The 113,127-nt window shown below is 72.7% G+C and carries 96 protein-coding genes, 2 tRNA genes and 1 pseudogene (2 of these 99 running past the window's edge); 40 read left to right on the top strand and 59 right to left on the bottom strand.

Annotated features, from left to right (window positions below):
* The 3 genes from ACFY32_RS11675 to ACFY32_RS11665 all read left to right on the top strand — a co-directional run.
* A protein-coding gene (locus tag ACFY32_RS11675; RefSeq protein WP_190206698.1) for a response regulator transcription factor crosses the window boundary here: on the top strand, nucleotides 1–693 show its 3' portion. It extends 48 nt beyond the left edge of the window; the window shows 693 of its 741 coding nt (coding positions 49–741); its start codon lies beyond the left edge, outside the window; the stop codon is at nucleotides 691–693.
* Nucleotides 690–1,799, top strand: coding sequence for an ATP-binding protein (locus ACFY32_RS11670; RefSeq protein ID WP_359196119.1), 1,110 nt, complete (start codon nucleotides 690–692; stop codon nucleotides 1,797–1,799). Before ACFY32_RS11675 ends, ACFY32_RS11670 begins: the two co-directional genes overlap by 4 nt.
* Before the next feature lie 281 nt (nucleotides 1,800–2,080).
* Nucleotides 2,081–5,917: a multifunctional oxoglutarate decarboxylase/oxoglutarate dehydrogenase thiamine pyrophosphate-binding subunit/dihydrolipoyllysine-residue succinyltransferase subunit gene (locus tag ACFY32_RS11665; protein WP_390674004.1), complete on the top strand. Its 3,837-nt coding sequence runs from the start codon at nucleotides 2,081–2,083 to the stop codon at nucleotides 5,915–5,917.
* Nucleotides 5,918–6,005: 88 nt separating this feature from the next.
* On the opposite strand, the gene fxsT is transcribed toward ACFY32_RS11665, so the two are convergent.
* The 8 genes from fxsT to ACFY32_RS11625 form a co-directional block, all read right to left on the bottom strand.
* Nucleotides 6,006–9,047 carry an FxSxx-COOH system tetratricopeptide repeat protein gene (fxsT, locus tag ACFY32_RS11660; RefSeq protein ID WP_390674003.1) on the bottom strand — a complete coding sequence of 1,014 codons (3,042 nt, stop codon included), beginning with the start codon at nucleotides 9,045–9,047 and terminating at the stop codon, nucleotides 6,006–6,008.
* Nucleotides 9,048–9,179: 132 nt separating this feature from the next.
* A complete protein-coding gene (locus tag ACFY32_RS11655) occupies nucleotides 9,180–10,685 on the bottom strand; it encodes an aKG-HExxH-type peptide beta-hydroxylase (protein WP_390674002.1) in 1,506 nt (501 codons plus the stop codon).
* The gene (locus ACFY32_RS11650; RefSeq protein WP_390674001.1) at nucleotides 10,685–11,908 is read right to left on the bottom strand and encodes an FxsB family cyclophane-forming radical SAM/SPASM peptide maturase; all 1,224 of its coding nucleotides are present in this window, start codon (nucleotides 11,906–11,908) and stop codon (nucleotides 10,685–10,687) included. Before ACFY32_RS11650 ends, ACFY32_RS11655 begins: the two co-directional genes overlap by 1 nt.
* Before the next feature lie 131 nt (nucleotides 11,909–12,039).
* Nucleotides 12,040–12,264: an FxSxx-COOH cyclophane-containing RiPP peptide gene (gene fxsA / locus ACFY32_RS11645; protein WP_390674000.1), complete on the bottom strand. Its 225-nt coding sequence runs from the start codon at nucleotides 12,262–12,264 to the stop codon at nucleotides 12,040–12,042.
* Between the two features lie 41 nt (nucleotides 12,265–12,305).
* Nucleotides 12,306–15,641: an SAV_2336 N-terminal domain-related protein gene (locus ACFY32_RS11640; RefSeq protein ID WP_359196101.1), complete on the bottom strand. Its 3,336-nt coding sequence runs from the start codon at nucleotides 15,639–15,641 to the stop codon at nucleotides 12,306–12,308.
* A 7-nt stretch (nucleotides 15,642–15,648) separates the two neighbouring features.
* Nucleotides 15,649–16,674: a MoxR family ATPase gene (locus ACFY32_RS11635; protein WP_359196098.1), complete on the bottom strand. Its 1,026-nt coding sequence runs from the start codon at nucleotides 16,672–16,674 to the stop codon at nucleotides 15,649–15,651.
* 113 nt (nucleotides 16,675–16,787) lie between these two features.
* On the bottom strand, nucleotides 16,788–18,938 hold the full coding sequence (locus ACFY32_RS11630; protein WP_359196095.1) for a trypsin-like peptidase domain-containing protein: 2,151 nt from the start codon (nucleotides 18,936–18,938) through the stop codon (nucleotides 16,788–16,790).
* Entirely contained in the window at nucleotides 18,935–19,426 is a 492-nt protein-coding gene (locus ACFY32_RS11625; protein WP_359196092.1) for a CU044_2847 family protein, read from the bottom strand. Before ACFY32_RS11625 ends, ACFY32_RS11630 begins: the two co-directional genes overlap by 4 nt.
* 258 nt (nucleotides 19,427–19,684) lie before the next feature.
* Here ACFY32_RS11625 and ACFY32_RS11620 point away from each other — a divergent pair, with 258 nt between their 5' ends.
* From ACFY32_RS11620 to ACFY32_RS11610, 3 genes are all read left to right on the top strand, one after another.
* Nucleotides 19,685–19,873, top strand: coding sequence for a DUF6104 family protein (locus ACFY32_RS11620; RefSeq protein ID WP_359196089.1), 189 nt, complete (start codon nucleotides 19,685–19,687; stop codon nucleotides 19,871–19,873).
* 126 nt (nucleotides 19,874–19,999) lie between these two features.
* A complete protein-coding gene (locus tag ACFY32_RS11615; protein WP_359196086.1) occupies nucleotides 20,000–20,887 on the top strand; it encodes a hypothetical protein in 888 nt (295 codons plus the stop codon).
* A gap of 1 nt (nucleotide 20,888) precedes the next feature.
* Nucleotides 20,889–21,863 carry a helix-turn-helix transcriptional regulator gene (locus tag ACFY32_RS11610; RefSeq protein WP_390673999.1) on the top strand — a complete coding sequence of 325 codons (975 nt, stop codon included), beginning with the start codon at nucleotides 20,889–20,891 and terminating at the stop codon, nucleotides 21,861–21,863.
* A gap of 192 nt (nucleotides 21,864–22,055) precedes the next feature.
* On the opposite strand, the gene ACFY32_RS11605 is transcribed toward ACFY32_RS11610, so the two are convergent.
* The 4 genes from ACFY32_RS11605 to ACFY32_RS11590 form a co-directional block, all read right to left on the bottom strand.
* Nucleotides 22,056–22,619: a Clp protease N-terminal domain-containing protein gene (locus ACFY32_RS11605; RefSeq protein WP_359196080.1), complete on the bottom strand. Its 564-nt coding sequence runs from the start codon at nucleotides 22,617–22,619 to the stop codon at nucleotides 22,056–22,058.
* Complete coding sequence (locus ACFY32_RS11600) at nucleotides 22,619–22,828, bottom strand: HTH domain-containing protein (protein WP_359196077.1); 210 nt, start codon at nucleotides 22,826–22,828, stop codon at nucleotides 22,619–22,621. Before ACFY32_RS11600 ends, ACFY32_RS11605 begins: the two co-directional genes overlap by 1 nt.
* A 186-nt stretch (nucleotides 22,829–23,014) precedes the next feature.
* Nucleotides 23,015–23,980, bottom strand: coding sequence for a zinc-binding dehydrogenase (locus ACFY32_RS11595; protein ID WP_390673998.1), 966 nt, complete (start codon nucleotides 23,978–23,980; stop codon nucleotides 23,015–23,017).
* A gap of 183 nt (nucleotides 23,981–24,163) precedes the next feature.
* Nucleotides 24,164–25,375 (bottom strand): NADP-dependent malic enzyme, encoded by a 1,212-nt coding sequence (locus ACFY32_RS11590; RefSeq protein ID WP_359196071.1) that lies wholly within the window; start codon nucleotides 25,373–25,375, stop codon nucleotides 24,164–24,166.
* 602 nt (nucleotides 25,376–25,977) lie between these two features.
* On the opposite strand from ACFY32_RS11590, the gene ACFY32_RS11585 reads away from it, so the two are divergent.
* The 3 genes from ACFY32_RS11585 to ACFY32_RS11575 are packed head-to-tail and all read left to right on the top strand — an operon-like array spanning nucleotide 25,978 to nucleotide 28,687.
* Nucleotides 25,978–26,940, top strand: a complete 963-nt coding sequence (locus ACFY32_RS11585; RefSeq protein WP_359196068.1) for an ABC transporter substrate-binding protein — start codon at nucleotides 25,978–25,980, stop codon at nucleotides 26,938–26,940.
* Between the two features lie 47 nt (nucleotides 26,941–26,987).
* Entirely contained in the window at nucleotides 26,988–27,926 is a 939-nt protein-coding gene (locus ACFY32_RS11580) for an amino acid ABC transporter permease (protein ID WP_359196065.1), read from the top strand.
* Entirely contained in the window at nucleotides 27,923–28,687 is a 765-nt protein-coding gene (locus tag ACFY32_RS11575) for an amino acid ABC transporter ATP-binding protein (protein WP_359196062.1), read from the top strand. The genes ACFY32_RS11580 and ACFY32_RS11575 overlap by 4 nt, the downstream gene beginning before the upstream one ends.
* A 225-nt stretch (nucleotides 28,688–28,912) precedes the next feature.
* Here the strand turns inward: ACFY32_RS11575 and ACFY32_RS11570 are convergent, their stop codons facing one another.
* Nucleotides 28,913–29,683 (bottom strand): class I SAM-dependent methyltransferase, encoded by a 771-nt coding sequence (locus ACFY32_RS11570; protein ID WP_359196059.1) that lies wholly within the window; start codon nucleotides 29,681–29,683, stop codon nucleotides 28,913–28,915.
* 99 nt (nucleotides 29,684–29,782) lie between these two features.
* Here ACFY32_RS11570 and ACFY32_RS11565 point away from each other — a divergent pair, with 99 nt between their 5' ends.
* Complete coding sequence (locus ACFY32_RS11565) at nucleotides 29,783–30,433, top strand: CGNR zinc finger domain-containing protein (RefSeq protein WP_390673997.1); 651 nt, start codon at nucleotides 29,783–29,785, stop codon at nucleotides 30,431–30,433.
* Here the strand turns inward: ACFY32_RS11565 and sodX are convergent.
* Nucleotides 30,316–30,750, bottom strand: a complete 435-nt coding sequence (gene sodX, locus ACFY32_RS11560; protein WP_359196053.1) for a nickel-type superoxide dismutase maturation protease — start codon at nucleotides 30,748–30,750, stop codon at nucleotides 30,316–30,318. The two genes, ACFY32_RS11565 and sodX, sit on opposite strands and share 118 nt — an antisense overlap.
* Nucleotides 30,751–30,895: 145 nt before the next feature.
* On the opposite strand from sodX, the gene sodN reads away from it, so the two are divergent.
* Nucleotides 30,896–31,291: a superoxide dismutase, Ni gene (gene sodN, locus ACFY32_RS11555; protein ID WP_143627044.1), complete on the top strand. Its 396-nt coding sequence runs from the start codon at nucleotides 30,896–30,898 to the stop codon at nucleotides 31,289–31,291.
* Nucleotides 31,292–31,399: 108 nt separating this feature from the next.
* Here the strand turns inward: sodN and ACFY32_RS11550 are convergent, their stop codons facing one another.
* The 3 genes from ACFY32_RS11550 to ACFY32_RS11540 form a co-directional block, all read right to left on the bottom strand.
* On the bottom strand, nucleotides 31,400–32,005 hold the full coding sequence (locus tag ACFY32_RS11550) for a GNAT family N-acetyltransferase (protein WP_390673996.1): 606 nt from the start codon (nucleotides 32,003–32,005) through the stop codon (nucleotides 31,400–31,402).
* 537 nt (nucleotides 32,006–32,542) lie between these two features.
* Nucleotides 32,543–33,652, bottom strand: coding sequence for a family 2 encapsulin nanocompartment cargo protein polyprenyl transferase (locus ACFY32_RS11545; RefSeq protein ID WP_390674056.1), 1,110 nt, complete (start codon nucleotides 33,650–33,652; stop codon nucleotides 32,543–32,545).
* Between the two features lie 80 nt (nucleotides 33,653–33,732).
* Nucleotides 33,733–35,142, bottom strand: a complete 1,410-nt coding sequence (locus ACFY32_RS11540) for a family 2B encapsulin nanocompartment shell protein (RefSeq protein WP_359196040.1) — start codon at nucleotides 35,140–35,142, stop codon at nucleotides 33,733–33,735.
* A gap of 295 nt (nucleotides 35,143–35,437) precedes the next feature.
* Here ACFY32_RS11540 and ACFY32_RS11535 point away from each other — a divergent pair, with 295 nt between their 5' ends.
* Together ACFY32_RS11535 and ACFY32_RS11530 are read left to right on the top strand one after the other, a co-directional pair.
* The gene (locus ACFY32_RS11535) at nucleotides 35,438–36,028 is read left to right on the top strand and encodes an N-acetylmuramoyl-L-alanine amidase (RefSeq protein WP_390673995.1); all 591 of its coding nucleotides are present in this window, start codon (nucleotides 35,438–35,440) and stop codon (nucleotides 36,026–36,028) included.
* Between the two features lie 22 nt (nucleotides 36,029–36,050).
* On the top strand, nucleotides 36,051–36,953 hold the full coding sequence (locus ACFY32_RS11530; RefSeq protein ID WP_390673994.1) for a 1-aminocyclopropane-1-carboxylate deaminase/D-cysteine desulfhydrase: 903 nt from the start codon (nucleotides 36,051–36,053) through the stop codon (nucleotides 36,951–36,953).
* Here the strand turns inward: ACFY32_RS11530 and ACFY32_RS11525 are convergent.
* Nucleotides 36,950–38,545, bottom strand: coding sequence for a Na+/H+ antiporter (locus ACFY32_RS11525; RefSeq protein ID WP_359196031.1), 1,596 nt, complete (start codon nucleotides 38,543–38,545; stop codon nucleotides 36,950–36,952). The two genes, ACFY32_RS11530 and ACFY32_RS11525, sit on opposite strands and share 4 nt — an antisense overlap.
* A 57-nt stretch (nucleotides 38,546–38,602) precedes the next feature.
* On the opposite strand from ACFY32_RS11525, the gene ACFY32_RS11520 reads away from it, so the two are divergent.
* The 3 genes from ACFY32_RS11520 (at nucleotide 38,603) to ACFY32_RS11510 (ending at nucleotide 40,683) form a co-directional block, all read left to right on the top strand.
* Entirely contained in the window at nucleotides 38,603–38,869 is a 267-nt protein-coding gene (locus ACFY32_RS11520) for a UBP-type zinc finger domain-containing protein (RefSeq protein WP_359196028.1), read from the top strand.
* A 261-nt stretch (nucleotides 38,870–39,130) separates the two neighbouring features.
* Nucleotides 39,131–39,544, top strand: coding sequence for an anti-sigma regulatory factor (locus tag ACFY32_RS11515; protein ID WP_359196026.1), 414 nt, complete (start codon nucleotides 39,131–39,133; stop codon nucleotides 39,542–39,544).
* A 17-nt stretch (nucleotides 39,545–39,561) separates the two neighbouring features.
* Entirely contained in the window at nucleotides 39,562–40,683 is a 1,122-nt protein-coding gene (locus tag ACFY32_RS11510; protein WP_390673993.1) for an RNA polymerase sigma factor SigF, read from the top strand.
* A gap of 45 nt (nucleotides 40,684–40,728) precedes the next feature.
* Here the strand turns inward: ACFY32_RS11510 and ACFY32_RS11505 are convergent, their stop codons facing one another.
* Nucleotides 40,729–41,190, bottom strand: a complete 462-nt coding sequence (locus ACFY32_RS11505; RefSeq protein WP_390673992.1) for a hypothetical protein — start codon at nucleotides 41,188–41,190, stop codon at nucleotides 40,729–40,731.
* 116 nt (nucleotides 41,191–41,306) lie between these two features.
* On the opposite strand from ACFY32_RS11505, the gene ACFY32_RS11500 reads away from it, so the two are divergent.
* Both ACFY32_RS11500 and ACFY32_RS11495 read left to right on the top strand, forming a co-directional pair.
* Nucleotides 41,307–42,275: a diacylglycerol kinase family protein gene (locus ACFY32_RS11500; RefSeq protein WP_359196018.1), complete on the top strand. Its 969-nt coding sequence runs from the start codon at nucleotides 41,307–41,309 to the stop codon at nucleotides 42,273–42,275.
* Between the two features lie 320 nt (nucleotides 42,276–42,595).
* Nucleotides 42,596–42,853: a WhiB family transcriptional regulator gene (locus ACFY32_RS11495; protein WP_003973730.1), complete on the top strand. Its 258-nt coding sequence runs from the start codon at nucleotides 42,596–42,598 to the stop codon at nucleotides 42,851–42,853.
* A gap of 225 nt (nucleotides 42,854–43,078) precedes the next feature.
* Here the strand turns inward: ACFY32_RS11495 and ACFY32_RS11490 are convergent, their stop codons facing one another.
* Together ACFY32_RS11490 and ACFY32_RS11485 are read right to left on the bottom strand one after the other, a co-directional pair.
* Complete coding sequence (locus ACFY32_RS11490) at nucleotides 43,079–44,545, bottom strand: PAS domain-containing sensor histidine kinase (protein ID WP_359196470.1); 1,467 nt, start codon at nucleotides 44,543–44,545, stop codon at nucleotides 43,079–43,081.
* 420 nt (nucleotides 44,546–44,965) lie between these two features.
* Nucleotides 44,966–45,571 carry a TetR/AcrR family transcriptional regulator gene (locus tag ACFY32_RS11485; RefSeq protein ID WP_390673991.1) on the bottom strand — a complete coding sequence of 202 codons (606 nt, stop codon included), beginning with the start codon at nucleotides 45,569–45,571 and terminating at the stop codon, nucleotides 44,966–44,968.
* A 94-nt stretch (nucleotides 45,572–45,665) separates the two neighbouring features.
* Between ACFY32_RS11485 and ACFY32_RS11480 the strand changes: the two genes are divergently transcribed.
* Complete coding sequence (locus ACFY32_RS11480) at nucleotides 45,666–46,418, top strand: SDR family oxidoreductase (protein WP_359196012.1); 753 nt, start codon at nucleotides 45,666–45,668, stop codon at nucleotides 46,416–46,418.
* A 180-nt stretch (nucleotides 46,419–46,598) separates the two neighbouring features.
* Nucleotides 46,599–47,384 carry a glucosamine-6-phosphate deaminase gene (gene nagB, locus ACFY32_RS11475; protein WP_359196009.1) on the top strand — a complete coding sequence of 262 codons (786 nt, stop codon included), beginning with the start codon at nucleotides 46,599–46,601 and terminating at the stop codon, nucleotides 47,382–47,384.
* Nucleotides 47,385–47,738: 354 nt separating this feature from the next.
* Here the strand turns inward: nagB and ACFY32_RS11470 are convergent, their stop codons facing one another.
* From ACFY32_RS11470 to ACFY32_RS11455, 4 genes are all read right to left on the bottom strand, one after another.
* Entirely contained in the window at nucleotides 47,739–49,229 is a 1,491-nt protein-coding gene (locus ACFY32_RS11470) for a glycoside hydrolase family 3 protein (protein WP_359196494.1), read from the bottom strand.
* A gap of 10 nt (nucleotides 49,230–49,239) precedes the next feature.
* A complete protein-coding gene (locus ACFY32_RS11465; RefSeq protein WP_359196497.1) occupies nucleotides 49,240–50,115 on the bottom strand; it encodes a carbohydrate ABC transporter permease in 876 nt (291 codons plus the stop codon).
* Nucleotides 50,112–51,104, bottom strand: coding sequence for a sugar ABC transporter permease (locus ACFY32_RS11460; protein WP_359196500.1), 993 nt, complete (start codon nucleotides 51,102–51,104; stop codon nucleotides 50,112–50,114). The genes ACFY32_RS11465 and ACFY32_RS11460 overlap by 4 nt, the downstream gene beginning before the upstream one ends.
* 137 nt (nucleotides 51,105–51,241) lie before the next feature.
* Entirely contained in the window at nucleotides 51,242–52,543 is a 1,302-nt protein-coding gene (locus tag ACFY32_RS11455) for a sugar ABC transporter substrate-binding protein (RefSeq protein ID WP_390673990.1), read from the bottom strand.
* 452 nt (nucleotides 52,544–52,995) lie between these two features.
* Here ACFY32_RS11455 and ACFY32_RS11450 point away from each other — a divergent pair, with 452 nt between their 5' ends.
* The 3 genes from ACFY32_RS11450 to mctP all read left to right on the top strand — a co-directional run bounded on the left by ACFY32_RS11450 (nucleotide 52,996) and on the right by mctP (nucleotide 55,861).
* Nucleotides 52,996–53,760, top strand: a complete 765-nt coding sequence (locus tag ACFY32_RS11450; protein ID WP_359196506.1) for a GntR family transcriptional regulator — start codon at nucleotides 52,996–52,998, stop codon at nucleotides 53,758–53,760.
* Between the two features lie 236 nt (nucleotides 53,761–53,996).
* A complete protein-coding gene (locus tag ACFY32_RS11445; RefSeq protein ID WP_359196509.1) occupies nucleotides 53,997–54,254 on the top strand; it encodes a DUF3311 domain-containing protein in 258 nt (85 codons plus the stop codon).
* Nucleotides 54,251–55,861, top strand: coding sequence for a monocarboxylate uptake permease MctP (gene mctP, locus ACFY32_RS11440; RefSeq protein WP_390673989.1), 1,611 nt, complete (start codon nucleotides 54,251–54,253; stop codon nucleotides 55,859–55,861). The genes ACFY32_RS11445 and mctP overlap by 4 nt, the downstream gene beginning before the upstream one ends.
* Nucleotides 55,862–55,994: 133 nt before the next feature.
* Here mctP and ACFY32_RS11435 read toward each other — a convergent pair whose 3' ends face one another.
* A complete protein-coding gene (locus ACFY32_RS11435; protein WP_359196515.1) occupies nucleotides 55,995–56,216 on the bottom strand; it encodes a hypothetical protein in 222 nt (73 codons plus the stop codon).
* A gap of 93 nt (nucleotides 56,217–56,309) precedes the next feature.
* Between ACFY32_RS11435 and ACFY32_RS11430 the strand changes: the two genes are divergently transcribed.
* The gene (locus tag ACFY32_RS11430) at nucleotides 56,310–57,275 is read left to right on the top strand and encodes a helix-turn-helix domain-containing protein (protein ID WP_359196518.1); all 966 of its coding nucleotides are present in this window, start codon (nucleotides 56,310–56,312) and stop codon (nucleotides 57,273–57,275) included.
* Nucleotides 57,276–57,294: 19 nt separating this feature from the next.
* Here ACFY32_RS11430 and ACFY32_RS11425 read toward each other — a convergent pair whose 3' ends face one another.
* From ACFY32_RS11425 to ACFY32_RS11380, 10 genes and pseudogenes are all read right to left on the bottom strand, one after another.
* Nucleotides 57,295–58,665: a cytochrome P450 gene (locus tag ACFY32_RS11425; RefSeq protein WP_359196521.1), complete on the bottom strand. Its 1,371-nt coding sequence runs from the start codon at nucleotides 58,663–58,665 to the stop codon at nucleotides 57,295–57,297.
* A gap of 3 nt (nucleotides 58,666–58,668) precedes the next feature.
* A complete protein-coding gene (cyc1, locus tag ACFY32_RS11420) occupies nucleotides 58,669–59,745 on the bottom strand; it encodes an epi-isozizaene synthase (RefSeq protein WP_359196523.1) in 1,077 nt (358 codons plus the stop codon).
* Nucleotides 59,746–60,001: 256 nt separating this feature from the next.
* Nucleotides 60,002–60,652: a peptide deformylase gene (gene def / locus ACFY32_RS11415; protein ID WP_390673988.1), complete on the bottom strand. Its 651-nt coding sequence runs from the start codon at nucleotides 60,650–60,652 to the stop codon at nucleotides 60,002–60,004.
* A gap of 115 nt (nucleotides 60,653–60,767) precedes the next feature.
* Nucleotides 60,768–61,748 carry a hypothetical protein gene (locus ACFY32_RS11410; RefSeq protein ID WP_359196529.1) on the bottom strand — a complete coding sequence of 327 codons (981 nt, stop codon included), beginning with the start codon at nucleotides 61,746–61,748 and terminating at the stop codon, nucleotides 60,768–60,770.
* 114 nt (nucleotides 61,749–61,862) lie between these two features.
* Nucleotides 61,863–63,056 (bottom strand): metal-dependent phosphohydrolase, encoded by a 1,194-nt coding sequence (locus ACFY32_RS11405; RefSeq protein WP_390674055.1) that lies wholly within the window; start codon nucleotides 63,054–63,056, stop codon nucleotides 61,863–61,865.
* A 416-nt stretch (nucleotides 63,057–63,472) separates the two neighbouring features.
* Nucleotides 63,473–64,687, bottom strand: a pseudogene (locus tag ACFY32_RS11400) (HD-GYP domain-containing protein); the annotation flags it as partial.
* Nucleotides 64,688–64,798: 111 nt separating this feature from the next.
* Nucleotides 64,799–65,110 (bottom strand): mycothiol system anti-sigma-R factor, encoded by a 312-nt coding sequence (rsrA, locus tag ACFY32_RS11395; protein WP_359196532.1) that lies wholly within the window; start codon nucleotides 65,108–65,110, stop codon nucleotides 64,799–64,801.
* The gene (gene sigR / locus ACFY32_RS11390) at nucleotides 65,107–65,793 is read right to left on the bottom strand and encodes an RNA polymerase sigma factor SigR (protein ID WP_359196921.1); all 687 of its coding nucleotides are present in this window, start codon (nucleotides 65,791–65,793) and stop codon (nucleotides 65,107–65,109) included. Before sigR ends, rsrA begins: the two co-directional genes overlap by 4 nt.
* 257 nt (nucleotides 65,794–66,050) lie before the next feature.
* Entirely contained in the window at nucleotides 66,051–66,689 is a 639-nt protein-coding gene (locus ACFY32_RS11385) for an alpha/beta family hydrolase (RefSeq protein ID WP_359196535.1), read from the bottom strand.
* Between the two features lies 1 nt (nucleotide 66,690).
* Nucleotides 66,691–67,506: an SOS response-associated peptidase gene (locus tag ACFY32_RS11380; protein ID WP_359196538.1), complete on the bottom strand. Its 816-nt coding sequence runs from the start codon at nucleotides 67,504–67,506 to the stop codon at nucleotides 66,691–66,693.
* A gap of 103 nt (nucleotides 67,507–67,609) precedes the next feature.
* On the opposite strand from ACFY32_RS11380, the gene ACFY32_RS11375 reads away from it, so the two are divergent.
* From ACFY32_RS11375 to ACFY32_RS11360, 4 genes are all read left to right on the top strand, one after another.
* A complete protein-coding gene (locus tag ACFY32_RS11375; RefSeq protein WP_359196541.1) occupies nucleotides 67,610–68,332 on the top strand; it encodes a M50 family metallopeptidase in 723 nt (240 codons plus the stop codon).
* Nucleotides 68,333–68,466: 134 nt separating this feature from the next.
* Nucleotides 68,467–69,783: a 3-phosphoshikimate 1-carboxyvinyltransferase gene (gene aroA, locus ACFY32_RS11370; protein WP_359196544.1), complete on the top strand. Its 1,317-nt coding sequence runs from the start codon at nucleotides 68,467–68,469 to the stop codon at nucleotides 69,781–69,783.
* A gap of 10 nt (nucleotides 69,784–69,793) precedes the next feature.
* The gene (gene rsgA / locus ACFY32_RS11365; protein ID WP_359196547.1) at nucleotides 69,794–70,807 is read left to right on the top strand and encodes a ribosome small subunit-dependent GTPase A; all 1,014 of its coding nucleotides are present in this window, start codon (nucleotides 69,794–69,796) and stop codon (nucleotides 70,805–70,807) included.
* 110 nt (nucleotides 70,808–70,917) lie between these two features.
* Nucleotides 70,918–71,241: a DMT family transporter gene (locus tag ACFY32_RS11360; protein ID WP_390673987.1), complete on the top strand. Its 324-nt coding sequence runs from the start codon at nucleotides 70,918–70,920 to the stop codon at nucleotides 71,239–71,241.
* Between the two features lie 12 nt (nucleotides 71,242–71,253).
* On the opposite strand, the gene ACFY32_RS11355 is transcribed toward ACFY32_RS11360, so the two are convergent.
* Nucleotides 71,254–71,862, bottom strand: coding sequence for a TetR/AcrR family transcriptional regulator (locus tag ACFY32_RS11355; RefSeq protein WP_390673986.1), 609 nt, complete (start codon nucleotides 71,860–71,862; stop codon nucleotides 71,254–71,256).
* Between the two features lie 403 nt (nucleotides 71,863–72,265).
* On the opposite strand from ACFY32_RS11355, the gene hisN reads away from it, so the two are divergent.
* Nucleotides 72,266–73,066, top strand: a complete 801-nt coding sequence (gene hisN / locus ACFY32_RS11350) for a histidinol-phosphatase (protein WP_359196554.1) — start codon at nucleotides 72,266–72,268, stop codon at nucleotides 73,064–73,066.
* A 123-nt stretch (nucleotides 73,067–73,189) separates the two neighbouring features.
* A complete protein-coding gene (locus ACFY32_RS11345) occupies nucleotides 73,190–73,594 on the top strand; it encodes a CBS domain-containing protein (protein WP_359196557.1) in 405 nt (134 codons plus the stop codon).
* A gap of 79 nt (nucleotides 73,595–73,673) precedes the next feature.
* On the opposite strand, the gene ACFY32_RS11340 is transcribed toward ACFY32_RS11345, so the two are convergent.
* A complete protein-coding gene (locus ACFY32_RS11340) occupies nucleotides 73,674–75,125 on the bottom strand; it encodes a catalase (protein ID WP_359196560.1) in 1,452 nt (483 codons plus the stop codon).
* Nucleotides 75,126–75,271: 146 nt separating this feature from the next.
* On the opposite strand from ACFY32_RS11340, the gene ACFY32_RS11335 reads away from it, so the two are divergent.
* Nucleotides 75,272–75,688 (top strand): Fur family transcriptional regulator, encoded by a 417-nt coding sequence (locus ACFY32_RS11335; RefSeq protein WP_359196563.1) that lies wholly within the window; start codon nucleotides 75,272–75,274, stop codon nucleotides 75,686–75,688.
* A gap of 135 nt (nucleotides 75,689–75,823) precedes the next feature.
* Here the strand turns inward: ACFY32_RS11335 and ACFY32_RS11330 are convergent.
* From ACFY32_RS11330 to ACFY32_RS11315, 4 genes are all read right to left on the bottom strand, one after another.
* A tRNA-Met gene (locus tag ACFY32_RS11330) sits at nucleotides 75,824–75,897 on the bottom strand.
* An 87-nt stretch (nucleotides 75,898–75,984) separates the two neighbouring features.
* A complete protein-coding gene (locus ACFY32_RS11325) occupies nucleotides 75,985–77,799 on the bottom strand; it encodes a tetratricopeptide repeat protein (protein ID WP_359196566.1) in 1,815 nt (604 codons plus the stop codon).
* A gap of 208 nt (nucleotides 77,800–78,007) precedes the next feature.
* Nucleotides 78,008–78,081, bottom strand: a tRNA-Met gene (locus tag ACFY32_RS11320).
* 53 nt (nucleotides 78,082–78,134) lie between these two features.
* Nucleotides 78,135–81,086, bottom strand: a complete 2,952-nt coding sequence (locus ACFY32_RS11315) for a UPF0182 family protein (protein WP_359196924.1) — start codon at nucleotides 81,084–81,086, stop codon at nucleotides 78,135–78,137.
* A gap of 165 nt (nucleotides 81,087–81,251) precedes the next feature.
* Here ACFY32_RS11315 and ACFY32_RS11310 point away from each other — a divergent pair, with 165 nt between their 5' ends.
* The gene (locus ACFY32_RS11310) at nucleotides 81,252–81,794 is read left to right on the top strand and encodes a PPA1309 family protein (protein ID WP_359196569.1); all 543 of its coding nucleotides are present in this window, start codon (nucleotides 81,252–81,254) and stop codon (nucleotides 81,792–81,794) included.
* Between the two features lie 9 nt (nucleotides 81,795–81,803).
* On the opposite strand, the gene ACFY32_RS11305 is transcribed toward ACFY32_RS11310, so the two are convergent.
* The 4 genes from ACFY32_RS11305 to ACFY32_RS11290 form a co-directional block, all read right to left on the bottom strand.
* Entirely contained in the window at nucleotides 81,804–82,898 is a 1,095-nt protein-coding gene (locus ACFY32_RS11305) for a PDZ domain-containing protein (protein ID WP_359196572.1), read from the bottom strand.
* A 58-nt stretch (nucleotides 82,899–82,956) separates the two neighbouring features.
* Complete coding sequence (locus ACFY32_RS11300; RefSeq protein ID WP_359196575.1) at nucleotides 82,957–83,121, bottom strand: hypothetical protein; 165 nt, start codon at nucleotides 83,119–83,121, stop codon at nucleotides 82,957–82,959.
* A gap of 118 nt (nucleotides 83,122–83,239) precedes the next feature.
* A complete protein-coding gene (locus ACFY32_RS11295) occupies nucleotides 83,240–83,701 on the bottom strand; it encodes a molybdenum cofactor biosynthesis protein MoaE (RefSeq protein ID WP_359196578.1) in 462 nt (153 codons plus the stop codon).
* A 98-nt stretch (nucleotides 83,702–83,799) separates the two neighbouring features.
* Nucleotides 83,800–84,912 carry an SDR family oxidoreductase gene (locus ACFY32_RS11290; protein WP_359196581.1) on the bottom strand — a complete coding sequence of 371 codons (1,113 nt, stop codon included), beginning with the start codon at nucleotides 84,910–84,912 and terminating at the stop codon, nucleotides 83,800–83,802.
* Nucleotides 84,913–85,105: 193 nt separating this feature from the next.
* Between ACFY32_RS11290 and ACFY32_RS11285 the strand changes: the two genes are divergently transcribed.
* Nucleotides 85,106–86,542 carry a zinc-dependent metalloprotease gene (locus ACFY32_RS11285; RefSeq protein WP_359196584.1) on the top strand — a complete coding sequence of 479 codons (1,437 nt, stop codon included), beginning with the start codon at nucleotides 85,106–85,108 and terminating at the stop codon, nucleotides 86,540–86,542.
* Nucleotides 86,539–87,054, top strand: a complete 516-nt coding sequence (locus ACFY32_RS11280; RefSeq protein WP_359196587.1) for an NUDIX hydrolase — start codon at nucleotides 86,539–86,541, stop codon at nucleotides 87,052–87,054. Before ACFY32_RS11285 ends, ACFY32_RS11280 begins: the two co-directional genes overlap by 4 nt.
* 75 nt (nucleotides 87,055–87,129) lie before the next feature.
* Here the strand turns inward: ACFY32_RS11280 and ACFY32_RS11275 are convergent, their stop codons facing one another.
* The 4 genes from ACFY32_RS11275 to ACFY32_RS11260 form a co-directional block, all read right to left on the bottom strand.
* The gene (locus ACFY32_RS11275; protein ID WP_390673985.1) at nucleotides 87,130–87,882 is read right to left on the bottom strand and encodes an AIM24 family protein; all 753 of its coding nucleotides are present in this window, start codon (nucleotides 87,880–87,882) and stop codon (nucleotides 87,130–87,132) included.
* Nucleotides 87,883–87,899: 17 nt separating this feature from the next.
* Entirely contained in the window at nucleotides 87,900–88,580 is a 681-nt protein-coding gene (locus ACFY32_RS11270) for an AIM24 family protein (protein ID WP_390673984.1), read from the bottom strand.
* A 14-nt stretch (nucleotides 88,581–88,594) separates the two neighbouring features.
* Nucleotides 88,595–90,379, bottom strand: a complete 1,785-nt coding sequence (locus ACFY32_RS11265) for a TerD family protein (protein WP_390673983.1) — start codon at nucleotides 90,377–90,379, stop codon at nucleotides 88,595–88,597.
* A gap of 151 nt (nucleotides 90,380–90,530) precedes the next feature.
* Complete coding sequence (locus ACFY32_RS11260; RefSeq protein ID WP_359196599.1) at nucleotides 90,531–91,127, bottom strand: M48 family metallopeptidase; 597 nt, start codon at nucleotides 91,125–91,127, stop codon at nucleotides 90,531–90,533.
* Nucleotides 91,128–91,383: 256 nt separating this feature from the next.
* Here ACFY32_RS11260 and ACFY32_RS11255 point away from each other — a divergent pair, with 256 nt between their 5' ends.
* On the top strand, nucleotides 91,384–92,646 hold the full coding sequence (locus ACFY32_RS11255) for a TOMM precursor leader peptide-binding protein (RefSeq protein WP_390673982.1): 1,263 nt from the start codon (nucleotides 91,384–91,386) through the stop codon (nucleotides 92,644–92,646).
* Nucleotides 92,639–94,018: an AarF/ABC1/UbiB kinase family protein gene (locus tag ACFY32_RS11250; RefSeq protein ID WP_359196605.1), complete on the top strand. Its 1,380-nt coding sequence runs from the start codon at nucleotides 92,639–92,641 to the stop codon at nucleotides 94,016–94,018. Before ACFY32_RS11255 ends, ACFY32_RS11250 begins: the two co-directional genes overlap by 8 nt.
* Before the next feature lie 123 nt (nucleotides 94,019–94,141).
* Here the strand turns inward: ACFY32_RS11250 and ACFY32_RS11245 are convergent, their stop codons facing one another.
* The 4 genes from ACFY32_RS11245 to ACFY32_RS11230 form a co-directional block, all read right to left on the bottom strand.
* Entirely contained in the window at nucleotides 94,142–94,465 is a 324-nt protein-coding gene (locus ACFY32_RS11245; RefSeq protein ID WP_359196608.1) for a hypothetical protein, read from the bottom strand.
* Nucleotides 94,462–94,821 carry a WhiB family transcriptional regulator gene (locus ACFY32_RS11240; protein WP_390673981.1) on the bottom strand — a complete coding sequence of 120 codons (360 nt, stop codon included), beginning with the start codon at nucleotides 94,819–94,821 and terminating at the stop codon, nucleotides 94,462–94,464. Before ACFY32_RS11240 ends, ACFY32_RS11245 begins: the two co-directional genes overlap by 4 nt.
* A 174-nt stretch (nucleotides 94,822–94,995) precedes the next feature.
* The gene (locus ACFY32_RS11235) at nucleotides 94,996–95,280 is read right to left on the bottom strand and encodes a hypothetical protein (protein WP_359196928.1); all 285 of its coding nucleotides are present in this window, start codon (nucleotides 95,278–95,280) and stop codon (nucleotides 94,996–94,998) included.
* Between the two features lie 201 nt (nucleotides 95,281–95,481).
* Nucleotides 95,482–97,683, bottom strand: a complete 2,202-nt coding sequence (locus ACFY32_RS11230) for an ATP-dependent DNA helicase UvrD2 (RefSeq protein WP_359196614.1) — start codon at nucleotides 97,681–97,683, stop codon at nucleotides 95,482–95,484.
* A gap of 207 nt (nucleotides 97,684–97,890) precedes the next feature.
* On the opposite strand from ACFY32_RS11230, the gene ACFY32_RS11225 reads away from it, so the two are divergent.
* Nucleotides 97,891–98,133, top strand: a complete 243-nt coding sequence (locus tag ACFY32_RS11225) for a mycoredoxin (protein WP_359196617.1) — start codon at nucleotides 97,891–97,893, stop codon at nucleotides 98,131–98,133.
* Between the two features lie 69 nt (nucleotides 98,134–98,202).
* On the opposite strand, the gene nudC is transcribed toward ACFY32_RS11225, so the two are convergent.
* From nudC to ACFY32_RS11200, 5 genes are all read right to left on the bottom strand, one after another.
* On the bottom strand, nucleotides 98,203–99,147 hold the full coding sequence (gene nudC, locus ACFY32_RS11220; protein WP_359196620.1) for an NAD(+) diphosphatase: 945 nt from the start codon (nucleotides 99,145–99,147) through the stop codon (nucleotides 98,203–98,205).
* Nucleotides 99,148–99,303: 156 nt separating this feature from the next.
* Complete coding sequence (locus ACFY32_RS11215; RefSeq protein WP_359196623.1) at nucleotides 99,304–100,716, bottom strand: dipeptidase; 1,413 nt, start codon at nucleotides 100,714–100,716, stop codon at nucleotides 99,304–99,306.
* 10 nt (nucleotides 100,717–100,726) lie between these two features.
* Entirely contained in the window at nucleotides 100,727–104,365 is a 3,639-nt protein-coding gene (locus ACFY32_RS11210; RefSeq protein WP_390673980.1) for a UvrD-helicase domain-containing protein, read from the bottom strand.
* 100 nt (nucleotides 104,366–104,465) lie between these two features.
* A complete protein-coding gene (locus ACFY32_RS11205) occupies nucleotides 104,466–107,762 on the bottom strand; it encodes an ATP-dependent DNA helicase (protein WP_359196629.1) in 3,297 nt (1,098 codons plus the stop codon).
* 266 nt (nucleotides 107,763–108,028) lie between these two features.
* On the bottom strand, nucleotides 108,029–108,415 hold the full coding sequence (locus ACFY32_RS11200) for an MGMT family protein (protein WP_390673979.1): 387 nt from the start codon (nucleotides 108,413–108,415) through the stop codon (nucleotides 108,029–108,031).
* A 189-nt stretch (nucleotides 108,416–108,604) separates the two neighbouring features.
* On the opposite strand from ACFY32_RS11200, the gene ACFY32_RS11195 reads away from it, so the two are divergent.
* The 3 genes from ACFY32_RS11195 to ACFY32_RS11185 form a co-directional block, all read left to right on the top strand.
* Nucleotides 108,605–111,337 carry a lysylphosphatidylglycerol synthase transmembrane domain-containing protein gene (locus ACFY32_RS11195; RefSeq protein ID WP_359196635.1) on the top strand — a complete coding sequence of 911 codons (2,733 nt, stop codon included), beginning with the start codon at nucleotides 108,605–108,607 and terminating at the stop codon, nucleotides 111,335–111,337.
* A 77-nt stretch (nucleotides 111,338–111,414) separates the two neighbouring features.
* Nucleotides 111,415–112,959, top strand: a complete 1,545-nt coding sequence (locus tag ACFY32_RS11190) for an alpha/beta hydrolase (protein ID WP_390673978.1) — start codon at nucleotides 111,415–111,417, stop codon at nucleotides 112,957–112,959.
* A 128-nt stretch (nucleotides 112,960–113,087) separates the two neighbouring features.
* Nucleotides 113,088–113,127 carry the start of an alpha/beta hydrolase gene (locus tag ACFY32_RS11185; RefSeq protein WP_390673977.1) on the top strand. 1,463 nt of this gene lie beyond the right edge of the window, so only the first 40 of its 1,503 coding nucleotides appear in the window; the start codon lies at nucleotides 113,088–113,090; its stop codon lies off the right edge, out of view.

The following is a 113,127-nucleotide window of genomic DNA, read 5'->3' as shown; positions in this document are numbered from 1 at the left end:
GGCGCGCAGCGCCGGGTGCTGGTGGTCGAGGACGACCAGACGATCGTGGACGCCATCGCGACCCGCCTGCGCGCCGAGGGATTCCTGGTGCAAACGGCGGGCGACGGTCCGTCCGCCGTCGACACGGCCGAGGCATGGCAGCCCGACCTGCTGATCCTCGACATCATGCTGCCCGGCTTCGACGGCCTGGAGGTCTGCCGCCGGGTGCAGGCCCAGCGCCCGGTGCCGGTGCTGATGCTCACCGCACGCGACGACGAGACGGACCTGCTGGTCGGGCTCGGCGTCGGCGCCGACGACTACATGACCAAGCCGTTCTCGATGCGCGAGCTGGCCGCGCGGGTGCACGTGCTGCTGCGCCGTGTGGAGCGGGCCGCGCTGGCCGCCACCACCCCGCGCAGCGGCATCCTGCGCCTGGGCGAGCTGGAGATCGACCACGCGCAGCGCAGGGTGCGGGTGCGCAGCGAGGACGTCCACCTCACGCCCACCGAGTTCGACCTGCTGGTGTGCCTGGCCAACACCCCGCGTGCGGTGCTCTCCCGCGAGCAGTTGCTGGCGGAGGTGTGGGACTGGGCGGACGCCTCCGGCACCCGCACCGTCGACAGCCACATCAAGGCGCTGCGGCGGAAGATCGGCGCCGAGCGCATCCGCACCGTGCACGGCGTGGGCTACGCGCTGGAGACGCCGACGCCATGAGCGGCGGACGGGAAGCCGCACGGAGGAGCCCCGGGCAGCCCTGGGGCGGCGTACGCCCGTTCTCGATCAAGACCAAGCTGGGCGCCCTGGTCGTCATCTCGGTGCTCATCACCACGGGCCTGCTGATCATCGCCGCGCGCACCGAGACCGAGCTGCGGTTCATCACGGTCTTCTCGATGATCGCCACGCTGCTGATCACCCAGTTCGTGGCCCACTCGCTGACCGCCCCGCTGGACGAGATGAACGCCGTGGCCCGGTCCATCTCGCACGGCGACTACACCCGCCGGGTCAGCGAGAACCGCCGCGACGAGCTGGGCGACCTCGCCCAGACCATCAACCGGATGGCCGACGACCTGGAGGCCCAGGACCGCCAGCGCAAGGAGCTGGTGGCGAACGTCTCGCACGAGCTGCGCACCCCCATCGCGGGCCTGCGCGCGGTGCTGGAGAACATCGTCGACGGCGTCACCGAGGCCGACCCCGAGACCATGCGGACCGCCCTCGGGCAGACCGAGCGGCTCGGCCGGCTGGTGGAGACCCTGCTGGACCTCTCCCGGCTGGACAACGGCGTGGTGCCGCTGCGCGCCCGGCGCTTCGAGGTGTGGCCGTACCTGTCCGGGGTGCTCAAGGAGGCCAACATGGTCGCCTCGGCCCGCGCGGGCATCGCCTCCGGCTCCGGCAGCCACACCCGCACCGACGTGCACCTGGCGCTGGACGTCTTCCCCACCGACCTGACCGCGCACGCCGACCCCGAGCGCATCCACCAGGTGGTCGCCAACCTCATCGACAACGCGGTCAAGCACAGCCCCCCGCACGGCCGGGTGACGGTCCGGGCCCGGCGCGGGGACGAGCCGGACTCCCTGGAGCTGGAAGTGATCGACGAGGGGCCCGGCATACCGCGCTCGGAGTGGCACCGGGTCTTCGAGCGGTTCAACCGGGGCGCGGTGACCCGGCCGCACGGTCCCGGCAGCGACGGCGGCACCGGGCTGGGCCTGGCGATCGCCCGCTGGGCGGTGGACCTGCACGGTGGCCGGATCGGCGTGGCCGAATCCGAGCGGGGCTGCCGCATCCTTGTCACTCTTCCGGGCCTGTCATCAACGACCGGTTGACGTACAGTGCGCACCGGAACCACAAGATCCACGGGAGTCCGCGCTGGCGGACACGTGTGACCGGGCCAAGGCCCGCGCCCCTGGGGCGCCGCGGCCGGCCGCCCCCTTCCCCGACGACCCGGAACCCCGCTTGTTTCCCGCCATTTCCAGCGGCGAAACACGCGCCGAGATGTGACTTACGCGACGATGAACGGGCCCGGCCTGACCTTCTCGCTCTTGGAGGCGTAGCCTTAATTCCCGCTGTCCATCACCTTGTGAAGCGGAAGAGGGCGGTTGCCGCCGTGTCGCCACAGTCCCCCAGTAACTCGAGCATCTCGACCGACACCGACCAAGCGGGGAAGAACCCCGCAGCGGCCTTCGGTGCCAATGAGTGGCTCGTCGACGAGATCTATCAGCAGTACCTCCAGGACCCCAATTCGGTGGACCGAGCCTGGTGGGACTTCTTCGCCGACTACAAGCCGGGGGCGCCCGCCCCCCAGGCCCCGTCGGGCGCCGCGGCCGCCGGGGCCGCGGAGACCACCAGCACGGCTCGGCCCGCCCCCGCTCCCCAGGCCGCCGAGGCGCCCGCCCAGGCCCCGGCCCCGGCCGCCCCGGCGCAGCCCGCCCCGGCACCGGCTCAGCCCGCCCAGCCGACCGCGCAGCCCGCCGCCAAGGCCGCTCCCGCCGCCCCGGCGGCGAAGCCCGCCGCCGCCAAGCCGGCCGCCGCCGCGAAGCCGCAGCCGAAGGCCGAGCCGGCCCAGGGCTCCGCCGAGGGCCCCGAGCTGGTCACCCTGCGCGGCCCGGCCGCCGCGGTCGCCAAGAACATGGACGCCTCGCTGGAGATGCCCACCGCCACGTCCGTGCGCGCCGTCCCGGTGAAGCTGCTGTTCGACAACCGCATCGTCATCAACAACCACCTCAAGCGCGCCCGCGGCGGGAAGATCTCCTTCACCCACCTCATCGGGTACGCGATGGTGCAGGCCATCAAGGCCATGCCGTCGATGAACTGGTCCTTCCAGGTCAAGGACGGCAAGCCGACCCTGGTCAAGCCGGACCACGTCAACCTCGGTCTCGCCATCGACCTGGTCAAGCCCAACGGCGACCGCCAGCTCGTCGTCGCGGCGATCAAGAAGGCCGAGACGCTGAACTTCTTCGAGTTCTGGCAGGCCTACGAGGACATCGTCCGCCGCGCCCGCGAGAACAAGCTGACGATGGCCGACTTCACCGGCGTCACGGTCTCCCTGACCAACCCCGGCGGCCTCGGCACCGTCCACTCCGTGCCGCGGCTGATGCCCGGCCAGTCGGTCATCATGGGCGTCGGCTCCATGGACTACCCGGCCGAGTTCCAGGGCACCTCCCAGGACACCCTGAACAAGCTGGGCATCTCCAAGGTCATGACGCTGACGTCGACCTACGACCACCGCGTCATCCAGGGCGCCGCGTCCGGCGAGTTCCTCCGCCAGGTCGCCAACCTGCTGCTCGGCGAGAACGACTTCTACGACGAGATCTTCGAGGCGCTGCGCATCCCCTACGAGCCGGTCCGCTGGCTCAAGGACATCGACGCCTCGCACGACGACGACGTCACCAAGGCCGCGCGGGTCTTCGAGCTGATCCACTCCTACCGGGTCCGCGGCCACGTCATGGCCGACACCGACCCGCTGGAGTACCGCCAGCGCAAGCACCCCGACCTGGACATCATCGAGCACGGCCTCACCCTGTGGGACCTGGAGCGCGAATTCGCCGTCGGCGGCTTCGCCGGCAAGTCGATGATGAAGCTCCGCGACATCCTCGGCGTGCTCCGCGACTCGTACTGCCGCACCACCGGCATCGAGTTCATGCACATCCAGGACCCCAAGCAGCGCAAGTGGATTCAGGACCGGGTGGAGCGCTCGCACTCCAAGCCGGAGCGCGAGGAGCAGTTGCGCATCCTGCGCCGGCTGAACGCGGCGGAGGCGTTCGAGACCTTCCTGCAGACCAAGTACGTCGGCCAGAAGCGGTTCTCGCTGGAGGGCGGCGAGTCCGTCATCCCGCTGCTCGACGCGGTGCTGGACTCGGCCGCCGAGTCCCGCCTGGACGAGGTCGTCGTCGGCATGGCCCACCGCGGCCGGCTGAACGTGCTCGCCAACATCGTCGGCAAGTCGTACGCGCAGATCTTCCGCGAGTTCGAGGGCAACCTCGACCCGAAGTCGATGCACGGCTCCGGTGACGTGAAGTACCACCTGGGCGCCGAGGGCACCTTCACCGGCCTGGACGGCGAGCAGATCAAGGTCACGCTGGTCGCCAACCCCTCGCACCTGGAGGCGGTCGACCCGGTCCTGGAGGGCGTCGCCCGCGCCAAGCAGGACATCGTCAACAAGGGCGGTACGGACTTCACCGTGCTGCCGGTGGCGATCCACGGCGACGCGGCCTTCGCGGGCCAGGGCGTGGTGGCCGAGACCCTGAACATGTCGCAGTTGCGCGGCTACCGCACCGGCGGCACGGTGCACATCGTCATCAACAACCAGGTCGGCTTCACGGCGGCGCCCGAGTCCTCGCGCTCCTCCATGTACGCCACCGACGTGGCCCGCATGATCGAGGCCCCGATCTTCCACGTGAACGGCGACGACCCGGAGGCCGTGGTCCGCGTCGCGCGGCTCGCCTTCGAGTTCCGCCAGGCGTTCAACAAGGACGTGGTGATCGACCTCATCTGCTACCGCCGCCGCGGTCACAACGAGTCGGACAACCCGGCCTTCACCCAGCCGCTGATGTACGACCTGATCGACAAGAAGCGCTCGGTGCGCAAGCTCTACACCGAGTCCCTCATCGGTCGCGGCGACATCACCCTGGAGGAGGCCGAGCAGGCCCTGCAGGACTACCAGGGCCAGTTGGAGAAGGTCTTCACCGAGGTCCGCGAGGCCACCTCGGGCCCGGCCGCCGTGGCGCCCGCCGACCCGCAGGCCGAGTTCCCCGTCGCCGTGAACACCGCGGTGACCGGCGAGGTCGTCAAGCGGATCGCCGAGTCCCAGGTCAACATCCCCGACCACATCACCGTCCACCCGCGGCTGCTGCCCCAGTTGCAGCGCCGGGCGGCGATGGTCGAGGACGGCACCATCGACTGGGGCATGGGCGAGACCCTCGCCATCGGCTCGCTGCTGCTGGAGAACGTGCCGGTGCGGCTGGCCGGCCAGGACTCGCAGCGCGGCACCTTCGGCCAGCGGCACGCGGTGATCATCGACCGCACCACGGGCGACGAGTACACCCCGCTGCAGTACCTCTCCGAGGAGCAGGCGCGGCTCAACGTCTACAACTCGCTGCTCTCCGAGTACGCCGCGATGGGCTTCGAGTACGGCTACTCGCTGGCCCGCCCGGACGCGCTGGTGATGTGGGAGGCGCAGTTCGGCGACTTCGTCAACGGCGCCCAGACGGTCGTGGACGAGTTCATCTCCTCGGCCGAGCAGAAGTGGAACCAGACCTCCGGTGTGGTCCTGCTCCTCCCGCACGGCTACGAGGGCCAGGGCCCGGACCACTCCTCGGCCCGCCCGGAGCGGTTCCTCCAGCTCTGCGCGCAGAACAACATGACGGTCGCGATGCCGACCTCGCCGGCGAACTACTTCCACCTCCTGCGGTGGCAGGTGCACAACCCGCACCACAAGCCGCTGGTCGTCTTCACCCCGAAGTCGATGCTCCGCCTGAAGGCGGCGGCGTCGAAGGCGGAGGAGTTCACCACCGGCCAGTTCCGCCCGGTCATCGGCGACGACTCGGTCGACGCGGCCGCCGTCAAGAAGGTCGTCTTCTGCGCCGGCAAGGTCTACTACGACCTCGACGCCGAGCGGAAGAAGCGGGGCCTCACGGACACGGCCATCATCCGCATCGAGCGCCTGTACCCGCTGCCGGGTGCGGAGCTGCAGGCGGAGATCGCCAAGTACCCGAACGCCGAGAAGTACCTGTGGGCCCAGGAAGAGCCGGCGAACCAGGGCGCCTGGCCGTTCATCGCCCTCAACCTGATCGACCACCTGGACCTGGCGGTCGGCGCCGACGTCCCGCACGGCGAGCGCCTGCGCCGCATCTCGCGCCCGCACGGCTCCTCCCCGGCGGTCGGCTCCGCGAAGCGGCACCAGGCCGAGCAGGAGCAGTTGGTCCGCGAGGTCTTCGAGGCATGACCCGCTGACCGGCCGTGACACGGAAGGGCCCGGCCCCGGGGGGTTCCCCGGGGCCGGGCCCTTCGCTGTACCGGGCGGGACCGGCCCGTCACGTGTGCTGCGGCTCGAAGTCCCAGTACGGGCGGTTGCGGGCGCGGGCGGAGAGGGTGTGCGAGTGCTTGGCGCCGAGGGTGGCGTCGAGGTCGGACAGCGCCTCCTGCTCGACCTTCTCGGCCTGCCGCCGGTCCCGCAGCCCCCGCAGGTCGGCCGCGTGGGCGATCCGCGTGGACAGGGTGAGGGGGTGGGTCCGGCCGAGCCAGTCGGTGGCGCGGACGACGGTCTGCCCGCTCAGTTCGGCCGCGCCCTCGACGTCGCCCATGAGGTTGCGCAGCGCGGAGGCGTTCAGGGCGCAGCCGATGGTCCAGGGGTGGCTCTCGCCCACGGCCCGGGTCATCTCCGCCAGCGCCTGTTCGACCAGGACGTGGCTCTGCTCCCGTTCGCCGACGTTGCGCAGAATCAGCGCCTGGTTGGCGCGGGCGCCGGCGATGAAGGGGTGCCCCTCGGCGAGCATCACCTCGTACCGGGCGACGACGGCCTCGCTCAGCTCCCGGGCCTGGTCGATGTCGCCGTGCTCCCGGGCGTAGCAGCTCTGGCCGGTGGCGAACATCAGGGTGTTCGGGTGGGTCTCGCCGAGCACCCGCTCCCCGCGCTCCAGGACACTGGCGAGCAGTGCCCCCGGCTCCTGGGGGCCGTCGCCGCTGTCCCGGCGCCGGTCGCGGTCGCCCATGCGGTACCGGCACAGGGCGAGGTTGTACTCGGCCCGCAGGGTGTACGGGTTGTCCCGGCCCAGCGCGATCCGGGCCTCGTGCACGTTCTTGCGCTGGATCGACTCGGCCTCGGCGTACCGGCCCAGCAGCCGCAGGTCGTTGGCGTAGTAGATCTCGGAGTTGATGGTGAACGGGTGGCGGGCGCGCAGGAACTGGCGGCGCGCCTCCATGGTCTGCTTGTCGACGTCGAGGGCCTCCCGGTACCAGCCGAGCAGCCGCAGCGACACGGCCACGTTGTTCTGCGCGTTGAGGGTGCGGGAGTCCTGTTCGCCGAGGAGTTCGCGGTAGGCCGCCAGGACCCACTGGGACAGCTCCAGCGCCTCGTCGTAGCGGCCCAGGCCGCGCAGGTCACCGGCGAGTCCGGCGGCGGCGCGCAGGTGTTCCAGGTCCTGTGCCCCGCGCTCCTCGCGCAGGTGGTCGACGGCTTCGCGGCTGAGCGCCTCGCTGCGGATGTAGTCGCCGCCGGCCCGCAGCAGGTTGGTGTAGTGGTACGTGAGTTCCCAGATCCGCTGATGGGTCCCGCCGAGCAGCGCGCGCCAGGCGGACAGGGCGCGCTCGGCGAGCTTGATGCCGGAGCGGTACTCGCCGGAGAAGTACATGTAGCGCAGGCAGTTGAAGACCAGGCGCTGCACCTGCGGCTCGCGGCTCCGCAGGATGTCGGCGTACTTCAGGTGCGGGGTGACCTCGGCGTAGGCGGGCCACAGGTCGGAGTCGGTGGGCCGGCGCGGGTCGGCGGCGGCCAGTGCCCGGCGGACGACGTCGATGAACTCCTCGCGGTCGGCGCCGGGCATGTCGTTGTGGACGATCTGGTGGACCATCCGGTGCAGGTAGAGCGACTCGCCGGCGGACACCGTCTCGTCACCGGCGCTCTCGTGCGACTCCAGGCGCACCACGGAGTAGGTACGGAGCTGGTTGATCGCCCGGTTCCACAGCAGCGGGTCGTTGAACAGCCGGGCCAGTTGCTCGGGCAGTTCGTCGCCGGGCATCTCGCGCAGCAGCCGTACCGGGATGAAGCCCGGGGCGAAGAAGGTGCACAGCCGCAGCAGGTCGACGGACTCGGGGACGGTCTCGCGGAGCTTGTTCAGCAGTATCGACCAGGCGGTCTGGAAGGCCAGCGGGAAGTCCGCGGACACCTTGACCACGTCGCCGTCGACGCCGTCCTCCAGCAGGCGGATGTACTGCCGGACCGACATGTCCGAGTCGTTCAGCCAGCCGGCCGTCTGGTCCAGCAGCAGCGGCAGGTCCTCCAGGGCCTGGGCGAGCTGGTCGGCCTCGGCCTCGGTCAGCCGGGGGGCGCGGCGTCGGATGAAGGCCACCGACTCGTCGCGGGCGTAGACCTGGACCTCCAGCAGTTGGCTGTTGTGCTCGCCCCACTCCGGGTTGCGGGAGGTGATGAGCACGTGCCCGGGGCCGCTGGGCACCATGTCCCAGAGCTGCTCCGGCTCGTCGGCGCCGTCCAGGATCAGCAGCCAGCGCGAGTACGGTTCGCCGCGGCGCAGCGAGTCCCGTACCGCGCGCAGCCGTTCGCCGTACTCCTGGCCGGTCTGGAGGCCCAGTTTGGGTGCCAGCTCGGCGAGTTGGCGCCGGTAGGTGGCGCGGCCCTCGGCGTTGACCCACCACACCACGTCGTACTCGGAGCCGAAGCGGTGCGCGTACTCCGCCGCCAGTTGCGTCTTGCCGACGCCGGACATGCCGTGGAAGGTCAGCACGCCCGCCCCGGGCTCCGAGTTCAGCAGCAGGTTGTACGCCTCGTTGAAGAGGTCCTCGCGGCCGGTGAAGCGGGTGTTGCGGCGGGGTACGGAGCCCCAGACGTCCGGCATGGAGGCCGGGAAGCGCGGGCCGCGGCGGACGGCGGCGGGGGGTTCGGGCAGGGGGTCGGCGGGCAGGTCGAGGCGGTCCAGGAGCCGTCGTTCGGCCTCCTCGGCGCCCATGTTGGTCAGGGCGACCGGGGCCAGGACGGCGGCGGCCGAGGGGATGGTGGCCGTGGTGACGGAGACGGCGGCGAAGCGGGCCGGGTCGGGGGCGACGACCTCGCGCAGCGCCTCGTTCCACTCCTCGTGGGTGCGCGGGCCGAGCTGGAAGTACCAGTCGCTGACGACGATGAGGATGCGGCCCTCGGCGAGCTTGAGGTCGCGCAGCAGGTCCACCAGGGGGACGTCGGCGGGCGACTCCCAGCGCAGGTAGACCACCCGCTGTCCGCGCCGTTCCAGGCGGTCCCCGATCCAGGCCGCCCACGCCCGGTTGAAGCCGGCGAAGTGGATCGTGACCGTCTGCCTCCCGGCCCCCCTCTCGGTCGGCCCGACCGGCTTACGAGCTCCAGACATGCAGCGGCCTCCAGCGCGCGTAGTACCACGAAATCCTAGGACCTCGGCGCGTCACGCGTAAGTACGTCGACCGACGGGCACACACCTCGGCGCGACGATCTTTCCGCACCCGGGCGGTCCGCGCAGGCATCCTCACTCTTTCGGCCGTGGGAGTGCGGGGGCGTGCCGCTGTGTCCACAGGGCGCGCGCCGATTTCACGTACGCCCGCGCACGGGCGGTGTGGTCCCGGGGCGCGGGGTGGTCGGCCAGCTTCTCGTAGGTGGCGGCCAGTTCGTCGACGAAGCGGCGGCCGGGCACGGTCAGGTCGGGCGAGCCGACGAGGGCGGGCAGCGCGGCGCCGACCTGGGCGTGGTAGCGGGCGTGCTGGGCCCAGGCCCACTCCCGTTCCGCCGGGCCCGCGGCGAGGGCGCGGCGCTGGTGGAACGCGGCCAGGGCGAGGTGCGAGTAGGTGCCCTGGAGCAGGCCGTCGTAGGGCCGGGGGTCGGGGCGCCAGGGGGCGAAGTAGCGGGCCTCGGGGCCGGCCCGGTGCAGGGTCAGCAGATCGCCGAGGGCGGCGAGTTTGGCGTGCTGGAGTTCGTGCACCAGGGCGGCGGCGAAGGTGACGGGGTCGGGGGGCGTGCTGCTGAGCAGGGCGCCGAACGCCTCGCCGCGGGTGGCGCTGCAACTGCCCCGGCCGGTGCCGACGTCGGGCGGCATCTCCAGCGGGACCAGGCAGCGCAGCAGGGCGGTGGCCTCGGTGAGGCGGTGGGCGCCGCCCGAGCGCAGCGCGGCGGCCGTGCCGGACCAGGACTGGAGCCACCGTTTGCGCTCGGCGTCGTCGAGGGTGGCGACGCCGCTGAGGCTGCCGCGGTGGATGCGGTACGGGGGTTCGCGGTACGGGTCGAGGTCGTCGAGCGGCATCGGCGGCGCGCCGGGGGTCAGTCCCGGGAGCGCGTGCGCGGGCGTCCACGCCGGGGCGCCCGACCAGGCGCCGGTGCCGTGCTCCAGGTGGACGCGGATGTCGGGCGCGTCGGGCTGCCGGATGGTCAGGGTGCCCTGCCGGTGGGTGACGTCGACGGGTACGTCTCCGCAGGCGGCGGTGTGCAGGGCGCCCAGGGAGGGGAGGGTGAGCACTCCGGCGCGGGCGGTCAGCCGGGTGCTGAAGGGCAGGCCGGCCACGGCGGCGGCGACGGCGGCGACCGCGCTGAAGTGGGCGAGGTCCCGCCGCAGCGCCCGCCGCCCGGCCGGTGTGCCGGCCCCGCCGTCCAGGCCGCGCAGGCAGGAGCGGGCCCAGGGGCCGACGAGGGGGTGGAAGAGGCGGACCCGGGCGGGAGTGGGCCGGGGCCCCGCCGCGTCCTCGGCGGACGGTGTTCCCTCGTCCCGGACGCCCTGGACGCCCTGGACACCCCGGACGCCCCGGCCGCCGGTCGGCGTGGGGGTCCGGTCCGCCTCCGTCAGCATCGCCCAGTCGTCGCGGAGCCGGGACCCGCTGCCGGGGTCGCAGACGGACGGGTCGGCCGACTCCGCCGCGTCGAGGACGGCGCGCAGCAGGAGCAGGCGCCGGGTGTCCTGGTCGCGGACGAGGAGGGCGAGGGCGTCGGGGCCGCCCTCGGTGCGGGCGAGTTCGTCCAGGAACGGGTCCGGGACGGTCGGGAACATCACGGAGCGCCCCCTTCGGGGGAGGACGGCAGGGACGGTACAACTGCCGCGGCGCCGGCCAGTTCGGCGGCCACGTGCCGGATGAAGCGCTGGAGGTCGGCGCAGTACACGGACGGGTTGCGGAAGCCGTGTCCGGCGCGGTAGCGGTGCGCGTAGTGGCCGCCGCCGCAGACGTCCAGCAGCGGACAGGCCCGGCACTGCCCGGCGAGGGCCGCCGCACCCGCCTGCCGGGCGGCGACGCCGGGGTGCCGCAGGGCCTCGTCGAAGGTGTGGCGGAACACGTCGAGGCCGGTCAGCGCCGCCCCGGGGTACGCCGACGCGAGCGAGTCGACCTGCTGGATCGACCCGTCGGTCTCCACCACGACCGCGTCGAACGGGGCCAGCCCCAGCGCCTCGGTGACCGCCGGCAGCCCGAGCAGCAGCGCCACGCACTCCTCGAACAGCCGGACCCGGGTCTCCCGCCGGCCCGCCGCCCACCAGCGGTCGAAGGCGGCGCACAGCCAGTCGCCGTAGCGGGTGCCGGTCCGGCCCGGCGGCGGCGTGGTCCAGTTGCCGTGCGGCAGCAGCAGGTGCAGCGCGGGCGGGCGCAGGGCGAGCAGGGACTCGTACGTCTCGACCGGGTCGAGGCCGGGGTCGACGACGGTGAGGACGCCCGCGTACGACGCCGGGAAGCGGTCGGCGAGCAGGAGGGCGCCGCGTGCCGCGGCGGGCCAGGACGGGCGGCCCGCGTGGTCCACGCGCCGCCGGTTGTGCGCGGCGGTGCCGCCGTCGAGGCTGACGCCGACCCGGATGCCGGCGTCGGCCAGCACGGTGAGGCGGGCCTCGGTGAGCAGGGTGGCGTTGGTCTGCACGACGGCGTGCACGGCGCATCCGGCGGGGACGCGCTCGCGTACCCGGGCGGTGAAGGCGGCCAGGGTGCCGGCGCCCGCGAGCAGGGGTTCGCCGCCGTGCAGGACGAGGGCGAGGCCGGTCAGGGCGTGGGCGCGGGCGTGCTCGGCGATCCGGGTGGCGGTGCGGTCCAGGACCTCGGCGGGGGCGGCGGCGGGGCGGGTGCGCCACCCGTCGTCGGGGCCCTCGTAGAGGTAGCAGTAGGTGCAGGCAAGGTTGCAGCGGCCGTGCGTCTTGACGATGAACTGGCGGAAGGGGACGGCTGTTTCGGACACTCCGCACCCCCATGCCGTACGCCCACGCGCCGCCACGGCCTCTGCCGCACCGGGCCGCATTCCCGGCGCGGCACGGGCCCGAAACCCGGGCCGATCAAAGTTGTCCTAATCACGCACCCGGGAGAACACACCTGCACATGAATGACCGCTTGCAGAAGGAATATGACTGGGATCGGCGATCGAGAACGGGCTCAGAAGGAGTTGTCGAAGCCCCACATCATCTCGCTCGGCTCCGCCGCCCGGACCCGCAGCTCGTGGAGCACCTCCCGCAGCACCGGGTGCTCGATCGTGCCCAGCTTCCCCAGGTCCAGTGCCAGCAGGTCCGGCAGCGGTTCCGGCAGGGGCTCCGGCAGGGGTTCCGGCCGCGCGATGCCGGTGCTCCCCGGCCCGTTCCCGGGCTCGTACGCTGCGTCCATACCCCGTTCCTCTCGCTCGGTGGGCCGCCCGGCGCGGCGGCTCACTCCAGTTCGGCCAGCCGCTGTGCCGTCTGCCGCGCGGTCGGTTCGGCCGTGCCCAGGTGGTCCTGCGGCAGCCTGGCCCACTGCGCGCGGGCCGACCGGTACGCCTCCCGGGCCGCCCGGGGACGCGCCGCCGCCTCATAGGACATACCCCGCCAGTGGTGTGCCTGCGCGGCCAGTTCCACCGCCTCCTGGCGGCGGCGTTCCGTTTCGGCCTCCGCCTCCGCCCGCCCGGCGGACTCCGCGGCGGCCCGGAACGCGTCGACCGCCACGTCCAGCCGGGTCGCCCGGCCCAGGTTCTGGTACGCCTCGAACTGGGCCTGGCCCAGCTCCAGCCGGCAGCGCGCCGCCAGCAGCGGATCGTCGGCGTCGGCCGCCGCCAGCCCGAGCAGGTGCTCGGCCTCGCGCAGGTCGACCCGGTCGCCGCGCACCTGGTAGCGGTGCATCAGCGCGCGCCCGAGCAGCAGCAGCCGGTGGGCGGCGCGGCGGCTGCCCGCCGGGGTCTCCATCCGGCAGTCGCGCAGCACCCGGATCGCCCGGGACAGCGGCTCCCGGGAGCGCGTGCCGCTCTCCAGGGCGGCCAGCTTCAGCAGCACCTCGCCCCACTCGGCGAGCACGTCGGCGTGGGCGGGCGCGTCCCGGGGCATGCGCTGCGCGGCCCGTGCGAAGCGGTCGGCGGCCCGGCGCAGTTCGCCGGGCTCGCCCGTCTCGGCGTACCGGGCGACGGCGATCCGTCCGGCGCGCACCAGCAGCGCCGCGCGCTGTCCCTGCTCCCGTACGGCGTCGAGCGCCTCCTCGGTGCGGGCCTCGGCCTCGTCGAGCGGACCGTCCGACCGCAGCAGGGCGTCGACCAGGTCGGTCAGCACCCGCACCCGGGCCCGGACGGCCTCGGCGCTCTCCGCCCGGCCGCCGGCGGCCAGCGCCCGGCCCAGCGACCGCGCCGCCTGCTCGGCGTACAGCTTGCCCTGCGCGTGGTCGGCCGTGACCTCCGCCAGTCGCAGCAGTACCCGGCCGTGTGCGAGGGGGAGTTCGGGCGGGTGGCCGCCGCGGTCGGGCCAGGCGTCGGCGAACGCCTCCAGCATGCCGACGGCGCCCTGCAGGAGCGCGCTGTCGCCGCCGAGCCGCCACTGGGCCTGGAGGGCGTCGACCCGCTCCAGGGTGAGGTCGAGGGCCTCCCGTTCGCCGAGGCCGGGGGCGGCGCAGGCCACGGCGTACTCGCGGTCGGCGCGGCGCAGCAGTTCCAGGGCGCCGGGCCGGTCGCCGCGGCGCCGGGCGTCGGTGGCGGCGGCGTGCAGCACGCGTGCGAGGACGGCGCGTTCGCGCAGCGCGTGCGGGTGCGCGGCGGCGCGCTCGGCGGCCTGTTCCGCCTCGCCGAGCAGGGCGGCGCCGCCCTGCACCTCCCAGAGCCGCAGCGTGCAGCGCGCGTACTCGGCCCACAGGGCCGGGTCAGGGCCGGCCGGGCCCTCGCGCTCGGTGGCGCCGCGCAGCAACTGCACGGCGTCGATGAGGTCCTGGACCATGCCCTCGTCGTCGAACCGGGCGAGCAGGCCGCGGGCGCGGGTGACCGCCTGGTGCGGGGGCCGCCGGTCGGCCGGCGGGGCGTCCGCGCCGTCGCCGTACCCGGGCGGGCCGTCGTAGAGCGCGAACTGCTCGGGCAGGGGCATGAACCGCTCCAGGACGCGGGCCGCGATCTCCGCGAAGGGCTGCGGGACGGTGGCGTGCTCGGCGCCGTCGGGGGCGTAGTGGGCGCCGGGTGCGCGGGAGCGGCCGTCGCCGTCGCCCAACTGGGCCAGGGCCAGGGCCGGGAAGTTGGGGCCGCCCTTGCCGAAGCGCTGCTCGATGTACTCCGAGCAGTGCTTGAGCACCAGCATGGCCTCGTCGCGGCCGAGCCGGGACAGCAGCGCGTCCCGCACGTCCGGCTCTATCTCGTACCACTGGGTGCCGTCCGTGCCGTACTCCTCGCCGGCCCGGGTGACCAGGCCGCTGACCAGGACCTCGGCCAGTTCGGCGGGGCCGGAGCCGGGGAGCATGGTGCGCTGCACCAACTGCATCACCGGCAGGCACAGCGGCGCCGCCGCCAGATAGACGGCGAGCCGCCCGGCGGCCGGGGAGGCGCCGGAGCTGAACCGGCTGACCCGCTGGTACGGGCTGCTCCGGCGGTCGGCGCGGGCGGCGGGGGCGGGCGGCTGGTCGGCGCGGACCCAGCCGACGGCGCCCGGCACCGGTCCGGCGCCGGCCCCGGAGAGCAGCTTCGCCCAGGCGCCGAGGGCGACCGGCTCGGGCGGCAGCACGGGGATCGGCAGCGCGCCCCGGCGGGCCGCGGCGGGCCGTCCGCCGGGGACCCGGACGCGCAGCGCGGCGGCGCCGCCCAGGGTGTCGCCGCGGGACAGCTCGCCGAAGGTGACCGGCAGCCGGGTGCGGTTCCACATGCGCTGCGGCAGCGGCTGGAGGACGGCGACCGGGCCCTGCCGGGACAGGTGGTGCAGCAGCCGGTGGGCGTGGCCGCTGTGCCAGAGCGGGCCCGCGCAGTCGCTGACCAGCAGCACGATCCGGCGGCCGGTCGGATCGCCGAGCCGGTCCGCGGAGTGCAGCGGCGCGGCGTACGCGTCGGGGCTGCGGCTGACCGCGACACCGCCGCCCGGATCGCGGTGCAGATGGCTGACCTCGATGTCGGAGAAGGCGCCCAACTGGCCGAATATCTGTTCCAGTTCGAGGAACAGCCGGTCCCACACGCGCATCGAGGAGGAGGCGTCCAGGACCAGGTGCAGCCGGGCGTCGCGCCGGGTCACCCGGCGGTAGACGGGCAGCACCAGCCCGCCGGCCCGAGCGCTGCGGTCGGCGGTGGCCTCCTCGTCCAGCGCGCTGCGCCGGGGCGGGGCGGGGCTGCGGTAGCCCTGCAACGGCCGTAACACCCGCTGGAGTTCGAGGGGGGCGGGGAGCACGGGGGCGGCGGGGACCCCCACCGGCAGCGCGCGGGCGCGTCCCGCTCCCTGGCCCGTCCCGGCGCGCGGCATCGGGTAGAGGGCGACCCGCCGGCCGGCGGGATCGGTCACCGGCGGCTCCTCGGGCGCGGCGGGGCGCGGGTCGCCGTCCGGTTGCCGGGACACCGGCCGGGCGGGCGGCGGGGCCGGCGGCGGCACGACGCGGCCGCCCGGCGGGAACCGCTCGTCCGGCTCCCGGGCCGGGCGGGTCCAGCGGGCCAGCCACAGGGCGTCGCTGAGCTGTTCGGCGTCCGGGTCGAGGCCGGCCTCCCGCAGCCGCAGGACGAGTTCGGCCAGGGGGTCGGGGCCGTCGCCGGGGGTGCCGGGACCGTGCCGCGCCGCTGCGTCGGGCATCAGCGCGTCACCTCGGCCGGTCGAGCCGCTGGATGAGCAGGTCGGCGAGCCGGTCGCGGCTGGGCGGCGCGGCGGCGTCCGTGAGGTAGATGGCGTTGAGCAACTGGTCCGCCGCCAGGAGTTCGCTGCGCGAGCGCTCCAGGAAGCGGGTGATCAGGTCGTCGCCCGCGCGGGCCGCCTCGTCGCCCAGGTGGGCCCGGACGAAGGTGGCGAGCCGGTTGTGGTCCGGGCGGCCCAGCTCCAGGTGGATGCAGCGGCGCATCAGGGGCGCCGGGAAGTCCCGTTCGCCGTTGCTGGTGAGGACCACGAAGGGGAACGCCCGGCAGCGCACCCGGCCGTCGCGCACCCGCACCTTCACGCCGTCGGCGGTGAGCACCTCGGCCTCGCCGTCCGGGAGCCGGTCGGCCAGGCGCTCCAGCTCGGGGATGGCGAACTCGCCCTCCTCCAGTACGTTCAGCAGGTCGTTGGGGAGGTCTATGTCGCTCTTGTCCAGCTCGTCGATGAGCAGCACGCGCGGTGTCTCCGAGGGCAGCAGCGCGGTGCCCAGCGGGCCGAGCCGGATATAGCTGCCGATGCCCTCCACGGCCCCCGGCGACCCGGCCGCCGACCCGAAACCCCCCTGCGCGGCGATCTGCACGTCCTGGAGGCGGGCGATGGCGTCGTAGTGGTAGAGGCCGTCCTGGAGGGCGGAGCGGCTGACGATGGACCAGCGCAGCACGTTGCCGAGGCCCAGTTCGTACGCCACCGAGTGCGCCAGGGTGCTCTTGCCGGCGCCGGGCGAGCCGGTGACGAGCAGGGGGCGGCGCAGATACAGCGCCGCGTTGATCATCTCCAGTTCCTCGGCGCCCGGCCGGTGCAGCTCGGCCAGGTGCCGGTGGGCGCCGAGCCTGCGGTCCTCGGAGCCGTCGCCCGCGGCCGGCCCCTCGTGGCGGCTGGAGAAGTCGCGCCAGGGCGGCGGGGCGGGGAGGCGCTCGATCCCGTCGTGGGGTTCGCCGGCGCCTCGGTAGATGAGCCACTCACTGGATTCGGTCATGATCCGGTCCTCGTCGTCACTCGTCCACAGGGGCGGCCGTCCGAACGTTCCTCACCGTATCGATCCTCCGGGGGCCTGATAAGAAGGCCGACGCGGAACAGGGGCGCACGGGGTCAAGGAGCCTCCAGCAGATCGCCCGCGCCGGGCAGCGGCTGGTGCGGATCGTCGTACAGCAGGGTTATGCCGTCGGCCCAGAAGGTCTCGGTCCGGCCGGCCCGCAGCCCCCGGCGCAGGGCGTGCACGACCTCGGGCAGCCCGTGCGCGCTGGGCGGGTCGGCGATCTCGTCGAAGGTGCCGCGGTGGAACTCCCCGCAGACCGCGTCCGGCAGACCGCGCCGGCGCCGCCACAGGGCGACGCCGAAGCCGCCGCGCACGATCCGGGCGAGCGCCGCGGCGTCGTCGTCGAAGCGCTCGTCGCCGTAGCGGCACAGCACGGGCACCGTGCCGTGCGCCAGGGCGCGCAACTGCTCCACCGGCGGCACCGGTTTGCGCAGGCCCTCGTCGCAGTCGAGGACCTCGACCTTGGCGCTGTGCGTGTGCAGCCACCGCCAGCGGGCCCGGCGCTCCTCGTCCAGGTCGACCGGGTCGGCGGGCGGCCAGGCGTCCTCGCCGTCGGCGAACGGGTCGTCCTCGGCGAGCTGTTCGCGGTCCGAGCAGCGCAGCACGACCGGGCGCAGCGCGCCGAGCGGCTGCTCCCCCGGGCCCAGTCGCCAGTCGTCGGCGTCGACCCGGCCCAGCAGGGCGTGCGGTACGGCGACCTGGAGAAGGGCGGGCCGGTCCGGCTCGTCGCTCTGCCGGAACGCCTCGGTGAGCGCGGCCGCCAAGTGCTCGGCGAGGCGAGCCAGCGGGGCCCGCTCGGCCTCGTCCAGGCGCCGGGCGGCGTCCTGGCCGGGCGGGACCACGGAGACCGACCAGTCGCAGTGGTCCGGCTCCCAGTGCCGGCGCACCAGCTCGACCAGGACGGACGGCTGCGTGACGGGCGCCCGCTCGCGGAACCGGCCGGGCGGTCCGCTCGGGCCGGCTCCGGGCCGGGACCCCTCGGTCTGCCCGGCGGGCCGGGGCCGGGGTGCCAGGCCGCGCAGCCGCTGCTCGGCCAGGCCCCGGCGGTGCCGCACCCCGAGCCGCTGCCCGGCCGTCCACACCCAGTCCCACAGGGCCTCCTCGGCGGCCCGCGTGCTCGGCGCGACATAGGGCCGGTCGGCGGTCAGCACCCGTACCGCGTAGTCGAGGACCAGGCCGAGGGCGCCGTCGTCGCGGGCGCTCTCGTACAGGGCGCCCAGGCCGTCGCGCCAACCGCGCGGGGCGGGCAGCGGCAGCGGCGCCTGGAACTCCGGCAGGGCGTCGAGGATGTCGAGCAGGGCACGGGTGCTGACCGGGGGCGGGAGGTCGGCGAGCCGGCCGAGCAACTGCGCGCGCTCGTCGGGGCTGAGGGTGCGGCCCGGCCGGGCGCCCAACTGGCCCTGTACGTCGACCCAGGTGTGGCGGCGTCCGGCGGGGTGGCGCTGGCGGTCCCGGTGGTAGCGGTCGTGGGCGTTGAAGACCCGCTGGTAGAGGTCGTCGTGCTCGGCGGTGAGGGACCCGGCGGGCACGGGCAGCGTGCGCAGTTGTTCCAGCCCGATGGAGGTGCCGCCACGCGCGTGCCGCGAACGGGACTTCACGATGCCGATGATCTCGCCGCGCAGCGGGTCGATCACGGGGCCGCCGGAGACGCCGTGCGGCAGGTCGTTCTCCCCGAGGCGCATCTGGACGTCCGTCGACAGGCTTCCGACGGTGCCCTGGACGGCGAGGGTGCCGTACAGCATCTGGAGGCGGCCGTCGAGGACCGTCCAGCCCGCGTAGAGCACCTTGCCGTCGCCGTAGTACGCGGCCGGGCGCTCGGAGACGTATCCGCACTCGTGCTGGACGGGCGCGCTCAGCTCGACCAGCGCGAGGTCGGGGGGCGGCCAGGTGCCGGACACCGCGGCGGCGCCCTCCGGGAGGGTCGCCACCACGTGGCCGGGGACCGCGGACATGCCGTGCCCCGGCGCCGGTTCGTACACCACCGCGACCTCGCCCCCCTCCCCCTCGCATGCCACGTGCGCGCAGGTCACCACCCAGTTGGGAGCGATGAAGAAGCCGCTCCCGAGGAATGCCGCGGGTTCGTCCAGGGCATACCCGGCCCCCGGCCGGTGAATGCGCACGGTGGCCGCCATGACGAGGCCACCCAGCGCACGGCGGGCGGCATCCAGCGGGCTCGATGCGCCCGGGTCGCGCCGGTCGGTCATGCCGCGCCCCCGCCCGGCGCGCCCGGAGCGCCGCCGTGCCCCCCAGCGCCGGGCGGTGCGCCGTCGCCAGGGGCGCCGGCGCGGCTCCCCCGACCGTCGCCGTCCCCGTTCCTCCCGTTCCCGCTCCCGTCCCCCGGCTCGGGCGGTCCGCCGTTCCAGGTGAGGGTGACGGTGATGCCGGCCTTGGCCTCGCCGTCGGCGAGCAGGCCGACGACCTTCCCGGCCTTCGCGGTCAGCTCGATGCCGAACTGCACGCTGACCTCGTCCGGCCGCACCGCGCGCAGCGGCTCGGCCAGCGATCGCGCCACCCCGGTGACCAGCGAGTGCAGTCCCTCCACGCTCGCCTCGACGCGCTCGGCGAACCCGGTGTCGCTGTACGACAGCTCCCCCGGGTGCCCGGACAGCTCCTCGGCGCCCGAGATCCGGGCCCACACCGGTGTGCCGTCCGGTAAGGCGATCCGTGCGACCCTCGTCACTTCCTGTGCCATGGAAGTCCCCCGTTCCCCCGCGAACCCCCGCGGCCGGCCGCCTTCGCGAGGCCGGCCGCCGGGTTCCGCCGGCGCGAGGGCCGCGGCCGCCCCGCGGGCCCGCCGCTCCCTGCGCCTATCCTTTTTCCTGTCCTCTGTCGTCTTTCGTGCCCGGTCGCGCGCCGGGCGGAAAGACCTCACCTCTTTTTCCCGCAGGAAACAGGGTCCTTCCCAGGAGGGGCGTTCCCTATCCCTGCACCGACCGACGGAGCACCATCCATGTACTTCACCGACCGCGGCATCGAGGAGCTGGAGAAGCGGCGCGGCGAGGAGGAGGTCACCTTCGAGTGGCTCGCCGAGCAGTTGCGCACGTTCGTCGACCTCAACCCGGACTTCGAGGTCCCGGTGGAACGCCTGGCGACGTGGCTGGCCCGGCTGGACGACGAGGACGACGAGGACGACCTGTAGGGGGCGGGCCCCGGGGCCCGCCGGACCCGGACCACCCGTACGAGTGTCTTGACTTCCGATACCCGCGATATATCGTGATGGAGACAGAACGCGATATGGCGCGTCGCGTCGTCAGGAGGTTGCACCATGTCCGAGTGGTCCGTCGCCGAGCCCACGAGGCTCACGTTCGACGCCCCCGTGAGCGAGCTCCATGTCCGCCTCGTCGACGGCACGGTGAACGTGGTGGGCACCGAGGAGAGTTCCGCCCGCCTGGAAGTGTCCTCGATCGAGGGACCCCCGCTGATCGTGACCCAGCGCGGCGGCATCCTCACGGTGGCCTACGAGGACCTGCCCTGGAAGGGCTTCCTCAAGTGGCTGGACCGCACCGGCCGGCGCCGCAGCGCGGTGGTCTCCCTGGCCGTCCCGGCGGCCACGCGTGTGGAGGTCGGCGCCGTCTGCGCCGCCACCGTGGTCTCCGGGCTCGACGGCCGTGCGGAGGTCAAGGGCGTCACCGGCGACACCACGCTGGTCCGGCTCGCCGGCCCGGTCCGCGCCGACACGGTCTCCGGGAGCGTGGAGGCCCAGGCCCTCACCGGCGACCTGCGGTTCAACTCCGTCTCCGGGGACCTGACGGTCGTCGAGGCCGGGTCCGCCGTCCGGGCGGACTCGGTGAGCGGTTCGGTGATCGTCGACTGCGATCCGGTGAGCCGCCCCACCGACCTCAGCCTGACCAGTGTCTCGGGCGAGATCGCCGTCCGCCTCCCGCACCCGGCCGACACCGAGGTCGAGGCCAACACGGCGAGCGGCACCGTCTCCAGCGCCTTCGAGGACCTGAGGATAGGCGGCCTCTGGGGCACCAAGCGCATCACCGGCCGGCTGGGCTCGGGCAGCGGCAGGCTGAAGGCGACGACGGTCTCCGGCTCCATCGCCCTGCTGCGCCGCCCGCCGGCCCAGGAGCATCCGTGGGACGCCGGACCGGTGGACACCCCCGGTGACGCCCCCACCGCCGGCCCGACCGACAAGAAGGTGCTCTGACATGCCCCCCGTCTTCGCCCACGGCCGCCTCCGCCTCTACCTGCTGAAGCTGCTCGACGAGGCCCCCCGCCACGGCTACGAGGTGATCCGCCTCCTGGAAGAACGCTTCCAGGGGCTCTACGCCCCCTCGGCCGGCACGGTCTACCCGCGCCTGGCCAAGCTGGAGGCCGAGGGCCTGGTCACCCACACCACCGAGGGCGGCCGGAAGGTGTACGCCATCACCGACGCCGGCCGTGCCGAACTGGCCGACCGCAGCGGCGAGCTGGCCGACCTGGAGCTGGAGATCCGCGAGTCGGTCGCCGAACTCGCCGCGGAGATCCGCGCCGATGTGCGGGGCGCGGCCGGCGACCTGCGCCGGGAGATGCGGGCGGCGGCCAGCGCCTCCCGCCGGACCACCGGGGACCGGGGCGGCCAGGGCTCGCCGTTCGGGGACTTCGCCGACCTGGGCGACAAGGACGCCTGGCGGGCCGCCAAGGAGGAGATGCGCCGGGTCAAGCAGGAGTGGAAGGAGCAGGCCCGCCGCGCCAAGGACGAGAGCCGCCGGGCCCGCGAGGAGGCCCAGCGGGCGCGCCACCAGGCCAAGGAGGCCCAGGAAGAGGTGCAGCGCCTGGCCCGCCGGGTGCAGGAGCAGGTGCAGGACCACTTCGCCCGGGGCGACTGGCCGGCCGGCCTGCGCGAACTGGCCAAGGAGGTCGCCGAGTTCGGCAAGGACGTCGGCTTCGGCCGCCCGGTGTACACGCCTGCCGCCGAGGACTTCCCCGCCGACTATCGGCCGGCCTGGGCCCACGCGTCGGCCGCCGACTCCACCGGCGACCCCGCCCGCGACCTCGACCGCCTGCTGGACCGCTTCCGCGACGACATCCGCGACGCCTCCCGCGACCACGGCGTCACGGACGCCCAGGTCCAGGACATCCGCGACCAGTTGGCGGCGACGGCGGCCCGCGTCCACGCCCTCCTCGACCCCGGCAAGCCCTGACCCCTGCCCGCCCCCTCCGGGGGGCCGCCTGGCGACGACCCCCGCGAGCCCCGACCCCTGCCCGTACGGGGGGCCGCCTGGCGACGACCCCCGCGAGCCCCGACCTCACCCGCCCGGGGGGGGCCGCCCGGCGATCGGGCGGGAGGCCGAAGCACTGAGCCCCGGCCCCGCCCGCCCGGGACGGCCCCGGTGTCACCCTGCCCGCGCCTCGCCCTCCCCGCCCAGTACGCGGGTCAGGGACTCGTGGGTCACGCCGTGGTCGGCGAGGACCTCGGCCGGGACGCCGGGGAGGATGGTCAGGGCGAGGAGGAGGTGCTCGTCGCCGATGTGCCGGTCGCGGCGGGCCACGGCCACCCGGAGGGACGCGGTGAGGACCTCCTTGGCGTCCCCTCCGAAGCCGACCCGGCCCGAGCGCCGGGCCCCGCCCCCCGGGCCGCCGGCCATCGCCCCGACGCCGTGCGCCTCCTCCACCCGGGACACGATCTCCGTCACGTCGATCCCCAGCCCGGCGAGCGCGTCCGTATCGGCCCGGGAGAGCCCGGCCCGCCGCCGGGCCTCGTCCAGCGCCCGCCGCACCGACTCCCCCCGGTCGCCGACGCCGAGCGCGGCCAGCGCGAACGCGGCCCGGCTGCCCTCGCGGTCCAGCAGCGCCAGCAGCAGATGCTCCGCACCCACCGTCCGCGCCCCCGTCGCCTCCGCGTGACCGGACGCCCCCTGCACCACGGCTCGGGCGTCCTTCGTGAACCGCTCGAACATCAATGCCTCCCGTACTTCTTGTGCACGGCCTGCCTGCTGACCCCGAGTTCCGTGGCGATCTCCTGCCACGACCACCCCTGTCGGCGCGCACTGCGCACCTGGACCGACTCCAACTGCTCCAGCAGCCTCCGCAGCGCGGCGACGGCCCGCAGCCCGACCCGTGGATCGCGATCCCCCGCCCGCGCGGCGAGATCCGTAGCTTCGCTCATACATGTCAACTTAGATTGACACCCGCCGGACGTCAACCCCAGTTGACAGTCCGATCGTCCCGGGGAACGCGAACGGCGGGCCCGTTCCCGGACCCGCCGCAGGTGACCACGTAAGCGACCGTCGAAGCGGCCACGCGACTGACCGCCCAAGCGACCGCTCAAGCGGCCGCGTCCGCCCGACGACCGTCAGGCATTCCTCAGTACGATCTTCCCGAACTGCTCCCCGGCTGCCATTCGTTCGAAGCCCGCGCGGGCCCGGTCCAGCGGCAGCACCTCGTCCACGACCGGACGCACCCCGGTGGCGGCGCAGAAGGACAGCAGGTCCTCCAGCTCGTCCTTGGTCCCCATCGTCGACCCGACCACCTTCAGCTCCAGGAAGAAGATCCGGGTCAGCTCCGCGTGCGAGGGCCGGTCACCGCTCGTGGCACCGGAGATGACGATCGTCCCGCCGGGCCGCAGCGACTTCACCGAGTGCGACCAGGTCGCCGCCCCCACGGTCTCGATCACCGCGTCGACCCGCTGAGGCAGCCTCGCCCCCGGCTCCACCGCCTCCACGGCCCCCAGCTCCACCGCCCGCTTCCGCTTGGCCTCGTCCCGGCTGGTGGCGAAGACCCGCAGGCCGGCCGCCTTCCCCAGCACGATCGCGGCCGTGGCGACCCCGCCGCCGGCCCCCTGCACCAGCACCGAGTCCCCGGGCCGCACCCCGGCGTTGGTGAACAGCATCCGGTACGCCGTCAGCCAGGCCGTCGGCAGACAGGCGGCCTCCTCGAAGGAGAGTTCCTTCGGCTTGGGCAGGATGTTCCAGGTCGGCACGGCGACCCGCTCGGCGAACGTCCCCTGGTAGCGCTCGGTGAGGATGGACCGGGGCTCCCTGGGCCCGACCCCGTGCCCGGTCTGGCCGATGACCGAGTGCAGGACGACCTCGTTGCCGTCCTCGTCGATCCCGGCGGCGTCGCACCCCAGGATCATCGGCAGCCGGTCCTCGGAGAGGCCGACGCCCCGGAGGGACCACAGGTCGTGATGGTTGAGGGAAGCGGCTCTGACATCGACGACACTCCAGCCGGGGCGGGCCTCGGGAGCCGGTCGCTCTCCCGACTCAAGGCCGGAGAGCGGCTGGTCGCGGTCGATTCGGGCGGCGTAGACAGCGAACATGCCCCCGACGATAGGTTCCCCGCCCGCCGTCCGAAACCGTCCGGCCCTGTGACACACGCCCTCTTGCGCACCCCGCGCCCACGCCACGCCCCGGACGCCCCCGGACGCCGAGCGGCCCCACCCCCGCACAGGGAGCAGGGCCGCTCGGACAACAGGCGCCTCGGACAACAGGCGCCACAGCCGTCACCGACGGGCGACGCCCTCCGCCCGCGCTGCCGCCGCCACCGCGGCCGTGACCGCCGGGGCGACCCGCTCGTCGAACGGCGACGGGATGACGTAGTCCGCCGCGAGGTCGTCACCGACGACGGAGGCCAGCGCCTCGGCCGCGGCGAGCTTCATCCCCTCGGTGATCCGGGAGGCCCGCACCTGCAGCGCCCCGGCGAAGATCCCGGGGAACGCCAGCACGTTGTTGATCTGGTTGGGGAAGTCCGACCGCCCCGTGGCCACGACGGCCGCGTACTTGTGGGCGACCTCGGGGTGCACCTCGGGGTTCGGGTTGGCCATGGCGAACACGAACGCGCCCGGCGCCATCGACGCCACCGCCGCCTCCGGCACCGTACCGCCGGAGACCCCGATGAAGACGTCGGCGCCCTCCAGCGCCGCCTCCAGCGAGCCGGACCGCCCGGCCTTGTTGGTGAACTCGGCCAGCTCCCGCTTGACCGACGTCAGATCCTCGCGGTCCGCCGACACGACGCCCTTGCGGTCGGTCACCGCGACGTCCCCGATCCCGGCCTCGACGAGCATCCTGGCGATGGCGACGCCCGCCGCGCCCGCGCCCGAGATCACGGCCCGCAGCTCGCCCAGCGACCGCCCGCTCAGCCGCGCCGCGTTGCGCAGCGCCGCCAGCGTCACGACCGCCGTACCGTGCTGGTCGTCGTGGAAGACCGGGATGTCCAGCCGTTCCTGGAGGCGGCGCTCGATCTCGAAGCACCGCGGCGCCGAGATGTCCTCCAGGTTGACCCCGCCGAACGAGGGCGCGAGCCGCACCACCGTCTCGACGATCTCGTCGACGTCCGTGCAGGCGAGCGCGATCGGCACCGCGTCCACCCCGCCGAACTGCTTGAAGAGGATGGCCTTGCCCTCCATCACCGGGAGGGAGGCTTCGGGCCCGATGTCTCCGAGCCCCAGGACGGCCGTACCGTCCGTCACGACCGCGACGACCGACGACTTCCACGTGTAGTCGTGCACCAGGTCCGGCTGCTCGGCGATCGCGCTGCACACTTTCGCGACGCCGGGCGTGTACGCCAGGGACAGGTCGTCCTTGTCACGGACCGGCACGGTGGCCTGCACGGCCATCTTGCCGCCGCGGTGCAGCGCGAACGCGGGTTCCAGCGAATCGAGGGAATCGCCGGCGCTGTCACTGTCGCTGCGAGGATTGACGATCTCCGCTGCCACTTCCTATACCCCTTAGGTCTGCATGGTTTGAGGGTTGGTCCACTCCTGGTGAGGAATGGGCGGGACCGCGCAAGGCCCAGAAGTGTGATGCGTACGGGCCTGTACGCGACGGGCGCGCCGCACACGCGCCCTGAGCCCCGGATGAGGGGTGTAACGCTCCTTCTTACCGGACGGGCACCGCCCGCGACGAGCCCAATAGGCGCAAGCTCACATCCCGGACGTCGGAAGCCGTGGGCGGCGATATGCCGGTGACATGACTCATAGTGCGAGTTCCGGCCAAAGCCTTCCCGCCTCTTGACAACCGGAAAAAGCCGGTTTCGACCGGCAGTCCGGCACCCCTCCACCCGTCCGCATCGCGAGACCGACGGGAGATCTTCCGGCCGGACGCAGCGATTCCCGCAAAGGTTCGGACGTGATGTACCGACCTGGTGCGGTTCGGGAGGTCACCCGTTATCCGATTTTGACATGGCGGTCTCCCTGAACAGCGCCGTCCGAATGGCAAGATGCCGTAATCACACGAGGTAGCGACACCCGAAGGTGTGTGCGCACACCTGTGCACCCCGTCTCATCGGCTACTCCACCATCCGCCGGAGGAACCCACCATGACCGCAAGCTCCACCCGTCGCCCGACCGCCGCGACCTCCCGCACCGCCGCGGTCGGTGCGATCGCGGTCGCAGGCGCGCTGCTGCTCACCGGATGCGGCGACCAGACCAAGGACAAGGGCTCCGGCGAGAGCCGGTCCGCGAGCGCGGCCCCGCTGGCCGACAAGCTGCCCCAGGAGATCCGCGACAAGGGCGTCATCAAGGTCGGCTCGGACATCGCCTACGCGCCGGTGGAGTTCAAGGACGACTCCGGCAAGACCGTCGGCATCGACCCGGACATCGCGGCGGCGATGGGCAAGCAGCTCGGGGTGACGTTCGAGTTCGAGAACGGCACCTTCGACACGCTCATCGGCGGTCTCGCCTCCAAGCGGTACGACATCGCCATGTCGGCCATGACCGACACCAAGGACCGCCAGGAGGGCGTCGACGGCGACACCGGCAAGAAGGTCGGCGCGGGCGTCGACTTCGTCGACTACTTCACCGCGGGCGTCTCGCTCTACACCAACAAGGGCGACGACCAGGGCATCAAGACCTGGGACGACCTGTGCGGCAAGACCATGGCGGTGCAGCGCAACACCTTCTCCCACGACCTCGCCAAGGACCAGGCGGCGAAGTGCAAGAAGGACGGCGAGGGCGCGCTGAAGATCGAGGACTTCGGCACCAACCCCGAGGCCGAGACCCGGATGCGCTCCAAGGGCGCCGACGTGGTCTCCGCCGACTTCCCGATCGCCGCGTACTCCGTGAAGAACGCGGGCGGCGGCAAGTACTTCGAGATCGTCGGCGACCAGGTCGAGGCGGGTCCGTACGGCATCGCCGTGGCCAAGGGCAGCACCGAGCTGCGCGACGCCCTCAAGGCGGCCGTCCAGGCGATCATCGACAACGGCGAGTACCGGAAGATCGTGGAGAAGTGGGGCGTCGCCGACGGCGCCGTCACCGAGGCCAAGATCAACGGCGGTTCCTGAACCGGCACGTCCGAACCGCTCCGACTCGGTTCTGAAAGGCTCCACCCGTGACTGTTGACGTCAGCAAGACGGACGGTCCCGGCACGCCGCCGCCGGCCGGCCCGGAGGCCATCAAGGCCATCCCGGTCCGGCACCCCGGCCGGTACGTGTCCGCGGTCGTCGCGCTCGCCCTGCTGGGCGCGGTCGTCTACGCCTTCGCGCAAGGAAAGATCAACTGGGGCGCGGTCCCCGACTACTTCTTCGACGACCGGATCATGCACGGCGTCGGGAACACCCTGCTGCTCACCGTGCTCTCCATGCTGATCGGCATCGTCGGCGGCATCGTGCTCGCGGTGATGCGGCTGTCGAAGAACCCGGTGACCTCGTCGATCGCGTGGTTCTACATCTGGTTCTTCCGCGGCACCCCGGTCCTGGTCCAGTTGTTCGTCTGGTTCAACCTCGGCCTGGTCTTCGAGTACATCAACCTGGGCCCGGTCTACAAGGACTACTGGTCGTCCTTCATGACGCCGCTGCTGACGGCGCTGCTCGGCCTGGGCCTGAACGAGGCCGCGTACATGGCGGAGATCTGCCGCGCCGGCCTGCTCTCGGTCGACGAGGGCCAGACCGAGGCCGCGCACGCGCTGGGCATGAGCCACACCAAGACCCTGCGCCGGATCGTCATCCCGCAGGCGATGCGGGTGATCGTGCCGCCCACCGGCAACGAGGTCATCAACATGCTGAAGACGACCTCGCTCGTCTCGGCGGTGCAGTTCTACGACCTCTTCAAGGAGGCCCAGGACATCGGCCAGAACGCGGGCTCCACGGTGGAGATGTACTTCCTCGCCGCCGCCTGGTACCTGATCATGACCTCGATCCTCAGCGTCGGCCAGTACTACGTCGAGCGGTACTACGCCCGCGGCTCGTCCCGCTCCCTGCCGCCGACCCCGCTCCAGCGTTTCAAGGCCGCGGTCCTCCCGGCCCGCCGCCCGAAGGGAGTCACGGCATGACGCACCCCATGGTCAGGGCCGAGGGCGTGCACAAGTCCTTCGGCGCGGTGGAGGTCCTCAAGGGCATCGACCTCCAGGTCGACTCCGGCGAGGTCTTCTGCCTCATCGGCCCCTCCGGCTCCGGCAAGTCCACCTTCCTCAGGTGTATCAACCACCTCGAGAAGATCAACGCCGGACGGCTGTACGTCGACGGCGAACTGGTCGGCTACCGGCAGAAGGGCGACAAGCTCTACGAGCTGAAGGACAGCGAGGTCGCCCTCAAGCGCCGGGACATCGGCATGGTCTTCCAGCGCTTCAACCTGTTCCCGCACATGACGGCCGTGGAGAACGTCATGGAGGCACCGGTCCAGGTCAAGGGCATGAGCAGGCCCGAGGCCCGGGAGCGCGCGACGCGGCTGCTGGACCGGGTCGGCCTGGCCGACAAGGCGTACAACTACCCCTCGCAGCTCTCCGGCGGCCAGCAGCAGCGGGTCGCCATCGCCCGCGCGCTGGCGATGGACCCGAAGCTGATGCTGTTCGACGAGCCGACCTCGGCGCTCGACCCGGAGCTGGTCGGCGACGTCCTGGACGTCATGCGCGACCTCGCCGAGTCCGGCATGACGATGGTCGTCGTCACCCACGAGATGGGCTTCGCCCGCGAGGTCGGCGACAGCCTGGTCTTCATGGACGGCGGCGTGGTGGTCGAGTCGGGCAACCCGCGCGAGGTGCTGACCGACCCGCAGCACGAGCGGACGAAGGCGTTCCTGTCCAAGGTCCTCTGAACCCCGACGGAAAGGGGCGGTACGGCTCGGCCGTACCGCCCCTTCCCGTACGCGCGCTCCGGCTCCGGCGCGAACGGGCGCGCGTGGTCTCGCTCCGGCGCTGGCGGACGCGCCCGCTCCGGCGCGAGCGGGCGCGTGCGTTTCGGAGCGAGCGGACACGTGCGTTTCAGCGCGAGGGCGCGTCCGCTCCGGCGCGAGCGGACGCGTGCGCGTGCGCGTGCGCGCCTACTTCAGCGCGAGCAGCAGCGTGTCCGACGGCGAGCACCACACGGGCCGTACCTCGCCGAAGCCCCGCTCGCGCAGCACACGCGCGTGCCAGTCCACGGGCGGGGTGTCACCCTCGGCGTGCTCGCCGTAGATCGCGAAGCGGCGGGCCGTCGGCCCGGCGAGGACGGGGTCCTCGGCGGCGAGCTGCCACCACTCGGTCCAGTCGAGGGCGCCCTCGCGCCGGGCGTCCTCCATGCGCGCGTGCCGCTGCGCCCGCTCGGCCGCGTTGATCCGGGGCGTCGTGTCGTCGATCATGTGGTCCGCGTTCATGAACACACCGCCGTCGCGGACGAGTTCCGCGACCTGACCGTAGAGGGCCGCGAGGGGTTCGGCGTGCAGCCAGTGCAGGGCCGTGGCGGTCAGTACCGCGTCGTAGGAGTCGTACGGCAGCCCGGCCGTCCAGGCGGGGTCCTTGAGGTCGGCCGTCACCAGGGTGACCCGGTCGTCACCGGCGAAGGTGCCCTCGGCGATGGCCAGCAGCGCCGGGTCGAGGTCGACACCGGTGCTGGTGGCCTCGGGGAAGCGGGCGAGCACCCGGGCGGTGATGCTGCCGGTGCCGCACGCGAGGTCCAGGACTCGCGGCGCCCGGCCCACCAGGGCCTCCACCATGTCGAGCATGATGCGGAAGCGCTCCTCCCGGTCGGGCATGTACCACTCCTGCTGCCGGTCCCAGCTCTCCTGCCAGGCCCCCCAGTCGGCACCGGTGGTGGTGATGTCCGCGTCCGTCATCGAGCCCCTCCTCGGATCTGTCACGTAATACCCTGGAAGCACGATCGCTCATTACCCGACCGCAGGCACGACCATAGAGCCCCTTCGTAAGGACTACAAGTGGAACTGGCCTATTACTCGGATTACGCCGTACGCCTCGTCAACACCGAGGAGCCGGTCCGGGGCAAGGACTCGCTGACGTCCGTGGAGGCCGTCCGCGACCTGTTCGGCGACAACCAGTCGGCGGCCCGACGGGCCACCGAGGCGGACGTGACCCGGTTCCGCGGGGTCCGGGCCCGGCTGCGCGCGGTCTTCGACGCGGCCGACGGCGATGACGAGACCCTGGCGGTGGACCTCCTGAACTCCCTGCTGCTGGAGTTCCCGGTCAGCCCCCAGATCTCCGGCCACGACTTCCGGGACGACGACGGCCGCCCGCTGTGGCACATGCACCTGGCCGACCACCCGTCGAACGCGACCGCCGGGTACGCCGCGATCGCCGCGATGGGCCTGGCCTTCCACCTCACCGAGTACGGCGTGGACCGCCTGGGCCTGTGCGAGGCGTCCCCGTGCCGCAACGCCTACCTGGACACCTCCACCAACCGCTCCCGCCGCTACTGCTCCGACCGCTGCGCCACCCGCGCCAACGTGGCCGCCTACCGCGCCCGCAAGCGCCTGGCGGCCGACCGGTCGGACAGCACCGGCCTGACCGCCGACAGCGCCCAGCGGACCAGCCCGAACGGCGACCGCCCGCCCGGCCCGAGCGGCCGGTAGCGCAGCCGCACCTTGCCGAGGACCAGGTCGGCGGGGACCACCCCGTAGTCCGTGCTGTCGCCACCGGCGTACGCGTTGTCCCCGAGCACCCACCAGCCGCCCTCGCGCCGCTGCGCGGCCCGCTTGACGACGAGCAGGTCCTGCTGGAACGGGTGCCGCAGCACCACCACGTCACCGGGCCGCACCCGCGCTCCCCAGTGCACCAGCAGCAGGTCCCCGTGGTACAGCGTCGGCACCATCGACGGTCCGGTCACCTCGGCCGGCCCGAAGGGCAGCGGCCCTCTCGCGCGGCCGGTCTCCTGCGACAGCTCCGGCATCACCCGGCACCTCCCCGGTCATTCCTCCACCAGTCCCAGTGTGACCCCGGACTTTTGTCCTAAGCCCATGGGGGCACTCGCGAAATCGCGCCTCCCAGGGAGTAATGTCCCCCCTGAGAAGACGATCACGAGGAAGGAATGCTTCATGCTTTCCCGCCTGTTTGCCCCCAAGGTCAAGGTCAGCGCCCACTGCGACCTTCCCTGCGGCGTGTACGACCCTGCCCAGGCCCGCATCGAGGCGGAGTCGGTCAAGGCCGTCCAGGAAAAGATGGCCGGCAACGACGACCCGCACTTCCAGACCCGCGCCACCGTCATCAAGGAGCAGCGCGCGGAGCTGGCCAAGCACCACGTGTCGGTCCTGTGGAGCGACTACTTCAAGCCCCCGCACTTCGAGAAGTACCCGGAGCTGCACCAGTTGGTCAACGACACCCTGAAGGCCCTCTCGGCCGCCAAGGCGTCCACCGACCCGGCCACCGGCCAGAAGGCGCTGGACTACATCGCCCAGATCGACAAGATCTTCTGGGAGACCAAGAAGGCTTGATCCCGGACGGCCGGCGATCGGTGCACCATCGCGGGCCCACGGGCGTTCTGAAGGGGCCCGGCCGCATCGGCCGGGCCCTCAGCGCTGTCCGGGCGCCTCGCGGCGGGGCTACCGGGCCGCCGGTCTCGGCTCGCGCCACATCGGCCACATGCGGGGGCCCTCGTACGGCAGGTCCAGGGGCCGGCCGGTGAGGGTGAACCCGAGGCGTTCGTACAGGCCGAAGCTGCGGGCGCTGCTGGCCTCCAGATAGGCGGGCGTGCCCTCGCGGTCGCAGCGGTCGAGGACCGAGCCGATGAGCGCGGTGCCCAGGCCCTCGCCCTGCCGCTCGGGGGCGACGCCGATCATCCAGAGGTACTCGTGGGCCCGGCCCGAGGGGTGCACGCCGGCCGTGAGCCGGGCGATCAGCTCCACGCGCTCGTTGTCCGGGTCGACGGCCTCGCGGACCCGCGCCGGGCCGTCGTCGCCGTCGTCGTGTGCCTCGGCGGGCATCGGCAGCCAGAGGGCGCAGGCCGAGTCGTCCTCGGTGAGGTCGACGCGGCCCTCGGCGAGGACGGCGTCGGTGAAGGCGGCCATCAGCCGGTGGTGCGTCCGGCGGCGGTACTCCGCGCCGGGGAACACCCAGGTGCTGACCGGATCGTCCTGGAAGGCTGCGTCCAGCACTCGGACGACCGTCTCCCGGTCGTCCTCCCCCGCCGTCCGGATCGCCACGCCCATGCCCCACCCCTTCGCCTCAACGGCCGTCACTCGTACGCGCGTTGAGCGTAACCGGTGGGACGGGCGAGGGCTGGGGGTACGTCTGAGGCGGGCCCCGCACACCGTGAGGGGTGCGGGGCCCGCCGGGACCGGAGCCCGGACGGCGCGACCGCACGGCGTCGGCTCCGCACGGCCCTGCAACGGGCTCCGGGGTCGGTGGGGCGGGAGGTGTGCAGCGCCAGTGCCTGCGCCGATGCCGCTACAGGCAGCAGGCTCCTGGGCCGGCGCCTGTCCTGGGCGCTGGGTGCCGGGCGCTGGGGCCGGTGGTGGCTCAGGCGCGGGGCTCCCGGACCGGTGCCGCCTCGGCGATCCAGGCGCCGAGACCGACGCCGCCACGGGCACCGGGCTCCCGAACCGGCCTGCCCCAGGCGCCGAGCCCCGGAGCCCGCGCCGTCACGGGCACCGGGCTCCTGGGCCGGTGCCGGTCTCGGGCGCTGGGCGCCGGGGCCAGGGCCCCTTGGTGGCTCGGGCTCCGGATCGCGGGGCCCGCGCCCGGCCTCACGCGCTGCGGCGGGTGACGAACTCGGCCAGGGCGAGCAGGCCGCCCGCCGCCTCCGGCTCGGGCACGGCCCGGGACAGCTCCTGCATCGCGCGGGCCATCCGGTCGGCCGCCTGGGCCTGCGCCCAGTCCCGGCCGCCCGCCCGCTCCACGGCCAGCGCGGTGCTCTCCAGGTCCTCCGCGCCCTCCTCGTACGGCACCGCGTACCGCTCGGCCAGCTCGGCCGCCGCCGGGGTGCCGGAGGTGAGCGCGGCGACCACCGGCAGCGACTTCTTGCGGGCCGCCAGGTCCGCCCCGGCCGGCTTGCCGGTGCGGTGCGGGTCGCCCCACAGGCCGATGACGTCGTCGATGAGCTGGAACGCCAGCCCCGCCTCCCGGCCGAACGCGTCCAGCGCCGCCACGTCCGCCTCGCCGGCGCCCGCGTACAGCCCGCCCAGCGCGCAGGCGCAGCCCAGCAGCGCGCCGGTCTTGGCCTCGGCCATGGCGAGCGTCTCCTCCAGGGTGACCTCGTCCGGCCGCCGCCGCTCCATCACCGTGTCCGTCTGCTGTCCGGCGCACAGCTCCACCACGCAGTCCGCGAGCCGGGCCGCCGCGGTGGCGGACGCCGAGTGCGGGTCGGTGGCGAGCAGGCGCAGGGCCAGCGCCTGGAGGGCGTCGCCCGCGAGGATCGCGTCGGCGTCGCCGAACACGGTCCAGGCGGTGGGCCGGTGGCGGCGGGTGGTGTCCCGGTCCATCACGTCGTCGTGCAACAGCGTGAAGTTGTGCACCAGTTCCACCGCGACCGCCGCCCGCACGGCCGCCGCCCGGCCCCGGGGCCCGCCGACCGCGGCGGCCGCGGCGAGGACGAGCGCGGGCCGGATCGCCTTGCCCGCGTTGCCCGACGCCGGGCTGCCGTCCGCGTGGCTCCAGCCGAAGTGGTAGAGCGCGACCCGGCCGATCGCGGCGGGCAACTCGTCGATGGCAGCCCGCAGTTCCGGGTCGACCGTCGCCCGCACGCGGTGCAGCAGCGCCGTCACCTCGTGCCCCTCGGACTCGCCGCCCGGCCCCCACCCCTCGGAGGTCCGCGGCCCGTTCTCCCGCTGCGTCCCGACGGCCTCCTGCCTTTCCAGCGTGCCGGCGGGGCGCCCTCTCGTACCCCCCGGGACGTCCCCGCCCGGCGGGGCGGGGACACGGTGTGCGGGAGGAGGAGTCACCGCCAGCGGCCGATCTCGACGTTCTCCAGGACACCGAGCGCGTCCGGCACCAGGACCGCGGCCGAGTAGTAGCCCGTCACGAGGTACTTGATGATGGCCTGCTCGTTGATACCCATGAAGCGCACCGACAGGCTCGGCTCGATCTCGTCCGGGATGCCGGTGGCGCGCAGCCCGATGACCCCCTGGTCGGCCTCGCCGGTACGCATGGCGATGATCGAGGTGGTCCGGGCCTCGGTGACCGGGATCTTGTTGCACGGGTAGATCGGCACGCCCCGCCAGGTGGGAATCCGGTTGCCGGCGATGTCGATGGTCTCGGGGACCAGCCCCCGCTTGTTCAGCTCGCGTCCGATGGCGGCGATGGCGCGCGGGTGGGCGAGGAACAGCTTGGTGCCGCGCCGGCGGCTGAGCAGCTCGTCCAGGTCGTCCGGGCCGGGTACCCCGTCGTGCGGCTGGATGCGCTGGTCGTACTCGCAGTTGTTCAGCAGGCCGAACTCGCGGTTGTTGATCAGCTCGTGCTCCTGGCGCTCCTTGAGCGCCTCGACCGTCAGCCGGATCTGCTGCTCGGTCTGGTTCATCGGCTGGTTGTAGAGGTCGGCCACGCGCGAGTGGATGCGCAGGACGGTCTGGGCGACGCTCAGCTCGTACTCACGGGGCCTGGCCTTGTAGTCGACGAAGGTGTGCGGGATGTCCGGCTCACCGGTGTGGCCGGCCGCGAGGTCGATCGCCTTCTCGCCGTGCTTGTTGGTGCGCTGCTGGGGAATGGAGCGCCGCCGCTGGATGTGGCCGCGCAGGGAGTCGCTGCGCTCGGAGATCTGCTCGACCTGCCGGCGGGGCAGCACCAGGACCGTGCAGGCGGTCACCGCGCGGGCGGTGTACTCCCAGATGGCGTCCGCGTCGAGCAGTGTGTGGTCGCCGAAGTAGGCGCCGTCGGCGAGGACGCCGAGCACCGCGTCGTCCCCGTAGGGGCCGGTGCCGACCTTCTCGACCCTGCCGTGCGCCAGCAGGTAGACCTCTTCGGTGCGGCTGCCGAACGAGGCGATCACATCGCCGGGCTCGAACTCCCGCTGCTCGCAGCGCTGGGCCAGCTCCGAGAGCACTTCCTGGTCCTCGTAGGACCGCAGGGCCGGCAGCTCGGTCAGCTCCGCGGGGATGACCTCCACCCGGTCGCCGGTCTTGACGAACGTGACCCGGCCGTCGCCCACCGCGAAGGTCAGACGCCGGTTCACCCGGTACGTACCGCCCTGGATGTCGACCCAGGGCAGCGTGCGCAGCAGCCAGCGGGAGCTGATCTCCTGCACCTGCGGCACGGACTTGGTCGTGGTGGCCAGGTTCCGCGCGGCCGCCGTGCCGAGGGACTGCTGCGGCCTGGTCTGTTCGTTGCTGCGGACCTCTTCGCCTACCGACATAGAGGGTTTGCCTTCCCGGTTCATGCCGGCGCGTCCGCGCCCGGCATCGATGTGCACGGGTCAGCTTTCCTCACACAACGTGCCGGTGCTATTCCCCGAAAGAGCGGGAATGGACCGGCGTCCGAGGGGGCATGCGAGCCCGTTCTGCCGCCTCCCGGCCGTCCGGAACCCGGACATTGTCCGGATCGGATCGCACATGAACCGAACGGTTGGTAGCGATCACCGCGTTCCGGTATAGGCAGCGGTACGAGCGGATCGCGCCGGGCGGTCGCCGTGCGGGACGAAGGAGCGGTCCATGGCAACACCCATGTCCGCGAGCAGTCTGGTGAAGGCGTTGAAGGCCGAGGGGGTGACGGTCGTCGAGGTGGGCGACTGGCGGACCCACAACCGCAACCACAAGGGGCCCTGGGGCCCGGTCCACGGAGTCATGATCCATCACACGGTGACCAAGGGCAGCGCCCGGACGGTGGAGATCTGCCGCGAGGGCTACGCGGAGCTGCCGGGTCCGCTGTGCCACGGCGTCATCACCAAGGACGGCAAGGTCCACCTGGTCGGCCACGGCCGGGCCAACCACGCGGGCCTCGGCGACGACGAGGTGCTGCGCGCCGTGATCGCGGAGAAGGCGCTGCCCAAGGACAACGAGGCGAACACCGACGGCAACCGGCACTTCTACGGCTTCGAGTGCGAGAACCTCGGCGACGGCGAGGACCCGTGGCCGGACGCCCAGTTGGAGGCCGTCGAGCGGATCGCCGCCGCGATCTGCCGCTACCACGACTGGAACGAGCGGTCCGTCATCGGGCACCTGGAGTGGCAGCCGGGAAAGGTGGACCCGCGCGGGTTCACGATGGCGTCGATGCGCGAGCGGGTCCGGGACCGCCTGAAGTGAGCCGGTGTCCGACAATGGCGTGATGACCGCCCTGGACGTGCTCGGCCCCCGCCTGCCCTCACCGCTGCGGGAGGCGCGGGACGACCGCTTCGAGCGGCACGGCGTCCGTCTGCTTCTCAAACGCGACGACCTGGTGCACCCGGAGCTGATCGGAAACAAGTGGCGCAAACTCGCGCCGAACCTCCTGGCGGCGGCCGGCCGTCCGGTCGTCACTTTCGGCGGCGCCTACTCCAACCACCTGCGGGCCACCGCCGCCGCGGGCCGCCTCCTGGGCCTGCGCACCGTGGGGGTGGTCCGCGGCCACGAGCTGGCCGGCCGGCCGCTGAACCCGTCTCTGGCCCGGTGCGCGGCCGACGGGATGCGGCTGCATTTCGTCGACCGGGCGACGTACCGGCGCAAGACCGAACCGGCCACGCTCGCCGCACTTCTTCGCACATGCGACGCCGAGGACGCGTACGTCGTCCCCGAGGGCGGCAGCAACGCCGCGGCGGTGCGCGCCTGCCGGGACCTGGGCGCCGAGCTGGGCGACCGGGCCGACGTCGTCGCCGTGGCCTGCGGCACCGGGGGCACCCTCGCGGGGCTGGCCGCGGGGCTCGCCCCCGGCCGGCGGGCGCTGGGGGTGCCCGTGCTCAGGGGCGGCTTCCTGGACGGCGACATACGCCGCCTCCAGGAGGCGGCCTTCGGCGGGCCCCGGGGCGAGTGGCGGCTGGACGACCGCTTCCACTTCGGCGGCTACGCCCGCGTCTCCCCCGTCCTGGACGCCTTCGCCGCGGACTTCGAACGCCGCCACGGCGTGCCGGTGGAGCGCCTCTACGTCGCCAAGGCGCTCTACGCCCTGCTCGCCCTCACCGAGGAGGGCGCCTTCCCGCGCGGGACGACGCTGGCGGCCGTGGTCACCGGCCGCCCCTTCCCCGAGGGGCCCTAGGCGGCCTCCCGGTACGCCGCCGCCTCCTCCAGGTCCAGGCGGCGCAGCAGGACGCGGAGCATCTCGTCGTCGATGTGGCGGCCGTCGCGCAGCTTGACGAACACCTCGCGCTCGGCGCTGATCATCTCCCGGGACAGCCTGCGGTAGGTGTCGTCGACGGTCTCGCCGGTGACGGGGTTCACCTGGCCGAGCCGTTCCCACACGGCGTTGCGGCGGCGCTCCAGGACCGTGCGCAGGCGCTCGGCGAGCGGGCCCGGCAGGACGTTGCGGTCGTCGGCCAGGAGATCGTCCAGGCGCCGCTCGGCGGCCCGGGACGCCTGCGCCTGGGCGTTGGCCTCGGCGAGCGTCTCGGCCTGGGTGTCCCGGCCGGGGAACTTCAGCAGCCGGATCAGCGGGGGCAGGGTCACCCCCTGGACGACCAGGGTGCCGATGACCGTGGTGAACGTCAGGAACAGGATGAGGTTGCGCTCGGGGAAGGGCTCGCCGCCGTGCACGGTGAGGGGGATCGAGAAGGCGATGGCCAGCGAGACCACGCCGCGCATCCCGGCCCAGCCGATGACGAACGGCGCCCGCCAGGTGGGGTTCTCCTCACGCACGCGGATGCGTGCCGACAGGAACCGAGGCAGGAAGGTCGCCGGGTACACCCACAGGAACCGGGCGGCGACCACCACCAGGAAGAGGACGATCGCGTACCAGGCGGCGTCGATCCCCTCGTACGCCCCGAGGCCCCTGAGGACCACCGGCAACTGGAGGCCGATCAGCGCGAACACGGCCGACTCCAGGACGAAGGCGACCATCTTCCACACCGCCTCCTCCTGGAGCCGGGTGGCGAAGTCGACCTCCCACGCGCGGTGGCCGAGGTAGAGCGCGACGACGACGACCGCGAGGACGCCGGAGGCGTGCAACTGCTCGGCGACCGCGTAGGCGACGAACGGGATCAGCAGGGAGAGCGTGTTCTGCAGCAGCGCCTCCTTCACGTGTGTGCGCAGCCAGTGCAGCGGTGCCATCAGCACCAGGCCGACGCCGACGCCGCCGACCGCGGCGATCAGGAACTCGCCGATCCCGCCGGCCCAGGTGGCGCCCTCGCCGACCGCCGCCGCGAGCGCCACCTTGTAGGCGGTGATCGCGGTGGCGTCGTTCACCAGGGACTCGCCCTGGAGGATCGTGGTGATCCGCGAGGGCAGCCCCACCCGGCGCGCGACCGCCGTGGCGGCGACGGCGTCCGGGGGCGCCACCACCGCGCCGAGCACCAGTGCCGCGGTCAGCGGCAGCCCCGGCACGATCAGATAGGCGGCCCAGCCGACCGCGAACGTCGCGAAGAGCACGTACCCGACGGAGAGCAGGGCGACGGGCCGCATCTGGGCGCGCAGGTCCAGGTAGGAGCTGTCGGTGGCCGCCGTGTAGAGCAGCGGGGGCAGCAGCAGCGGCAGCACGACGTGCGGGTCGAGGGTGTAGTCGGGCACGCCCGGCACATAGCTGACCGCCAGTCCGGCCGCGACCAGCAGCAGCGGTGCCGGCACCGGGAGGCGCCGTCCCGCCGCGGCGACCACCGCACTGCCCGCCACCAGCAACAGCAGCGGCATCACGTCCATGCTCCCCGCCCTCTTCTTCCGCGCGGTCACCCGCGCACCCGTCGTAACCTGGCAATCATGAAACAGTGCACGCACGTCGACGCGCTGCCGCACCCGGACCCGAGACCGCTGAGCGAGACCTGTCCGGAGTGCCTGGCCGAGGGTACGGACCCGGTGCAGTTGCGGCTCTGCCTCACCTGCGGTCATGTCGGCTGCTGCGACTCCTCGCCGCGCCGGCACGCCACCGCCCACCACGAGGAGACCGGGCATCCGGTGATGCGGACCTTCGAGCCCGGCGAGGACTGGCGCTGGTGCTTCGTCGACCACGTCCTCGTGACAAGCTGAGGACGCCCCGACGAGGGACGGTTCGACCGTCTGACGTCTGGGTACGTCAACCCGGCGCGCGCTCTTCCGATTTGGGCCCGCCCAACCACTAGCCACTCAGCGTGTTCATGTGTTTACTATGAGTGACAGCAAGGGGTTGGGGTCTCGGGGACAGGAAAGTTCGGAGCGCGATACCGTCACCGCTGAACCACGTATCGCGTCACCGCGTTACCCGAGGGTCTTCCTCGGCCCTGAAACGCTTGTACCACCTTGGAGGTGAGGGTGTCCCAGTTCGCAGGCGAGCCCGCGACCCAGGACTTCGTCGAAGTCCGGCTGCCGGCCGCGGGTGCCTACCTGTCGGTGCTGCGTACGGCGACGGCCGGTCTCGCGGCCCGTTTGGACTTCACCCTCGACGAGATCGAGGACCTGCGCATCGCGGTGGACGAGGCCTGCGCGATCCTGCTCCAGCAGGCCGTGTCCGGTTCCGTGCTGAGCTGTGTCTTCCGCCTCGTCGACGACTCGCTGGAGGTCACCGTCTCGGCGCCCACCACGGACGGCCACGCCCCGTCGCGCGACACCTTCGCCTGGACCGTCCTGTCCGCTCTCGCGGGCAAGGTCTCCTCCGCCGTGGACGAGGACAACACCGTGTCGATCAGTCTCTACAAACAGCGCGGCGCGGGACCCGGGCCGGCGTGAGGACAGGGGACGGGCCGGTGCGGGACGAGAATCGCGGCACACGGGAGCTGCCGTCCGAGGACACCCGTTCCGCGAACGGGGCGCGGTGCACGGCGGACGGCATCGACGGCATCCCCGAGCAGGCCCGCCCGCACCCCGAGGACGCCGCCGAGGACGCCGGCGCGGGAGCCGGTGCCCGGGACGACGGGCGGCGGGCCGGGGGTCGGGACGGTGCCGTGCAGAGCGCGCCTGCGGGCGGGCGGAGCGGGGGCGTCCCCGCCCGGCCCGGCCGAGCGGAGGCGAGGGCTCCGGAAAGGGCTACGGGCGGGACGATGAGCGAGCACGAGCGAGAATCCGAGGACGCCGCGCCGGGGGCGCGGGGTGTGCCGGGCGCACACCACGACCCGCAGGACCGCAGCGGGGCGCGGGCCCTGTTCACCGAGCTGCGCGGCCTGGAGGACGGCAGCCCCGAGTACGCGGAGCTGCGCAACCGGCTGGTCCGGATGCACCTGCCGCTCGTCGAGCACCTCGCGCGCCGCTTCCGCAACCGCGGGGAGCCGCTGGACGACCTCACCCAGGTCGCCACCATCGGGCTGATCAAGTCCGTCGACCGCTTCGACCCGGACCGCGGCGTGGAGTTCTCCACCTACGCGACCCCGACGGTGGTCGGGGAGATCAAGCGGCACTTCCGGGACAAGGGCTGGGCGGTGCGCGTCCCGCGCCGACTCCAGGAACTGCGCCTGTCGCTCACCACGGCCACGGCGGAGCTGTCCCAGTTGCACGGCCGCTCCCCCACCGTGCACGAGCTGGCCGAGAAGCTCGGCATCTCGGAGGAGGAGGTCCTGGAGGGACTGGAGTCCGCCAACGCGTACTCCACGCTCTCCCTGGACGTCCCCGACACGGACGACGAGTCCCCGGCGGTCGCGGACACCCTCGGCGCCGAGGACGAGGCGCTGGAGGGCGTCGAGTACCGGGAGTCGCTCAAGCCGCTGCTGGAGGATCTGCCGCCCCGGGAGAAGCGCATCCTGCTGCTGCGCTTCTTCGGCAACATGACGCAGTCGCAGATCGCCCAGGAGGTCGGCATCTCGCAGATGCACGTCTCCCGGCTGCTGGCGCGCACCCTGGCGCAGTTGCGGGAGAAGCTGCTCGTCGAGGAGTGACCGCCCGGGGCCGGCGGGCCGGCGGACCGGTGGACCGTGAGCCGGCTAGTTCCGGGGGCCGCCGGGTCCCCGGATGCCGAGGGCCCGGGTGGTCTCGGGGTTCACGATCAGCACCAGCGCCGCGACGGCCACCACGGCGAGCACGATCCCCGCGGGGATGGCGACGCTGTCGGCCTGGAGCAGGTTGTAGGCCACGGGCAGCGCCATGATCTGCGTGATCACGGCGGGGCCCCGGCTCCAGCCCCGCCGGGCGAGCAGTCCGCGGGCGGCGAGCAGCGGCAGCAGCGCGAGGACGACCAGGGTGACTCCGCCGGTGACGGCCTGGGTGCGGTCGTCGGGGTGGCCGGTGAGGCCGCCCACGAGCATCCAGAGCCCGCCGGCCACGAGCGCGAGCCCCTCCAGCCCGGCGAGTGCGGCCGCGGCGGTCAGCCGGGCCGGGCGGGGACCCGCCGCGTCGGCGGCGACGGGGGCGGCGGCTTCGAGGCGGGGGTTCTGCTCACTGCTCACCCCTGAAGGGTAGCCCGCACGGCACCGGCGCCCGTGTCCAGGTTCACGCCGGTATCGCGTACCTCATCCACACCTCGGACTGGGCCCGGTACCGCCCAGTAGGTACCCTGCAACCCATGCGTGCACTTCTCGTGGTCAATCCGGCGGCAACCACCACGAGCGCGCGCACGCGCGACGTACTGATCCACGCGCTCGCCAGCGAGATGAAGCTGGAGGCGGTCACCACCGAGTACCGCGGCCACGCGCGGGACCTCGGCCGGCAGGCGGCGCTGAGCAAGGACATCGAGCTGGTGGTCGCCCTCGGCGGCGACGGCACCGTCAACGAGGTCGTCAACGGCCTGCTGCACGCGGGCCCCGACCCGGAGCACCTGCCCGGCCTCGCGGTGGTCCCCGGCGGTTCCACCAATGTCTTCGCCCGCGCCCTCGGCCTGCCCAACCACGCGGTGGAGGCCACCGGCGCCCTGCTGGACGCCCTGCGCCGGGGCAGCGAGCGCACCGTGGGCCTGGGGCTGACCTCCGGCACCCCGGGGTCGGAGGACGAGGCCGTGCCCGCGCGCTGGTTCACCTTCAACGCCGGACTCGGCTTCGACGCCGGTGTCGTCGGCCGGGTCGAACAGCAGCGCGAGCGCGGCAAGAAGTCCACCCACGCGCTCTACGTCCGCCAGGTGGTACGCCAGTTGTTCGGCGAGCCGCACCGGCGCAGCGGGACGATCACTTTGGAGCGGGCCGGCGAGGAGCCGCTCACCGATCTGGTCCTCTCCATAGTCTCGAACACATGCCCCTGGACGTTCCTGGGTAATCGCCCGATCTATGCATCACCTAAAGCCTCGTTCGACACCGGACTCGACGTATTCGGTCTCAGCCGCCTGTCCACGGCCGCTGTTGCCCGGTATGGCACCCAGTTGCTCACTTCGTCCCCCGAGCGCGGCCCCCGGGGAAAGCACGCCGTATCACTGCACGATCTGACCGACTTCACCTTGCATTCGAAGGTGCCGCTGCCCCTCCAGATGGACGGTGACCACCTGGGGCTGCGTACCAGCGTGACGTTCACAGGCGTACGCCGTGCACTGCGTGTGATTGTGTGAGCAGAACAGGCGAAAGTCCTTTCACTCGAACGTTTAGGCCAGGGTCCACCCCATGGAAGTACGGCTGTGACCTAGTCGACACCGAAGAATCAAAAAAAACTTTCCGGAAGGGGTTGTATCCGCCGCTGAGGTTTGCGAGTCTCTACGTGGCGATCGGGACGGCCCGCAACACCGGCCTCCACAGATCACCAGAACCCCTCTTCAAACCCAGGACCACGCCGGGGAAACCTGGCGGTCGGCCCTTCACTTGTTGAGGGATTCGTGAAAGCGTTCACATTCACAAGCACCCTGCACAGTCATACCAAGGAGAGGTAGCAGCCATGGACTGGCGTCACCGCGCCGTTTGCCGCGAGGAAGACCCCGAGCTCTTCTTCCCCATCGGCAACACCGGTCCTGCGCTGCTGCAGATCGAGGAAGCCAAGGCCGTCTGCCGTCGCTGCCCGGTTATGGAGCAGTGTCTGCAGTGGGCGCTCGAGTCCGGCCAGGACTCCGGCGTCTGGGGTGGTCTCAGCGAGGACGAGCGCCGTGCCATGAAGCGCCGCGCCGCCCGCAACCGGGCCCGTCAGGCCTCCGCCTGACACACCCGCCCCGCAAACAGCCTGAGGTCGGCGGCGCGTACAGCGAGTACGCATCTCCCGCCCCCCGAGCCGCAGCGCGCAGTACCCCCGATGCTCCCCGAAGCTCTTCGAGCCAGGGGTACCCCCAAGGGCAGCAGCGAGCACTGGCCCCGGATCACTGGTGATCCGGGGCTTTTTGCTGTGCTCCTCACCGCGCCGCGCGCCGGACGCGGCCCGTGACCGGCCTCACTTCCGCGCGGGCACCGGGATGTCGAGGATCACCCGGGTGCCGCGCTCGGGAGCCGGGACCATGTCGAAGGTGCCGCCCAGCTCGCCCTCGACCAGGGTGCGGACGATCTGCAGGCCCAGGTTGCCCGAGCGGTGCGGGTCGAAGCCCTCGGGCAGGCCGACGCCGTCGTCCTGGACGGTGACCAGCAGGCGGGCCTCCTTGCTGGTGCCGCCGCGGACCGCGGAGACCTCGACCGTGCCGGTGTCGCCCTCGCGGAAGCCGTGCTCCAGCGCGTTCTGCAGGATCTCGGTCAGGACCATCGACAGCGGGGTGGCGACCTCGGCGTCCAGGATGCCGAAGCGGCCGGTGCGCCGGCCGGTGACCTTGCCCGGCGAGATCTCGGCGACCATCGCCAGGACCCGGTCGGCGATCTCGTCGAACTCCACCCGCTCGTCCAGGTTCTGGGACAGCGTCTCGTGCACGATGGCGATCGACCCCACCCGGCGCACGGCCTCCTCCAGTGCCTCCCGGCCCCGCTCGGAGCCGATCCGGCGGGCCTGCAGGCGGAGCAGCGCGGCCACCGTCTGGAGGTTGTTCTTCACCCGGTGGTGGATCTCCCGGATGGTGGCGTCCTTGGTGATCAGCTCACGTTCCCGGCGGCGCAGTTCCGTGACGTCCCGGAGCAGCACCAGCGAACCGATGCGGGTGCCCTTGGGTTTGAGCGGGATGGCGCGGAACTGGATCACGCCGTCGTTGGCCTCGATCTCGAACTCGCGCGGCGCCCAGCCGCTGGCCACCTTGGCGAGCGCCTCGTCCACCGGGCCGCGGGACGGGGCGAGTTCGGCGGTGGTCCGGCCCAGGTGATGCCCGACCAGGTCGGCCGCGAGCCCCATCCGGTGGTACGCCGACAGCGCGTTCGGCGAGGCGTACTGGACGATGCCGTCGCCGTCGACCCTGATCAGGCCGTCGCCGACGCGCGGCGAGGCGTCCATGTCGACCTGCTGGTTCTCGAACGGGAAGGAACCGGCGGCGATCATCTGGGCGAGGTCCGAGGCGCTCTGGAGATACGTCAGCTCCAGACGGCTCGGGGTGCGCACGGTGAGCAGGTTGGTGTTGCGGGCGATGACCCCGAGGACGCGTCCGTGCCGCCGTACCGGGATCGACTCGACGCGGACCGGGACCTCCTCGCGCCACTCCGGGTCGCCCTCGCGCACGATCCGGCCCTCGTCCAGGGCCGCGTCCAGCATGGGGCGCCGGCCGCGCGGGACGAGATGGCCGACCATGTCGTCCTGGTACGAGGTGGGGCCGGTGTTCGGCCGCATCTGGGCGACCGAGACGTACCGGGTGCCGTCCCGGGTGGGCACCCACAGGACCAGGTCGGCGAAGGAGAGGTCGGAGAGGAGCTGCCACTCCGAGACCAGCAGGTGGAGCCACTCGAGGTCGGAGTCGTCCAGGGCGGTGTGCTGGCGCACGAGTTCGTTCATGGAGGGCACGGGGTGAGCGTACCCGCCGGTTCGGACACCGATCGGAACCGGCCGGACCGGGCCGCTCACGGGCCTGCTTCCCGGGCCCGGGAACACCCGCGGGCCGCGGCGCTGAGAGGGACCCTCAACCCTCCCGGCACCGCAGCCCGGAGCAATATTCGGCCGTGGGGTGTGCGGTCCCGGTCGGCCGAAGGTCGAGGAGCCGGGGCAGTCAGGGCAGAGAGCCCGGTTCCTCGGTCCGCCCTCCTGTGCGGGGAAGGCGGAAGCCTGACGTGAGGTGCTCGGCGTTCGATCGAATCACCCGTGGCCATTGTGGACTAGACCACTAGCGGTGTCCATGCGGCGGACGCGTCCGTTCTTGTCACCTTCCGCCGACTGCTCGGACGTCCGAACACTCATCAGCAGAGTAACCCTGTTGGCTCAGGAGCGGGGCCAGACGGACAGCGCAATTTCGGCGAGCGCCTCCAGGTCCGCCCGGCTCGCGCCGTCGCGCGCCTGCTGGGACATGCCCTGGATCATCGCGCCGGTGTGCCGGGCCAGGGCTGCGGCGTCGGTGTCCGCCGGCAGGACGCCCGCGGCGATGTCGGCCCGGATGCGGCTCTCGAACGCGGCGATGTTGGCGTTGCGCCGCTCGCGCAGGGACTCCTCGACCTCGGGGGTGGAGCAGTTGATGGCCGCGTGGACGACGAGGCAGCCGTGCGGGCGGCCGGGGGCCGTGTACTCGACGGCGGCCTGGCGCAGGGTGCGCTCCACGGCCGCGCGGGCGGTGGGTTCCTCGGCGAGGGCGCGGTCGGTGAAGGAGCCGTAGCGGCTGCCGTACTCCGCGACGACCTCCTCGAACAGCGAGCGCTTGTCGCCGAAGGCCGCGTAGAGGCTGGGGGCGCCGATGTCCATGACGCGGGTGAGGTCGGAGACGGACGTGGCCTCGTAGCCGTGTTCCCAGAAGGCCATCAGCGCCTTCTCCAGGGCGGTGGCGCGGTCGAAGGAGCGGGGGCGGCCTCGGCCGCGACCGGGTGCGGTTGCCATGGGTGGATTTTATAGCGGGTACTAGAGAAATGGCGCCGGAGTGTTGTACGGTCTTTTCTGTAGCGACCACTAGAAATTTGGAGGGGGCGGCGGCATGGGCGTACTCACGGGCAGGACGGCGCTGGTCACGGGGGCGAGCCGGGGCATCGGGCGAGGGATCGCCGAGCGGCTGGGACGGGACGGCGCCCGGGTCGCGGTGCACTACGGCAGGAGCGACGCGGCGGCGAAGGAGACGGTCGCCGCGATCGAGGAGGCGGGCGGCTCGGCGTTCGCCATCGGGGTGGAGCTGGGCCGGCCGGGGGACGCCGAGGCGCTGTGGGCGGAGTTCGACCGGCACGCGGACGGGCTCGACATCCTGGTGAACAACGCGGGGATCGGCAGCAGCCGGCCGATCACGGAGATAGCGGAAGAGGAGTACGACCGGGTCTTCGCGGTGAACGTGCGGGCGCCCTTCTTCCTCGTCCGGCACGGCATACGGCGGCTGCGCGACGGCGGGCGGATCATCAACATCTCCTCGGGGCTCGCCCGCACCGCCGTGATGCCGGACAACATCGCGTACGCGATGACCAAGGGCGCGCTGGACGTCTTCTCCCGCGATCTGTCCAAGGTGCTGGGCGCGCGGGGCATCACGGTGAACTCGGTGGCGCCCGGGATCGTCGACACGGACAACACGGCCGCGATGCTGCACGGCAGCGAGGACGGCTGGGCGAAGGCGGCGGCGTTCTCGGCGCTCGGCGGGGTGGGCAGTCCGGCGGAGGTGGCCGACGTGGTGGCCTTCCTGGCCTCGGACGCCGGCCGGTGGGTCACGGGGAGCTGGGTGGACGCGACGGGGGGTTCGCTGACGTAGGCCGGGGGGACGGGGACCGGCCCGTCGGCGGACCCGGGGCAGGTCCGCCGACGGGTGCGGTGGCGGCCTGCCGGGGGGCCGGGGAACCTGGGAGGGAAGGCGCCGCTCTGTTAGATTGGTCTAAACCACAGAGCCCTTCCGGGGTGTTCTCCAGTCCCCTCTTCAGAACGGCAGGCCAGCGTGGAAGTTGTCATCGTTCCGGACGCCAGGGCGGGCGGCGAGCTGATCGCCGAGGCCATGGCGGAGCTGCTCAGGCGCAAGCCCGACGCCCTGCTCGGGGTGGCCACCGGCTCGACGCCGCTGCCCGTGTACGAGGCCCTGGCGGGCAAGGTGCGCGCCGGTGCCGTGGACGCCTCGCGGGCACGGATAGCCCAGCTCGACGAGTACGTGGGGCTCCCGGCGGAGCACCCGGAGTCGTACCGGTCGGTGCTGCGGCGGGAGGTGCTGGAGCCGCTCGGCCTCGGGATGGACGCGTTCATGGGGCCCGACGGCACGGCCGCCGACGTCCAGGCCGCGTGCGAGGCGTACGACCGGGCGCTGGCCGGGGCCGGCGGGGTGGACCTGCAGTTGCTGGGCATCGGGACCGACGGGCACATCGGTTTCAACGAGCCGTGTTCCTCGCTGGCCTCGCGGACCCGGATCAAGACGCTGACCGAGCAGACGCGGGTGGACAACGCGCGCTTCTTCGACGGTGACATCGAGCAGGTCCCGCACCACGTGATCACGCAGGGCATCGGCACGATCCTGGAGGCCCGGCACCTGGTGCTGCTCGCCACCGGCGAGGGCAAGGCGGACGCGGTCGCCGCGACGGTGGAGGGACCGGTCGCCGCGGTGTGCCCCGCCTCGGCACTGCAGCTCCACCCGCACGCCACCGTGGTCGTCGACGAGCCCGCCGCGTCCAAGCTGAAGCTCGCCGACTATTTCCGGCACACGTACGCCGACAAGCCGGACTGGCAGGGGATCTAGCCCAACCCGGAACAGGGCGAAGGCGCCGGTCCCCGCGGGGACCGGCGCCTTTGTCGTACCCGCGAGCGGGCCCACCGGCCGGGGCGGGGGGGGACCGCGCCGTCGGCCGCGTGCACCGGCCGGGGCCGGTCGGCCATGCTCCGGTGCGGGGTGGGCCGGCCCCGTAGGCGCGGCCCACCCCGGTGTGAGGCGGGCCGACCCCGTAGGCGCCGCCCACCCCGGGTTGAGGTGGGCCGACCCCGTAGGCGCGGCCCACCCCGGTGTGAGGTGGGCCGACCCCGTAGGCGCCGCCCGCCCCGGTGTGAGGCGGGTCGGCCCGTAGGCGCGGCCCGTTCGCACATCGGCCGGTGTGGGCTACGCCCCGCCCGTGAGCGCTTCCGCCGCCGCCTGGCCGCAGACCCGGGCGGCGCCGTGAGTGGCCAGGTGGAGGGCGCCGCGGGGCGGGGCCTGGGGGATGCCCATCTCGACCACGACGGTGTCGGGGCGGGCGGCCAGCAGGGTGTCGAGGGCGGAGGCCATCCAGGGGTGGCGGTGTTCGTCGCGGACGACGGCCACCACGCGGCGGTCACCGGCCGCCCGCAGTGCCTCGGCGCCGGCGTCGGGGCCGGAGAAGCTGCCGGTCCCGGTGCCGGGGAGGCGGCGGAGGAGTTCGGCGGCGACGCCCCAGGGGGTCTCGTTGCCGACGGCGATGTTGGGAGCGGGGGTGAGGGAGGCGACGTAGGGGGGTTCGGTGAGCGGGGTGAAGCCGGCCGCGCCGGTGATCCGCAGGGCGCGGCGGGCGGCGCGCAGGCCGACCTCCTCGTCGGCGGCGAGCGCGCGGCCCGCGGCGGCGGTGGCCGACGTCCAGCGGGCCAGGGCGCGGACGCGCTCGGCGGCGTCGGCGAGGCGTTCCTCGGGCAGTTCGCCGGAGCGGACGGCGGCGACCAGGGCGTCGCGCAGTCGGCGGACGGTCTCCTCGTCGGAGAGGCCGCCGCCCACGCAGATGGCGTCGGCGCCGGCCGCGATGGCCAGGACGCTGCCGTGTTCGATGCCGTAGGTGCCGGCGATGGCCCGCATCTCGATGCCGTCGGTGACGATCAGGCCGTCGTAGCCCAGTTCGCCGCGGAGGAGTTCGGTGAGGACCCGCCGGGAGAGGGTGCCGGGGTGGTCCGGGTCCAGGGCCGGGGCCAGGATGTGGGCGCTCATCACCGCCCGGGTGCCGGCCTCGATCGCCGCGCGGAAGGGCACGAGGTCGCGCTCGGCCAGCACCGAGGCCGCGGCGTCGATGCGGGGCACCGCGTGGTGGGAGTCGACGGCGGTGTCGCCGTGGCCGGGGAAGTGCTTGGTGCAGGCGGCCACGCCCGCCGACTGCAGTCCGGTGACGTAGGCGGCGGTGTGCCGGGCGACCAGGGCGGGGTCGGAGCCGAAGGACCGGACGCCGATCACCGGGTTGTCGGGGTTGGCGTTGACGTCGGCGGACGGGGCCCAGTCGAGGTTCACCCCGCAGGCGGCGAGCCGGCGGCCCAGTTCGGCGGCGACGCCCCGGGTCAGTTCCGCGTCGTCCACCGCGCCGAGCGCGTGGTTGCCGGGGAAGGAGGAGCCGGTGCGCACCTCCAGGCGGGTGACGTCGCCGCCCTCCTCGTCGATGGCGACCAGGATGTCGTCGCGTTCGGCGCGCAGCTTGGCGGTGAGGGCGGCGACCTGCTCGGCGGAGGTGACGTTCCGGCCGAACAGGGCGACGGCGGCGAGGCCCTCGCCGAGGCGGCGCAGCAGCCAGTCGGGGGCGGTGGTGCCGGTGAAGCCGGGCTGGAGGACCGTCAGCGCGTTGCGGGTGAGGGTGTCGGTGCCACTGGTGAGTGTCGTCATCGGGTCGGCGTCATCCCTTCACGGCGCCGGAGGTGAGGCCGGCGGCCATCTTCTTCTGGACGATCATGAAGAAGGCGACCACCGGTATCGCGATCAGCGTGGAGGCGGCCATCAGGGCGCCGTAGTCCGTGCCGCGGGAGGTGGTGAAGTTCATGAGCCAGACGTTGAGCGTGTACTTGTCGTTGTCCTGGAGCACGATGTAGGCCAGCAGGTACTCGTTCCAGGCGTTGATGAGCGAGAAGATCGACGCGGCGGCGAGGCCGGGCGCGAGCAGCGGGAAGACCACCCGCCAGAAGGCGCCCATCCGGGAGCAGCCGTCGACCATCGCGGCCTCCTCCAGCTCCAGCGGGATGTTCACGACGAAGCCGCGGATCATCCAGGTGGCGAACGGCAGCGTGGAGACCAGGTAGATGACGATGACGCCCCAGTACTCGTTGATCGCGCCCAGGTCGTTCAACTGGATGTAGAGGGGAATGAGCATCGCGGTGGGCGGCAGCAACTGCACCACCAGCAGCACGATCATGAAGACCTTGCGGCCGGCGAAGCGGAACCGGCCGATGGCGAAGGCGGCGATGGTGGAGAGCACCATCGCGCCGACGACGGCGGTCACGCAGATGATCAGACTGGACTGGATGGCGGTGCCGAAGTTCGGCGCGTCGATCGCCCGGCGGAAGTTGTCGAAGGTGAGGGAGGTCGGCCAGAGCTTCTGGTCGTAGGAGCGGATCTCGGCGTTGGTCCGCAGGGAGCTGACGACCAGCCAGTAGACCGGGAAGGCCATCACGACGAAGGCGACGAGTCCCACGGCGTTGTAGAAGTGCCGGCTGCGCTTCTTGCGGTCGGGCCGGTAGGGGGACGCCGGGGCGCGGGTGGCGGTCGTGTCACTCACTCGACCTCTCCGATCTTGAGCAACTGGCGCAGGTAGTAGACGGCCACGCCGGACAGGAGCAGCACGGTGATCAGCGCGATGGCGGCGCCCTGGCTGAAGGAGTTGGACTCGAACGCCTTCTCGTAGGAGTAGAGGCCGAGCAGGTTGTACTCGGGCTCGGGCTTGTTGCCGCGCATCAGGAAGACCTGACCGAAGACGTTGAAGTCCCAGATCACCGAGAGCGTGGCCACCATCTGGAAGACCGGCTTGATGACCGGCCAGGTGACGTAGCGGAAGACGCCGGTGCGTCCGGCGCCGTCGAGTTCGGCGGCCTCCTCCAGTTCGGCCGGTACCTGGGTGAGCGCCGCGTACAGGGTGACGGCGACGAAGGGCACCGCGCCCCACACCACCACCGCGCCGATCATGAAGAAGCCCTGCTTGGGGTCGAGCCACCAGTTGTGGCCCTGGTAGTCCATGCCGAAGTACTTGGACAGCACCATGTTGGCGACGCCGTAGTCGGAGTCGGCGAACCAGCGGAAGATCGAGGTGGCGACCAGCAGCGGCAGCGACCAGGCCGCGATCAGCGCGCCGGTCAGCAGCAGCCGTACCGCCTTGGTCATGCGCTGCATGGAGTGGGCGAGGAAGAGGCCGATGGCCATGGTGGCGACCACGCACACGACCATGAAGAGCACGGTCCGCCACAGGACGTCGTAGAACTCGCCGTCGCCGAGGATGTTGGTGAACTGCTCGAAGCCGACCCACTCGGCGGCCTCGCCGGTCCACAGTTCCCGCCGGCCCACGTCCTGGAAGGACATGATGACGGTCTTGATCAGCGGCCAGACGAACACCGCGGCGAGTGCCACGACCGCCGGGGCGATCAGCAGGTAGGGCAGCAGGGGCCCGTTCGTCCACCGGGTCCTGCGGGGCGCGGACGGTGCCGGGCCGTCACTGGGACGCGCCCGCGGGCCGGACACCTCCGGTTCGGCTGATTTGATGTCGGCGGCACTCACTGTGCTGGCCTTCCGTTCGAAGGGTCTGCATCGGATCGGTGGCCGGCGCACCGCCAGGGGGCCGGCAACCCGACCGGCCTTGCCCGGCCGGAGGGCCGGGCAAGGCACCGGAGGTCAACGAGGGTGGGGCGCCTGGATCAGGCGGTCTCGTTGATCAGGGAGTTGATCTCCGCGTCCGCCGCCTTGGTGGCGTCGGCGACCGACTTGCCCTTGAGGATGTCGAGCAGCATCGTCTCCAGGGTCTCCTTCTTCTCGATCGCGGCCCAGCCGGGGGCGATCGGCGTGAACCACGCGTCGGGGACCGCGTTGGCGATCGGGGCCGTGGCCGGCTTGGACTTCAGCGGCTCCAACTGCTTGGTGTTGTTGGGCAGGATGTCCTTGGCGGCGAGCGCGGCCTCGGACTTCTCGCTGGTGAACATCGAGATCCAGTCCTGCGCCAGGTCCTGGTTGTCGGACTTGGAGATGGTGGCCAGGTCGGAGCCGCCGATGAAGGAGGGCAGCGCCTTGCCGTTCGGGCCGGGCATGCCCGCGACCGCGATCTTGTCCTTCAGCTTGGCGTTGCCGTTCGCCTTGGAGTCGACGACGCTGCCGGCCTCCCAGCCGTTGCCGTAGAGCAGGGCCGCCTTCTCGTTGGCCATGACGTTGGCGTGGTCCTGCTCGTCCTTGGTCTGGTCGCCGTGGTTGTACTTCTTGACCAGGTCGACGAAGTGCTGGATGCCCTGCTGCGCCTCGGGCGTGGACAGCGCGGCCTTCCACTCCTTGGCGCCCTCGTCGTAGGTGGCGATCTGGCCGCCGTACGCGGCGACGTAGGACATGGCGGCGTACCAGTAACGGCCCGGCAGGTACAGCGAGGAGAAGGCGTTGTCCTTCTTGTACTTGGCCTGCACCTTGTCGAGCGCCTTGAGGAGGTCGTCCTCGGTGGTGGGCAACTGGTCGGAGCCGGTGCCGGCCTTGAACATGTCCTTGTTGTAGATGGCGACCCGGGCACCGGCGTAGTACGGGACGCAGTAGAGCTTGCCCTCGTAGGAACAGGTGTCCTTCAGACCCTTGATCCAGGTGTCCGAGTTGTCGTACTTCTTCTCGTCGATCTCGCCGAGGGCACCGTTGAGGATGTACGTCATCGTCTCGGTGTTGCCCAGCTCGACCACGTCGGGGAACTTGTCCCCGGACAGCGCGGCGTCCAGCTTCTTGGTCTTGTCGGCCCACTGCTGGTACTGCACGTTGACCTTGACGCCGGGGTACTTCTTGTTGAAGTCGGCGTTGGCCTGCTTGACCAGCTCCGGCCAACTGCTCTGGGCGTCGACCATCAGCCAGACGGTCAGTTCGCCCTTGCGGTCCTTCGGGTCCTGCCCGGACGCGCCGTCGTCGGAGCCCCCGCACGCCGCGATGGAGAACATCATGCCCGCGACACCGATCGCGGATATCAGCTTGCGCTTCACGCCACCCTCCTCAGGGATGCCACAAACCCCCCTGCCTCCCCGCGGTAACTCGCAGACACGTGACCGCCCTTGGGGCCGGGACCTGGACCAATGGTGTAGACCAGTACGGGGAGCCTGGCCCAGACCAATAAGGCTGTCAAGGGTGTGAAAGCACGCTCCCGGGCTCCGTGATGCGACCGAGATATGCAGGGACCTTTCATTCCGCAAGCGGCAGAACGGGCGGTCGCCGGCGGACGTACCACCGGCCCGCGCGGGCGCCCGCGGAGGGTACCCGCACCCGCGTACCACCGGAGCCGTACGGCGCGGTGGACTAGACCAACGGGGGGCGCGGAGGTATACAGAGGGGATCACGGAGCGTGCGGGCACACCCCGCGCGCCGCCGTGCCACGATGTGAGCCGTGGCCGATAGCGGATGTCGGTCGCTTCGGCACCCGGAGCCGGGAAGGCAGAGCATGAGCACCGACGTCAGCAGTGCGGAGAACGAGGGTGGGGCGACCGTCCGTACCGCGCGCGTGCCCAAGTACTACCGTCTGAAGAAGCATCTGCTCGACATGACGCGGACCCAGGCGCCGGGCACCCCGGTGCCGCCCGAGCGCACCCTGGCCGCCGAGTTCGACACCTCTCGCACCACCGTGCGCCAGGCCCTGCAGGAACTGGTCGTCGAGGGCCGCCTGGAGCGCATCCAGGGCAAGGGCACCTTCGTGGCCAAGCCCAAGGTCTCCCAGGCGCTGCAGTTGACCTCGTACACCGAGGACATGCGCGCCCAGGGCCTGGAACCCACCTCGCAGCTCCTGGACATCGGCTACATCACCGCCGACGACCGGCTCGCCGGGCTGCTCGACATCACCGCCGGCGGCCGGGTGCTGCGCATCGAGCGGCTGCGCATGGCCAACGGGGAGCCGATGGCCATCGAGACCACCCACCTGAGCGCCAAGCGCTTCCCCGCCCTGCGCCGCAGCCTCGTCAAGTACACGTCCCTCTACACCGCCCTCGCCGAGGTGTACGACGTCCATCTCGCCGAGGCCGAGGAGACCATCGAGACCTCGCTGGCCACCCCGCGCGAGGCCGGGCTGCTCGGCACCGACGTGGGGCTGCCGATGCTGATGCTCTCCCGGCACTCCCGGGACCGGAACGCCCAGCCGGTGGAGTGGGTGCGCTCGGTGTACCGGGGCGACCGCTACAAGTTCGTGGCCCGGCTCAAGCGCCCCCAGGACTGACCGCCCCCGGGCCCGGACCCGGCGGACAGCAGCGGACGGGCGTCCACGGACCCCTCGGCGCCATCGGCCACCTCTCACGGCCCGGAGGCCGGTCCGCACGAGGGTCCTCGCCGCCGCTGGACGGCGGGCCGGTCGCCGCGGGCCGATATGCGGACGGGGTCTTCCGCTGTCGTGTCACCGTCACCTAGATTGCCGCGCATCGCAGAGGTGATCACCTAGGGGACGGAGCCGCAGCCATGTCACAAGCCCCGGAAGCGAGCGGGGGGCCGGTGGTGACGCCGGTGCGCGTCGTCATCGGCGTCTGCCTGATCGCACCGTTCGTCGCCATGCTGTGGGTCGGCTCGTACGCGAAGACCGACCCGGCGTTCATCGGCATCCCGTTCTTCTACTGGTACCAGATGGCCTGGGTGCTGATCTCCACCGCGCTGACCATGATCGCGTACAAGCTGTGGCAGCGTGACCAGCGCGCCCGCAAGGGGGGTGCGGGCAAATGAACGAGGGCGTGAACGGCGTCGCGCTCGCCGTCTTCATCTTCTTCTTCCTGATCGTCACCGCGATGGGCTTCCTGGCCGCCCGCTGGCGCCGGGCCGAGAACGAGCAGAGCCTGGACGAATGGGGCCTGGGCGGCCGCTCGTTCGGCACCTGGATCACCTGGTTCCTGCTGGGCGGCGACCTTTATACGGCGTACACCTTCGTCGCCGTCCCGGCGGCCGTCTACGCGGCCGGCGCATCCGGCTTCTTCGCGGTGCCGTACACGATCCTGGTGTACCCGCTGATCTTCACCTTCCTGCCCCGGCTGTGGTCGGTCTCGCACAAGCACGGGTACGTGACCACCTCCGACTTCGTGCGCGGCCGGTTCGGCTCGAAGGGCCTGTCGCTGGCGGTCGCCGTCACCGGCATCCTCGCGACGATGCCGTACATCGCGCTCCAGCTCGTCGGCATCCAGGCCGTGCTGGACGTGATGGGCGTGGGCGGCGGGGAGGACACCAACTGGTTCGTCAAGGACCTGCCGCTGCTGATCGCCTTCGGCGTGCTGGCCGCGTACACCTACTCCTCGGGGCTGCGGGCGCCCGCGCTGATCGCGTTCGTGAAGGACACGCTGATCTACCTGGTGATCGCGGTCGCGATCATCTACATCCCGATCAAGCTGGGCGGCTTCGACGACATCTTCGCCGCGGCCGGGGAGAAGTTCGAGGCGGCGGGCGCCGGCGGGGTGACACCGGCCCCCGGCGGCCAGTGGACGTACGCCACGCTGGCCCTCGGCTCCGCGCTGGCCCTGTTCATGTACCCGCACTCGATCACCGCGACGCTCTCCTCGCGCAGCCGTGAGGTGATCCGCCGCAACACCACGATCCTGCCTTTGTACTCGCTGATGCTGGGCCTGCTGGCGCTGCTGGGCTTCATGGCGATCGCGGCCGGGGTGAAGGTGCAGAACGGGCAGTTGGCCATCCCGCAGTTGTTCGAGGACATGTTCCCGGACTGGTTCGCGGGCGTGGCGTTCGCGGCGATCGGGATCGGCGCGCTGGTCCCGGCGGCCATCATGTCCATCGCGGCGGCGAACCTCTTCACCCGCAACATCTACAAGGACTTCATCAGGCCCGACGCCACCCCGGAGCAGGAGACCAAGGTCTCCAAGCTGGTGTCGCTGCTGGTCAAGGTCGGTGCGCTGATCTTCGTCCTCGGCATGGACAAGACGGTCGCGATCAACTTCCAGTTGCTCGGCGGCATCTGGATTCTGCAGACCTTCCCGGCGCTGGTCGGCGGCCTGTTCACCCGCTGGTTCCACCGCTGGGCGCTGCTCGGCGGCTGGGCGGTCGGCATGGTCTACGGCACGGTCGCCGCGTACGGCGTGGCCTCGCCGACGCAGAAGCACTTCGGCGGCTCCTCGAAGGAGATCCCCGGCATCGGCGAGATCGGCTACATCGGCCTCACCGCCTTCGTCCTGAACGTCCTGGTGACGGTCGTCCTCACCGTCGTCCTGCGGGCCGCGAAGGCCCCCGACGGCATCGACGAGACCAGCCCCGCCGACTACACGGCCGACGCGGGCGACCCGGGCGTCCAGGTCGAACTCCCGCCGGCGACCGCGGGTTCCGGCCACTGAGAGGCGTCCCGAAGGGGCGCACGCACCCGTCACGGGCCGCCGGGGACCACGCGTCCCGGCGGCCCGTCGCCGTCTCCCCGCCCGCCCGAGCGCCTCCCCCGCCAGTCGCTCCGGCACGGAGTTGCAAGGGGGTTCAGGAACTGACCAGCTTCTTCGAGCGGCGTGCCCCGGCGTACCGGGTGGCGGTGGCGGTCGAGGGCTCCGTCGGCCTCGACGCGGACTTCTGGGCCCGCGCGATCTCGCGGTCGATCCGCCGTTCGCGGACCAGGCCGACCACCGAGGGCAGGACCATCACGACGAAGAGTCCGAGGGTCACGAGCATTCCGATCAGGGCTTCTGTCTGTTCTCCGGTCATGCACACCACTGTCCCGCCGGTCACTCCTTACCGTGAGCGGCAGGACTGCCGTAAGACCTCGAATTCCTGCCACTTACGAGGCACACTGGCGGTATGTTGCGAAACGTGGCGGCGGTACTGCTGGGCGGGGTGCATCCCTTCGAACTCGGCGTGATCTGCGAGGTGTTCGGCACCGACCGCAGCGACGACGGCCTGCCGGTGTACGACTTCACGGTGGTCTCCGCGGAGGGCCCGTCCCTGGCCACCCATGTCGGCGGCCTGACGGTCTGCACGCCGTACGGCCTGGACAGGCTGGAGGAGGCCGATCTGATCGCCGTCCCGGCGGGCGCCGACTACTCCCGCCGGAAGTATCCGCCGGAGCTGCTCGACGCCCTGCGCCGGGCGGTCGACCGGGGCACCCGGGTGCTCAGCGTGTGCTCCGGGGTCTTCGTGCTGGGCGCCGCCGGTCTGCTGGACGGGCGGCGCTGCGCGGTGCACTGGCACCACACCGCCGAGCTGTCCCGGCAGTTCCCCCGGGCCACCGTCGAACCGGACGTGCTCTACGTCGACGAGGACCCGGTGATCACCTCGGCCGGCACCGCCGCCGGGATCGACGCCTGTCTGCACCTGGTCCGCAAGGAACAGGGGCCCGAGGTCGCCAATGGCATCGCCCGGCGCATGGTCGTCCCCCCGCACCGGGACGGCGGGCAGGCGCAGTACATCGAGCGGCCGCTGCCGCGCTCCTCCTGCGACACCGTCGGCGAGGTGCTGGCCTGGATGGAGCGCAACCTCGACCAGGAGGTCACCGTCGAGCAGTTGGCCGCCCGCGCCCATCTCGCCCCGCGCACCTTCGCCCGCCGCTTCCAGCAGGAGACGGGGACGACGCCCTACCGCTGGCTGCTGCGCCAGCGGGTGCTGTTCGCCCAGCATCTGCTGGAGGCGACGGACGAGACGATGGACACCATCGCCTGGCGGGCCGGGTTCGGCACGGCGGCGGCGCTGCGCCACCAGTTCGTCCGGGCCCTGGGCGTCACGCCGAACGCCTACCGCCGCACGTTCAGGGGCCCGCAGGCCGCCTGAACGCGCGGCGGGTTCCGGGTCAGCGCGGCAGGGCCCGCACCTTCAGCCCCCGGGGCCGCAGCGTGATGCCGATCCGGGGCCGGGGGTCCGAGCCGGGCGCCTGCTCGAAGCGGTAGGCGGTGGCCAGCACGGCCGTGATCAGGGTGAGTTCGGCCATCGAGAAGTGGTCGCTGGGACACTTGCGGTTGCCCTCGCCGAACGGGGCCATGGCGTGCTTGGGGACCTCCCCGCCGCGTCCGGGCAGCCACCGGTCGGGGTCGAACTCCCCGTGCCGGTCGAACGAGCGCCGGTCGCGCTGGACGGCGTACGGACTGTAGATGACGTCCGCGCCGGCCGGGATGCGGTATCCGCCCAGCTCGGTGTCGGCCACCGTGCGCCGCGTCAGTACCCACACCGCGGGATGCAGCCGCATTGTCTCCACGACCACATTCGCGGTGTACGTCAGCTTCCGGACGTCCTCGAATGCGACGGGCCGGTCCCCCACCGCCTTTTCCACCTCGGCGCGGATCTTGTCGCCGAGTTCCGGATGCTCGGTGAGGACCAGGAGCAACGACATGATCACGGACCCGACGGTTTCGCTGCCGGGTGTGAGGATCGCGATGACCTGGTCGTGGATCTCCTGTTCCCCGATGGGCTCGCCATTCTCGTCCTTCGCGTCCAGCAATGCCGTCAGCAGATCATCCGGTTTCTGCCCGCCGGCCCGCCGGTCGGCGACGATCTCGTCGACCAGGAGGTGCAGATCGGCCAGCGCCCGGTCGAATTCCCGATTGCTCGGCACGGGGATGCGGTAAAGCGGCCCGAGGGGCACGACCATGCGCTGGTACATACCGCTGAACAGCGTGGTGAGATCGGCGCAGATCCGCTCGGCGTGGGCGTCCATGCAGCCGCCCCGCATCAGACAGCGCGCGGAGATCCGCACGGCCGCGCGGAAGGACTCGGTGGTGACGTCGAGGACCTCCCCGGTGCTCCAGCGGTCCACCAGCGCGTACGCCTCCTCCGCCATGATCGGCCCGTACGCGGGGATCGCGTCGAGCCGGAACGCGGGCTGGATGGTGCGCCGCTGGCGCCGGTGCAGCGGGCCGTTGGCGGTGGCCACTCCCTCCTTGCCGAGCAGGCTCTCCAGGGACTCCCAGAGCGGGCCGGCGATGATGTAGTCGGGGCTGAGTGCCAGCGCGCCGGTCAGGTGCGGGGCGGTGACGGCGTACAGCGTCTTCGGGCCCAGCCTCAGGCGGACCACGTCGCCGTGGTCGCGCAGCCGGGTCAGGAAGGCGAGCGGGTCGCGGGCCAGTCTCCAGCCGTGGCCGAGGAGCGGCACGGCGCCGCCCGCGACGGGCGGCTCACGCAGTTCGGCACCGGCCGCGGTGGCAGGTCCGGCGGACTCGACGGTCATTTCTCACCTGGCCGCTTCGTTGTCGACGTACGGGGGCGTGGACCGGTCGTCCCAACTGTCGACCATGTAACGGCCGGACTCGTGGTGGAACCAGTAGACGGAACTGAACCAGTTCCGCATGTTCCCCACACAGGCACGCACGGTGGCACCGAGTTCCTTTCCGCGCACGGTGCCGTCGTCGAGTTCGCCGGCGAACCGCAGCGCTTCCCGTTCGGCGGCCATGAATTCGGTGACGCATCGCTCGATCCGCCGCCGCATTTCCGCGATCGCCTCCTCCAGGGTCATTCTCTCGTGCGTGATGAGACTGATGCCGAGATTGTGGACCTCGTCGCCCGCTATTTCCTTCGGCAGTGAGCACAGGTCGTTGTACCAGGCGGCGAATTCCTGGCTCAGCAGCGCGGCCCGCCGATAGGCCGGGTGCCTGCGCACCCGGTCGGGGAGTTCGCGGCCCGCGCTCGGTTCCAGCAGATCGGTCCAGATCCGGTGCCCGAAGGTGAGGCGGCGCAGCGCGAGGTATTCCTCGACGCCCGGCACCACACCGTGCGCGCGGTTGCGGAACTCCCGGTCGTACGCCTCGATCACCGCGTGGAAGTGCCGGGCGAACCGGGCGTTCCAGGTGGCCGGCAGGAAGGCGTACAGCCGCAGCACACTGTCGGCGAACCCGGCGACCAGCGGGTCCTCGTGGCGCAGATGGGCCCGGGGCGCCTCCACAGCCCGGTGCAGTCTGCCCCGCAACCGCCGCCAGGCGGCGGTCCGGCCGTGCACGATGTCCCGGTCGTGCCGGTCGTCCCAGACGAAGAACCAGGCGCTGAAGTCCGCTACGGCCTGGAGGACCTCGTCGGGAGCGCCCAGGTAGTACCCGGCCATGAGGTCCGTGTAGCACAGGCCGTCGGCATATTCCTCCACCTGGTCGGCCGGCATGAGCCGTTTTTCCAGCAGCCAGGCGCGGGTCTTCTCCTGAAGCTTTGGCCAATACTCATGGAGCCTCCGGGGAAAGGCCGCTTCGACCACTGGAAGGGCGAGCGACGGTGGAACAGCGATCGCGGTCGGTGTCGATGTGCTGCCGTGTGAGAAACGCACGAACGAACCCCTCTCAGCCGCCGAGGACGCACGCCCCTTGCGCTGTGCCGGACGTGCGCCGTTGCGTATCTCCGCACTTCCCATTCAGCACCACAACTGACCGTTCTGGGAACGGAACTGCTTTATTGACTACCCCGAGGTGCCGGGAACCTCCTGTTGTGTGGCGGCTTTCCGGGGGAACACGCGCGAACGGCGCCTGATCCGGGCGGTGTTGCCGGACCGGCGCCGTGCGCGGGGGGTGTCGTGGGGCGGGAGGTCAGTCGTTCGGGACGACGGGGTAGCGCGGCTCGTTCTCGGCCATCTGCCGCAGCGCGTCCTTGCGTTCCCGCTTGGAGAGCCGGTCGATGTAGAGGTACCCGTACAGGTGATCGGTCTCGTGCTGCAGACACCGGGCGAAGTAGCCGGTGCCCCGCACCTTGACCGGGTTGCCCTTCTCGTCCTGCCCGGTGACCTCGGCGTAGTCGGGGCGGGCCAGCGGCGCGTACGCGGTCGGCACGGACAGGCAGCCCTCGTTGCTGTCGTCGAGGCGGCGCGACTCGGCGGGCAGCTCGACCAGCTCGGGGTTGCAGACCACGCCGACGTGCCGGACGCCCTCGTCGTCGGGGCAGTCGTAGACGAAGACCTTCAGGTCGACACCGATCTGGTTGGCGGCCAGGCCCACGCCCTCGGCGGTGCGCTGGCTGGCGAACATGTCCGCGACGAGCTGCTGGAGTTCCTCGCCGAAGTCGGTGACGTCCTTGCACTCCTTGTGCAGCACCGGGTTCCCGACCACCGTGATCGGCCGCGAGGTGCCGCGCTCGCGCCAGTCGGCCTCGCGCTGCTCGCAGTCCTCCGTGTCGATGACGTAACCCTCGTCGTCCACGGGGAGCACGCCCTCGTGCTGGTGATCGGTGTCCTGCTGCGCCATGACGGACGTACGCCTTCCTGAATGAAACCGGGTCTCCTGCTCGATACAGGTTACGGGGAACGAGCCCCGTCAGGGGCGCGGGGAACCGCGCGGACGACCACGACGAACCCGCGGGCTAACAGACTTCCTCGAGATCCCGCCAGTCCCGGGAATCCGGACTGTCCGCGACCCACCCGTCCAGCAGCCCCCGGACCAGCGAAGCGGGCGCGGCCACCCCGCACTCCCGCTCCGGCACCCACAACTGCCCGTCCGTGCGGTGCCCCAGCGGCCCCGGGTGCCCCGGCTCGCTGTGGTCGTGCGGGTCGAGATGCTCCCCGTCGCCCTCGTCGGCCGGCATCCGCGACTCCGAGCACATCCGGCACAGCAGCCGCACGGACGACGACCAGTCCTCCGCCGCGAACCCGGCGTCCGCGGCGAGCTGCTCCAGCGCGTCCCGGTCGGACTCGGTCGCCGCCTCCAGCAGCACCACCCAGGTCGGCACGGGCGAGGGCGCCCACAGCTCGATCTCGTCGAAGACGGGGTAGGCGTGCCCGGCGGCGGTGGTCCGCTCGCCGTGCGGGACGCCGTCGTGCAGGACCACCTCGCCCCAGCGCCGCCCGGAGGACGGCAGCGGGATGGACAGCACCTCGATCCGGGCGGGGTCGAGCCGCCGCCCCCACACCACCTCGGCCTCGCCCTCGGGGGAGAGCCGGACGGCCGCGCTGCCCAGGTGCATGCCGAGCGGCTCGCCGGAGTCGGTGGCGTCCCCGGGCATCCGCAGCCCGTACGCCTGCCAGGCGCGGCGGGCCAGCGGCCAGTCCTGGAGGGCGGTGGCGGCGATGCCGACGTTCCACCAGTCGGGCGCCCCGGCGTCCCGGTCGAGCAGCGCGACGGCCCTGAGCCCCGCCGTGCGGGCCTGCTCCCAGTCGTGCCGGAACTTGTGCAGCAGGGCCAGGTTGAACCACGACTCCGACAGCCACGGCTCCAGATCGGCGGCCCTCGTCAGCAGTGCCCCCGCGTCCTCGTACCGGCCGTCGCCGATCAGCGTGAACGCCCGGTCCGTGGCCTGCCGCCAGGAGGCGGAGGGCCGGTGCCGTCCCTTGCCGAAGATCCTCACGATTCCCGCCTGCCAGTTCCGTTCTGTGGGCTGGCTGTGCCTTCCCGCGCCCCCGGACACCCTCTCCTGCGCATCAAACCACGTACGGCCGGAAGGGCGCTCATTACCCATGGGTTACCCAACCGGGGGGGAGCTAAGGCAGCCTCGGGCGAGTACCCGGGCCAGTGATTCCACGACCTCGGGAGCGTAGTCGCCGCCGGTGGCCAGGCGCAGGTGCTCCAGGGCCGCGAGACCCCCGCCGGGGCCGGCGTCCCGGGACTTCTCGTCGTAGGCGTTGACGGCGCGGACGATCCGCGCGGCCAGCGGCTGCTCCGGGCAGGGATCGGCCTGCCGCTCCACCACCACCGCCACCTCGGCGTCCACCCCGGTCTGGCGGACCACGGCGCCGCCGAGCAGGGCGATCCGCCGCTGCTCGGCCGGGGGCAGCCCGGCGGTGGCCCCGCCGGGGACCGGGTCGACCAGGCTGAGCTGCCCGATGTCGTGCATCAGCGCCGCGTACTCCAGGACGGCCAGCCCGCGCCCGGTGAGCCCGAGGTCGCGGCCGACGGCGGTGCCGAGGGCGGCGACGCGGTGGGCGTGGCCGGGCGGGGTGCAGCCCGCGATCTCGGTGGCGCGGGCGAGGGAGGCGATGGTCTGGCGGTAGGTGGCGCGGACGGCGGCGTAGCGGCGGTGGGAGAGCTGGGTGAGCAGCAGCGGCACCGAGAAGACGGGCAGCGCCCACAGGCCGACGACGGCGACCGCGAGCGCCATCACCGCGCCGGTCGCGCAGACGGCGGAGGTGACGCCGACCATGCCGCGCAGCTCCTCCCGGAGCAGCGGTGCGAACGGCCAGTCGGTGCGCACGTGCACGGATGCCGCGGCGAGCACGGCGTCGCACAGCGCGGTCAGCGCGCAGAGCGCGAGCAGCAGCAGGGCGTGCACGGGCCCGGCCCAGGCGTGCACGACGCCCTGCTGGGCGAGCGGCTGGAAGCAGACGGCGGCGAAGCCGACGGTGAGCACCCGCCGGGCCAGGTGGTCCGCGGTGCCGCACCGCCCGCGTGCGATGTGCGGGACGCTGCCCGCCAGCGTGGCCGCGAGCACCACGGCGACGGTCTGGGCGACGCCGTGCTGCGCGGGGTGCCCGGCCACCTCGCCGAGCAGCGCGTACGCCAGTGCCCCGGCGGCACCGAGCGGCGCGGTTTCCCGGACGTCGGCGGCGGGGCGGCGCAGCAGCTCGCCGAGGACGACCAGCGCCCCGAGGGCGAGCACGGCGGGACGGTCCGCGAGCCCGGTGCGCAGCACGGAGCCGACGCAGACCAGGCCGCCCAGCCCGGCACAGCCGTACGTGACGGCCGGCACGACGCCCGGCGCCCGCACCCGCGAGGCCGGCACCGCCGCCGTCGTCACCGCGCCCTCCGCCCGGCACCGCCCCGGGGGCCTGCCGCGGGGTCGCGGCGGCCCGGCTCGGCGCGGTGGCCGGGGTCGACGCGGTCAGCGCGGGCAGCTCGGTCGGCGCGGGAAGCTCGGTCGGCGCCGTCAGCGCGGTCAGCGCGGTCAGCACGGTCGGCACGGTCGGCACGGTCAGCGCGGTCAGCGCGGTCAGCGCGGTCAGCGCAGTCGGCGCGGTCAGCGCGGTCGGCACGGGCAGCGCGGTCGGCGCCGTCAACGCCGTCGGCACGGGCAACGCCGTCGGCACGGTCAGCGCCGTGGGCGCCGTCGGCGCAGTCGGCGTGCTGCCCGGAGTCGGCAGGCTCGGCGGGGCGGCGGGTGCCGGGGCCCCGCGCCGGGGCGTCGGCGGTGACCGCCGGGTGCCAGCCGCACCGGCCCAGCGCGCGGACCAGCGCGCCGACCATGCGCGGGTCGAACTGGGCGCCCGCGCACCGCTGGAGTTCGGCGAGCGCGGCGGCGACGGGCCGGGCCCGGCGGTAGGAGCGGGTGGACGTCATCGCGTCGAAGGCGTCGGCGACCGCGACGACCCGCGCGGACTCCGGGATCTGGCAGCCGGCCAGCCCGTAGGGGTAGCCGCTGCCGTCGAGGCGCTCGTGGTGGTGGAGCACGGCGGCTCGGGCCTCGCCGAGGAACCGGATGCCGCGGACCATCTCGTGCCCGTACTCGGGGTGCAGTTCGATCACCCGGCGTTCCTCGGGGGTGAGGGGTCCGTCCTTGCGCAGCAGCCGGGTGGGGACGCCGAGCTTGCCGACGTCGTGCAGGATGCCGGCGAAGCGGAGGGTCTCCACGCGTTCGTCGTCCATGCCGAGTTCGCGGGCGATCAGCATCGAGGCGTGGCCGACCCGCTCGCTGTGGCCGCGCGTGTAGCCGTCCTTGATGTCGACGGCCTGCACCAGCGCCCGGATGGTCGCCTGGTGCGCGGCCCGCTCCCGGTGGTACTGGGCGAACGCCCACCACGCGGCGTACATCGGCGGCAGCACCAGCAGGGCGGCGACGGGACCGTAGGGGCTGCGCCACAGGACGGCCATCATCAGCCCGGCGAGTCCGTGCACGGCGACCGGGGCGAGCGACCGGGCGAACAGCCCGCGCCAGACCCGGCAGGGTCCGGGGCCGGTGGCGGGCCGCCCCCTGGCCGCCCGCAGGACGCCCGCGTCCAGCGCGGTCAGCACCAGGCAGAACGCGGCCACGCCGGCGCCGGCCGGCAGCAGCGCGTACGGGAAGTCACCGGTGGCCACCGCGGCCCGGCCGCCCAGGCCGCAGTGGGCGCGGGCGGCGGCCCAGGCGGCGAGCGAGAGCTGTACGGCCCGCAGGCCCCGCCGCAGCGGGGAGGGCCGTGACCCGGCCGGGGCGACGAACGCCCCGGGCAGCGGTACGAGCGCGGCGGCGGGCGGCGGCAGCAGGAAGGCCCCGGCGAGCAGCAGGGGGTAGCAGGTCCCGACGGACCGCGACCGTGAGACGTGCTCGCCGCCGGCGTACAGCCCGGCCAGCAGCACGACCGCCCACCAGAGGGTGAGCATCGCCTCCATGAGCCCCCTCCCCGGCCACCTGTCCGGCTTCGGAGCCTAGGCCGGTGCGCGGGGGAGGCGCGGGCGGACGGCCCGCATTAGCACGTTCGGGTGATGTCAGCTTTCCTGGCGCGTGCCGGGCGAGGCCGTGACGTCGTGGTCGGGCACGGCCTCCCCGGAACGGATCAGCTCGATCCGCCCCATCACCTTGGAGCGCAGGTCACCGGGCACGTCGTCCTGGCCGCAGCACCGCTTGACCAGCTTCTTCACGGCCTGCTCCAGGCCGTACTTCTCCAGGCACGGCGAGCACTCCTCGAAGTGCGTCTCGAACTTCGAGCACTCCGCGTCGGGCATCTCCCGGTCGAGGAACTCGTAGAGATGACCGAGGATCTCGCTGCAATCCGTCTCGTGCGGCTCTCCGCAGCTCATGACCCCGAGCCTTTCGCTTCGTTCGACTCTCCGGCGCCGGCCGGGACCAGACCGCGGTCGCGGGCGTAGTCCTCCAGCATGCCGCGCAGTTGGCGGCGCCCACGGTGCAGCCGCGACATCACGGTCCCGATGGGTGTCCCCATGATGTCCGCGATCTCCTTGTAGGCAAAGCCCTCGACATCCGCCAGGTACACGGCGATGCGGAATTCCTCGGGGATGGCCTGGAGGGCCTGCTTCACGTCCGAGTCGGGCAGGTGGTCCAGCGCCTGGGACTCCGCGGAGCGCAGGCCCGTGGACATGTGCGACTCGGCGCGCGCCAACTGCCAGTCCTCGATCTCCTCGGCCGCGCTGCGCTGGGGTTCGCGCTGCTTCTTGCGGTACGAGTTGATGAAGGTGTTGGTGAGGATGCGGTAGAGCCACGCCTTGAGGTTGGTGCCCTCGCGGAACTGGTGGAAGGACGCGTACGCCTTGGCGTACGTCTCCTGCACCAGGTCCTCGGCGTCGGCCGGGTTGCGCGTCATGCGCAGCGCGGCCGAGTACATCTGGTCGAGGAACTCGAGCGCGTCCCGCTCGAAGCGCGCGCTGCGCTCCGCCGTCGATTCCGCGCCCGTGCCGACCGGGCCCTCGGGCTGCTCCGCCTGGCCGTTTTCGGTCCCTGCGTCGGTACCGGTGACCGGACCCACCTCCTCCAAAGCCGTCATGGGACCGAACCCGGCCCCACTCGAATCGGAGGATAGACGACTTCCCGGTCCGCCCGCCGCCCCAATAGGGGTGGTCTTCGCCGCGTGCAGCACCGTCCACTCCAGGTCGGGGCGGCTGCTTCGGCTCGGGCAGAAGGTGGAACCCATGCGGCGGACTTCCTTCCCTACGGCTTCGGTACTGGGGCCCCAGCACGTACGAACCGCACAACAGCGGCCGGGCGCCGGTCATTCCCTGGAGTTCACTCCAGTGACCCGGCCCACCCGGCGACCGCGCCGGTCAGCACCGCGAGGGCCTCGTCCTGGCCGACGGGGGCGCGCTTGGGGACGGCGAAGCCGTGGTCGCCGTGGGCCACCTCGACCAGGCGGTGGGGGCCCGCGGGGAACTCCCCGGGGCGGCCGAAGGGGTCGTTGCCGCCCTGGACGACGAGGGTGGGGACGCCGGTGCCGAGCAGCTCGGCGGCGCGGGACTTCTCGGGCCGGCCCGGCGGGTGCAGCGGGAAGCTGAGGGCGAGGACGGCACGGGCGCCCAGCTCGGCGGCGGTGCGGCAGGCCACCCGGGCACCGGCGCTGCGTCCGCCGGAGATGACCGGCAGGCCGGGGGCGGCCAGCGCGGGCCAGACGCCCCGCCATCCGGCGTCCAGGGTCTTGGGCGCGGGCGCGAGCTTCTTGCCGGCCACCCGCCAGGGCTGCTCGACGAGGGCGACGGTGACGCCGTGGGCGGGCAGGGCGCGGGCCAGCGCCTGGAGGTCGCGGGCCTCGACGCCGCCGCCGGCGCCGTGGCCCAGGGCCAGGACGTACCGGGCGCGGCCGGCCCGGTACCAGGTGACACGGGCGGGGCCGGCCTCGGTCCCGACGGTCTCGGTGGTCTCTGTGCTCACGTCAGAAGAGTGTGCCCTCCACCGGGCCCTCCAGCTCCTCGAGCAGCTCCGGGCCGTTGTTGCGGACGTTGCTGACGGCGGTGGTGACCGGGTAGGCGCGCATCAGCCCGGCGGGCGGCGGGGCGAGCAGCGGGCGCAGGTCGTCCGGGTCGGTGCGGGCCGGGTCGAGCCAGGCGTCCCAGCGGTCCGGGGTGAGCATCAGGGGCATCCGGGGGTGGATCTCGGCCAGTGAGCGGGGGCCGTCCTCGGGCGCCGCCGCCAGCGGCGTCGTCTCGGCCTCCGTGGTGATCACCGAGCAGGTCGCCCACCAGGCCAGCGGGTGGTCTTCGGGCAGCGTCCGGTCCCGCCAGAACTCGTACAGCCCGGCCATCGCGAACACCGAGCCGTCGGCCGGTGTGACGAAGTACGGCTGCTTGCGGGGCCTCTTCTTGCGGCCCTCGACCTCCAGGTCCCGCTCCTGCCTGCCGGTGACCCACTCGTAGTAGCCGTCGGCGGGCAGCAGGCAGCGCCGGGCGGTGAAGGGGCGGCGGAAGGAGGGCTTCTCGTGCACGGTCTCCGCGCGGGCGTTGATCATCCGGGCGGCGCCCTCGGGCGTCTTGGACCAGGACGGGACCAGGCCCCACTTCAGCTTCCGCAGTTGGCGAACCGGCTCCGGGCCGGCGGCGTCCTTGAGAGGACGGTCCAGGACGGCGTACACCTCCTTGGTGGGGGCCACGTTGTAGTCGGGCTCCAGGGTCTCCTCCGGCTCCCACTTCTCGATCTCGAAGATTCCCGCGAGATCCTCGGGTCGTCGACTCGCCGCATACCGTCCGCACATACGTGCCACACTGCCAGGCCCGCCCGTCTCCCGGCCACCACCCCTCGACGGGCCGCCTCGCGCCACTCCCTTCGACCGCGTCAACGAGGAGCCCGCACCGACCATGGACCGCCTCGCCTCCGCCTCGCTCAGCTCGCTCTGGGACGAGATCTCCGGCACCCAGCCCGACCCCGACCTGTGGGTGGTGGTCGCCACCCTGGTCGCCGCGCTCGCGGTGGTGGTGCCGCGACCGCCGTGGCGGATAGCGCGCAACGCCATCACCATCGCCCACGAGGGCGGCCACGGGCTGGTGGCGCTGGTCACCGGGCGCACGCTGACCGGCATCACCCTGCACTCGGACACCAGCGGCCTGACCGTCAGCCGGGGCAAGCCGCACGGCCTGGGCATGATCCTCACCGCCGTCGCCGGCTACACCGCTCCCCCGCTGCTGGGCCTCGGCGGCGCGGCGCTGCTGGCGACCGGGCGGATCACGCTGCTGCTGTGGCTGGCGACCGCGCTGCTGCTGGCCCTGCTGGTGATGATCCGCAACGCGTACGGGGCGCTGACCGTGTTCCTGACCGGCGGCACGTTCGTGCTGGTCTCCTGGTTCGCGGGGGCCCAGGTGCAGGCGGCGTTCGCGTACGCGGCGGTGTGGTTCCTGCTGCTGGGCGGGGTGCGCCCGGCGTTCGAACTCCAGGCGAAGCGGGCCCGGGGCGGGGCCGGCGACTCGGACGCGGACCAACTGGCGCGGCTGACGCACGCGCCGGCGGGGGTGTGGTTCTTCCTCTTCCACGCGGTCTCGCTGTGCTCGCTGATCGGTGGTGGGCGCTGGCTGCTCCAGGTGTGAACGGGACATGTGGCACATCACCACTCCAAGCGCCACCGCATATATGCGCAGCACATACCAAGGTGTTGTTTCGGTCCGGTTTCGCCATTTTTGATCAAGATTTCCGATCGACCTCAGCCACTAAAGTGGGGCCCATGACCGTGAACCCCGCACACACCGCCCTCTGGCCCGCCCCGCACGCGAGCGGAGCCGTCGACGCGACGGTCCACGTGCCCGGATCGAAATCGGTCACCAACCGGGCCCTGGTGCTGGCCGCCCTCGCCTCCGCGCCCGGCTGGCTGCGCCGCCCGCTGCGCTCCCGCGACACCCTGCTGATGGCCGGCGCGCTGCGGGCGCTTGGCGTGGGGATCGAGGAGGGCGTCGGCCCGGACGGCACCGGGGAGTTCTGGCGGGTGATCCCGGCCGGCCTGCACGGCCCGGCCACGGTCGACGTCGGCAACGCCGGCACGGTGATGCGCTTCCTGCCCCCCGTCGCCACCCTCGCCGACGGCCCCGTCCGCTTCGACGGCGACCCGCGCTCCTACGAGCGCCCGCTGCACGGCGTGATCGACGCGCTGCGCGTCCTGGGCGCCCGGATCGACGACGACGGCCGCGGCGCGCTGCCGCTGACCGTGCACGGCAGCGGCGCCCTGGACGGCGGCCCGGTCGAGATCGACGCCTCCTCGTCCTCCCAGTTCGTCTCCGCACTGCTGCTGTCCGGCCCGCGTTTCAACCAGGGCGTCGAGGTCCGGCACACCGGCGCCACGCTGCCGTCGATGCCGCACATCCGGATGACCGTCGACATGCTCCGCGCGGTCGGCGCCCAGGTCGACACCCCCGAGTCGGGCGGCGAGCCCAACGTGTGGCGGGTGACGCCGGGCGCCCTGCTCGGCCGGGACCTGACGGTCGAGCCGGACCTCTCCAACGCCCAGCCGTTCCTGGCGGCGGCCCTGGTCACCGGCGGCAAGGTGCTGATCCCGGACTGGCCGGCCCGCACCACCCAGCCCGGTGACAAGCTGCGCGAGATCTTCACCGAGATGGGTGGTTCCTGCGAACTGACCGACTACGGGCTGGTGTTCACCGGCTCCGGCGCGGTGCACGGCATCGACGTGGACCTCTCCGAGGTCGGCGAGCTGACGCCCGGCATCGCCGCGGTCGCCGCCCTCGCGGACTCCCCCTCCACCCTGCGCGGCGTCGCCCACCTCCGGCTGCACGAGACGGACCGGCTGGCCGCGCTCACCAAGGAGATCAACGAACTCGGCGGTGACGTCACCGAGACCGCCGACGGCCTGCACATCCGCCCCCGGCGCCTGCACGGCGGCGTCTTCCACACCTACGACGACCACCGCATGGCCACGGCCGGCGCGGTCATCGGCCTCGCCGTCGAGGGCGTACAGATCGAGAACGTGGCGACCACGGCGAAGACCTTGCCGGACTTCCCCGAGCTGTGGGCCGGGATGCTCGGGGCTTAGGGGTTCCGCCATGCGCCGCTACGGCAAGCACACCGACGAGGACGACATCCGCACCCGTCCGGGCCGCCGCAACACCCGGCCCCGGACCAATATCCGCCCCAAGCACGAGGACGCCGCCGAGGGCATGGTCCTCACCGTCGACCGGGGCCGGCTGACCTGCCTGGTCGACGGCCGCGAGATCACCGCGATGAAGGCCCGCGAACTGGGCCGCAAGGCCGCGGTCGTCGGCGACCGGGTCGCCCTCGTCGGCGACCTGACCGGCAAGAAGGACACCCTGGCCCGGATCGTCCGGATCGAGAAGCGCACCTCGGTCCTGCGCCGCACCGCCGACGACGACGATCCCTACGAGCGCGTCGTCGTCGCCAACGCCGACCAACTGGCCATCGTCACCGCCCTCGCCGACCCCGAGCCGCGCCCCCGGCTCATCGACCGCTGCCTGGTCGCCGCCTTCGACGGCGGCCTCACCCCGCTGCTGGTGATGACCAAGTCCGACCTCGCCCCGCCGGACCAACTCCTGGATCTGTACGGCGACCTGGACATCCCCTACGTCGTCACCAGCCGCGCGGAACTGGAGACCGGCGACGCCGCCGGCCGCGTACGCGAGCACCTCGACGGCAAGATCACCGCCTTCGTCGGCCACTCCGGCGTCGGCAAGACCACCCTGGTCAACGCTCTGGTCCCGGAGGAACTGCGGCGCATCACGGGCCATGTCAACGCGGTGACCGGCCGCGGCCGGCACACCACCACCTCCGCACTCGCGCTGCCGCTCTCCTCCGACATCGGCGGCTGGGTCGTCGACACCCCGGGCGTGCGGTCGTTCGGGCTGGCCCACATCGACCCGTCCCGGGTCATCCACGCCTTCCCCGACCTCGTACCCGGTACGGCGAACTGCCCGCGCGCCTGCAGCCACGACGAGCCCGACTGCGCGCTGGACGCCTGGGTCGCCGAGGGGCACGCCGACCCGGCGCGGCTGTACTCGCTGCGCCGGCTGCTGGCCACCCGGGAAGCGAAGGAAGGCGACTGACCTTCGCGTTGTTGGGCCTGTCGGGGGGCCGGTAAGTGCATAATCGCACCAAGCCGGATTCAAGCCCGAGCAAAGCGGTCACGGTACCTGGGACTACGGGAGGACGACGGATGGCGTGGCTGCTGGTGATAGTGGCCGGGGTGCTGGAGACCGGCTTCGCGGTGTGTCTGAAGCTGTCGCACGGCTTCACCCGGCTGTGGCCGACGATCGCGTTCGCCGCGTTCGCGCTGGGCAGCTTCGGTCTGCTGACCCTCTCCCTGAAGAAGCTCGACGTGGGCCCCGCGTACGCGGTGTGGACCGGGATCGGCGCGGCCGGCACCGCCGTCTACGGCATGATCTTCCTCGACGACCTGGTCTCCACGCTGAAGATCGTCTCGATCAGTCTGGTCATCCTCGGCGTGATCGGCCTCCAGCTCTCCGGCTCCACGCACTGACCCCCGCGCCGGCTACGGCGCCGACTGCCGCGCCAGCGCGTACCGTACGAGGTCGGCGACCCCGCCCTCGCCCGGCGGCGCGGTGACGCAGGACAGGGCGAGGCGGACGGCGAGTTCGCAGGAGCGGGCCAGGTCGGCGGCGTCCGCCCGCACCGCGCCGGGCACGGCGAGCGCCGCCACGGCGCGGTCGCGGACCAGGGCCACGAACTCGCCGGGTCCGGGCAGCGGGCCGTCCGCCCGGCGCTGCGCCGGGACCGCGGCGGAGGACGGCACCGCGGTGAGCGCCGGCGCGGGCAGCCGGGCGCCCCAGCAGCCCGTGAGCATGGCGCGGACCAGCACGTTCTCGTGGGCGGCCGACGCGGTCCACTCGGCGGTCGCGGTGAGCCGCTCCCGGGGGTCCCCGGCGCCGGCCAGGACGCGTTCGACGCCGGCGAGGTAGGCGTCCGCCTCCCTGCGGACGAGGGCGCGGGCGAGGCCCTCCTTGCTGCCGAACTCGTTGTAGAGCGTCTGCCGGGACACCCCGGCGGACGCGGCGACGTCCACCATCCGCACCGCCGACCACGGCCGCCGGGCCAGTGCCGTGTACGCGGCGTCGAGCAGGGATTCCCGCGCTGCAGGCATCATCGCCTCCCTCGGGGAGCAACTCTGCGCCACAGATTTGACGCGCCTTCCGACCCTGTCAATACCCGCCACACCACCACCTTCGGACCGCCACGCCGCCCCGTCTGCGGGCAGCCGCGCCGCCCCCGTCTGCGGTCAGCGTGCCGCCCCCGTCTGCGGTCAGCCGACGGCCGCCGCCGTCTGCGGGCAGTCGTGCCGCTGGGGCGGCACGGGTGGGCGCGGGCGGCACCCCGCAACGCCGGGTTGCGGCAGCGCCCGTGCCCCGGCGTCACCGACCCGCACCGCCCACCGACCAGGCAGCCGACAGGGGCAAACCGCACCCCGCCACGCCGGGTTGCGCGGCGCCCCGCCCGGCTACAGCCCTGCTGGCCCGTTCCACCACCCGGCCGATACGGTGACGTACATGCCCGACTACCTCGACGACCTCCGCCTCGCCCACGTCCTCGCGGACGCCGCCGACGCCGCGACGATGGACCGCTTCAAGGCCCTCGACCTCAAGGTCGAGACCAAGCCGGACCTCACCCCCGTGAGCGAGGCCGACAAGGCCGCCGAGGAACTCATCCGCGGACACCTCGCCCGCGCCCGCCCCCGCGACGCCGTCCTCGGCGAGGAGTACGGCATCGAGGGCACCGGCCCCCGCCGCTGGATCGTCGACCCGATCGACGGCACCAAGAACTACGTCCGCGGCGTCCCCGTCTGGGCCACCCTGATCGCCCTGATGGAGGCCGGCGAGGGCGGCTACCAGCCCGTCGTCGGCGTGGTCTCCGCCCCCGCCCTGGGCCGCCGCTGGTGGGCCGCCAAGGGCAACGGCGCCTTCTCCGGACGCAGCCTGACCTCGGCCTCCCGCCTGCACGTCTCCCGCGTCTCGCGGATCTCCGACGCCTCCTTCGCGTACTCCTCGCTCACCGGCTGGGAGGAACAGGGCCGCCTGGACGGCTTCCTGGACCTCACCCGCGAGGTCTGGCGCACGCGGGCGTACGGCGACTTCTGGCCGTACATGATGGTCGCCGAGGGCTCGGTCGACCTGTGCGCCGAACCGGAGCTGTCCCTGTGGGACATGGCGGCCAACGCGATCGTCGTCACGGAGGCCGGCGGCACCTTCACCGGCCTCGACGGCCGCCCCGGCCCGCACAGCGGCAACGCGGCCGCGTCGAACGGACTTCTCCACGACGAACTGCTGGGCTACCTCAACCAGCGGTATTGACCCCGCCGTTGCCGGCCGCCCTCTTGTTGACCCCCCTCTTTGCCTGCCACCCTGGGAGTCCCCCCACTTGTGAACTTGTGAATCCATGAACTACCGCATGGATCACCAGGAGGTGGCACTGCCATGCTCGTCCGCGACGCCATGACCACGGTCGTCCTGACCATCGGCCCCGACCACACCCTCCGCCAGGCGGCCTCCCTGATGGCCGCGCGCCGGGTCGGCGCGGCGGTCGTCTACGACCCCGACGCCGGCGGCATCGGCATCCTCACCGAACGCGACGTCCTGGAATCCGTCGGCCGCGGCCAGGACCCGGACGCCGAGCGCACCCACGCCCACACCACCGGCGACGTCGTCTTCGCCACCCCGGCCTGGACCCTGGAGGAGGCGGCGCGGGCGATGGCGCACGGCGGTTTCCGCCACCTCATCGTCCTGGACGGCGGCGAGCCGGCCGGCATCGTCTCGGTCCGCGACATCATCCGCTGCTGGGCCCCGGCCCGCGTACCCGTGCTGCCCGTCCTGCCCGTCTGAGAAGAACGGAACGGGCCGGGCCCCTCGGGTGAACGAGGAGCCCGGCCCGCCGCTACGACAAGCGATCCAGTGCTGGTTGTCAGCCGCGCAGGGCCTGGACCGCGGCCTCCAGCCGCTTGCCGAAGTCGACGTCCGCCTGGCGGAAGTTGTTGATCGCGCGCTCGACGATGTCCTCGCGCGAGACCTTGGAGATGCCGCCCGCCAGGTTGGCGACCAGGCGCTCCTTCTCCTCCTCCGTCATCAGGCGGTAGAGGTTGCCGGCCTGCACGAAGTCGTTGTCCTCGGCGTGCACCGGGGCCTCGGTCTCGCCGGTGACACCGGTGACCGCGACCGGCTGCCACAGCGCGCGGTCCGTCTGGAACGGGCCGCCGAAGCTGTTCGGCTCGTAGTTCTTCGCGCCCTTGTGGCGGCCGTCGTACAGGTAGCCGTCACGGGCGTGGGTGCGCGCCTCGGTGGCGTGCGGACGGTTCACCGGCAGGTGGTCGGCGTTGATGCCGACGCGGTAGCGGTGGGCGTCGCCGTACGCGAAGAGGCGGCCCTGGAGCATCTTGTCCGGGGACGGGCCGATGCCGGGCACGAAGTGCGCCGGGGAGAAGATCGACTGCTCGACCTCGGCGAAGATGTTCTCCGGGTTGCGGTTGAGCTCCAGCTTGCCGAACCAGACGATCGGGTAGTCCGCGTGCGGCCACACCTTGGTCAGGTCGAACGGGTTGAAGCGGTAGGTCGCCGCCTCGGCCACCGGCATGATCTGCACGCCGACCGTCCAGGACGGGAAGTCGCCGCGCTCGATGGCCTCGCGCAGGTCGCGCTGGTGGGAGTCGGGGTCCTTGCCCGCGAGGACCTCGGCCTCCTCGGCGGTCAGGTTCTTGATGCCCTGGTCCGTCTTGAAGTGGTACTTGACCCAGAACGCCTCGCCGGCCTCGTTGTTCCACTGGAAGGTGTGCGAGCCGAAGCCGTCCATGTGGCGGTACGAGGCGGGGATGCCGCGGTCGCCGTGCAGCCAGGTCACCTGGTGCGTGGACTCGGGCGACAGGCTCCAGAAGTCCCAGACGTTGTCCGCCTCCTGGCTGCCCGTGTACGGGTCGCGCTTCTGGGTGTGGATGAAGTCGGGGAACTTGATGGCGTCCTTGATGAAGAACACCGGGGTGTTGTTGCCGACGAGGTCGTAGTTGCCCTCCTCGGTGTAGAACTTCACCGCGAAGCCGCGCGGGTCGCGGACGGCGTCCGCGGCGCCCAGGTTGCCGGCCACGGTCGAGAAGCGGAGGAAGACCTCCGTCTCCTTGCCGACCTCGGAGAGGAACTTGGCGCGGGTGTACCCGGTGACATCGGCGGTGACCGTGAAGGTGCCGTAGGCCCCGGCCCCACGGGCGTGCACGACACGCTCCGGGATGCGCTCACGGTTGAAGTGGGCCAGCTTCTCCAGAAGAAGCTGGTCCTGGACGAGCACGGGGCCACCGACGCCCGCGGTCTCACTGTTCTGGTTGTCGGCTACCGGAGCACCGGCCTCCGTAGTGAGCGGTCCCTGAGTCAACGTGGGCCTCCTGCGCCATTCCTTGCAAAACCTGTCGCTTGGCTAATGCCAGGCTCGATCCTACAATGGACAATGTCTAAGTCAAGTAAGACTCCAAAGTCACACCTGTTCGGGACTCGGTCCCCCTTCCTGTTAGGCTGGACTTCATGAGTGACCTACTGGAACGGCTGCGTGGACGCGGATGGCGCATGACCGCTCAGCGGCGCGTCGTGGCCGAGGTCCTGGACGGTGAACACGTCCATCTGACGGCCGACGAGGTGCACGCCCGAGCCGTCGCCAAGCTCCCGGAGATCTCCAGAGCGACCGTCTACAACACGCTGGGCGAGCTGGTCACCCTCGGCGAGGTCCTGGAAGTCGCGACGGACAAGCGCGCCAAGCGGTACGACCCCAACGCCCACCGTCCGCACCACCACCTGGTCTGCGCGCGGTGCGGGGCGATCCGGGACGTCCACCCGAGCGGCAATCCGCTGGCCGACCTCCCCGACTCGGAGCGCTTCGGCTTCACGGTCTCGGACGTCGAGGTCACCTACCGCGGCGTCTGCCCGAACTGCGCGGCGGCGTAGTACCGCCCCCGCTCCGCCAGAAGTCGTCCCGCAAGCCCCCGGTGTCCGCGCACGCCGGGGGCTTGTCGCGTACGGATCGCGGGCGCAACGCACCGAGGGCCGGAACCCTTTCGGATTCCGGCCCTCGGCCTTCAGTAGCGGGGACAGGATTTGAACCTGCGACCTCTGGGTTATGAGCCCAGCGAGCTACCGAGCTGCTCCACCCCGCGGCGATGAATGCAACATTACGTCAAGGATGCGGGCGGAGGCAAATCGCTTACCGCGGACCTCTTCCCGCCCACGTCCCTGGCCGCCGGTCACGCCGACAGCTCCTCGCGCAGGGCGTCCCGGAGCCTGGCGGCCCGGCCGGCCACCTCGGCGGGTCCCAGGGAGGCGGCCCGGTCGGCCCAGTGCTGCCCCTCGGCGAGTTCGCCCCGGCGCGCGCAGACCAGGGCGAGCCGGAGCGCCGCCCGGCCGTGCCCGGCGTCGGCGGCGCGGGTCCACCACACGGCGGCCTCGGGCTCGCTGCCCTCCCGGGCGAGCAGCAGCCCCAGGTTGAACGCGCCGTTGCGGGACCCGGCCTCGGCCGCCGCCCGGTACCAGCGGGCGGCCTCCACGACGTCGCCCCGCGCGGCGGCGAGCATCCCGACCCGGACCTGGGCGCGCCGGTGGCCCTGGCAGGCCGCCCGCTCGTACCACTCCTCGCACTCGGTCTTCTCGTGCGCCGGCTCGCCCAGCTCGTGCGCGGGCGCCGGCGGCCGGCGCGCGTCGAGCAGGGTGGCCAGCCGGTACGCGGCCTCCGGGCTGCCGCCCCCGGCCGCGCAGCGCAGATACCGCTCGGCCTCCGGCTCGTCGCCGTCGCGCAGCCGTGCCATCCCGACCTGGAGCGCCGCCTCGGTGTGCCCGGCGGCGGCGGCCCGCTCGTACCAGCGCAGCGCCGCCGCGTCCTCGCCGCGCCCGGCGTGCAGGATGCCGAGGTTGAAGGCGGCGTCGACGCTGCCCGCCTCGGCGGCCTTGGAGAACCAGGGCTCGGCGCCGGTGCGGTCGCCGCCCTGGAGCAGCAGGATCGCCAGCGCGTTGGCGGCCTCGCGGTGCCCGGCGTAGGCCGCGCGCCGGTACCACTGCTCGGCCTGCGCGGTGCGGCCCTGCTCGGCGCAGAGCAGCCCGAGGTTGTACGCGCCGTTGTCGTCGCCCGCGTCCATCGCCGCCCGGTACCAGCGCTCGGCGGTCTGGGTCTCGCCGCGCTCGGCGTGCAGCGCGCCCAGCGCGTTGGCCGCGTTGCCGTCGCCCTCCTGGGCGGCGCGCAGCCACCACACGGCGGCGCTCTCGGTGTCCCCGGCGTCGCGCAGCAGGAAGCCCAGCGCACAGGCGGCGCGGGTCTCGCCGTCCTTGGCGGAGGTCAGGTACCAGCGCCCCGCCTCCTTCAGCTCGCCGCGGTTCTCCAGGATCGCCCCGAGGTGCAGCGCGGCCCGGCGGTGGCCGCGTGCGGCGGCCTGCCGGTACCACTGCTCGGCCTCATGCGTCGCGGACTCGGCGTCCGCGCCGGTCTGCGTCCCGGCGCGGCTGTCCAGTGCTCTGGCCAGCCGGTACGCGGCCTCCCGGTGCCCGCGCTCGGCCGCCGCGCGCATCCAGCGCCCGGCCGTGCCGTCGCCGCGGTGCTCCAGCAGGTCGGCGAGGGCGTACGCGCCCAGGGGGTGGCCCTGTTCGGCGGACTGGCGCAGCCAGTACTCGGCGGCGGGCTCGTCGCCGCGTTCGCGGAAGTGCCGTCCGAGCGCGTGGGCCGCGGCGGCGGAACCGGCGACGGCCGCGATCCGCCACCAGCCGGCGGCCTCGTCGGCGTAGCCGCGCTGGTGCAGCAGGACACCCAGGTTGTTGGCGGCGGCGCGGTCGCCCGCGGCGGTGGCGGCGCGCAGATGGGGCTCGGCTCCGTCGAGATCACCGCGGCGCAGCAGCATGGACCCGAGGACACTCATCGCCTCGACGTCGCCAGCTTCGGCGGCCAGCCGCCGGCGTACTTCCTCGGCCGCCTCGTCCGCGACCGCGTCGGCCTCGTCCCCGGCCTCGGCGGAACGGGCAGGCTGCGCAAAACGCCCTGTCTCGTACAGAGTTGCCTTGTCCCCCATAACGTCCATCGTCGCACCACCTGCAGCCTGGGTACACCTGGTATACCGCAGTCAGTGAGGTCACTTCAGCGTTTTGTCGACATGCCCACAGAGAGACAAGTCAAACACAGATCGCCCAACTCCCGTCGGCGGCACGGCCGGAGAACCGGGCCGGCATATGCGTTCGCACATCACGAAGGCCCGGATTCCCTTTCGGAATCCGGGCCTTCGTTTTCAGTAGCGGGGACAGGATTTGAACCTGCGACCTCTGGGTTATGAGCCCAGCGAGCTACCGAGCTGCTCCACCCCGCGCCGTTGTGTTCACTACCGTATCACGGCGCGGGAGGGGCACTTGACCAGCCGGTTCAGCCGCTGGAGCTGGGCTTCGGACTCGGGCTCGCCCCGTCCGCGCCCTGGTCGCCGTTCTTCCCGCCGCTCTTGTCCGCAGCGGCGCGGTCGGCCTTCGCCTGGGCGTCCTCCGCCCGTTGCAGCGCTTCCTCCAGGTCCTTCTGGGCCTCGCCGTACGCCGTCCAGTCGTTCTCCTTCAGGGCCTTCTGGCCGGCCTCGAAGGCTTCCTGGGCGTCGTTCAGCGCGTCCTGGACCGTCGGGTCGCTGGAGGTCGGCGGTGGCTCGGTGCCGTCGTCGCCCTGGTCCGGCGGCTCGGGCGTCGCCCCCTCGGCGCCGAAGACCTTGTTCAGGGCCTCGTCCAGCGTGTCCTCGAAGGCCGTCTGGCCGCCGTAGGTCACCAGTACCTTGCGCAGCAGCGGGTACTTCAGGCCGCCGCCGCGGACGTAGACCGGTTCCACGTAGAGCAGTCCGCCGTCGAGCGGCACGGTGAGCAGGTTGCCGTACTCGACCTCCGAGTCGCCGCCTCTGAGCAGCCTGATGGACTCGGCGATGTCCTGTTCGGAGTTGAACTGGCTCTGGACCTGTTTGGGTCCGTCGACGGTCGTGCTGGTCGGCAGTTTCAGGATTCTGATCTTGCCGTAGCCGCTGGTGCCCGCCTCCGCGTCGACCGCCATGAACGCGCTGAGGTTGTCCCGCCCGTTGGGCGTGAACGTCGTCGTCAGCGAGAACGACTGCTGCTGCTGGTCGGGCATCTTCATGCTCAGGTAGTACGGCGGCACCGCGTTGCCCGACTTGTTGGTCGGGTCCTCCGGGACCTGCCACACCTCGCTGCCGCTGAGGAACGTGTCCGCGTCGTCGACGTGGTAGCGGGTGAGCAGCTCGCGCTGGACCTTGAACAGGTCCTGCGGGTAGCGGAGGTGGGCCATCAGGTCGCCGGAGATCGCCGACTTGGGCTGCACCGTGTCGGGGAACGCCTTCATCCAGGTCTTCAGGACCGGGTCCTCGGTGTCCCACTGGTAGAGCTTGACGTCGCCGGTGTACGCGTCGACGGTCGCCTTCACCGAGTTGCGGATGTAGTTGACCTGGTTCTGCTGGGCCACCACCGCGCGGTTGTCGTTGGCCGCGGTGAGCGAGTCGGCCGTGGTGTCGCCGAGCGTGGTCCGGGAGGCGTACGGATAGCCGTTGGTGGTGGTGTACGCGTCCACGATCCACTGGATGCGGCCGTTGACGACGGCCGGGTAGGCGTCGCCGTCGATGGTCAGCCACGGGGCGACCGCCTCGACGCGGTCCTTGGGCGTGCGGTTGTAGAGGATGCGCGAACCGTCGCCGATGGCCCCGGAGTAGAGGATCTGCGGCTCGTTGAACGCCACCGCGTACGCGGCCCGGTTGACCGGGTTGGAGAGGTTGACCCCGCCGTCGCCCTTGTAGCTGGTGGTCTTCTCACCGCTGTCGTCGGAGTAGTCGATCTCCTTCTGGGGACCGCCGACGATCGAGTAGGTGGTGGTCTTCTCGCCGTAGTAGATCCGCTGCTCGTACCGGGGCAGCTCGCCCTCGGAGGGCAGGTTGGACTCGGTGAAGACCGGGCGTCCCTCGGAGTCGACCTCGGTGCCCTTGGCGGCGACCACGCCGTAACCGTGGGTGTAGCGGAAGTGGTTGTTGATCCAGTTCTGCTTGTCGACGCCCGCCAGGTTCAGCTCGCGCAGGCCGATGACCGTGTCCTGGTCCTGGCCGTCCTTGTTGTAGCGGTCGACGTCCAGGTTGTTGGGGAAGGCGTAGTACTTCCGCATCTGCTGGAGCTGCTGGAACGTCGGCGAGACGATGTTCGGGTCCATGATGCGGATGCTGGCGGCCGCGTCGACGTCCTCGCGCAGCTTCGTCAGGTCCTCGGTCTTGCTCTTGCCGTCGTAGTCGGTGACCTGGGTGCCGTCGATGCCGTAGGCGTCGCGGGTGGCCTTGAGGTTCTTCTCGACGTACGGCGCTTCCTTGGCCTGCTCGTTGGGCTGGACCTGGAACTTCTGCACGATCGCCGGGTAGAGGCCGCCGATCAGGATGGCGGAGAGCACCATCAGGCCGAAGCCGATGACGGGCAACTGCCAGGTGCGCCGCCAGATGGTGGCGAAGAACAGCAGCGCGCAGATGACCGCGATGCAGAACAGGATCGTCTTGGCGGGCAGGTAGGCGTTGGCGTCGACGTACCGCAGGCCGGTCCAGTTGTCCGTCGCCTTGAAGTCGCTGGACTTCACCGCCAGTCCGTACCGGTCGAGCCAGTAGGCGACCGCCTTGAACGTGACGAAGACCCCGAGCAGCACCGACAGATGGCCGGTGGCGGCGGCGGTGGCGCGGGCGCCGGGGCTGGTGACGCGCAGCCCGCCGTACAGGTAGTGCGTGAGCGAGGCGGCGATCACGGAGAGGATCACGGCGGCGAAGCCGAAGCCGAGCAGGAACCGGTACCACGGCAGGTCGAAGGCGTAGAAGGCGACGTCCAGCTTGAACTGGGGGTCCTTCTGGCCGAACGGCACGCCGTTGACCCACATCAGCCAGGTCCGCCACTGGCCGGCGGCGGAGGCGCCGGCGATCAGGCCGACCAGGGCGGTGATGCCGAGCAGCAGCCACTTCTTGTAGGGCGCGATGCCCATCCGGTAGCGGTCGAGGTTCTGCTGCTCCATCGACATGGCGCTCAGCGGGGGGCGCAGCCGGTGGGCCAGCCAGATGTTGAACCCGACGGCCAGCGCCATCAGCAGCCCGAAGACGAAGAACAGACCGATCTTGGTCCACAGCGTGGTCGTGAACACCGACGAGTAATGGACCGACCGGTACCACAGCCAGTCCGTCCAGAATCCCGCGAACATGGTGAACGCCATGGCCAGGACGGCCAGCACGCCCAGTGTCATCAGCAGGGTCCGGACCCGCCGGGACGGGCGTCCCACTCTGATCCGTGGCCCCGTCGGGCCTCCGCCGCGGTCCGGCATCTGGAAAGCCAAGGTGCGCACCTCGAAGTTCGCTGTCGATTCCGTCAGGCCCTAGGGTTCAAGGGCCCGCCGTGCGCCCCCGTGCTCGTGGGCCCACACTTAAGCAACTTACTCATCGTTTACTCGGTTCCCGATTCCGGCCCCGAACGAGGCAGGATTGTGACCATGTCCAACACCCCCATGGCAGCGAGCCCGCTCACCCGGGCCGTACTCGAGATCGACGAGTACGTCTCCGGCCTCGGCTGGGACCAGCCCGCACGCCTTTTCGCCCTCGTAGACACCGCACGACTCCAGGCCGAACAGCCCACGCTCGCCGACCGGCTCGGGCTGGCCGACGAGGGCGAGTCGGCCGGCCTCACACCGATCGAGCAGGACGAAGTGCCAACGGACCGGCCGCTGGACGAGTTCCTGGGCACCATCGCCTGGCCCGACGCGGTGGCCGGCTGCGCGCTCTCGGTGGAGCGGCTGATGCTGCCGCCGTCCGCCGAGACGCAGGTGCCGCAGGGCCTGGGCGAGGCCGAGCTGGCGAAGTGGGTGGCGGACCACCCGGAGCGCCAGGAGGTCCGCATGACGGTGGCCGTGCTGCGCGACGGGGCCCGCGAGTCGGCGCTGCGGCTGCGCGAGAAGGACACTCCGACGGAGGTCCTCACCGGCTCCGATCTGGTGCCGGGGCTGGCCGAGGCGCTGGCGGCGACGTTCGCCGAGTAGCCCCGCGCCTCACTTGGCGGAGCAGGACGGCAGGTCGGCGGTGTCCCCGGAGCGGATGTCCTTGAGCGCGCCGAGGGCGTCGCCGATGCTGTCCACCTTGACCAGGGTGAGGCCGTCGGGGGTGTCCTTGGCGGCGGCGGCGCAGTTGTCGGCGGGCGTCAGGAAGTACCGGGCGCCCTTGCTGCGGGCGCCGACGGTCTTCATCTCGATGCCGCCGATCGGACCGACCTGGCCGGCGTCGTCGATGGTGCCGGTGCCGGCGACGAACTCGCCGCCGGTCAGGTCGCCGGGCGTCAGCTTGTCGTAGATGCCGAGCGCGAACATCAGGCCCGCGCTCGGCCCGCCGACGTCGGCGAGCTTGATGTCGATGTCGAACGGGAAGGTGTGGTCGGTCGCGGCGGAGATCCCGACGATGGCGCGCTTCTCGCCGGTGTCGTGGGAGACGGCCGTGGTGATGGTGACCTTCTCGGTGACGGTCGCCGCGCGGTGCTCCTTCTCGGCGGCGGCCTGCTCCTTGGCGGGCACCACCGTGAACACGACCTCCTGGCCGGGCTTGTGCTTGGTCACCAGTTCGACGACGTCCCCGGGCTGCTTGACCGCCGTACCGTCGACGGCCTTGATCACGTCTCCGGCGTGCAGTTCGCCCTCGGCCGGGGAGTCCTTCACGACGGTGGAGACGACCACCCACGACTGCACCGGGATGTCCAGGGCCTTCAGGGCGGCGACCTTGGCGCTCTCCTGGGACTGGCTGAACTCCTCGGCGTTCTCCTGCGTGGACTGCTCCTCGGTCTTGCCGTCCGGGTAGAGCGTGTCGTGCGGCACGACCTTGTTGTCGTGGGCCAGCCAGCCGTAGACCGCCTCGACCAGGTTCATCTTGAAGTCGGCGCTGGTCACGCGGACGGTGGTCATGTTGAGGTGGCCGCTCGCCTCGTACGTCTTGTGTCCGGTGATCTGGAGTACCGGCTCGCCGTCGTGCTCCCCCAGCGTGTTCACCGTCGGCCCCGGGGACATCTCCGCGTACGGCACGGGGATGAACACTCCCGCGCACAGGAGCGCGATCAGCATCAGGGTGGAGGCGAGCATCGTCGCGGTGCGGCGTGGCATGGCACGACAGTACGGGACGTGTCTGTCAGCGCTCCGTCAGGGCGCCGGGGCCCGTCGCTCAGGTGCCGGAGCGGGACTTCTCCATGGCCTCGCGGAACTTGGCGTACCCGTCGAGTTCGGAGCCGTCGCCGCGTATCTTGCGGCTCCGGTTGGCCCAACCGCCCCACAGGCCCGCGACGATCCCGGCCAACAGCGGGATCAGCAACCAGGCGAGCGCCGCCATGCCGACCTCCCAACCCCGATGAGCGTCCGCGTCCGACTGATCAACAGATTAACCATCCGCAGTGACAACGCTCACGCCGGGGTGACGGTTACGCAACCGGACGGCGCCCGAGCGGCCCTCAACAGGCGCCCACCCACTCCTCCGTGCCGTCCGCGAAGGTCTGGTGCTTCCAGATGGGCACCTCGTGCTTGAGGTCGTCGATCAGCCGGCGGCAGGCGTCGAACGCCTCGCCCCGGTGCGGGCAGGACACGGCCACGACGACGGCGAGGTCACCCACCCGGAGGTCTCCCACGCGGTGCACGGCGGCCAGCGCGCGCACCGGGTACTCCGCGGCGACCTTCTCGGCGATCCGCCGCATCTCGGCCTCGGCGCTGGGGTGGCAGGAGTAGCCGAGCCGGTCGACGTCCGTGCCCCCGTCGTGGTCCCGGACGGTGCCCACGAACAGGGCGGTCCCGCCGGCGGAGGTGTCACCGACGGCCCCGAAGACCTCGTCCACGGAGAGCGGTGTGTCCCGGATCGCGATCAGCTTGACCGGGTCCTGCGCGGCGCGCTCGCCGGGGTGCTCGTTCATGGCTGCCATGCGCCCATCGTGCCCCACGGCACGGACATCGCGTCAATGGCGTGATCGACCGGTACGCGCGTGTGCCGCCTCGGAGCCTCCTACGGGCGCCGGCCGCCTCAGATGCGCCGCCGGGCCTTGCGGGCCCGCCGGACCACCGCGGCGGCGCCCAGCAGCGCCACCGTCGCGCCCGCGGCTCCGGCCGCGGTGGCGTCCTTGCGGCCGAGCCGCCGTCCGACGACGGTGTGCCGGCCGGAGACCTCCTCCAGGAGTTCGGCGAGCACCTCCTCGTTGGTGTACTTCGGCCGCCACCCGGCGTCGTGCAGTTGGCTGCCGCTGACCACCCAGGGGTACATCGTGTAGGCGAGGTCCCCGGCCGGGGAGGGCGTCAGGCCGATGCGGTGCAGCCGGGCCGCCGCGCCGAGCGCGACCGCCGAGGGCAGCTCCATGCGCCGGATGCCGCTCAGCTCCTCGACCTCCTCCTGCTCCAGCCATCCGTCGCAGCCGACGGCCAGCTCGCCGTCGACCTTCTCCAGGGCCGCGTACTCCAGGGCGGTGCACAGGTCCTCGACGTGGCAGAACTGCCAGGCGGGCCGCGACCCGGCCACGACCAGCAGCCGGGGCGACTCGAAGTACCTGGTCAGGGCGGTGTCGGTGCCGCCGACCAGGACGGCCGGGCGGACCACGGTGACGTTGAGCCCGGGGTGCGCGCGGGGTGCTCGCCGGGCCAGCCGCTCGATCTCCAGCAGGTCGCCCACGCCGGTGGCCTCGGCGGTGGCGCGCAGCTCGGCGTCCTCCGACAGCGGCAGCTCGTTGTCCGGGAGCGCGCCGTAGACCATCGCGGACGTGCAGAGCACGACCCGGCGCACCCCGGCGGCCGCGGCGGCGGTCAGCACGGTCTGCGTGCCCCGGACGTTGTAGGCCGTCCGGGCGGCGGCGTCGGTCTCCAGGTCGAGGTCCAGGGCGAGGTGCACCACCACGTCCGCGCCGCGCAGCTTGTCGGCGATGGCCGGATCGCGTACGTCCAGGACGTGCCACTGGGCCGTCGCGCACTCGCCGCGCCGCTCGTCGATCGCGAGGACCCGCTTGACCTCGTCCGACGCGGCCAGCTTCGCGGTGAGCAGCGCGCCGACGCCGGACGCGGCGCCGGTCACCGCGACGACGGGTCCGCGTGCCACGGCACTGGTTGACTGGTTTCGCGCTGCGCGAACCTGCGGATTCGGGGAACTCACCGGGCGTCTCCAGCGGTTGTCTTCAGTACGGTCGCGAGTGACGCGTACGTACCAGGTGGCATCCATCCTGCCGCAGGCCGTCAGTCGGCGAAGCACCGAGGCCCGATCCGCCGCGGGTGTCTACGCTGGGTGGTGAATGTCGGGCAGCCGTGCCGCCGGAGAGAACCGGCGGCCCTACCAGCCGAGGAACCCCGTGAGTGACACCCCATTCGGATTCGGCCTTCCGCCGGAGGAGCCGGACGACGGCGACGAGGGCAAGAAGAAGGACCAGCAGAGCGGCGGTGGTCAGGGACCGGCCAACCCGTTCGGTTTCGGAGCCGGAGGCCTTGGTGGCCCCGGTGCGGACAATCCGTTCGCTGCCATGTTCGGTTCGTTGAACCCCACCGACCTGGGCGCCGCGTTCCAGCAGCTCGGCCAGATGCTCTCCTACGAGGGCGGCCCGGTGAACTGGGACATGGCCAAGCAGATCGCCCGCCAGACGGTCGCCCAGGGCGCGCCGGACGGCACCAAGGACGCCAGCGTCGGTCCCGCCGAGCGCAGCGCCGTCCAGGAGGCCGTGCGCCTCGCCGACCTGTGGCTCGACGACGCGACCGCGCTGCCGTCCGGTGCGGGCTCCGCGGTGGCCTGGAGCCGCGCGGAGTGGGTCGAGGCGACGCTGCCCGCCTGGCAGGAGCTGGTCGACCCGGTCGCCGAGCGGGTCGGTACCGCCATGGGTGACGTCCTGCCGGAGGAGATGCAGGCCATGGCCGGCCCGCTGATCGGCATGATGCGCTCCATGGGCGGCGCCATGTTCGGCACCCAGATCGGGCAGGCCGTCGGCGTGCTCGCCGGGGAGGTCGTCGGCTCGTCCGACATCGGCCTGCCGCTGGGCCCGGCCGGCAAGGCCGCCCTGCTGCCGGCGAACATCGAGCGGTTCGGCAAGGACCTGGGCGTCCCCCAGGAGGAGGTGCGGCTCTACATCGCGCTGCGCGAGGCCGCCCACCAGCGTCTCTTCGCGCACGTGCCGTGGCTGCGCTCGCACCTGTTCGGCGCGGTCGACGGCTACGCCCGCGGCATCAAGGTCGACACGGCCAAGCTGGAGGACGTGGTCGGCCAGTTCGACCCGCAGAACCCCGAGCAGATGCAGGAGGCCCTCCAGCAGGGCATGTTCCAGCCGGAGGACACCCCGGAGCAGAAGGCGGCCCTGGCCCGTCTGGAGACGGCCCTGGCGCTCGTCGAGGGCTGGGTGGACGCGGTGGTGCACGCCGCCGCCAAGCCGCGGCTGTCCTCCGCCGACGCGCTCCGCGAGACGCTGCGCCGCCGCCGCGCCTCCGGTGGGCCCGCGGAGCAGACCTTCGCCACGCTGATCGGCCTGGAGCTGCGCCCGCGCCGCCTGCGCGACGCCTCCCGGCTGTGGGCGTCCCTGACGGACGCACGCGGCGTCGACGGCCGGGACGGCCTGTGGGCCCACCCGGACATGCTGCCGACCGCCACCGACCTGGACGACCCGGACGGCTTCGTCCACCGCGAGCAGCTCGACTTCTCCGAGCTGGACAAGATGCTCGGCGAGGCCGCCGGCAAGCCGGACCTGGGCAAGCGGGACCAGAAGGACCAGCGGGACCAGAAGGACGAGGGCGACGGCAGCGAGTGAGTCTCCATGACGACGCGGTCCTCGTGCTCAAGGGCTACGAGGGCCAGGACGAGCTGCGCCAGGTCTACCTCGACCATCTGGCCGCCCGCCCGGACGGCCTGTGGAAGGCGTGCGGGGACGGCCACATCACGGCGAGCGCCCTGGTGGTCGACCCCGCCGGGGAGCGGGTGCTGCTGACCCTGCACCGCAAGCTGCGCATGTGGCTCCAGATGGGCGGCCACTGCGAGCCGGAGGACGCCACCCTGGCGGCGTCCGCGCTGCGCGAGGGCACCGAGGAGTCCGGCGTCGCCGGCCTGACCCTGCTCCCCGGCGGCCCGGTGCGACTGGACCGGCACCACACGCCCTGCGCGTGGCACCTGGACGTGCAGTACGCGGCCCTGGCCCCGCCGGGGGCCGTCGAGGCGATCAGCGACGAGTCCCTGGACCTGCGCTGGTTCGGTTACGACGAGGTCGCGGAGGTGGCCGACGAGTCGGTCGTACGGCTGGTGGCGGCCACCCGGGCGAGGCTCTGACCGGGCACCGACGAGAGGCGACCGGTAAGGGGCGGCCACCTGGGTGATCGCCCCTTACGCGGACCGGCCGGGAGGTCAGCTCCAGACGTTGCCCTGGTTCTGTCCCCGGGCCCCCTGCTGGCCCATGCCGTACTGGGCGGCGAGGCCCGAGCCGATCACCGCGTGCTGCGGCGGCAGCAGCTCACTGGGCTGGACGAGCGCGAAGCCACTGCCCATGAAGCTCAGTTCCCAGCCCTCGCCGGTGCTGCCGCGCCGCCGCCATACCCCGGAGGCGTGCGTCTGGGCCTGCATCTGCACCCGCAGACCGGTGGACCAGGCGACGATCGCGTCGGCGTCGCAGTTGACGTACGTGTCGGGGGTGACCCGCATCAGCAGCGGGGCGCCCGAGGTCATCAGGGCGATCCGGCCGCGTCCGGTGATGTTGAGCTGGTACTTCCCCGAGCCGGAGATGCCGTACAGGCTGTCGACGGCGATGACCTCGTGGTGCAGGGACGAGTCCATCGCCAGCACATAGCCGCTGTCGACGGTGAGGCCGTCCTGCTCGACCTCCATCACATGGATGTGCTGGGCGAGGTTGGCGAAGTAGACGGTGCCCTGCCCGTGGCAGCGCATCAGGTCCAGGCCCTCGCCGGTGTGCGCACGCGCGTGTGCCCGGCCGCCCTGGTGCTCGGCGTCGAACTCGACGAGCCCCTGGTAGGCGACCATGGTGCCCTTGCGGGCGAGGATGTCGTCGTGCCCCTCCAGGACGACGCGGAGCATCTGCTTGTTCTGCAGGCTCCAGCGCTCCTGGGTCTGCTGGTCGTTGTAGGCGAAAAGCGGGCTCTGCATGGTGGTTGTGCTCCCCCTCAGCCCCGCACCCGGAGGCGGTCGGTGCTGTCCTCGCTGGGCTGGACGACGACGATGCCCTGACCGGAGAAGGCCATCTGGTAGGCCTCGCCGCTGCCGCGGCCGATCAGGGACTGTGCCTTGAAGCTGCGCTTGCCCTTCACCTTGAGGTTCGGGGACCAGGCGACGAGCGCGTCCGGGTCGACGTACGTCTCGTCCTCGCCGCCGCCGCAGTCGACCACGATCGGCTTGCCCCGGGAGGTCAGCGCGACCCAGCCCTGCCCGGAGATCCTGGTGTTCCACAGGCCCTGCCCGGCGAACTTCGCCAGGCCCTTCACCCGCTCCACGCCCCAGGTGAGATGGGCGTCGAAGGCGAGCAGGTTGGTGGCGTTGACGGAGATCCCGTCGCCGTCGAGGTTGATCACGACCACGTCGGCGCCGTAGTCGGCGAGGTAGAGCAGCCCGTCGCCGGAGCACTTCATCAGCGGCGCGCCCTCGCCGGTCATCCAGTCCTTGGCGATCTGCCGTACGGCCGGCGGGTTGGGCTCGTACTGGATGAAGCCCTCGTAGGCGATCATCGAGCCCACGCGTGCGAAGAGGTCGTGCCCGGTCTGCATGGCCACCTTCAGCATGTGGTTGCCGTGGTTCTCCATGCGGGCGGTGACGGGTGCGGAGGCGTAGCCCGCGAGCGGCTGGTCCATCTCGGGCCCTCCCTTCAGATTTCGTACGGCTGGACGACGATGAAGTTGCCGGGCGCTCCCCGGAACTGGAGGTTGACGCTCTCACCGGTGTCGCCGGCGTAGGAGTTCCGGCGCATCCGCACCTGGCTGGAGACGACCACCTGGGAGGCGGCCGACCAGGCGACGACCGCGTTGCAGTCGGCGAAGGTGGTGGGCGTGACCGGCAGGACCACGGGCACGCCGTGCGTCTTGACGACGATCGTGCCGGTGCCCTGGAACTGCATCGTGAACAGCGCGCCGCCGGGGATGCCGTGGCCCTCGATGCGGCGGACCTCGTAGGCGAGGCCCTCGTCGAAGGCGAGCACGTTCTCGGCGGAGACGCAGATGGCGTCCCCCTGGAGTTCGATCGGGTGCAGCATCGTGGACTGCTCGGCGAGGAACACCTGGCCCTTGCCGGTGCAGCGCATCAACTGCATCTCCTGGCCGGTCGCGTTGCCGACGACGCGGCCGGCGAATCCGGCGCCCTTGTAGCTGAAGTCGACCTTGCCCTGGTAGAGCACCATGCTGCCCTGCCGGGCGAGCACGGGGGTGCCCCCTATGCCGAGGTCGACGCGGACCAGCTTCCCGTTCTGCTGGGTCCAGCGCTGGCCGGCGGGCGTCTCGCGGAACCGCTGGAGCGCGGCGGCGACACCGGCGCCCTGGGGATCGCCTTGGGGGATGCCTCGGGGCACACCCTGGGGTGCGCCTTGCGCCGGGATGCCCTGGGGGGCTCCGTAGGGGGCCTGCTGGCCGTAGCCGGGGGGCGGCGGGGTCGGGGAGTGCGGGGGCTGGGGTGCGTGGGATGCGTGGGGTGCGTGCGGCGCCTGGGGTGACTGGTGGGGCTGGTGCGTCTGGGGCTGGGCGTAGCCCGGGGGCAGGGGCGCCGTGGGGGCGGGCAGGCCGGGGACCTGGCCGTACGGCGCGGGGGCCGGGGGCGGGACCGGGGAGCCGCCGGGCGGGGTGGGCATCGGCGCGACGACGGTCGGGGCGGCGTGCGCGGAGGGCGGCTCGGGCGCCGGGGGCGGAGGCGGGACGGCTCCCGGCGGCGGCGCGTAGACCTGCGCGGCGGGCTGCGGCGCGGGCGAGGCCGGCGCGGGAACCGGCGCGACCGGGGGCGGGGTGGCGGGCGCGGGCGTGTCGGGGACTCCGAAGGCCGGGGGCGGGGCGGGCTGGGCGGGAGCGGCGGGCGGGGCGAAGCCGGGGACGGCGCCGGGCTGCGGCTGCTGGGGCTGCTCCGGGGCGGGCGGTTCCTCCTCGGCGACCTCGCCGCCGAAGTTCCGCAGCAGCGCGTCCAGGCCGCCGTCGAACCCCTGGCCGACCGCCGCGAACCGCCACACGTCCTTGAGGTAGAAGTCGCCCAGCATCACGGCCCGCTCGGTGGAGAACTCCGACCCGTCGAACGGGTACCGGGCCACTTCCTCACCGCCCGCGACGATGCGCAGGTATCCGGGGCCGATCTGCGACATCTGCCCGGCACCGTCGATCGTCGCCGTGAACGACAGCTTCTGGATCTGCGGCGGAATCCGCTCCAGGGTGACCCGGAAGGACTCCGTGTCGCCCGCCTGCGCGCCCAGGAGCTGGATGGCCTCCTCGGGCGACTTCGGCTGGTTGAAGAACACGAAGTACCGGTCGTCCGAGAGCCGCTCGTCGGCGTCGAGACCGAAGCAACTGATGTCGAAGGTCAGCCCGGGGCCGGAGATCTGCACGCCTACGTACAGATCGGTGCCCACGGTGAGGTCACTGATCCTGGCCTTGTGGCCGCGTTGGAATTCCCTGGCCATGCGTACGACCGTCCCCCATCCCGAATGCGAGTGCGTCGCGCCAGGCTAACCGCAAAGCCGGACACCGGCCGATGCCGGTACAGACCCGGTACAGAACCCCCGGCCGGCCGTGCCGCACACGCGCGTGGAGGCGGTCCGCGGGCGGCGGGCGCTACCGCCCGCGGGCGCCGGGCACCTGCGGCAGCCGGTCCGCCGCGACCACTCCTTCGAGGTAACCCCGGGCCCGCTCGGTGCGCGGATACGCGTCCAGCAGCCGCCAGAACCGGGGGCCGTGTCCGGGCACCAGCAGGTGCGCCAGCTCGTGCAGGAGGACGTAGTCGACGACGTACTCGGGCATGCCCTGGAGGCGGTGCGACAGCCGGATGCTGCCCTCGGCGGGGGTGCACGAGCCCCAGCGCGTGTTCTGGTTGGTGACCCAACGCACCGAGCTGGGCCGCGCACGGCCCCCGAAGTACTGGGCGGACAGCCGCTCGGCGCGCTCGGCCAGTTCCGTGTCGCCCAGGACCCGTTTGCTCTCCTGGGCGGCCAGCTTGTCGAGCATGACGCTCACCCAGCGCTGCTCCTCCGCCTCGGACATCCGGGCGGGGATCAGCACGACGGTGCGATCGCCCTCGCGGTACGCGGAGACCGTCCTGCGTCGACGGGTGCTTCTGCGGACCTCGATCGCGCTCGTGCCCGAGCCGTCGCTCGGCGGACTCGTCGGCACGCGCGGTGGCGTTCCGGCGCGGTGCAGTGGGTCTGCGGACACGCCCCGACGTTACCCGCTGCGCACGGGAGAAGTCCCCACTCCGGGGCGGTTGGTTCCGGCGGCATCACCATGCGTCCGATTTGTACGACCGCACAGTGACCGAGCCGACCACGGCAGCATTGATACGACAAGCGTCCACCGCCTGTGGACAACTTTCCGCACCCGGCGCCGCGGCCGGGCATGCTGGCCCCGTCGGCACGGTCACGACCGTCCGGGCCGGCCCACGGGGAGTACGACGACGTACGGGGGACCTGTCATGCATCCGATGGTGAAACCCGCTCTGAGGCGGAGCTGGCGCGATCTCAAGACCGTCCAGTTCGGCATGGCACCGGCGCACGCGCTGACGCTGGGGCCGCTGGACACCGCGACCGGCAGCTTCCTGGAGCTGCTCAACGGCACCCGAGGGGTGGCGCTGCTGCGGGAGGAGGGACGCCGCATGGATCTGCCGGACGGCCATGTGGACGCCCTGCTGGAGCGGCTCGCGGAGGCCGGGCTCCTCGACGACTCCCGGGGCGGCGGTCCGGCCGCCGACGACCTCCGCCGGAGGAAGGACGTCCTGGACCGGCTCCGCCCGGACCTGGCCTCGCTGTCGCTGACGACCTCCCAGCCGGGCGAGGCGATCGGCGCCCTGGCGGCCCGCCGGGCGCAGCGCGTGCAGGTCAGGGGCGCGGGACGGGTCGGTGCGGTGGTGGCCTCGCTGCTGTCGGGGGCCGGGATCGGCGAGGTCGACGTGCGCGACGGCGGCTGTGTCGAACCGTGGGACGTCACCCCCGGCGGACTGCCCGCCGAATCCGTCGGCAACCGCAGGGACGAGTCGGCCCGGCGGGCCGCCCGCCGGGCCGCCCCCGGCCGTCCGCCCCGCCGCGGTCCGGCGACGCCGCCCGAGGACGGCGGCCCCGGCTTCTCCCTGGTGATCCTCGCCCCGCGCGACGACGTCGCCGTGCACGCGCCCCCACCGTCCGCCGCCGAACCCCTGATGGCCTCCGGTACGCCCCATCTGTACGCGGGGGTGGTGGAGGGCACCGGCGTGGTCGGGCCCTTCGTCCTGCCCGGTGAGACGGCCTGCGCGGGCTGCCTCCAGCAGGGCCGCGCCGACCGGGACCCCACCTGGCCCCGTCTGGTCACCCAGTGGCGCTCGGGCCGGCAGCCCCGGGTGCGGCCCTGCGATCTGGCGCTGGCCACCACCGTCGCCGGGCTCGCGGCGGCCCACGCGCTGGCGTTCCTCGACGGCCACGATCCCGCCGGCGCCGGTGCCCGCTGGGAGGTCTCGCTGCCTGCCCTGCACTGGCACGCGCGGCCGGTCCCGGCCCACCCCGCGTGCCCGTGCTCGGCGGCCCGGCGGACCCCCGAAGGGGGCACCGAGCGGCGGCGAAATGGTGACGGGAGCGAAGGTGTGCGCGGACACACCTCCGAGAACGGGCAGCGGCGCGCGACAATGGCGGGGCAACGGCTGTCGGCGGTACCACGCCGCAAGGCGGGCACGGCGCGGCCTGCTGGGACTTGGAGGGCGCATGTCTGATCTTCCCCGGAAGGCGGTCACCCGGACCGCCAAGCTCGCCGCGCTCCCGCTCGGCTTCGCCGGACGGGCGACCTGGGGACTCGGCAAGCGGATCGTCGGCGAGTCCGCCGAGATCGTCGGCCAGCAGTTGCAGCAGCGCACCGCCGAGCAGTTGTTCAAGGTGCTCGGCGAGCTGAAGGGCGGCGCCATGAAGTTCGGCCAGGCCCTCTCCGTCTTCGAGTCGGCGCTGCCCGAGGAGATCGCCGGCCCCTACCGGGCGGCGCTGACCAAGCTCCAGGAGGCCGCCCCGCCGATGCCGACGCGCACGGTCCACTCCGTGCTCGCGGAGCGGCTCGGCGCCAACTGGCCGGAGCTGTTCCAGGAGTTCGACGACAGGCCCGCCGCCGCGGCGTCGATCGGCCAGGTGCACCGGGCCGTGTGGCACGACGGGCGCGAGGTCGCGGTCAAGGTGCAGTACCCGGGCGCCGGCGAGGCCCTGCTGTCGGACCTCGGCCAGCTCAGCCGCTTCGCCCGGCTGCTGGGCCCGCTGGTCCCCGGTCTGGACGTCAAACCGCTGATCGCGGAGTTGAGGGACCGTGTCTCGGAGGAGCTGGACTACGGTCTGGAGGCGCAGGCCCAGGGAGCGCACGCGCAGGAGTTCGCGGGCGATCCGGACATCGTGGTGCCGGACGTGGTCCACCAGTGCGAGCAGGTCCTGGTCACCGAGTGGATCGACGGCATCCCGCTGTCGGAGGTCATCGCCGACGGCACCCCGGAGCAGCGCGACCGGGCCGGTCAGCTCTTGGCCCACTTCCTCTTCTCCGGTCCCGCCCGCACCGGCCTGCTGCACGCCGACCCGCACCCGGGCAACTTCCGGCTGCTGCCCGGCGGCCCGGACGGCGCGGACGACTGGAGGCTGGGCGTCCTGGACTTCGGCACGGTCGACCGGCTCCCGGGCGGTCTGCCGGACCCCATCGGCACCTGTCTGCGCCTGACCCTCGACGGGGACGCGGAGGCCGTCTACGAGCAGCTCCGCGAGGAGGGCTTCGTCAAGGAGTCGATAGAGCTGGACCCCGAGGCGGTCCTGGACTATCTGCTGCCGATCATCGAACCGGCCCGGGTCGACGAGTTCACCTTCACCCGGAGCTGGATGCGCAGCCAGGCCGCCCGCATCGGCGACATCCGCTCCCCGGCGTACCAGTTGGCCAAGCAGCTCAACCTGCCGCCGGCCTATCTCCTGATCCACCGGGTCACCCTGAGCACGATCGGGGTGCTGTGCCAGTTGGGAGCGACGGTGCGGTTGCGCGACGAGCTGGAGGAGTGGCTGCCCGGCTTCGTCGAGGAGCCCGCGCCCGTTGCGGTGGAGGAGACCGAACCGGCCGCGGAGGCGTAGCCGCGCCGCGGGGGCCGGTCCGCTGATCGGGCCGGCCCCCGCGAGGAGAGCTTCGCCCCCCGTGATCCGAGTCCGGTGCGATCCGGGTTCGGTTCGGGAGGCCACCGCTTCGGGTGTGGTCGGTTACTGCATGACGGCCATGGCGAGCGCACGGCGGGCACGCATCGAGGCGCGCTCCGCCCGGCGCTGCATCCGGCGGGCGGTGGCCAGGCGCATGGCCCGGCGCTCCCGCTCCGCCAGCCGCAGTTGCTCGTGCATATGCGCACGTGCGAGGGCTTCTTGGATGAGTTGCATCTCTCGGGTCCTGTTCTGGCGCGAGTCGTTCGCACCACTGGTGGTGAGGTCTTCGGGCGCTGAGCTGACGGGCTCGTGGGTGGACGGCTTCATCGGGGCCTGCTTCTTGGGGTCGTGCGTGAGGGGACGGTCGATCGTTCCGGTGGTGTTCATGCTGTGACCGGGTTCTTGCGCGGGCGGCCGCGCGGCCGCTTCCGGGCGACGACGACCCCCTGGACGAACAGCTCGCCACCCCAGACGCCCCAGGGCTCACGCCGTTCCTTGGCCCCGGCGAGGCAGGCCTCGATCAGCGGGCAGGTGCGGCACAGGGACTTGGCGTACTCCACGTCCGCGGGCGACTCGGCGAAGAAGACCTCCGGGTCGTAGGAGCGGCACGGGACGGGTACGCCGAGGTTCTCGATGGCGTCGTCGAGCGCGGTGAGCGGGGTCAAGGTCGGGTCCTCCGTGGGGACAGGCTTGGGGATCGTGTCGGAAGGCGGTACGGACGGGACGTGCGCTTCGAGTTGCACGGGTCGTCTTCCTCGTCTGGTCGTTCCGGCCGGTCGGCCGGGGGCGGCTTGGTACCGGGCTCTTGTGTTGTGTCCCGAAGCCCCTTCGCTCTGCCGTCCCGTTCGGGACAAACAGAAGGGCCGCGGATCCCGGATGGGGTTCCGCGGCCCTGAAGGCGCCGGCCTGATCGGCGATCAGGCTGGATCACTCCAGGGTTCTGGCCCACGGAAGGCCCACATCTGGTGGTGCTGCGTCGTCTGCTTCCGGAATCCGGCACCGGCCGCCGCAAAGGCATAGGCCTGGGCCTCTGCCACTACTGCCGCTTCCAGTGCCTTGGTCGGTCGCTCATTGCGCTCACGGACGGGAAGACCCGCGGGAGCAGCGGAGGACGCCGGACGCACGGCGGAAATGCCGGACAGACCGGTGCCCAGGTCGGAGGCGCCGAGGATGCACAGGGAGACGGTCGAGCGATCGGTCATTTTCACGGTGGAGCTGGTGATGATGGTGGCCACTGGACTCGCCTCCTCTCGGCGTCTCGGGGGGGGGACCAGGATGAACCGGTCCGCGGATGTGCAAGTACAACACGGATTCAGTGCCTCCGGGAAGGCTGCCGTCTCCGTGTGCAAGAACCTATGGGGATTGCCGGGGCATGCGCAAACTATTTTTTCGATGAGTTGGAATCAGTCGTCGCTGTCTTCGCCGTCGACCTCCTGGCCTGCGCAGATGGCCAGCACATCGGCTCCGTAGCGGTTCGTCTTGCGCGCTCCGACGCCCGGGATGCGGGCCAGCGCGTGCTCGTCGTCCGGGACGGTCTCGGCGATCGCCGTCAGCGTCTTGTCGGTGAAGACGCAGAAGGCCGGCTGGCCGCTGCGCCGGGCCTGGACCGCACGCCAGGCGCGCAGCCGCTCGTAGACGCCCTCGTCCATGTCGGAGGGGCAGTCCTCGCAGCGCAGCAGCTTCAGCTCACCGCCGTCGGTGAGCGTGCGGCCGCAGACCCGGCAGCGGGCCGGGGTGCGCTGGGTGCGCCGCGGGGCGGGGGCGCCCGCCGCGGAGCCCCGGTAGCCGCGCTCCACCCCTCCGGCGGCGCCCGCCGTCGCGCGGCCGGCGCCGCCGCCCGAGCCGGGGCGCAGTCCGTCGAGGAACCGGCTGGGCCGCCGGTTGGGCCGGCCGCCGGGTGCGCGGGACAGGGCCCAGGACAGGTGCAGGCGTTCGCGCGCTCGGGTGACGCCCACATAGAGGAGACGGCGTTCCTCTTCTATCTGCTCGTCGGTCTTTGCGTAGGTGATCGGCATCATGCCCTCGGCCAGGCCGACCAGGAAGACGACGTCCCACTCCAGTCCCTTGGCGGAGTGCAGGGAGGCGAGGGTGACGCTCTGCACGGTCGGGGCGTGCTGGGCGCCCGCCCGCTCGTCGAGTTCCGCGACCAGGTCGCCGAGGGTCGCGTCGGACCGGGCGGCGGTGAAGTCCCGCGCGAGGTTCACCAGGGCGGCCAGTGACTCCCAGCGCTCCCGGACGGCACCCGACCCGGCCGGCGGCTGGGGCGTCCACCCCTCCCCCGACAGCACGGCGCGCACCTGGGCGGGCAGGTCGACGGTGTCGTCGAGGAGGGCGTCGTTGCCGCCGAAGCGGGCCGCGGCGCGCAGTGCCGTGTGGGCCTTGCGCACCTCGGGGCGGTCGAAGAACCGCTCCGCGCCGCGCAACTGGTAGGGCACCCCGGCGTCGGCGAGTGCCTGCTCATAGGTCTCGGACTGGGAGTTGGTGCGGAAGAGGACGGCTATCTCGGCGGCCGGGACGCCGGAGTCGATCAGTTCGCGGATGCGGCGGGCGGCGCCCTCGGCCTCGGCGGGCTCGTCGGTGTACTCGCCGTAGACGGGCTCGGGCCCGGCGGGGCGCTGGGAGATCAGCTCCAGGCGGTGGTCGGCGGCGCGGCCCCGGGCCTGGGCGAGCAGTCCGTTGGCGAGGTGGACGACCTGGGGGGTGGAGCGGTAGTCGCGGACCAGCTTGACGACGGTGGCGCCGGGGTGGCGGGTGCGGAAGTCGAGCAGGTGGTCGGCGGTTGCTCCCGTGAACGAGTAGATCGTCTGGCTGGCGTCGCCGACCACGCAGAGGTCGTCGCGGTCGCCGAGCCACAGGTCCAGCAGCCGCTGCTGGAGGGGGCTGACGTCCTGGTACTCGTCGACCACGAAGTGCTGGTACTGGGCGCGGACCTGTTCGGCGACGTCCCGCCGGTCCTGGAGGACGGCCACGGTGAGCAGCAGTACGTCCTCGAAGTCGATGACGCCCCGGCCGCGCTTGAGGTCCTCGTAGGCGGAGTAGAGCTGGGCGATCTCGGCGGGGTCGCGGGGTGCCTCACGGCCGGCCTTGGCCGCCGCGAGGGCGTAGTCGGCGGGGACGGTCTGGGTGACCTTGGACCACTCGATCTCGGCGGTGACGTCCCGCAGCTCGCCCCGGTCGAGGCGGATGCGGCAGGCGGCGGCCGCGTCCGCGACCAACTGGATCTTGCGGTCGACGAGCCGGGGCATGGGGCCGCCGATCGCTTTCGGCCAGAAGTACTGGAGCTGGCGCAGGGCGGCCGAGTGGAAGGTGCGGGTCTGGACGCCGACGGCACCGAGCTGGCGCAGCCGTCCGCGCATCTCCCCGGCGGCGCGGTTGGTGAAGGTGACGGCGAGGACGCTGCTCGGCTGGAGGATGCCGGCCCGCACTCCGTAGGCGATGCGGTGGGTGATCGCCCGGGTCTTGCCGGTACCGGCGCCGGCCAGCACGCACACCGGTCCGCGCAGGGCGGTGGCCACCTCGCGCTGCTCGGGGTCGAGCCCGTCGAGCACCGCGTCGGCCGAGTCCGGTACCTGCGGGAAGAGGGAGGAGTGCGTTGCTGCTGTCACACAGCCATGCTGCCAGGTCGCGGGAGACGGGTGCGCCGGTTGTCCACAGGCGGGCCCTGACAGTCGTACTAATGCGGGAGGTGCGTGCGGACAAGGCCGGGCGGCCGGGCGGGCACGCCGGCGGGGCGGGAATGGGGGCGGCGCCGCGGACGTTGCCCTCTTGCGAGCAAGACGGATTCCCCGAGCCGCCGAAGGAGCGCGAGAGACATGCCGGGCACTGTGACGATGTACAGCACCACGTGGTGCGGCTACTGCCGTCGGCTGAAGAGCCAGATGGACCGTGAGGGCATCGCGTACGAGGAGATCAACATCGAGCAGGACCCGGAGTCCGCCGCGTTCGTGGAGAAGGCGAACGGCGGGAACCAGACGGTGCCGACGGTGCTGTTCCCCGACGGGTCGACGCTGACGAACCCGTCGCTGGCGCAGGTGAAGCAGAAGATCGGCGCGTAACCGGTACACCGGTCCGCCGACCGAAGGGGTGGCCGTCCCGAGCGGGGACGGCCACCCCTTCGTCGTGTCTCAGACGAAACCGCGCGTCGGCAGCGGCTTGCCGTACCACAGTTCGATCAGGCGGGCCGCGATGGAGATGCCGTAGGGCGGGAGCACCTCGCCGGACTCGAAGGCGGCGCCGAGTTCGTCCCGGGAGAACCAGCGGGCCTCGTGGATCTCGTCGCCGTCGACGGTGATGTCGGTGGTGGTCGCCCGAGCCATGAAGCCGAGCATCAGGCTGGACGGGAACGGCCAGGGCTGGCTGGCGACGTACTCGACCGGGCCGACGGTGATGCCGGCCTCCTCGTACACCTCGCGGCGCACCGACTGCTCGATGGACTCGCCGGGTTCCACGAAGCCGGCCAGCGTGGAGAAGCGGCCCTCGGGCCAGTGCACCTGGCGGCCGAGCAGGATGCGGTCGCTCTCGTCGGTGACCGCCATGATCACGGCGGGGTCGGTGCGCGGGTAGTGCTCGGCGCCGCAGGCGGGGCAGCGGCGGATGTGGCCGGCGGCGGCGATCACGGTGCGCTCGCCGCAGCGGGAGCAGAACCGGTGGGTGCGCTGCCAGTTCTCCAGGCCGACCGCGTGGACCATCAGGCCCGCGTCGCGCGGGGACAGCAGCAGGCCGGCCTCGCGCAGGCCCGCCGGGCGCGCGGACTGGTCCATGCGGCCGGGCAGCGAGTCCTTCTGGAGGGCGAAGTAGGCCACGCCGTCCTCGTCGATGCCGAGGAAGTAGCGGTGGGCCTCGGTGAGCGGGGCCTCGAAGGAGGGGGTCATGACGAGTTCGGTGCGCCCGTCGGGGGTCTCGTCGATGAGGACCTGACCGCCGGAGACCACGAAACAGCGGGTGGAGGGGTGACTCCAGGCCGCCGCGAGCCACGCCTCGTCGAGACGGTGGTGGGCGGCTCGGTCCACGCCGCTCGGGGCGGTGAGCGAGATGGGACGGTCGGCGGTGTGGTCGGTCCAGGTGGTCACGGGTGCTTCCATCTCCCCCGGTGCGGCGGTTCTGTTCGGCGGGCGGTTCGGCGGGTCGTACGGCGGGTGGCGACCGGGTCCGGGAGGGCTCGGTGGGGCGGGGCGGTGCTTCCAGTGTGCCCCGCGCGGGGTGCGGGTCCGGGCGGTCAGGGGCGGTCAGGGGGCATGGCGCCAGTGCTCGGCCAGGTCGCCCCAGAGGTACGCGGAGGTCTCCACGCCCTTGAGGAGCAGGTCCAGCTCGACCTTCTCGTCGGGGGCGTGCCAGCCGTCGGAGGGGACGGAGATGCCCAGGAAGAGCACCGGTGCGCCGAGGACGTCCTGGAGGTCGGCGGCCGGTCCGGAGCCGCCCTCGCGGGTGTAGCGGACCGGTTTCCCGAAGGCCCGGCCCATGGCCCGGACCACCGACTGGAGCGCCGGGTGGTCCAGGGGCGTCAGGCACGGGCGCGTGGCCGCGCCGAACTCGATCTCGCAGCGGAGCCCCGGGGGCGTCCGGTCGGCGGCCCAGGCACGGACGGCCTTCTCCACCTGGTCGGGGTCCTGGCCGGCGACCAGGCGGAAGGAGAGCTTCACCATGGCGGAGGACGGGATGATCGTCTTGCTGCCGGGGCCCTGGTAGCCGCCGCCGATGCCGTTGACCTCGGCGGTGGGGCGGGCCCAGACGCGCTCCAGGGTGGTGTGACCGGCCTCGCCGTGCGCGGCGCGGGACTTGGCCGTGCGCAGCCACCGGGCTTCGTCGAAGGGCAGTTCGGCGAAGAGTTCGCGTTCCCGGTCGGTGAGGTCGATCACCCCGTCGTAGAAGCCGGGGATCGCCACGCGTGCGTGCTCGTCGTGCAGGGCGGCGACCAGGCGGGCGGCGGCGGTGGCCGGGTTGGGCACCGCGCCGCCGAAGGAACCGGAGTGGATGTCCTGGTCGGGTCCGTACAGCCGGATCTCGCACTCGGCGAGGCCGCGCATGCCGGTGCACACCGTGGGGGTGTCCTCGGACCACATGCCGGTGTCGGAGACGATCACGGCGTCGGCGGCGAGCCGCTCGGCCCGCTCCTCCACGAGGGCGCGGAAGTGCGGGGAGCCGGACTCCTCCTCGCCCTCGATCAGCAGCTTCAGGGTGACGGCGGGGGCGGTGCGGCCGGTGGCGGCGAGGTGGGCGCGGACACCGAGTGTGTGGAAGAACACCTGGCCCTTGTCGTCGGCGGCCCCGCGTGCGTAGAGGCGGTTGTCGCGGACGACGGGCTCGAACGGGTCGCTGTGCCAGCCGTCCTCGCGGGCGGCGGGCTGGACGTCGTGGTGCCCGTAGACGAGGACCGTGGGCGCCGCGGGGTCGGCCGCGGGCCACTCGGCGTAGACCGCCGGCGCGCCGGGCGTCTCCCAGACCTCGGCGGCCGGGAAGCCGGTCTCCCGGAGCTTGGCGGCCAGCCAGTGGGCGCTGCGGCGCACGTCGGGCGCGTGGTCGGGCTGGGCCGACACGGACGGGATGCGCAGCCACTCGGCGAGGTCGTCGAGGAAGGCGGCGCGGTGCTGCTCGATGTACGTGCGGACGGCGCTGACGGCACTGTCAACGGGCTTGCTCATGGTCACGAGCCTATAGGCCCGTACCGACACCCTGATCGTGCGGTTCGTCACCGTACGGCCCGTCCAGCAGCAGGCGCTCCAGGGCGGCCCGGCCGGGCAGGTCGCCGGGGCGTTCGATCTCGCCGGTGCGCACGTGCAGGAACGCCGCCGTCACCGACTCCGGGGGTACGCCCTGCTGCTCGGCCCAGGCCAGCCGGTACACCGCGAGCTGGAGCGGGTCGGCGGTGCCGGTGCGGCCGGTCTTCCAGTCGACGATCTCGTACGTCACCGAGTCGCCGTCGCCCCGCCGGTAGACGGCGTCGATACGGCCCCGTACGACGCGGCCGGCGAGGGCGAGCTGGAAGGGGGCCTCGACGCGGTAGGGGGTGCGGTGGGCGTACTCGGTGCGTTCGAAGGCCGCCTTGAGGGCGGCCAGGTCGTGTTCGTCGGCGATCTCGGCCTCGGCGCCGGGCAGCTCGTCCGGCTCCAGCATGGGCAGGGTCAGCGCCTCGAAGCGGGCCTCGACCCAGGCGTGGAACCGGGTGCCGCGGCGGGCGGCGGGCTGCGGCGGGCGGGGCATGGGCCGGGCCAGTTCCTGTGCGAGGCCGTCCGGGTCGGCGGCCAGCCGCAGCAGTTGGGTGGCGGTCAGCGAGACCGGCAGCGGCACCTCGGTGACGCTCTCCCGCGCTCGCAGCAGTTCCCCGGCGAGGGCGTCGAGGTCGCGGTCCCAGGAGGCGACCGTGCGGGCCTCCTCCGGGGTGAGCGGCATCTCCGGGTCCTGGTCCCGCGGGTGCGGGCGGGGGGCGTCCGGGTCGCCGGGCGGGGGCGACGCCTGGCGGGGGACGGTCGGGGAGCCGGTCGCGGGACGGCGCGACCACGTGTCGTCGTCGAGGAAGGGGTCCTCCTCGGAGAGGCCGTCCGGGTGCGGGGGCTCTTCGTACGGCGGCTCGTGAGAGGGGGCGTCGTACGGCGGCTCGTGAGAGGGAGCGTCGTACGGCGGCTCGTGAGAGGGACCGTCGTACGGCGGCTCGTGAGAGGGCTCCTCGTAGAGGGGCCGGTGAGAGGGCTCCTCGTAGAGGGGCTCGTCGTCCTCCGGTGGCGGCGGCCACTCCGGGTCGTCGTAGCGGTCCGGGTCGTGGACGGCGACAGGGTGGTCCCGGCCCGGGGAGGCGAGGTTCTCCAGGTGGGTGAGGACCGTCTCGGCCGCCGCGCGGCGCCGGGCGAGGGCCGTGTCGTCCAGGGGCAGCGGCCACGCCTGCTCGGCGGCGGCCCGGCGCAGCGCGGGGTTCTCCGCGTCCTCAGCGGGCTCGTCCGCCCAGACCTCGATCTCGCCGTGTCCGGCGGCGCAGTGGTCGTACAGGGCCCGGAGGAAGTCGGACGGGCCGCGGGGCTTCTTCTGGGAGGGGCCCCACCAGTGGCCGGACCCGAGGAGCAGGGAGCGGGGGCGGGTGAAGGTGACGTAGCCGAGGCGGAGTTCCTCGGTGTACTGGTGCTCCTTCATGGCCTCGTGGAAGGACTTCAGGCCGCGGGAGTCCCAGGAGACGACGTCGGGGAGGGTGTCGGCGTCGCCGCGCAGCGCGTGCGGCAGGACCTTGCCCTGGGCGGTCCACTTCTCGCGTCCCTGGGTGCTGGGGAAGGTGCCGGTGACCAGTCCGGGGACGGCCACGACGTCCCACTCCAGGCCCTTGGACTTGTGCGCGGTGAGCACCTTGACGGTGTTCTCGCCGCCGGGCAGGGCGTTGTCCAGGCCCTTCTCGTACTGGGCGGCGGTGCGCAGGAAGCCGAGGAAGGCCAGCAGGGTCGCCTCGTGGTCACCGGCGGCGAAGGAGGCGGCGACGTCCAGGAAGTTCGACAGGGTCTCGCGGCGGCGGGCGGCGAGCGCGTGCGGGGACGCCGACAGCTCGACCTCCAGGCCGGTGACGGCCAGGACCCGGTGCAGGACGTCCATCAGCGGGTCGGCGAGGGAGCGGCGCAGCTCGCGCAGCTCGGTGGCCAGGCGGGCGAAGCGCACGCGGGCGTCCGGCGAGAACGGCAGGCCGTCGTCGTCCCCGGCGCCGTCCATCGGCGTCTCCAGGAAGGTGTCCAGGGCGTCGGCGAGCGATATCACCTCGGAGGGGTCCACGCCCTCGACGGCCTCGGCCAGCCGACGGTCGGGGTCGTCGTCGTCCGCCACGCGCCCGTGGGCGACGAGCAGCCGGGCGCGGCGCCCCAGCAGGGCGAGGTCGCGCGGCCCGATCCGCCAGCGCGGCCCGGTGAGCAGCCGCACCAGGGAGGCGTTGGCGCCGGGGTCCTGGAGGACCTCGCAGACGGCGACCAGGTCGGCCACCTCGGGCAGGTGCAGCAGCCCGGACAGGCCGACGACCTCCACGGGCACGTCCCGGGTCACCAGGGCGCCCTGGATCTCCGCGAAGTCGGCGGCGGTGCGGCACAGGACGGCGATCTCCCCGGGTGCCGTGCCGGTGCGCACCAGGTGGGCGACGGAGTCGGCGATCCAGTCGATCTCCTCGGCGTGGGTGGGCAGCAGGGCGCAGCGGACCAGGCCGTCGCGCTCGGCTCCCGGGGCCGGACGGAGAGCCTCCACGCCCGCGTGCATCGCGCGCAGCGGTCCGGCGAGGCCGTTGGCGAGGTCGAGGAGCCGGCCGCCGCTGCGGCGGTTCTCGCTGAGCGACTGCCGGGTGGCGGGGGCCCCGTCGGCGCGGGCGAAGTGCTCGGGGAAGTCGTCGAGGTTGGCGACGGAGGCGCCGCGCCAGCCGTAGATGGCCTGGCAGGGGTCGCCGACGGCGGTCACGGGATGGCCGGTGCCGCCGCCGAAGAGGCCCGCCAGGAGGACGCGCTGGGCCACCGAGGTGTCCTGGTACTCGTCGAGCAGCACGACCCGGAACTCGTCGCGCAGGGCGCGTCCCACCTCGGGGAGCGCGGCGAGCCGCGCGGACAGGGCGATCTGGTCGCCGAAGTCCAGCAGGTCGCGGTCGCGTTTGGCGGCGCGGTAGCGGATGACCAGGCCGGCCAGCTCGCGGCGGGCGGCGGCGGCCTCGGGGACCTTGCGCAGGTCGGCGTTGGTGAGCTTGGCGCCCCGGAGGCCGGTCAGCAGGTCGGCGTCCCAGGCGAGCAGGTCCTCGGGCCGGACGAGGTGCTCGGAGAGTTCGGAGTCGAGGGTGAGCAGGTCGCCGACCAGGTCGGGGAAGGAGCGGGTCAGCGCCGGGTAGGGGCCGGGGGCCTCGCGCAGCACCCGCGCGGCGAGCTGGTAGCGGGTGGCGTCGGCGAGCAGCCGGGAGCTGGGCTCCAGGCCGATGCGCAGGCCGTGGTCGGTCAGCAGCTTGCCCGCGAAGGCGTGGTACGTGGAGATCACGGGCTCGCCCGGGGGATTGTCCGGGTCGATGGCGTCGGGGTCGGTGACGCCGGCCTTGACCAGCGCCTTGCGGACGCGTTCGGCGAGTTCACCGGCCGCCTTGTTGGTGAAGGTCAGGCCGAGCACCTGCTCGGGGGCGACCTGGCCGGTGCCGACCAGCCAGACCACGCGTGCCGCCATCACCGTCGTCTTGCCGGAACCGGCGCCGGCCACGATCACCTGCGGGGCGGGCGGCGCGGTGATGCAAGCCGTCTGCTCCGGGGTGAACGGGATGCCGAGCAGCTCTTTGAGCTGGTCGGGGTCGGTGATACGAGCGGGCACGACGAAGAGGCTAGCGGCGGGCACTGACAGCCGGGGCCGGATCGGCTGCCGGGACGCGAGAGCCGCAGGTCAGCCCCTGTGGTGCGATGGGTCACGCCGGTCACTCGACGATGTGGCGGCCCTCCGGCCGGGCGCTGCACGAGGCCCGGAACGCGCAGTGCGCGCAGTGCTGCCCCGCGGTCGGTGCGAAGCGTTCGTCGAGGACCTTGCCGGCGGCGGTGGCCAGCAGCTCGCCGACCCACTCCCCCTCCAGGGGTTCCTGGGCCTGCACCTTGGGCAGCGTCTCGCCGCCGTCGCGCTTGGCGGCGCCCTGGCGCAACTGGACGAGTTCCGCGCCGCCGGATTCGGGCCGGGCGCCGTCGAAGACCTCGTCGACGGCGCCCTCGCGGACGGCGAGCTGGTAGACGGCGAGCTGCGGGTGGCGGGCCACCTCGGCGGAGCTGGGCGTCTGCTTGCCGGTCTTGAAGTCGACCACGTAGGCGCGACCCTCGCCGTCGGCCTCCACGCGGTCCATCTGGCCGCGGACGCGCACCTCGTACTCGCCGGCCGTGAGCGTGACGTCGAAGTCGTGCTCGCTGGCCACCGGCGTGCGTCCGGTGCGGTCCATGACGTGCCACTTCAGGAAGCGTTCGAGTGCCACGCGGGCGTGGGCCTTCTCCTGCTCGGACTTCCACGGTGCGTCGAAGGCGAGCGCGTTCCACACCGAGTCCAGGCGTTCCATGAGGACGTCGAGGTCGGCGGGGGTGTGCCCGGAGGCGACCTCGTCGGCGAGGACGTGGACCACGTTGCCGAAGCCCTGGGCGGCGGTGGCGGGGGCGTCGGCCTTGACCTCGCGGCCGAGGAACCACTGCAGGGCGCAGGTGTTGGCGAGCTGGTCCAGGGCGCTGCCGGACAGGACGACCGGCTGGTCGCGGTCGCGCAGCGGCACCTTGGACTCGGTCGGCTCGAACATGCCCCACCAGCGGTAGGGGTGCGCGGACGGCACCAGGGGGCGGCCGTCCTCGTCGGCGAGCGCGGCGAGGCGGGCCAGGCGGCGGGCGGCGGCCTCGCGCAGGGCGTCGGAGACCCGGGGGTCGACCGTGGTGGCGCGCAGTTCGGCGACGAGCGCGGCGACGGACAGCGGGCGGCGCGGGCGGCCGGTGACGTCCTTGGGTTCGACCCCGAGTTCGGTGAGGAACCGGGAGGGCTGGTCGCCGTCGTCGGCCGGGGCCCTGACGGCGGTGACGACGAGCCGCTCACGCGCTCGCGTGGCGGCGACGTAGAACAGGCGGCGTTCCTCGGCGAGCAGCGCCCCGGGGCCGAGGGGTTCGGCGAGTCCGTCGCGGCCGATGCGGTCCGCCTCCAGGAGGGAGCCCCGACGGCGCAGGTCGGGCCAGAGGCCCTCCTGGACGCCCGCGACGACGACCAGCCGCCATTGCAGGCCCTTGGCGCGGTGGGCGGTCATCAGGCGCACGGCGTCCGGGCGCACGGCGCGCCGGGCGAGGGTGTCGGCGGCGATGTCCTCGGCGTCGATCTCCTCCAGGAAGTTCAGGGCGCCCCGGCCGCCGGTGCGTTCCTCCGCGCGGGCGGCGGTCGCGAACAGGGCGCACACGGCGTCCAGGTCGCGGTCGGCGTTGCGGCCGGCGGCACCGCCGCGGCGGGCGGCGCGCTCCAGGCGGCCGGGCCAGGGGGTGCCGTTCCACAGGTCCCACAGCGCCTCCTCGGCCGTGCCGCCGCCCGCCAGGCGCTCCCTGGCCTTGCGCAGCAGCGCGCCCAGGCGCTGGGCGCCACGCGCGTAGGCGGGGTCGTGCACGACGAGCCGCTCGGGCTCGGCCAGCGCCCGCGCGAGCAGCTCGTCCGACGGCGGGGGCGGCACCTGGCCGGCGGTCCGGGCCTCTTCGCGCAGGGCCCGGCCGAGCCGGCGCAGGTCGGCGGCGTCCATCCCGGCCAGCGGCGAGGTGAGCAGGGTGAGGGTGGTCTCGGTGTCGAGCCAGCACGTCGCCGGGTCGTCCGGTCCGTCGCCCGCCTCCGCGCCGGCCACCGCGCGCAGCGCCGTGAGCAGGGGGGCGACCGCCGGTTCATGGCGCAGCGGCAGATCGTCACCGTCGACGTCCAGGGGGACGCCGGCCGCGGTCAGGGCGCGGCGGACGGCCGGGATGGTGCGGGAGCCGGCTCGCACCAGGACCGCCATCTCGCTCCACGGGACGCCGTCCTCCAGGTGCGCCCGGCGCAGGATGTCGGCCACGTTGTCCAGTTCCGTACCGGCCGTCGGGTACGTGTAGACCTCCACCTGGCCCCCGTCGCGCACCGGGGTCAGCTCGCGGTGGGCGCGGGCCCGGTCGGCGGGGAGGCGGGGCAGCGGCATGCGCCGGGTGAGCAGCTTGGTGGCCTCCAGCAGGGCGGCGCCGGAGCGGCGGGAGGTGCGCAGCACCTGGACGGGCGCGGGGCGGCCGTCCGCACGCGGGAAGGCGTGCGGGAAGTCCAGGATGCCGCCGACGTCCGCGCCGCGGAACGCGTAGATCGACTGGTCGGGGTCGCCGAAGGCGACGAGGGTGCGTCCGCCGCCGGCCAGGGCGCGCAGCAGCCGTACCTGGGCGGGGTCGGTGTCCTGGTACTCGTCGACGTACACGGCGTCGTACTGGGCGGCGAGCCGTTCGGCGACGCCCGCGCGGTGGGTGAGGAGCACCGCGCGGTGGACGAGTTCGGCGTAGTCCAGGACGCCCTGGAGGTCGAGGACGTCGAGGTACTCGGCGAGGAAGACGGCGGCGGCGCGCCAGTCGGGGCGGCCGATGCCCCGGGCGAAGTCCGCCAGGGCGTCCGGGCCCAGGCCCAGCTCACGGCTGCGGGCGAGCACCGCGCGGACCTCGTCGGCGAAGCCGCGGGTGGTGAGGCAGGCGCGCAGTTCGTCGGGCCAGCGCACGTGCGCCAGGCCGAGCCGCTCCAGGTCGGCCTGGCCGGCCAGCAGCTCGCGCACGGTGACGTCCTGCTCGGGGCCGGACAGCAGGCGCAGCGGCTCGACGAACAGCTCGCTGTCCTGGTGGGCGCGGACCAGGGCGTAGCTGAACGAGTGGAAGGTGGTCGCCCGGGGAGCCCGCGCGGCTCCGGTGCGCAGCGCCATGCGGTCGCGCAGCTCGGCGGCGGCCTTGCGGCTGAAGGTGAGCACCAGGATGCGCTCGGGGTCGGCGCCGCGGGCGACGCGCTCCGCGACGGACTCCACCAGCGTGGTGGTCTTGCCGGTACCCGGGCCGGCGAGGACGAGCAGCGGACCGGCGCGGTGGTCAACCACCGCCCGCTGGGCGGCGTCCAGACGAGGGGGGTCCACTCGCGCGGGCGGGGTACGGACCAGTCGGTAAGCGCCACGGGTCCCCTGTCGCGCCTGGGGGTGCGACAGATGCCTGGTGGAGGAAGAGGAGCTCACGTGGTTCGCCGGTCCTGGTGGGGTTGCTGGTGGGACGGCCGTCCCTCGTGGTGGGCGGTGGCCGCGGGGTGAGGGGGGCACGCGCAGCCGACGCTACGCCGACGAGAAGGCCGGAAGCAGAGCTTCCGCTCCTTCCCTCCCGTCACTCGCGGCGCGGGTGTCCCCCACCCCACGAACGTACGTCATGCCACCGACGTGCCCGGAGTGCCCCGATTCCCTCGTACGGATCACGGGTCGCCCGCGCGCCGGTGCGATGGCGGAAGCTGTCAGGTGTGAACCTGCGCGTGTTCGCCGCCGTCCCACCGCGCCCATCTCAGGTCGAGGCGCGGCAGATGGTCCGCCGCGGCCCTGCTCGCCTCCTTCAGGGGGGTGCCCTCCTCCCGGTACCGGTCGAGCGCCTCCAGTTCGTGGCCGGGGAGCAGGACGCCGTCCGCGCGGACCACGCGCCACCAGGGGACGCCCCCGCCGTACAGGGACATCACCCGGCCGACCTGCCGGGGGCCGCCCTCGCCCAGCCACTCGGCGACGTCCCCGTAGGTCATCACGCGTCCCGGCGGGATCGCCTCGGTGGCGTCCAGGACCCGCTCGGCGTACTCCGGCAGCGCGTCCGAGGGCTCGGGACCGATGTCGTCCGGAAGGCTCTGCTCGCTCATCCGCCCCATCCTGCCGCACCCCTCCGACACCGGCGCGCACGCGCGTGGCCGCTTCGGCTCCCTCGCCCGGGGGCGGTGCTTCGGGCAGACTGTGCGGCCGCGCAGGTGGACCCTGATGCCCCCGGGTGTCGGTGCGGCATGCCACCATCGTGCGGGCGGTGACCGGTGATACGAGAGCAAGAAGAGACGATGAAGCAGCAGGGTGTGCGGCCCGGGGACACGGAGGGCACCGCTGACGCTCCGTCGCGTCCTGGCACCGCGAAGACGGCCGACGGCAAGGGCGGCGCGGGCAGTACCGCGCCGGACGCCGCGGACACCGCGCACATCGACGAGGTCGAGGGCGACGAACCGCTGCTCCCCGCGCGTGTGCACCGGCCCTCCGACCTGATGCGCCTGCTGGTGGGCGTGCTCGCCGTCGCCGTGCTGCTCGCCGTGGCCGCCTTCGCGCACGGCACCACCTCGGGCCTCGAACAGGACATCAACAAGGGCACGGGCCAGGCACCCGATGTGCTGACCAAGATCGCGGGTCTGGTCTCCAGCATCGCGATCCTGCTGGTGCCGGTCGCCTTCGCGATCGAACGGCTGATCAAGCGGGACGGGCTGCGGATCGCCGACGGCGTGCTCGCCGCCGTCCTCGCCCACGGAGTGACGCTCGCCACCGACCTGTGGGTCGCCGAGGCCGCGCCCGGCTCCATCCAGGAGGCGCTCACCCAGCCCGCGCCGGGGGAGCTGCACGCCCTGACCGACCCCGTGCACGGCTACCTGGCGCCGGTCATCGCGTACATGACGGCCGTCGGCATGTCCCGCAGACCCCGGTGGCGCTCGGTGCTCTGGGTCGTCCTGCTGCTGTACGCCTTGTCGATGCTGATCACCGGCTACACCACGCCGTTCTCCATCATCCTGACGGTGCTGATCGGCTGGGCCGTGGCCTCCGGCACGCTGTACGCGGTCGGCTCCCCCAACGTGCGCCCCACCGGGCGGACGCTGATGGCGGGCCTGATGACGGTCGGCTTCCACCCGGTGACCGCCTCCCGCGAGGAGGCCCCGGCGGACTCCGCCGAGACCGGCGACCGCGGCCGGCGCTACTTCGTCACCCTGGAGGACGGCCCGCCACTGGACGTCACCATCGTCGACCGGGAGCAGCAGGCCCAGGGCTTCTTCTACCGCGCGTGGCGCAATCTGACCCTGCGCGGTTTCGCCACCCGCAGCAGCCTGCAGTCGCTGCGCCAGGCGCTGGAGCAGGAGGCGCTGCTGGCCTACGCGGCGATCGCGGCCGGCGCCAACGCGCCCAGGCTGATCGCCACCTCGGAACTGGGCCCCGACGCCGTGATGCTCGTCTACGAGCACACCGGGGGCCGCACCCTGGACTCGCTGGCGGACGAGGAGATCACCGACGATCTGCTGCGCGGCGCCTGGGAGCAGGTACGGGCCCTGCAGTCCCGGCGGATCGCGCACCGGCGGCTGGTCGGGGACGCCATTCTGGTGGATCGTTCCGGCAGCGTGATCCTCACCGACCTGCGCATCGGCGAGATCGCCGCCGGTGACCTGCTGCTGCGCATGGACGTCTCCCAGCTCCTGGTCACGCTCGGGCTGCGGGTGGGCGCCGAGCGGGCGGTCGCCTCGGCGGTCGGCGTCCTCGGCCCGGACGCCGTCGCGAACTGTCTGCCGATGCTCCAGCCGATCGCGCTCAGCCGCTCCACGCGTGCGACGCTGCGCCGACTGGCCCGGGAACGGTCCCAGCGCGAGCGAGACGCCGTCCTGGAGGCGTCCCGGCAGGCCAAGCAGGCCCGTCTGGAGGCGGCCGGGGAGCACGGCGGGGCGAGCGCCCCGGACAAGCCCGGCAAGAAGGCCGTACGCGCGGAGCAGCGGGCCGAGAAGCGGGCGCTGGACGAGGCCCTGGACGAGGCGCGCGAGGAGGACCTGCTCTCCCAGATCCGGTACGAGGTGCTGCGGATCAGGCCGCAGGCCCCCGTCGAGCCGGCCCGGCTGGAACGGGTCCGCCCGCGCACCCTGATCAGTTTCATCGCCGGCGCGATCGGCGCGTACTTCCTGCTGACGCAGCTCACCCACATCGAGTTCGGGCCGCTGATCTCGAACGCCGAGTGGGGCTGGGTCGCCGCGGCGGTGCTGTTCTCGGCGGCCAGTTACGTCGCGGCGGCGATGTCCCTGCTGGGCTTCGTGCCCGAGCGGGTGCCGTTCGTGCGGACGGTGGCCGCGCAGGTCGCCGGGTCGTTCGTGAAGATCGTCGCCCCGGCCGCGGTCGGCGGCGTCGCCCTGAACACCCGCTTCCTCCAGCGCGCGGGCGTGCGCCCGGGGCTCGCGGTCGCCAGCGTGGGCGCCTCGCAGTTGTTCGGGCTCGGCTGCCACATCCTGATGCTGCTGTCCTTCGGCTATGTCACGGGCACCGAGAAGACGCCCTCCCTGTCGCCGTCCCGGACGGTCATCGCGGGCCTGCTGACGGTGGCGGTGCTCGTCCTGGTGGTCACCTCGGTGCCGTTCCTGCGGAAATTCGTCGTCACGCGCGTGCGCTCGCTCTTCGCCGGAGTCGTCCCGCGGATGCTGGACGTCCTGCAGCGCCCGCAGAAGCTGGTCACCGGCATCGGCGGGATGCTGCTGCTCACCGCCTGCTTCGTGATGTGCCTGGACGCCTCGATCAGGGCCTTCGGCGACGAGTCGACCTCCATCAGCATCACCAGCGTCGCCGTCGTCTTCCTCGCGGGCAACGCCCTGGGGTCGGCGGCGCCGACGCCGGGCGGCGTGGGCGCGGTCGAGGCGACCCTGACGGTCGGTCTGATCGCCGTCGGCCTCCCCAAGGAGGTCGCCGCCCCCGCGGTGCTGCTGTTCCGGCTGCTCACCCTGTGGCTGCCGGTGCTGCCGGGCTGGCTGGCCTTCACGCACCTCACGCGGAAACAGGCGCTGTAGCGGACGCCGGGCCCGCCGGGTACCTCGTACGGCCCGTGGCCCGAGCGCCGCGCCCCGGGCGCCCGCACGATGGGGGCATGCCGAATCCCGCCCGCCCGCGCGCCGCCGCCCTCGCCGTCGCCTCCGCGCTGCTGTCCCTGGCGCTCGCGGGCTGCTCGGACGACGCGGGGGGCGGGGACCTGACGCGGCAGCGGCTCACCTGGCGGGAGTGTCCGGCGCCGTCCCGGGCGCAGGGCGGCGGCGCCGCGCCCTCACCGCTGCCGGGCGGCGAAGCCTGGCAGTGCGCCACCATGAAGGCGCCGCTGGACTGGGAGGAGCCCGAGGGCGACACGATCGGCCTCGCGCTGATCCGGGCGGAGGCGAGCGGCGAGGCCGGCCGGCGGATCGGATCGCTCGTCTTCAACTTCGGCGGCCCCGGCGGCTCGGGCGTCACCACGCTGCCCGCCTTCGCCGAGGACTACGCCAACCTGCGCACCCGCTACGACCTGGTCAGCTTCGACCCGCGCGGCGTCGGCCGCAGCGCGCCGGTGGAGTGCCTGGACGACGCCCGACTCGACACCTACTTCCAGCAGGACGCCACCCCCGACGACGCCGCCGAGCGGGCCGGCCTGGTCAAGAGCACCGAGGAGTTCAACGCCGCCTGCGAGAAGAACTCCGAGAAGATGCTGCCGCACGTGCGCACCACCGACGCGGCCCGCGACATGGACCTGATGCGGCAGGTCCTCGGCGACGGCAAGCTGCACTACTTCGGCATCTCCTACGGCACCGAACTCGGCGGCGTCTACGCCCACCTGTTCCCGAAGAAGGTGGGCCGGGCCGTCTTCGACGCCGTCGTCGACCCGACGCAGAGCCCGGAGCAGAGTTCGCTCGGACAGGCCAAGGGCTTCCAGCGGGCCCTGGACAACTTCGCCGAACACTGCGTCTCCCGGACCGGGGAGTGCCCCATCGGCGACAGCGTCCAGGACGTCGAGAACCGCATCGCCCGGCTGCTGAAGGACCTCGACGCCGAGCCCCTCCCCGGCGTCTTCCCCCGCCGGCTCACCCAGACCGCAGCGACCAGCGGCATCGCGCAGGCCCTGTACTCGCAGGACTTCTGGGAGTACCTCACCGAGGGTCTGGAACAGGCGTACGACGGTGACGGCCGGGTGCTGATGGTGCTGTCGGACGCGCTGAACGGACGCGGCGAGAACGGCGAGTACAGCAACATCACCGCCGCCAACATCTCCATCAACTGCGCCGACGACAGACCGCGGTACGACCCGGCCGACGTCGAGCGGAAGCTGCCTGAGTTCCGCGCCGCCTCCGCCCTGTTCGGCGACTACATGGCCTGGTCCATGGTGAGCTGCGCCGACTGGGCGGTGCCCGGCGCGGCCGACCATCCCGACGTCGACGCGCCGGGCGCCGCGCCCGTCCTGGTCGTCGGCAACACCGGCGACCCGGCGACGCCGTACGAGGGAGCGCGGAAGATGGTGCAGGCCCTGGGCAAGGGGGTCGGCATCGAACTGACGTACAAGGGCCAGGGACACGGCGCGTACGACAGCAAGAACAAGTGCGTACGCGACGCGGTCGACGGCTATCTGCTCGACGGCCGGGAACCGGCGGCCGGCACGGTCTGCTCCTGACCGCCCGACCCGGTAAAACCCCAGGTCACAACGTTATCCACAGGCCCCAGCGCGCCTCGCACCATCCGCCTACCATGGCATGACCGCCATCCGCGGCACGGTGCGGACGGCTTGTGAGGGGGGCACACATGGGGCGATTCCTGCGGTGGACGGCTCTGGCGGGAGTCG

Source organism: Streptomyces sp. NPDC000134 (assembly GCF_042899225.1).
GTDB lineage: Bacteria > Actinomycetota > Actinomycetes > Streptomycetales > Streptomycetaceae > Streptomyces.
This window is presented reverse-complemented; position numbering and strand designations above follow the sequence as displayed.

Excerpts from the sequence above, each read along its gene's own strand:
- ACFY32_RS11355 (WP_390673986.1), bottom strand. The coding sequence starts at position 71,862 with ATGCCTGCAGCGCGGGAATCCCTGCTCGACGCCGCGTACACGGCACTG.
- ACFY32_RS11190 (WP_390673978.1), top strand. The coding sequence starts at position 111,415 with ATGCCGAATCCCGCCCGCCCGCGCGCCGCCGCCCTCGCCGTCGCCTCC.
- ACFY32_RS11535 (WP_390673995.1), top strand. The coding sequence starts at position 35,438 with ATGGCAACACCCATGTCCGCGAGCAGTCTGGTGAAGGCGTTGAAGGCC.
- ACFY32_RS11575 (WP_359196062.1), top strand. The coding sequence starts at position 27,923 with ATGACGCACCCCATGGTCAGGGCCGAGGGCGTGCACAAGTCCTTCGGC.
- ACFY32_RS11295 (WP_359196578.1), bottom strand. The coding sequence starts at position 83,701 with ATGGCAGCCATGAACGAGCACCCCGGCGAGCGCGCCGCGCAGGACCCG.
- ACFY32_RS11445 (WP_359196509.1), top strand. The coding sequence starts at position 53,997 with ATGTCACAAGCCCCGGAAGCGAGCGGGGGGCCGGTGGTGACGCCGGTG.
- ACFY32_RS11485 (WP_390673991.1), bottom strand. The coding sequence starts at position 45,571 with ATGGCAACCGCACCCGGTCGCGGCCGAGGCCGCCCCCGCTCCTTCGAC.
- ACFY32_RS11600 (WP_359196077.1), bottom strand. The coding sequence starts at position 22,828 with ATGAGCGAAGCTACGGATCTCGCCGCGCGGGCGGGGGATCGCGATCCA.
- ACFY32_RS11625 (WP_359196092.1), bottom strand. The coding sequence starts at position 19,426 with ATGGCACAGGAAGTGACGAGGGTCGCACGGATCGCCTTACCGGACGGC.
- ACFY32_RS11615 (WP_359196086.1), top strand. The coding sequence starts at position 20,000 with ATGTCCGAGTGGTCCGTCGCCGAGCCCACGAGGCTCACGTTCGACGCC.
- ACFY32_RS11635 (WP_359196098.1), bottom strand. The coding sequence starts at position 16,674 with ATGACCGAATCCAGTGAGTGGCTCATCTACCGAGGCGCCGGCGAACCC.
- ACFY32_RS11610 (WP_390673999.1), top strand. The coding sequence starts at position 20,889 with ATGCCCCCCGTCTTCGCCCACGGCCGCCTCCGCCTCTACCTGCTGAAG.
- ACFY32_RS11360 (WP_390673987.1), top strand. The coding sequence starts at position 70,918 with ATGGCGTGGCTGCTGGTGATAGTGGCCGGGGTGCTGGAGACCGGCTTC.
- sodN (WP_143627044.1), top strand. The coding sequence starts at position 30,896 with ATGCTTTCCCGCCTGTTTGCCCCCAAGGTCAAGGTCAGCGCCCACTGC.
- ACFY32_RS11495 (WP_003973730.1), top strand. The coding sequence starts at position 42,596 with ATGGACTGGCGTCACCGCGCCGTTTGCCGCGAGGAAGACCCCGAGCTC.
- ACFY32_RS11620 (WP_359196089.1), top strand. The coding sequence starts at position 19,685 with ATGTACTTCACCGACCGCGGCATCGAGGAGCTGGAGAAGCGGCGCGGC.
- fxsA (WP_390674000.1), bottom strand. The coding sequence starts at position 12,264 with ATGGACGCAGCGTACGAGCCCGGGAACGGGCCGGGGAGCACCGGCATC.
- ACFY32_RS11195 (WP_359196635.1), top strand. The coding sequence starts at position 108,605 with ATGAAGCAGCAGGGTGTGCGGCCCGGGGACACGGAGGGCACCGCTGAC.
- sodX (WP_359196053.1), bottom strand. The coding sequence starts at position 30,750 with ATGCCGGAGCTGTCGCAGGAGACCGGCCGCGCGAGAGGGCCGCTGCCC.
- ACFY32_RS11315 (WP_359196924.1), bottom strand. The coding sequence starts at position 81,086 with ATGCCGGACCGCGGCGGAGGCCCGACGGGGCCACGGATCAGAGTGGGA.
- ACFY32_RS11310 (WP_359196569.1), top strand. The coding sequence starts at position 81,252 with ATGTCCAACACCCCCATGGCAGCGAGCCCGCTCACCCGGGCCGTACTC.
- ACFY32_RS11655 (WP_390674002.1), bottom strand. The coding sequence starts at position 10,685 with ATGTTCCCGACCGTCCCGGACCCGTTCCTGGACGAACTCGCCCGCACC.
- def (WP_390673988.1), bottom strand. The coding sequence starts at position 60,652 with ATGGCGCAGCAGGACACCGATCACCAGCACGAGGGCGTGCTCCCCGTG.
- aroA (WP_359196544.1), top strand. The coding sequence starts at position 68,467 with ATGACCGTGAACCCCGCACACACCGCCCTCTGGCCCGCCCCGCACGCG.
- ACFY32_RS11380 (WP_359196538.1), bottom strand. The coding sequence starts at position 67,506 with ATGTGCGGACGGTATGCGGCGAGTCGACGACCCGAGGATCTCGCGGGA.
- ACFY32_RS11200 (WP_390673979.1), bottom strand. The coding sequence starts at position 108,415 with ATGAGCGAGCAGAGCCTTCCGGACGACATCGGTCCCGAGCCCTCGGAC.
- ACFY32_RS11570 (WP_359196059.1), bottom strand. The coding sequence starts at position 29,683 with ATGACGGACGCGGACATCACCACCACCGGTGCCGACTGGGGGGCCTGG.
- ACFY32_RS11215 (WP_359196623.1), bottom strand. The coding sequence starts at position 100,716 with ATGAGCAAGCCCGTTGACAGTGCCGTCAGCGCCGTCCGCACGTACATC.
- ACFY32_RS11345 (WP_359196557.1), top strand. The coding sequence starts at position 73,190 with ATGCTCGTCCGCGACGCCATGACCACGGTCGTCCTGACCATCGGCCCC.
- ACFY32_RS11640 (WP_359196101.1), bottom strand. The coding sequence starts at position 15,641 with ATGCCCGACGCAGCGGCGCGGCACGGTCCCGGCACCCCCGGCGACGGC.
- ACFY32_RS11550 (WP_390673996.1), bottom strand. The coding sequence starts at position 32,005 with ATGGGCGTGGCGATCCGGACGGCGGGGGAGGACGACCGGGAGACGGTC.
- ACFY32_RS11670 (WP_359196119.1), top strand. The coding sequence starts at position 690 with ATGAGCGGCGGACGGGAAGCCGCACGGAGGAGCCCCGGGCAGCCCTGG.
- ACFY32_RS11500 (WP_359196018.1), top strand. The coding sequence starts at position 41,307 with ATGCGTGCACTTCTCGTGGTCAATCCGGCGGCAACCACCACGAGCGCG.
- ACFY32_RS11520 (WP_359196028.1), top strand. The coding sequence starts at position 38,603 with ATGAAACAGTGCACGCACGTCGACGCGCTGCCGCACCCGGACCCGAGA.
- ACFY32_RS11335 (WP_359196563.1), top strand. The coding sequence starts at position 75,272 with ATGAGTGACCTACTGGAACGGCTGCGTGGACGCGGATGGCGCATGACC.
- ACFY32_RS11450 (WP_359196506.1), top strand. The coding sequence starts at position 52,996 with ATGAGCACCGACGTCAGCAGTGCGGAGAACGAGGGTGGGGCGACCGTC.
- ACFY32_RS11245 (WP_359196608.1), bottom strand. The coding sequence starts at position 94,465 with ATGAACACCACCGGAACGATCGACCGTCCCCTCACGCACGACCCCAAG.
- hisN (WP_359196554.1), top strand. The coding sequence starts at position 72,266 with ATGCCCGACTACCTCGACGACCTCCGCCTCGCCCACGTCCTCGCGGAC.
- ACFY32_RS11435 (WP_359196515.1), bottom strand. The coding sequence starts at position 56,216 with ATGACCGGAGAACAGACAGAAGCCCTGATCGGAATGCTCGTGACCCTC.
- ACFY32_RS11305 (WP_359196572.1), bottom strand. The coding sequence starts at position 82,898 with ATGCCACGCCGCACCGCGACGATGCTCGCCTCCACCCTGATGCTGATC.
- ACFY32_RS11530 (WP_390673994.1), top strand. The coding sequence starts at position 36,051 with ATGACCGCCCTGGACGTGCTCGGCCCCCGCCTGCCCTCACCGCTGCGG.
- ACFY32_RS11490 (WP_359196470.1), bottom strand. The coding sequence starts at position 44,545 with ATGAACGAACTCGTGCGCCAGCACACCGCCCTGGACGACTCCGACCTC.
- ACFY32_RS11525 (WP_359196031.1), bottom strand. The coding sequence starts at position 38,545 with ATGGACGTGATGCCGCTGCTGTTGCTGGTGGCGGGCAGTGCGGTGGTC.
- ACFY32_RS11630 (WP_359196095.1), bottom strand. The coding sequence starts at position 18,938 with ATGACCGACCGGCGCGACCCGGGCGCATCGAGCCCGCTGGATGCCGCC.
- ACFY32_RS11430 (WP_359196518.1), top strand. The coding sequence starts at position 56,310 with ATGTTGCGAAACGTGGCGGCGGTACTGCTGGGCGGGGTGCATCCCTTC.
- ACFY32_RS11480 (WP_359196012.1), top strand. The coding sequence starts at position 45,666 with ATGGGCGTACTCACGGGCAGGACGGCGCTGGTCACGGGGGCGAGCCGG.
- ACFY32_RS11425 (WP_359196521.1), bottom strand. The coding sequence starts at position 58,665 with ATGACCGTCGAGTCCGCCGGACCTGCCACCGCGGCCGGTGCCGAACTG.
- ACFY32_RS11225 (WP_359196617.1), top strand. The coding sequence starts at position 97,891 with ATGCCGGGCACTGTGACGATGTACAGCACCACGTGGTGCGGCTACTGC.
- ACFY32_RS11255 (WP_390673982.1), top strand. The coding sequence starts at position 91,384 with ATGCATCCGATGGTGAAACCCGCTCTGAGGCGGAGCTGGCGCGATCTC.
- ACFY32_RS11595 (WP_390673998.1), bottom strand. The coding sequence starts at position 23,980 with ATGTTCGCTGTCTACGCCGCCCGAATCGACCGCGACCAGCCGCTCTCC.
- ACFY32_RS11470 (WP_359196494.1), bottom strand. The coding sequence starts at position 49,229 with ATGACGACACTCACCAGTGGCACCGACACCCTCACCCGCAACGCGCTG.
- rsgA (WP_359196547.1), top strand. The coding sequence starts at position 69,794 with ATGCGCCGCTACGGCAAGCACACCGACGAGGACGACATCCGCACCCGT.
- ACFY32_RS11585 (WP_359196068.1), top strand. The coding sequence starts at position 25,978 with ATGACCGCAAGCTCCACCCGTCGCCCGACCGCCGCGACCTCCCGCACC.
- ACFY32_RS11605 (WP_359196080.1), bottom strand. The coding sequence starts at position 22,619 with ATGTTCGAGCGGTTCACGAAGGACGCCCGAGCCGTGGTGCAGGGGGCG.
- ACFY32_RS11250 (WP_359196605.1), top strand. The coding sequence starts at position 92,639 with ATGTCTGATCTTCCCCGGAAGGCGGTCACCCGGACCGCCAAGCTCGCC.
- ACFY32_RS11375 (WP_359196541.1), top strand. The coding sequence starts at position 67,610 with ATGGACCGCCTCGCCTCCGCCTCGCTCAGCTCGCTCTGGGACGAGATC.
- fxsT (WP_390674003.1), bottom strand. The coding sequence starts at position 9,047 with ATGTCTGGAGCTCGTAAGCCGGTCGGGCCGACCGAGAGGGGGGCCGGG.
- rsrA (WP_359196532.1), bottom strand. The coding sequence starts at position 65,110 with ATGAGCTGCGGAGAGCCGCACGAGACGGATTGCAGCGAGATCCTCGGT.
- ACFY32_RS11540 (WP_359196040.1), bottom strand. The coding sequence starts at position 35,142 with ATGTCGGTAGGCGAAGAGGTCCGCAGCAACGAACAGACCAGGCCGCAG.
- ACFY32_RS11265 (WP_390673983.1), bottom strand. The coding sequence starts at position 90,379 with ATGGCCAGGGAATTCCAACGCGGCCACAAGGCCAGGATCAGTGACCTC.
- ACFY32_RS11275 (WP_390673985.1), bottom strand. The coding sequence starts at position 87,882 with ATGCAGAGCCCGCTTTTCGCCTACAACGACCAGCAGACCCAGGAGCGC.
- mctP (WP_390673989.1), top strand. The coding sequence starts at position 54,251 with ATGAACGAGGGCGTGAACGGCGTCGCGCTCGCCGTCTTCATCTTCTTC.
- ACFY32_RS11325 (WP_359196566.1), bottom strand. The coding sequence starts at position 77,799 with ATGGACGTTATGGGGGACAAGGCAACTCTGTACGAGACAGGGCGTTTT.
- ACFY32_RS11235 (WP_359196928.1), bottom strand. The coding sequence starts at position 95,280 with ATGACCGATCGCTCGACCGTCTCCCTGTGCATCCTCGGCGCCTCCGAC.
- ACFY32_RS11300 (WP_359196575.1), bottom strand. The coding sequence starts at position 83,121 with ATGGCGGCGCTCGCCTGGTTGCTGATCCCGCTGTTGGCCGGGATCGTC.
- ACFY32_RS11650 (WP_390674001.1), bottom strand. The coding sequence starts at position 11,908 with ATGCGGCCCGGTGCGGCAGAGGCCGTGGCGGCGCGTGGGCGTACGGCA.
- ACFY32_RS11270 (WP_390673984.1), bottom strand. The coding sequence starts at position 88,580 with ATGGACCAGCCGCTCGCGGGCTACGCCTCCGCACCCGTCACCGCCCGC.